Origin of the sequence: Clostridium sp. 1001271st1 H5 (genome assembly GCF_005845215.1) — a bacterium.
In the GTDB taxonomy this organism is placed as follows: Bacteria; Bacillota; Clostridia; order Lachnospirales; family Lachnospiraceae; genus Enterocloster.
Window position 1 is genome coordinate 1 of record NZ_SPHO01000016.1, and the last position, 115,343, is coordinate 115,343.

Genomic DNA, 115,343 nt, shown 5'->3' on the forward strand with positions numbered 1-115,343 from the left:
CGTTACTCACCCGTCCGCCACTCAGTCAATCAAGATTCCATCCGAAAACTTCCTCCGATTGCTTCGTTCGACTTGCATGTGTTAGGCACGCCGCCAGCGTTCATCCTGAGCCAGGATCAAACTCTCATGTTTAAAAGTTGATTCCAGGTTTCAGACTACTTAGCTTGGCTAGTTATCTTTAACCTTCATTACTTGGTTTTGTTCTGAATTTTCTCAAATCCAAAGGTCTAAACCAGACCTTTTGTTTTTAGAATTTTCAGGGTTTTACATACTGTCTAATCTTCAATTATCAAGGTTCTCTGTTGTTGTCTGCCTCAGCAGCAACTTTGATAGTTTATCATATTTGCAACTGTTTGTCAACAACTTTTTTATTTCTTTTTTGTCGTCTGTCTCAACAGCAACTTTTATATATTACCACATCTGTCACTGTTTGTCAACAACTTTTTCAACTCATTTTCAAGAGCTGTCCCACCGTTTTGCGCGGTGGACCTTTAATATATCACTACTTTCGCAACTTGTCAAGGGAATTTGTGCCATTTTTTTATACAATTTTCAACTTTATTTTCCCACCACTAAATATGCTTATTTTTTCTGTATTTTTCTATATTTTGTGGTTAATAAAAAAATCGCTGTTTACAGATGTTTCCATCCCCTCCCAGCGATTTGTTTTAATTATATATATTATAGGAACAATTATACCTTTTTCTTCTATAGAATGCCCCGGATAATGCCGCCCAGAATAATATTAATCAGATTGTACTGATGTAAAAAACGCAGCCAGGCACTTGCATTGATTTGTTCCTCCAATGCCATACCCAAAGGCGTGGCTGCAAAGATTCCTACCAGAAAACAGCCAATCCACAGCAGAAGCAGCCCCTGAACCAGCCCCAGTACAGCGCCGGCTATGTGATTTAATCCATACAGAATGGGCAGCCGCGCAATAATATCCAGCCACCGCACCACCAGATGAATCAGAATATAGACAGCTGCAAACAGGATGATGGAACTGACTGCATTGATAAGGATGTCAGCCAGATATGTGCTGACGTATTCCGCAAACCGGTCCACTCCCAGCAAATGATAAAATTCGCTGTTATTGTTCTCCAGCAGCATTTCCTTTACGGATTGGGGCAGGTTCAGATTCTCAATGGCAATGCGCTGCGCTGCCGGCATTTCCGTTGCTTCAGCGGGCAGTTCTTCCCAGCCCGCTGCATTCAGTATGGCCTCCGCCGCACTCTGGCGTATGGAGGGATTGTCTTTGATAAAGCCCGTCATATACGGCGTGGCCACCTTTACTAATATGATGGTAAGTATCAGTGCTCCCAGGGATACACACTGCTTCAGCGCTCCCCTGTAATGCCCATACAGCACCATGCCGGCGAGAAAAACTCCGGCACCGGCAGACAGCCAGTGTTCTAATATCATGTCCATATTGTTTCAGTCTTTCTTTTAGTTGAAAATCAAGCGTTCTATGGCGTCTGCAACTCCATCCTCGTCATTTGTCAGCGTAATCCGGTCTGCCGCACTCTTAGCTATGTCAAGTCCATTTCCCATGGCAACGCCTACTCCGGCTGCCTCCAGCATGGAAATATCATTTTCCCCATCCCCAAATGCCATGGTGGCCCCGGGAGCAATCCCAAGATAATCCGCCAGCCACATAAGCGCATTTCCCTTCGTAGCTCCCAGGGCATTGATTTCCAGATTGTTATACAGGGATGAGCTTATGACAATGCCCTCTACAGCAGAGAGCTCCCTGCGCAGGGGCACTGCGTCCCTCACATCGGACAGATATACGTTGACCTTCTCCACGTCTTTCCCGCAGTCTGTCACATATTTCAGGATATTGGGCACAACGTCCCTGGTGGAGAGTACCATTTTCTGAATCACAGAGCTCAGACCGTAGTCCTCCATATGCTCGATGAACTCAGGCTGGGAAATTCCCCTTCCGTCTATATACGGGTCGTACATTGCCCTGTATTTTTTTACAATATCCATGACTTCCAGCGCCTTTGCATTGGTCAGGGTACACCGTTTCAGACTGGTTCCTTTTACAAGGTCCGCCACAGTACCGCCGTTGGTGGTTATGGCATAATTCACTCCCGGCAGGGACCGTACTGCTTCCGTTATACCATCCACAGCCCTGCCCGTGGTCGGTACTATCTGGATACCCATGCCGGCACAGCGTTCCAGCACCCTGCGGTTGCGCTCTGACAGGTTCTTCTGGCTGTCCAGCAGAGTGCCGTCAAGGTCTAGTGCAATTAAACCTATGGTCATCATATAAAATGCTCCTCTTTTAATATCAGAAGACCGTCCCTGTCATACTTGGACGAGAATATTCCTGTAATCCGCTTAAAGAAGGATGGATTCTCCGCCTTATCAGCAGCTTCTTCTATCAAGTCTTCGGCATTTACCTTTGTAAGCGGTATGCCGTCCTCCTCCATGATTTCAATCCGCTCATAGAGGGCCAGCATGCTTTTTCCTGATATGCTGCAGTCAATGTCGCTGGCATACTGACATGCGTACTGGGCAAACTCGTCAATATCCATCTCCTGTTGGTCGTCATACTCCGGCTCTTCCTGCTGGGGAAGGACCGGCGCATTATCCTCTGCTTTTGAAGGAAGTTCCTTCTTTGGAAGAGATGCCTTCACCGCCTCCGGTTTCTTTGCCTTTGGTTCCTCTTCTTTGTGTTCTTCCCTGCGGGCAGCTGTTACCGAGCGGACCTCTTCCGGCTTCCTGCGTACCGGCTTTGGCTTCTGCTCTGCCTCTGGTTTCGGCAGGCTCTTTGGAACCTCTGGTTCCTGAACAGGCTGAACCTTCCCCGTGGCTGGTTCCGCGGAGCGGCTCTGGACCTTTTTGGGTACAGCCGGCTCTTCTGTCCTGCGAAGCTGCACCGGACGCACAGGGCGGTCATCCCCCTCCGGCGCCACATAGGCAACCTCCTCCGGTCCCATCTTCCCTACATACTCAAACCGTTTGGCTAATCCCGGATATACCTTGTGAATACGGGCCAGATTACCAGCCACATCTATAAGGACCACATTCATGCCGGTCTCATCCCTGGCCATCAGCTGGTTCAGCTCCTGGAGGGTGGATTCCTCCATGGCGCCCGCCTGCTCAATAATCAGGTCCTTGCCCGTCAGTTTGTCTGCAATGGCAAATACCCCTTTGCTGTTAAGCTTTTCTCCCGTTATCTTGGCAGCCTGGTTCTTCGCTCCTGTCTCCTTGTGAATCTTCTTGAGCAGTTCGATGGCCTGGTCCAGGCCTGAGCTGGAATACTCTGCTTCTATCATGAAATGATGCGACTCCTGGACAGATGATTCTTTCCCCAAATCTTTTATGTCGGTCAGCACCCGTGTCTGGGCAGACGTTGTTTCCGGCCTGTGCCGTCCGTCTGATAACCTGGACATTTCTCTGGCCAGATTTGCCTGGACCTCTGCTTCATGCATCCTGGCCCGGACCGCCTCATCTGACAGAATCTGGGGCTTATCCGGCATCCACTGGGACTGTCCTTCCTTTACAGGCTCCTCTCCCTCATCTGAATCCTCTGGCTCTATGGTAACCTGGGTATGGGCGTTCTCGTCCTCATATGGTTCCTCCGCCCCGGCTCCGTCCCCCTGGTCTTCCTCCGTGTATCCGGCAGCAGTGTTTTCTTCTGCATCCTCCCGCTGATTCCGGTCAGGATAATCATTTCCGTAATACCCCTGCCTTCCATATGCTTCCTCAGAGTCATCCTCTTCCGGGTATGGGTCTGCATGATATCCGGTCTGCCCATTTTCATCTTCGTGATATCCGCGTTCCGGATATCCGCCCTCCCCATAACCGTCTTCTGCGTATCCACTCTCCTGATACCTGTCCTGCGCGTACCCGGCCTTCTGATATCCTCCCTGTGGGTATCCGCTTTCCTGATATCCGTCTTCCGCGTATCCGCTCTCCTGATATCCATCTTCCGCGTACCCGCTCTCCTGATATCCGTCCTGCGTGTACCCGGCCTTCTGATATCCTCCCTGTGCGTACCCGCTCTCCTGATATCCGTCCTCTGCATATCCGTCTTCCTGATATCTGTCCTCCGGGTACTCCGCATCCGGCTCCACGGCAAAGGCAGCCTCCCGGCGGGCCATATAGGACTGGGGGGAGACTTCCGTCTGCCTCTCAGGCATGGGCTCATAGTCAGCCGGCCGTTTTCCGGCGCGGTACTCCTGTTCCACGGCCTTGAGGCGGGCCTCATATTTATCCCTGTTCTCCACCAGGTCCATCTGGTACTTTGTCAGGGGTGCAAACTGAATCTTAAGCTCCATGGCCTTTTCTACATATTTCCCCAGGCCGAACATGAGCATGATTTTGTCGCAGGCCATGACGCAGAGTTCCCCCATACCAGCCTCTGCATACAATTCCGCCAGCTCATAGAGCCACTTTTCATCCAGCTCAATGTTGCAGTACTGCTCCAGGGTATGAATCAGCTGCTCTGCAGGCGCCCCCTTTGCCCCCAGAATCAGGTAACGCAGAATATACTGCCTGGGGTCATCCGGCGCCAGGTCGCAGAATTCCCTGTAATAGTCCTCTGCCTCCTGAAAGCTGCCTTCCTTAATCGCCAGCTCCGCCAGCTTGAACAGCAGGCGTTTCCCTATGGGCGCCCGCTCAAATGCCAGCAGCAGGATGTCCTTGGCCTCCTGGTACTCTTCGTTCTTCTCATAGATGGTTGCCACCATGGACAGGATGTTTACATTCCGCACCCTGCGCCAGTCTATGGTATCAGCAATCTTCATGGCTGTCTCATAGTCGCCGCGGCTTACCATCTTCTTAATCTGCTCAACCTTTATGTTAAACTCGTATTTATCCATCTTTTGCATCTCCCTATCGCTAGTTCCCGGTATGGAAATCTGCTGTCTAAAGTTCCGTCCTGCCTTCCAATGCCCGAAGAAGTGTTACTTCGTCTATGTATTCCAAATCCCCGCCAACGGGTACTCCGCTGGCAATTCTGGTCACTTTAATCCCTGAAGGCTTTATCAGCTTGCTTATATACATAGCCGTTGTCTCGCCTTCCAGGCTGGAATTGGTGGCAATAATGACTTCCTCCACATCCGACTGGAGCCTTTGCATCAATTCCTTCAGCTTTATATCCCCCGGGCCAATCCCCAGCATAGGAGAAATAGCGCCATGCAGCACATGATAAACCCCATCGTATTTGCCAGTCTTCTCATAAGCAGCCAAATCCCTGGTATTTTCCACCACCATAATGGTCTTATGATTCCGCCTTTCACTGCTGCAGATAGGGCACAGTTCCTTATCCGTCAAGGTGAAGCATTCCTTACAATAACGTACGTTATTCCTGGCGCTTGTCATGGCTCCCGCCAGCTCCTCCACCTGCTCCTTCGGCATGTTGATAATATGGAATGCCAGGCGCTGGGCCGACTTGGCCCCAACTCCGGGGAGCTTGGACAGTTCCTCTATTAACTTGGTAATCTGACTGCTGTAATAATCCATTAGAAGGGAAAACCTCCGCCCAGGGCTCCGCCTAAACCGCCTGTCAGCTTAGACATGGCCTCGCTGCTCTCAGCCTCCATCTGACGGAAAGCCTCATTGGTAGCTGCCACAATCAGGTCCTCTAACATCTCAATATCGTCCGGATCCACTACATCCGGAGACAGCTTAACGGAAACCACTTCCTTTTTGCCGGACACGGTCACGCTGACCGCACCGCCGCCCGAAGCAGCTGTGTATTCCTTATTCTCAAGCTCCTTGGTCGTCTCCTCCATCTGCCGCTGCATACGCTGCGCCTGCTTCATAAGATTATTCATGTTGCCAGGCATTCCGCCTGAAAATCCGCCACGTTTTGCCATGGTGTATTATCCTCCTATCATTTCCATTTATTCATCTTTCTATTATTCATCTTCATATGTAATATCCATATGAATCTTTTCTTCCAATTCTTCCTGGGTCACGTAAATCGTATTAAGCCGCTCCCCGCGTCCGGCCAGTCTGGTCTTAAAGTAAATGGACCTGCCGAAATTTGTTTCCACATAGCGTTCCAGCTCCCCTATAACGGTGGGCCGTTTGCCCATATCATAGCTCATGGAATCCATGAACACAATGGTCAGGCATCCTTCTCCGCCAGGCTCCACCACGGTATCCCTGAGATAAGACTTGGCTCCGCCTCCTATGCTGCGGACAATCTTGGCCCATTCGTTCCGCACCAGTTTTAAGTCTTCCAGCTGGGCCTGGGGCAGGGCTACCTTTTCCGGCGGGACCCCGGGGTCCGCCTGAAGCCCCGCAGCATAGGGCGCTGTTATCTGGGGCACTGCTCCTCCGCTCAGAGGCATGGCTCCGCCTGTCTGGGGCGGTCCACCGGGTATGCCCCCAGACATCTGGCTGACAGCCGCTGCCGGAATGGCCATGCGGCCTGCTTCCAGGTCCTCCATCTGGGCTTCCAAATCCCCCAGCCGCTGGAGAATGGCATCCAGGTTAGGCTCCATGGAGGGGCGCGTCAGCTTAATAAGCGCCACCTCCACCAGCACCCGCTTCTGGCTGGCATAGCGCAATTGGTTGGATAATTCGGAAAAAATACGGATATACCGCATCAGCGTGTTTCCGTCCGCCTTGCCTGCATCGCTTCTCAGCTGTTTTAAATTCTCCTCCGACATATCCACCAGGCCTTCTGCATCGTCTGCACTCTGGATTAAAAGGAGATTTCTCATATACCATATAAAATCAGTGACAAACTGGCCCAGCTCCCGCCCCTGAATCACAATATCCTCCAGCCTGCATATACAGTCCTTTGTCCTGCTCTCCACAATGGCGCCGAACATCTGGCTGAACACGCTGGAATCCACTGCCCCCAAAACCTCCAGGGCATTGTCATAGGTCAGCACCTTTCCGTAATGAAAGGCCACGCACTGGTCCAAAAGGCTCAGGGCATCCCTGAGCGAGCCGTCTGCCGCCTTTGCCACATAGAGAAGGGCCTTGTCCTCCACCTGAATCTGCTCGGCCCGGGTCAGCTCCCTCAGGTGGTCCGCTATGGTCTCTAGGGATATGCGCTTAAAATCATAGCGCTGGCAGCGGGACAGTATGGTAATGGGAATCTTGTGCACTTCTGTGGTGGCCAGTATGAAAATCACATAGGAGGGCGGTTCCTCCAGCGTCTTCAACAGGGCGTTAAAGGCGCCTATGGAAAGCATATGGACCTCGTCGATGATATATACCCTGTAACGTCCCTCTGTGGGAGGATACTGCACCTGCTCCCTTATATCACGTATGTTCTCCACGCCGTTGTTGGAGGCGGCATCGATTTCCACCACATTCATGGAGGAACCTGCCTGGATGGACCTGCAGGTGGGACATTCGTTGCAGGGACTTCCGTCTGCCGGATGTTCGCAGTTCACTGCCCTGGCAAATATCTTGGCTATACTGGTCTTACCTGTTCCCCTGGTACCGCAGAACAGGTAAGCATGGCCGATTCGCTCCGACGTTATTTGGTTTTTCAGTGTCTGCACAATCGGGTCCTGGCCTTTTACATCTTCAAAAGAAACAGGACGCCACTTGCGGTATAACGCCGTATATGACATGTTAGGCAACTCCTATTATTCTATCTTGATATGAATTTATTTTCTTATTCATCGCCAAAGCTGATACCCACCATCTTGGCTTCCTTAATCATGGAGCACTCCGGGTCCACGGTCTTAAGCTTTCCCGCCACCTCAGAGAGGGGTACCCTGGTAATATCGTTGTTCTTCACCGCCACCATGTAGCCATACTGTTCCTCCGCAATCAGCCTGGCTGCCGCAGCCCCCAGCCTGGTTGCCAGCACACGGTCATACGAGCATGGTTCGCCGCCGCGCTGCATATGTCCCGGAACAGTTACCCTTACCTCGCTGCCGATGACTTCCTGTATCTTGGCCCCGATTTCATAGGCCACGGAAGGATATACCACTCCGCTTTTCTTCTTTTCCTTCAGTTCCTTCTTGCTCATCTTGGCATCTTCTTTGGAAATGGCGCCTTCGGCCACTGCCAGGATGGAGAAGCGCTTGCCTGCCTTGGACCTCTTGGTCAGGGCATCGCATACAATGTTTATATCATAGGGTATCTCCGGAAGAAGTATAATGTCCGCCCCGCCTGCAAGGCCTGCATACAGGGTCAGCCATCCCACCTTATGTCCCATGACCTCCACGATAAACACGCGTCCGTGGGACGCTGCCGTGGTATGGATACAGTCAATGGCATTGGTGGCCACGTCCACCGCACTCTGGAACCCAAAGGTCATATCCGTGCCCCAGAGGTCATTGTCAATGGTTTTGGGAAGGGATACCACGTTAAGTCCCTCTTCGCTGAGCATGTTGGCTGTCTTCTGGCTGCCGTTTCCGCCCAGCACTACAAGACAGCTGAGCTTCAGCTTTTTATAGGTGTGCTTCATGGCTTCCACCTTATCCAGTCCATTCTCATCAGGAGTGCGCATAAGCTTGAAAGGCTGGCGAGAAGTGCCGAGGATGGTACCGCCCTGGGTGAGAATACCTGAGAAATCGGATGATTTCATGATTTGATAGTCTGCATACATAAGTCCTTTATATCCGTCTTCAAAGCCAATGATTTCCACGTCGTCAAACATGTTGTATAAGGACTTTGCCACGCCTCTCATGGTGGCATTCAGTGCCTGGCAGTCTCCGCCGCTGGTCAGCATTCCTATTCTTCTCATATTGCACTTCCTCCTTATAGAGTTGCTTCACTTTCTGTTATGTTTCCTGGGAATGGTTCTATTATACCCATTTTGTAATTATAACGCAAAGGTGTTATCGGGGCAAGTATAAATTCGGACAACCATCCATCCTGCAACCGCCCCGCCTGTCAGCCCCGCAGCATCAGCCCGACGGCTGTGCATCAGAACAGCCGCACGCCATTCTGAAATACAAATGGGACATAAATCCGGTGATACAGTAACGTATCCTCAGATTTATATCCCATTTTTAAATTCCACGCACCTTGCTTTGTGCTGCTGCCACGAACGTTACTCATACAGTTAACTCAATCCAGGCTGCCTCACGGCACACGGGAGGTTCCGCTTAGTGCTGCTGCATTCCTGCCCTGACACGGTTCACGGATTCCCGTTGCGTAAGACCCAGACGTCAACGCCACTTACACAAGGCAGCTTCGCAGCAAACAGCCCGAGGCAAGGTATCACCCCTGCTGGAGCGGATTGCAGGTACAGGGCACCGCTATCTCCCCGGCTGCGTGGAAACTTTATGACATATTAGGCCGTACATACGCAGATGTATCAACAAATGCCCACACGGGCAGTTGTTGAAAACTGCCTGTTAAGTATAACCTGCCGGAACGCTTTTGTCAAGGCTGTGCCTCCACCAAAAATAACCTGGACAAATAATCCCCCTGGGGCACAGGGCTGGTCCGTACGCCGCTGGCCCCGTCCGACAGAATCAGGCCTGCGCTCATGAGCTCGTCCCCGTAGCAGGTATACCCAAGCCCGCTGACCCGGTACATTGTCTCCGGTCTCAATCCCCTGAGGACCAGCCGCTTAAAGCCGGTGTTTACAGGCTGCAGGAACCGGAAATACGCTGCCATGGCCTTGTTTCCATCCTCCGATACCACAATCCACGCAGCCTCATTTCCCTCAAAGGGACTTATGAGCCGGTAAAACCTTCCCTGCTGAATCAGTTTTCTGTGCTCCTTCATGAACCGCACCTGTTCCTTTACCTGGTACTGCTCCTCCTCTGTAAGCAGGTTCAGGTCCAGTTCATACCCAAAGGTGCCGAAATAAGCTGCCGCTGCCCTGGACGCCAAAGGAACATTCCGCCGGGTCTGGTGGTTGGGTATGGCGGACACATGGCTTCCCATGGAGCTGACGGGATATACCAGACTGGTTCCGTACTGGATTTTTACCCGCTCCACTCCGTCGGTATCGTCTGAAACCCAGCCCTGGGGAGCATAGTACAGGATGCCCGGGTCAAACCTGGCGCCTCCGCTGGCGCAGGACTCAAACAGGACCCGGGGGAAATCCCTGGTAAGCCGCTGGTAAAGCTTATAGACCCCCAGTATCTGCCTGTGGTAAACGGTTCCCTGGTACTGCGCATCCCGGCCGGCTGAAAAAAGGTCGGAAATACTCCGGTTCATGTCCCATTTCACATAGGATACACCGCCGTCTCCCAGTATCTCCTCCATCCTGTCCCCAATATAATCCACCACCTGGTCCTTTGAGAAATCCAGCACATACTGGTGCCTTCCCGTGCACACCGGCCGGTCCGTGCTCCCCAGCATCCAGTCCGGATGGGCGCGGTAGAGCCGGCTTTCCCGGCTGACCATCTCCGGCTCAAACCACAGGCCGAACTTCATCCCCATATTCCTGATTTTTCCTGCCAGTCCTGTTATCCCGTCCGGCAGCTTATGAAGGTCCGGATACCAGTCCCCCAGGGAGGTAGTGTCATCGTCCCGTTTTCCAAACCACCCGTCATCCAGCACAAACAGCTCTATGCCCAGCTCCCTTGCCTTTCCTGCAATGGAAAGAATCTTTTCCTCGTCAAAATCCATAAACGTGGCTTCCCAGTTATTAATCAGTATGGGCCTCTCCCGGTCCCTCCAGTATCCCCTGGCAAGCCTGGTCCGGTAGAGCCGATGGAACACCTGGCTCATACTGTTTAAGCCCTCTGCAGAATATACCATCACTGCCTCCGGCGTCTGGAATTCCTCCCCCGGATAAAGGGGCCAGTTAAATCCCTCCGGATGAATTCCAATGGTCACCCGGACCGTGTCCATGGTGTCCACCTCTGCCTGGGCCAGGAAATTGCCGCTGTACACAAGGCTGATGCCAATAACCTCGCCGCTGTCCTCCCCTGCATCAGGCCGTTTCAGGCAGATAAAGGGATTAAACTGGTGGCTGCTGTGTCCCCTCATGCTGTGAATGCTCTGGACCCCCTGGTGAAGTCCATGGACATCCATATACCGTTCCCTGCACCAGGCCCCGGTCAGGTCCACCATCTGGTAACGCGGGTCCGGCAAATCCAGGCACAGGCTCATGGCCCGTTCCAGGCAGACTGTCTCCGGTCCACGGCAGATAAACCGGGCGCTGCGGGCCAGCACAGGCAGCTCCTCATAGATTGTGTAGAGAAGCACCAGCTCCATGCCGGCCACAGGGTCCTCCAGGTACAGCTCCAGGGTACACGCCTCCTCATCCTGTTCCGCATAGGTGGCTGGCAGGCCCGGCAGCTCCGGTTTCCCCCTTTGTATGGTGTGTTTTTTGTATACAAAGCAGCTGATTCTGCTTCCGTTTTCTCTTCTGATTCCATAAGCCGGGTACCGCATATCCCCTGTGCCAAAGGCCGGGTATTCCTGCTTGATGTGTTCCAGTGAAAATGTCGTATCGTCCTCGTAGACACAGGGGGCCATATCCCTGTGTGCAAACTCCAGCAGGTGGCCGAAGTCCTCCCTGTGGCGTATCCGCTTCCCATAGTAAAGCTGTCCCATCTGTCCGTTGGGAAGACAGGCCATAATATAGCTGATTTTATCGTTGTACAGATGAAACTGCCTTGACTTTTCTTCATATAGAATGCCCATATAGAATCCTCCAGCAATTATTGCATAAACACAATGGCTTCATAGGGTCTGAGGCAGATGTCCTCCTCACACAAGGCGACGGCGTCCCCCTGTGATATCCCCCTCCGGTCCGGATAGTTTCCAATGAGTATGGTTCCGGCACCCAGCTCCCGTACAGACAGCCCGCTCTTTTGCGTCCGGTCCGTAAAATTGCACAGGACAGTCAGGCGCTCCTCCCCCAAAGACCTTTCATATGCAAATATGGCCCCGCTTTCCTCCAATAGCAGCCGGTAGGCCCCATACACAAGAATATCCATGGTATGCCTTAATTTTATCAGCTGCTTATAGAAGCACAGGACGGAATCACTGCGCCCGGCCTGCTCCTTAACATTGAGCCAGGTATGATTGGGATTTACCCTGAGCCAGGGCGTGCCATCGGTAAATCCCGCCTGTTCCGTATCATCCCACTGCATGGGCGTCCTTGCATTGTCGCGCCCCGTATGATTGATGTAGCGCATCATCTCCTCATGGGAAATACGTCCGTTTCCCACCATCTCACGGTATACATGATGGATTTCAATATCCTGGAAATCCTCCAGGCTGCTGCCCTGAAAATTCGTCATGCCCAGCTCCTGGCCCTGATAGATATAGGGTGTTCCCTTCATCATATAGAGACAGACTGCCAGCATTTTAGCAGACAGCTCCCAAAACCCGGGGCTGTCATTGCCAAAACGGGACACTGCCCTGGGATAATCGTGATTCTCCCAGAACAGGCTGTTCCAGGCCTTTCCCTCCAGCTCTGTCTGCCACCGGCTCAGTACTTTCTTCAGGTCCCTGAGACAGACCGGGTTATCATTCCATTTTCCAAAGGGTCCGGGATTCAGCTCCACGTGTTCAAAGTGGAACATCATGTTCAGCTCATGGGACTCGTATCCCGCATACTGCACCGCCTCCCTGGTTCCCACGCCCACGCCCTCTCCCACGGTCATCCAGTCAAACCGCGACAGGACTTCCCGGTTCATCTCCTGCAGATACGCATGAATCCTGGGGCCATTGGCGTAATAGGGAAGACCGTCCCCATAGGGATTCCCCTCTTTTAATACCCCGTCGGGAAACCGCTGGTCCTTGGACAGCATGGATATTACATCCATTCTGAAGCCGTCAATCCCCTTGTTTCCCCACCAGGCCATCATCTCATATATCTCCTGCCGTACCCGCGGATTTTCCCAGTTCAGGTCAGGCTGCTTTTTAGAATAAATGTGAAGGTAATACATGCCCGTCCTTCCGTCATATTCCCAGGCCGGACCGCGGAAACGGGACGCCCAGTTATTAGGCGGTCCCTCGTTCACAGGCTCCTTCCATATATAGTAATCCCTGTAAGGATTGTCACGGGACCTGCGGCTCTCCGCAAACCAGGCATGTTCGTCCGATGTATGGTTTACCACCAGGTCCATCACCAGCTTCATCCCTCTGTGATGTATTTCCGCCAGAAGGCAGTCAAAGTCCTCCATGGTGCCGAACACATCCATAACAGCCTTATAATCACTGATATCATAGCCATTGTCATCCCCCGGCGATTGATACACGGGAGAGAGCCATATTACATCAATTCCCAGGTCCTTAAGGTAATCCAGACGGCTCCTGATGCCGTTCAGGTCGCCAATCCCGTCCCCATTGCTGTCCTGAAAGCTTCTGGGATAAATCTGGTACACCACGCATTCTTTCCACCATGCCCTTTGTTCTTCCATGCGGTTCCTCCACTGTGTTCCGGTGTGTGTATTTCCGGCGCCTTACGCACCCGCGGGGATGATACGGTATGTCTTGATTTCATAAGGCAGAATGAAATCCTTAAATGTATGCCCGTCTGTCTCAAGGAGCTTCAGAGGTCTTTCCAGCAAATCGCATTCCTCCGCCCGGTATGCCTCAAAGCCAAGGGTTACTGTCATGGGCGTCCTGGTGTTGCGGTTTTCATAAATGCGGAGGATATACCCGTTTCCATCCTCTGCTTTTTTCATCATTTCCACAAAACAGCCTGGCTGGTCCACGGATACCATGCTCCATGCTTCCCCTGTGCCTGCATAGGGCAGCAGGGCGGATACCAGGGGCGAGTTCAGGTCATAGGCCATTTCCACGGTCCTGGCCTCCTGCCATCTTCCCTTGTGGGGATAAATGGAATAGGTGAATTCGTGGATGCCTATATCTGCGTTTTCATTGGGATAGGTACCTGATTTAATCAGGGTCAGTCCCATTTCACCGTCCTTGATGCTGTGGCCGTATTTACAGTCATTGATGAGGCTGAGCCCCAGTCCGTTTTCCGACAGGTCCGCCCATTTATGGGCACAGACCTCAAATTTGGCCGTATCCCAGCTATGGTTGCTGGTGGTCTCCCGCTCCACATTGCCGAACTGTATCTCATAAGAAGCCCTGACGGCGTTAATCCGGGCCGGGAAATGAACCCGCAGCAGCACATGATGGTCTCTCCAGTCCGCCCGCGTCACAAAGTCGATTCTGGGCAGATTGGGGTAGAACACGATATCCTGCTCCACAAGGGAGCCTGCAAACCGGTGGGCGATGGAAACAACGGTCCTGACCGGCCCCCATTCCTTTAACACCGGGGCTGTCACGCAGTCGGCTTCATAGGGCTTCCTCTGGTAAAACAGGTCCACATCCCAATTGTCCCAGTTCATGGGGCGGTCCTCAAAGGTCAGAAGCTGGTTTCCCACCCTCCCCTCTTTTAACAGCTGGCATCCCGTTTCCTTTTCAATCAGCGAGACAAGCTCCATTTTATCATTAAATTCAGCCCTGTACCATTCATTTTCAAAGAATCCGTTCCATGGTCCGGGACATTTTCCGGCAGGTCCTTCCATACTCTGATTCCCGCTATCTTCTTCTGCTCCTGTGAGGCTGTACACGGTATAGCCGCAGGATGGGATTCCCTTTGCGTGGAATATGAGCGTGTCCTCCCCCACATACTGGACCGGATACCTGCGTCCCAGGCAGTCGCAGGCATAGGCCGCATCCGTTCTGTCCACGCCGGACACCGTTACCGTATCCTCCCGCTCATAGCCCTGCGTATTGATTACAAAAACCTTGCGCGCTGCGGGATTTTCCCCGCTGATATCCTTACCCGCTCCGCAGCCCCTGCTTCCCAGGTCTTTTGCCAGATGAAGGATTGTATCTGCGCCGGATTCCAGTATGTCCGTATACTCCCGGTCTGTCTGGTCATAGACAGGTCCGATGGCGCTTCCCGGAATAATATCGTGGAACTGGTTCAGCAGGATAATATCCCATCCTCTTTTTATGACATCACCGGGATATGCCAGGCCCTTAAGCTCTGCCATGACTCCCAGTGTCTCCAGCTGCTCATACATCTGCTCGCTTTTCCTGTTATAGCGTTTGTTCTTTCCCATGGAGGTCAGTGTTCCCCTGTGGTACTCAAAATAAAGTTCCCCATCCCATACCGGCATACCTGGCTTGGACGCAATGCCGCGGTAAATCCGGTCAAAAAAGGTCCGTTCACTTTCCTGGACCAGCCTGGGGATACCCGGAAGACCGTACTGAAGACGCTTTGCCTCCTCCAGCATTTCCCTGGTTGGACCGCCTCCGCCGTCTCCGAATCCAAAGAGCATTAATGTGTCCTCTGTCAAATCCCTGTTCTGGAACCGTTTAAAGGTGCCCAGCGTCATATTGGGATTGACAATGCCCGTGTAAGTGGTAGTGTTCCTGGTATCTGTAAATGACACATTTAACCCCAGGGTCTTGTCAAAGTCACAGGCAGTGGGCATGAATACGAACACATGGCTGCCGTCGATTCCCTTCCACATGAAGGTGTCGTTGGGCAGCTGGTTAAACTGGTTCCAGGCAATCTTCGTGGTGAGAAAATAGGGAATGCCGCATTTTTTCAGTATCTGCGGTATGGCAGCGGAATAGCCAAATACATCAGGCAGCCACAGGCATCTGCTGGGGATGCCGAATTCCTCCATAAAGAACTGCTCGCCCTTAATGATTTGGCGGACCAGGGATTCCCCTGCCGGCAGGTTGCAGTCCGACTCCAGCCACATGGCCCCGTCAGTCTCCCAGCGCCCCTCCCTTACCCGCTCCCGGATGCGTTCATACAGCTCCGGTTCCTGTTCCTTTACAAACTGGTACAGAATGGGCTGGCTGGACATGAATTTATAGTCCGGGTACCGGTCCATCAGCTCCAATACGGTTGAAAAGCTTCTCACGGCCTTTTCCCTGGTCTGGTCCACGGTCCACAGCCAGGCAATATCAATATGGGTGTGGCCCACTGCGCTCACCACCGGAGCGTGTAGGTCCACGTGTTCGTAAAATTCCTTTTTCAGGATTGCTTCCATTGCCTCCACGGATTGGTAGAACCGGTCAGAATACGGTTCCCTTAAATCCAGGGCATCTGCCGCAGGCCCCAGCTTTACCAGTATGCGTCTGTAATTTTCCTCATCCGGCTTTTTCAGAAGCCGGGCTGCCTGGACCGGTACAAGAAAATCATAGTAAGCCTTTTCCACGGCGTCATCCACCCGGACCAGTTCCGTGCGGATAATCAGGTCCCCCGGCACGCTGCCGCTGTAGGCCAAAATGGCTATCTCATAGGACTCCCCTGCCCTGGCGCCGGGGCTTATCATGATTTCCCTGTGGTTTACGTCCACGCCCTGGACGATGCTTCCGTTCAGGTAAAAAAGCATCTGGGGGTTGGTTGCATCCCACTGGCCTTCCCTTCCGGTGGTGATGAGGAATTCCACATGCGCCCCGTCCAGGTGCGTGGGTATTTTAACCGTTGTCCTGTACCACCTGTGGCTGTCCAGGCTCCCCCAGGGTTCTTCTATGGCGCAGTCCTCCCATTCATCGGTGCAGCACCATGGACTGCCGTTTTCCTTGCCTTCCATTCTTTTATAATGGCTGACCGGAATTCTCACCGGCCTGCGAAGCTGGTTTAAGTCATCTGCCAGACGCTCCATCCGCTCCAGTTCAAATAATATGCTCATCCTCTTCCTCCTTATCCCTGCCGGAATCATCCATGCCCTTATTTTACCGCAGGAAAAGCCGGAGCCGGCGGACAAATTTAATATCTGTCCGCCGGCCCCGGCCCGCTCCTGTGCAGGACAGCACGCTTAACCCTTAACCGAACCTGCCGTAAGCCCTTCAATCATATACTTCTGGGCAAAGGCAAAGAGACACATTGTAGGAACCAGGGACATGATGGTTCCTGCCGCCATCTCGCCCCATTTAATATCGTACTTCAGAATCAGGCCGTTAAGCCCTACCGGTATGGTCTTGAACTTATCCACGTCAATGAACATGACTGCCATGAAGAGTTCATTCCATGAATTGATAAAGGCAAATATGAAGGTTGCTGCTATGCCGGGCATGATGACCGGCACCACCACTTTAAACAGCGCCTTGAAATAACCGCATCCGTCTATCCAGGCAGCCTCCTCCAGGGATTTGGGTACGCTGTCAAAGAAACCGCACAATGTCACCACTGAAAAGGGTATCATCATATTGGTATAGAGCATGGCCAGGCTGCGCAGGTCGTTGAGCATCTTCACCTTTGCCAGGAGCTGGTACAGCGGAGCCAGCATGATGAACATGGGTATCATCTGCGTGACCAGGAAAAACAGCAGAAGCACATTCTTAAACCGGAAATGGAACCGGCTAATGACATAGCTGGCCAGTATGGCGATGAACACCGCACAGGTGGCTGCAACTGCCGAGGAGAAAAAGGAGTTCAGCATATACCGCCCGAAATTCCCCTTCCACAGCATGGCCACATAGTTGACCGCAGATGCCGGGTTAGGAAGATACCGGACCGGAAACGCATAGATTTCTCCCTGGGAACCCTTTAAGGATGTGAGAAGCATCCATACAAAGGGAAACATGGTCAGCACAAGGAAACATGCCAGTATTAAATATTTCAACAGGCTTTTGAGCCTTTTCTTATTCTTCATTGTCATGATATCATGCCTCCTCGTCCGTATACTTGGTGGCAACCAGATAAATGGCCGCAAATACAATGAGGAACAGGATACACAGCACGCCTACCGCTGACGCCAGGCCGTAATCCAGACTCTGGACCAGCTGCATCATATAGGACGTGATGATGTTGGATGAGCCTGCAGGCCCGCCCTGGGTCATGGAGTAAATCAAATCCGGGAAATTAAATATCCAGATTACCCTCAGCAGGACCGTCAAAAGCAGCACGGAACGGATACAGGGCACCGTGATGTTGGTGAACTTCTGGAACGGGCTGGCCCCGTCCACGTCCGCAGCTTCATACAGGTCTTCGGACACGCCTCTTAAGGCTGCCGTTATCATAATGGTGAAAAATGGTATGCCGTACCATATATTGGCGATGATACAGGAGTAAAGGGCCGTGTTCTTGCTGGCCAGCCATCCCACCGGCTGGCTGATTAAATGCATTCTCATAAGCAGGTCATTGATGACGCCTGAGGTTCCGTTAAACATCCAGCGCCACATGATGCCGATAATAAAACCCGAAACAGCCCAGGGGAAGAAAATCAGGCCCTGGTAAAGGCTGGAACCCTTAAATTTCTTTTTCAGAAGCAATGCCATGGCAAAACCAACTGTAAACTGGACAAACAGGGAGATTCCCACCCATTTGACCGTGTTGAGCATGGTGGAGTAAAAGGTATTGCTGGTGTTGTGGGCAAACAGCTTGCTGAAATTTTCCAGACCCACCCACTTGATATTCTTGACATTCATCAGGTTGTAGCTCTGGAACGCCATCAGGGACCCCTTTATCATCGGATAGTAGGTAAATATCATGGGAAACAGTATGGCAGGAAGAACCATGATAAAGATGAAGCGGGCTCTCCTCATTTTTAATTTTGACGTTTGTTTCATGCCATTCCCTCCTTGCCGGCTGCGCGTTCCGTTTTTCCCGGACCAGCGCGCACAGCTCAATATCCGGAAGTGCCGGGAGCAGGTCCCCCGCTCCCGGCACCCTCCGGTCCTTACTGATTGTGTTTCATACGTTTTTCGTCAATCCGGCCTTACCACTTCTGACCCTCATCCTTGTAAGCCTGGGTCCAGAACTCATCCAACCACTGCAGCAGCTCATCATCCGTTATTTCATCGGTCAGGTATTTCTGGTACATGGTATCAACCTCTGTCTTATAGGTGGCAAATGCCTCATACATCTGGGGATATGCCGCATGACGGTACACATCCGGTTCTTTTGCCATATCCATGTACATTGCAAAACGTCCCTCGGAGAAGTAAGTATCCTTCTCAGCCGCATTGTTGTGAATCGGGATTGTGGAATAATTTTTTGCAAAGTATGTATTGTTCTCGGAATTGGATAAGTACAGCAGGAAATCCGCGGTCTCATCCGGATGCTCGGTGAAGGATGTCATACCCCAGCCTGCAAATCCGTTGGGGAATACAGCCTGGCCCGATGGTCCCTTGGGGAACGGAACCAGCGCCCACTGGTCATCCTGCATATCGGCGGAACAGGTGGCGATTACTTCCGGGTCCTGAATCAGCATGGCTGTGGTTCCGCCCACAAAGCCCTGCACCATCTCAGAGAATCCCCATGCAATAGAGTCGGTCGGACAGGTATTCTTAAACAGGTCTTTGTAGAAGTGCAGCGCCTCTTTTACCTCAGGCAGGGTGAAAATAGTTGCACCGTCCCCATCCTTTAAGAAGTAGGCCGCATTGGGGTCCGCCACCTTATCCGTGCCAATCCAGCTCCAGTAAATGGTATCCGCATACTGATAGCCGCTGGGGCCGCCGCGGAAGGAGTAGCCGAACCTGCTGTTAGACGGGTCCGTGATAGCCAGGCCGGCATCGTAGATGTCCTGCCATGTCTCCGGCTGGTCAAGTCCCTTCTCCTCAAACCAGTCCGCGCGGTAGAACAGGCCTCTCTGATAGAATCCGTAAGGAATCAGGTAAGCGCCTCCCTTGAGGTAATGGATTACCTCGTCGGCCGACTCGGTCAGGGTATCCTTCTCATCCCACCCGTCAATGTATTTCTGAAGGTCGGCAATCCATTCATTGGTGGCATACTGGGTCACGGTGGAATCACGCACCTCCACAATGTCAGCGCCGCTTCCGTTCATGAGCATCTGGGTGATTTTGGCATCTGCATTCTCCAGGGGCGGGGAAATGATATCAATGGTAATGTTTGAGTGCTCAGCCTGATACTTATCCGCAATCTCCCTCAGAACAGCCGTCCTCTCAGGACTTGTAAGGGACTCCACCAGGGTGATGGTGACAGCTTCACCGGATGCAGCTTTACCGCCGCCGTCATCCTTGCCGCCTGCGTCCGCTGACGTGGCAGCTGCCCCGCCGTCCGCTGCTTTTGTGGCATCCGGAGCAGCACTGCCGCCTCCGCATCCTGTCAGCATCACAGCCGCCAATGCCATTGCTGCTAATTGTTTCTTCTTCATCTGTTCTCCTCCTTTTTACTGCTTGATTTTCACTGCTTCTTGTTGCTGTTCTTCCAAGCTTCTATATCTTAGCAAGAGCCGATTCCAAATCTGAAATCAAGGCATCTGTACCTTCCAGTCCGCAGTGGATGCGGATAACGTTCTGTCCTGCTCCCAGTACCCGGCAGGCGGCTTCATCCAGTCTGGCGTGAGGCAGGAACACAAGACTCTCAAATCCTCCCCATGACACGCCTATCTTAAATATCTTAAGGCCCTCCGCCAGCTTTACCGCATCCTCTGTGGTTCCGTCAATCTCAAAGCTCATAAGCCCGGTATTGCCTGTCTGCTGCCGCTTCATCAGCTCATACTGGGGATGGGAGGGAAGCCCGGGGTAATTCACCCTGCGCACCTTGGGATGGGCTTCCAGGAATTTTGCCACCTCCATGGCTGCGGCCTGATGGGCGGCCAGCCTGACCTCCATGGTCCGCAGTCCCCTTATCATGAGCCACGCCTCCATGGGACCCACGATTCCGCCCAGAAGCTCCCTGTTGGCGGTCAGCTTTTTCATAAGTCCCTCATCCTTTACTGCCAGCATGCCTCCGATGATGTCACTGTGTCCGCCAATGTACTTGGAGGTAGTATGCATTACAATATCCGCCCCCATATCCAGGGGCTGCTGGTAAATCGGAGTACAGAACGTATTATCTATGTACACCAGCGCCTGGTGTTCCCGTGCAATCCGAGACACAGCCCGTATGTCCTGAAGAGAAAATACCACGGAAGCCGGACTCTCCAGCACAATCAGGTCCGTGGCGTCCGTCACAGCCTCCTCAAACTCCTCCACCCGTTCTCCCGTCACATAGGTGATGGTAATGTCCAAATGCTCCCTGCAGTATTTGCTGAGAAAGTCCTTTAAGGGTCCGTATGCATTGTGGAGGCACACTACATGGCTGCCTGCCTTACAGGCCGTGAGGACCGCCGTAGTGGCTGCCGCCATGCCGGATGCAAAAGCCAGGGCCCCTGTGCCGTGCTCCAGGGCGGCTATCTTGTCCTCCAGTATGCGCACCGTGGGATTCTGCACCCGTCCATAGCAATATTTGTGCTTGTCGGTCCGGTCAAAGTCATAGTAATCATCAAGTGTCTCAAATACATTGAGCGAATTCATGAATACCGGGGGAACGATTGCATTGTAATAGTGCTCATACTCTTCCCCGTAATGGGCCGTGATTAGCTTTGTACTTTTTAGGTACTCCTCCTGATTTGTCATATCATTACCTCTCTCCTCCCTGATTATTTGTAAATAATATACAATCCTATATGCTATATGCTATAATATAGGTTGGAATAAATTTATAAAATATTATCGTTGGTTCCGTATATCTCTATACACAGCATCCAAAAGCTTTTCATTGATTGTCTGTGCTTTTTTCACATTCTTTTCGCAGATGGCATTATAAAGCTCCTCATGGAGAGGAAGGCTTTCCAAAAACGGGTCCTCCATGTTCAGCGGAAATTCCCAGAACTTATCCATGACACCGCTGATGGACAGAATCAGCTGATACATGACCTGGTTATGGGACAGACGGTAGATGGTATAGTGGAACTTCTTATCCTCCGCTGTCTGCTGCTCCCCACGGCGGAACTTTGCCATCAGCACCTTTGTTATGGCGCCCAGCTCCTCTAAGTCCTCCTGGGTTGCGGAGTGGATAACCATGCGGAGTATCTCCCGCTCCAATATTTTACGCACCTCCAAGGTATCCAGGAGCAGTTCCTTTTCCTTGGCAAAATCAATCAGTCTCAGAAGGTCATTAATCTCCTGGCTCCCCACATAGATTCCCTTGCCGTTCTTTGCCTCCAGTACGTTCCTGGCCTCCAGTGTCTTCATGGCTTCCCTGAGGGAGGTCCTGCTGACCCCCATCATCTCTATCAGTTTTTCCTGTGAAGGAAGACGGTCGCCGGGTTTTAAGTTGTTTTCCTGGATGTAATTCTGTATATATCGGATAATCTCTGATTGGAGAGATGTACGCTGTATTTTATTAGTCATTATGCTCACTCTCATGATGTTTTTGTTTAAGTTTGATAGATTAACCTTACCACATATAATATTGATTGTCAATAATGGATTATATTTGCTTTTATTACGTAATATAAATATACATATTGCACAATTATTTTATCCTCTGTCCCCGCAGGCCCCGGAAGAACTCCGACATCAGCTCCGAGCACTCCTGCTCCAGCACCCCTTCCACCACCTCTGCCTGATGGTTGAACCCCGGTTCATGGAGCATGTCCAGCACAGACCCCGCACATCCTGCCTTGGGATTCATGCACCCCACAGCGATTCTGGGAATGCGGGCCTGGACAATGGCTCCGGCGCACATGGGACAGGGTTCCAGCGTCACATACATGGTGCAGTCCTCCAGACGCCAGTCTCCTATTTTTTTACATGCCTTTTTTATGGAAATGATTTCTGCGTGGGACAGCACACTCTTATCCGCATTACGCCGGTTATATCCTCTGGCAATGATTTTGTCCCCGCAGACAATTACGCAGCCAATGGGCACATCCCCTATGGCAGCTGCCTTTTTAGCCTGGCGGAGGGCTTCCCTCATAAATCCTTCATCCCGCTGTCTCTGCTTTAAACGCTGCTCCTCTGCTGCAAGGGCTGCAAGGCGCTGTTTTTCCATTCTCTTCTCGTAATTCCTGCGCCGCGTTTCCTGGCCTTTCAGGCGGGCTGCTTCCGCCTCTGCTGTTTTGCTGCGGGTTTCCCGGGCTGTTTCCATAGTATCCTCTCCGCGGTCAATGGGTTCTCTTCTCATCATCTGATTCCTCTTTTTTTAAAGCTCTATGTGTGTTATACTTTTTCATTATATAGAATATTTGAAAATTTGAAAAGGGACAGGTTAAGGTGCCATGAAAATATGCGGACTTCAAAAGACTACGCTGCTGGACTTTCCGGGCAGGGTAGCTGCAACTATATTTACAGGGGGATGTAATTTCCGATGTCCGTTCTGCCATAACAGCGGACTTCTGGGTTCAGATGCAGAAGAATATGAATCACAGGAATACGTTCTGGCGTTTCTGGAAAAACGCAGACGGGTGCTGGAAGGAGTCTGCATCACCGGCGGAGAGCCTACCCTGCAGCCGGACCTGGAGGATTTCATACGGAAGGTGCGGAGCCTGGGACTGGCTGTGAAGCTGGATACCAATGGCTACATGCCCCATATCTTGAAAGATTTGTGCGCCAAGGAACTTTTGGATTGTGTTGCAATGGATATCAAGGCAGGGCGGGACCACTATGAAGAGGTAACAGGTATATCCGGCCTTTTCATGGAACGGATAGATGAGAGCATTAAATTTCTGCAGTCAGGCAGTATTCCCTATGAATTCCGGACCACCGTTGTCCGCGGTCTTCACACATCTGATGATTTCAGACAGATTGGACCGTGGATTAAGGGTTGTCCCGAATACTACCTGCAGTGCTTCACGGAATCCGGGGAGGTACTGGTCCCGGGGGTCTATTCAGACTTTACAAAAGATGAAATGACGGCATTTGCTGATTTGGTACGCCCCTATGTGGGGCGGGTTTCCCTTAGGGGAATTGATTACTAGAGCTAATATGGAATGTACTGGATTTAAGGTATACTGACAGATTGATGCCAGGCATGTTTTCCCACCCCGGCACAGCCTGGCTGCGCCGGGATGGGGAACTGTTTTAATCCTGGTTTTCTAACCGTACATCCGTATACCAGTATCCAAATCGGCCGTCCTGTGACGGCTGTTTTCTTGCCAGCACAAAATGCGGGAAACCAAACATGGACGCCATGTATTTTTCATTACTGTAGTAATTGCCCGGCACCCCAAGTATGTATCTGGTCCGCCCTTTTGTCTCATCGCCGATGCGGGCTAATATCAGATAACGGTAATTATAGTATCCGTGCAGCAGAAAACTGTTATTGCCGTAATTCCAGTTCTCCCGCGGAAGCAGTCCTATATCCTGGGGCTTGATTGTCAGAATCTCACACCTGTTGGAGCTGTCAAATGCCTGTATTTTGGGATACCGCTTGCGGAACCCATCCCAAAGTCTGCCGGGAAAGTCCGATTGCTGCTCTTCCTGCTCCAGCCGTTCCAACTCCCGGGGATTTCCCAGTATCAGAGTTTCCTCTCCCGCATCAACCACAGGCACCTTTTCTTCCGCCGGTCCCATTGCAGTACTGCTGTCAGCTGCCTCCGGTCCGGCCTCCCCTATAAATGGCTGACTTCCCTGAGATGGCTGCTGGCTGACCGGACGCCGGTTTGGCATTGGGCGTTGGTTTGGTGCGGGCTGCTGGCCTCCCATTGGCTGCTGCCCCCCCATTGGCTGCTGGCCTCCTACTGGCGGCTGCCCTCCTACTGGCGGCTGGCCTCCCATCGGCTGCCGCTTCATGGAATACTGCTCTGGCATCCGCTCCCGGTCCGATTGTCCCCCGGAGACACCTGTATTCATTGTTCCTGTTGGCATGTGTCTGCGCGGCATCCCAGGTCTGGTCATGATATTTGGCCGGGGAACCGTTCTGTTCACCGGTGTATTATCAGGCTGCAGCGGTATGCCTGTATCAGGAACCATATCATCCGGCCTAGGCGCCTCCATATTCAGCGAATCTTGGGGTGTCTGGAGCCCGCGGGGCATGAATCCGTTCTCCTGAGAAAGCTGTTTCCTGATGGATGTCACATTCTTTTCATTCCAGCTGCGCTGGGTATTCTGCTGCCGCTCTGCAGAATTCCAGTTGTTATTCCAGGTCCCGCGTCCCTGTTCCTGCTCTCTCTCCCTGTTTGCAGGCGTTGCACCATCAGCCTGGTTTAAGTCTTCCACAGGTGCGGTTCCGGCCGCGTCTTTATTCCCTGGCGCTGCCGCCCTCTCTGACTGGCACTCTAAGGGGGAATCCGATGTATCTTCTGATTCCTGTGTTTCCTCCAATCCATCCGGCGCTTTGTCCTCCAGTGATTCCGGCTCCATCTCCATACTGTCTTGTGTATCAGGCAGCCGCACCGGTTCCAGCTCCAACTCCTCCCCGGCCTCCGGATACGCTGAAGCATCCATCTGATTTACAACTTCCGCTGTCTCCCCATTGGTTTCCGGTACGCTGTCAGCCTGCTCCTCCTGAGTCTCCGCAGTTTCAGCTGTTTCTGCCCCCGCTGTCCCCAATATCATTTCTTCCTGAGATATTTCTGCCTCCTGTACCGACTCCACAGATTCCCGGCCTTCCTGCACGTTTGCGGAATCATCCTTTATCCCGCTGTCAGGCGCTGGTTTTAAAGAGGATTCCTGAATCCCGTTCTGTTTACCGGCAACGCGCATCTCCCGCGCCCCTGCCGGTGAACTGCTGAGGACAGGGCTGTTCCCGCCTTCTTCTGCCTTTTCCCCTGCCCGCAGCTCCTGATTCAGTTCTTCCACTTTTCTATGTATCTGCGCCTCTGCGTCTCCCACTTTACTGGAGGTCACATCCGCCAGCTCTACCTCGGCCGCATGGGCCACCGCATCCTCCCAGATGGTTGTGTAGGCCCGCCATGAATCACCCTGTTCATGTATGGTCAGGCCATAGCACTGGTCCATGCAGCAGCCGGAATCAGCTGCATTTTCTACATTCACCACAGCGCGGAATTCGCCCCCGCCGCTGCGTATAAAAATACTTCCCAGGAAAATCTCCTTTCCCGGAGCCAGCAGATAAACCCCCAGGTCGCTGCTTCCAACGTAAACCTTTTTTACATTTACGCTGAGCTTGCATTGTCCATTCCGGGATTCCAGCTTGGCAAACCCAATATTCTTTCCTTTTACCTCGCCTTCATAGGCGTAGATATAAGATATCAATCTCCGATAATTGGTCATACTTTCACTCCTCGCACCCATAATCTGCAGCTGCCCTGAACACGGCCTATCTGCTTTTATAAATATTTTATGCATTTACCCCTTGAAAGTATGTTAGGAAAATGTTATCCTATATTTAAAGATTAATAAAAATTTTTTCCAAAACAGTGGCCCACTGGAAATCCGGGGCAGCGCAACTACTAATAATGTATGGAAAGGTGGCAATTATTATGAAAATCTACAAAGCAAAAGATTACGATGAATTAAGCCGCAGGGCAGCCAGCATCATCGCTTCCCAGGTACTGATGAAGCCTGACTGTGTTCTTGGCCTGGCAACCGGTTCAACCCCTATCGGCACCTACAAGCAGCTGATTGAGTGGTACAACAAAGGCGATTTGGATTTCTCCAGTGTAAAGAGCGTGAACCTGGATGAATACAGAGGGCTTACCAGGGAGAATGACCAGAGCTACTACTACTTCATGTACAACAACCTGTTCAAACACATCAACATCAGCATGGACAAAACCAATGTTCCCGACGGCACCCAGCCTGACAGCGAAAAGGAATGCTCCCGCTATGAGGACGTGATTAAGAATTTAGGCGGCATTGACCTGCAGCTTCTGGGCCTGGGACACAACGGCCATATCGGATTCAACGAGCCGGACGAAGAGTTTGCCAAGACCACGCACTGCGTGGACCTGACCCAGAGCACCATCGAAGCCAATAAGCGTTTCTTTGCTTCCATTGATGATGTTCCGAAGCAGGCTTATACCATGGGTATCGGAACCATTATGAAGGCTAAGAAAATCCTGCTGGTTGTCAGCGGCGCTGATAAGGCTCAGATTCTCCACGATGTACTCCGCGGCCCTGTAACCCCTCATGTTCCTGCATCCGTACTGCAGCTTCACAACGATGTGATTGTGGTTGCAGACGAGGCTGCCATGGCTAAATTATAGCATCCGGTACGCTTACTACCGGCATACTTAATGCCAGCATACTTACTGCCGGCATACCTAATAATCATATTTAACATCAAGCATATTAATTCCAAAAAACCATGCCTCTCTCCCCGACCGGAAAGAGGCATGGTTTTTTAACTTCACATTCTAGCTTCACATTCTGTATCAGCGCTATTTAAGCCGGCTGTTCCTTGCCCTGCTGTTCCTGCGCCAGTTTTTTCCGGGATAGCTTCATGCATCCCAGGGTGGCTACCAGGGTAAAGGCCATGGATATCACGCAGGCAGGCCAGATGATGCTGTAGTTTTTCGTAATATCATAGAGAAGGGATACCAGAAGCGTACCCACCACGCCGCCGAACCGGTTCACTGAAACTACCATTCCATAGATTGGACCGTAATCCCTGTTTCCGAATATCTTACTGGTAAGAAGGGTTGGCATTATGGAGGTGATGCCGGATGCAAGCCCGTAAGCCACAATCATCATATAAAATGCCACCTGGTTCTTTGCAAATATAAATCCCACAAATGCCAGGATTCCCACGCCGCACACATAAACCGTGGCAGCCTTCTCTCCAAACCGGTCAGTCACATGTCCTAAAATCAGCTTTCCGAAGATTCCCACTGCCATGTAACCGGACACAACCTTTGCAGCCACAGCTGAGCCGTATCCGATATCGGTCAGGTAAACCGGCAGCTGCAGGGCTGCTCCTGTTGCAAAGGTCATACAGAAGATGGCCAGCAGAAATACATAGAGGATAGGGGAACGTCTGGCCTCGGCCGCTGTCATGCCTGTAACCTGCGCCTCCTCCTTCTGGGCGCCCTGCGTCCTGTTACTGGTGTTTGCTCCATTTGCAGCTACATTTTCAGCTCCGTAAGGCCGCAGGCCCACATCCTTAGGCGTGGACCGGACCACCTGGTAGGTGACAGGCACTACGATGACCAGCATGATTAATCCCATGGCGCGGTCTGAAAAGCGCCAGCCATATGTACTAATAAGCCGTTCCACCACAGGGCTGAAAATAACTCCGCCGATGCTGGTTCCGATTGCAGCCACACTGATGGCAAACCCCCGCTTCTCCTTAAACCAGATGGTAAGCAGAATGGATATGGGCAGAAGTGTGCTTCCGGTAAAGAATACACCCTTGATAAAAGCCAATACCAGGATTCCCCATATATTGGGCATCAGTGAACGGCCTATGGTACAGAGAGCCGTAACAGCCACACAGCCGGGAAGCAGTTTTCTGGCCCCGTGCTTCTTATACAATTTCCCCCAGTAAGGCGCTGTCAGCACAGCTCCCACCGTAATGCATACACTCTGCAGGGACAGCAGTGACCTTGGAACCTGCAGGTCATTGTACATCGGTACAATGTACAGGGAACTAATCTGCATAACCAGCGCCTGTACAATTACATTGATTAAAATACATACGCCCAGAATATACCACGCATAATGGACCTTTTTCTTCTCATTACCCATAATCTCTTCTCCTTTACCATGAAAACCTGACATATATTTCCCAATTGTTTACGCATGTTCGCGCAGCCACTGCTCTGCCACCTGGGCATATGCAGCTGCCCCCAGGGGCAGGCATGCCTCATTGAATCTTACCTTCGGATGATGCTGGCCATATTCCACATCCTTGCCAACTGCCGCTCCCAGGACAATGAAGGAGGACGGTACCTTATCTGCAATGAATGCAAAATCTTCAGAGCCGGGGAAGGATTTACGCAGCAGTTTCAGCTGCTTTTCCTGGAAAATGCCGCCCAGGGCATTGTATGCAGACAGTGCAACCTCCTGGTCCGCCACCAGAGGTATGGCGTAGTTCTCATCCAGAATCACTTCTGCCTGTGCCCTGAATGCCCTGGCCACTGACTCTGACATCTCTTTCATTCTCTCTATGACTGTTTCCCGTATTTCCTTGGAATAAGTACGGATGGTTCCCTTCATCTCCACCTCATTGGGAATCACATTGAAGGTAGAGCCTCCATGGATGGAGCCAATGGTCAGGACGCCTACCTCCCCTGCCTTGATTTCCCTGGCCTGCAGTTCCTGGAGCGCGATGTGGATATGGGCGGCTGCATTGATGGGGTCCACTCCCTTATTCGGGGTAGAGCCATGGGTTCCGTGACCCTTTACCCGTATGGTAAACAAGTCAGAAGACGCACAGGCCGGTCCCTGGAATATCATAAATGCTCCTGCTGGTACCACGGAATTCACATGGATGCAGAGTGCCGCGTCCACCTTGGGATTCTCCAGGATACCTGCTTCCAGCATGTTCCGGGCTCCCTGCATATCTTCCTCCCCGGGCTGAAACAAAAGCTTTACGGTCCCCTCCAGGGCATCCTCGTTCTCCTTCAGCATCCTGGCTGCTCCCAGCAGCATGGAAGTATGCAGGTCGTGGCCGCAGCAATGGGCTATGCCGGGATTCCCGGATGCGAATTCCAGACCGCTTTCTTCCTGCATGCGAAGGGCATCCATGTCCGCCCGCAGCAGAAACACCTTGCCACCGTCTTCTCCGGCCCCCTTTCCCACAGTTGCAGTGACCCCATTCTGACCAATGTCCCTGGGGGAGTATCCCATTTCCTCCAGTTTCATTTTAACATATGCCGCGGTCTTTTCCACGTCCATACCGGCCTCCGGATTATGATGGATATGCCTTCTGTTTTCCGTGATTTCAGGTATCAGTTCCTTTGCCCTCTCCAAATAATTCACTGTATCACCCTCCTGTACATTTTTTATACTATTTAATATTTATTATATATTTTATTTATTAAATGTCAATATTTTTATTTAATAAATAGTAAAAAATTTCTTGAATTATTTCCTCTTCATTGTTATAATTTGTTTAAAGGGGGATTTTATCTTATGAATTACAGACTTGCACTTATATCCACAGAAGAACATTGCAGTTATATCCGGGGAATCCTGGATGGAATGGCGTCTGACTGCGATGTTGAATATATATATTACCATTCATTCAGGGAACTTCCTGACCTGTACCGGCGGATTGAACCTGACTACGACGCTTTCTGCATAACAGGGGCCTTTGCCAGGGAAACCATTATTAAGTCCCGGACAGACCAGCAGAAGCCGGTATTTACCATTTCCGAGAAATCCACGGAAATCTACCGGGAACTGCTGACCCTGATTAATGAGAACCGGGATACGGACCTGAGCCGCGTCATGTTTGACTACTCCTTCTGCATTCCCAATATGTACTTTAAATCAGCCAACCGTTATCTGGAAAAGGAAATCCAGCATGAAAAGATGCATGTCTCCATATTAAAGAACATGACCCTGGACGAGCTGCTGGATACAGACAACAAAATCATCGCCAATGCAACAGCTGCCTGGAAGCAGGGACAGTTCGACCTGGTGCTGTGCCGTTTCAGCACCGCCTATCCCAGACTTAAGGAGGCGGGGATTCCCTGTAAGTTCATCTATCCTGCCGCTGATAATGTGACGGACACCATCCTGAGAATCGTGGACAGTCTGGATATGGAACAGCTTAATAACAACCTGCCCGGTATTATCTATCTTTCATCCCCTGACATTAACAGCAACTCCGCCGATGAAATAACGCCTGAAAGCGTGAACCTTCAAAAGTGTCTCCTGGATTTTAACCGGGAACATACCACCGGTTTTCTGTTAAAGAAAACACTGCAGGGATTTGAGATTTATACCACGCAGCAGGTGCTTGAACGGATTACCGAACATTTTACAGTCTGCCAGCTGCGCAGGTATATTGACAGCTGCCTTGGCATGAATGTCCATATCGGTTATGGAATCGGCGTCAATGTAATGCTGGCCCGTTCCCATGCCATTGATGCCTGCAGCATGTCGGCAAAAAGCGGTAAAAGCCATGTGGTCACAAAGGACGGCAGTTATATCGGCCCCCTGGGAGCACAGGAGACGCGGGAGGAAGGGGACCCTGTTTCCCAGAAAGTCCTGCAGATTGCCAAATCCACCGGCCTTTCCATATCCACGCTGCAAAGAATCAGCTCTGCCCTGGAGCTGATTGGCTCCAGGGAAATCACCACCCAGGAGCTGGCCAGCACCCTGCAGGTCACGGTGGCCAACACAAACCGCTTCCTCAACGCCCTGCAGCAGAACGGCTTTGCGCAGATTATAGGTGAAAAAAAGTCCCTGATGAAGGGACGTCCCAGCCGGATTTACCGCCTGGAGCTGTAGGAAAATTAAAATCCGGCAATGCGCGCCGGACCGAAACAAACCGGAAAACAGACAAAGGCGGCTGCCCTGCAGTGGAATCTCCACTCACAGGGCAGCCGCCTTCCTGCTTATTTATTCAACAGACTCATAGTCTGCATTATAGGTGAGATAATCATCATCCCCCTGCTTAATGTCATCGCCTTCATAGTTAGCGCCGTTCACCTTAAGCTTAAGCTTGGACAGCTCAAAGTTTTCCGTGAAGGTATTGCCAATCTCAGTGAGGAACATCTTGTCGGAGCATCCTTCTGCGCTGTCGGCCTGATTTAAATCCAGGGTTCCGACTGCATTTTCCTCCTTGCCCTCAATGTCAAAGCTGAGAACGTTTGTGCCGTCAGTCAGCACGCCGTATTCAATCAGCTTGTCTACCAGAAGCTGCGCATCCAATCCCTCTGTATCAAGGGAATCCATATCCTGCACCAGGCTTCCGCCGCCGCCGTGATATACGGAAATAACAGCTACCGGCATCACGTTGGGGTCCGGAACTTTATCGCTGGCCCCGCCTGTGCTTGGCGGCACCATATCCTCCTGGGATTTAGCTGCAGCTGCAGCAGTGGTTTCTTTTTTCTGTTTTTCAGTGGTAGGTGTACAGGCTGCCAGGGATACTGCCATCAGGACGGTCATAACACCAATCAACCATTTTTTCATAATTGTAAAGCCTCCTTAAATAATCCTCTTAAAAGCTTCTGAACCAGGTATTGAGCTTTGTCAGCGCCTTTACCAGGGCTTCCAGCTCCTCCTCGGTCAGTTCTTTTACCACGCTGTCTATCATCTGTTCATGGAACTTCTTATGATGATAATAAGCCTTAACTCCTTTTTCTGAAAGGGATATGAATACGACCCTGCGGTCCTCACTGCTGCGGTTGCGGACTACATAGCCCTTTTTCACCAGGCTGTTCACGGATATGGTTAATGTTCCCACCGTGACCGACAGTTCCCGGGCAATGGATGACATGTTCTTTGGCCTGTCTATGCCGATAGCGTCTATGACATGCATATCATTATTGGTAATATCACAAAATTCCGAGGTGATAATTGCCTTCTGCTCTATATCATTGACATCGCGGAACAGGCTAACCAAAACTTCATTCAGCGTCTCGTAAGCTCCCACGTTTCTCCCTTTCACTTTCTGCTTCAAAAGCTTCTTACTGATTGTACAGTATTTTAAGTGTTCGCACAACCCCCTAAATCCTTATAAAATTCTTAAAAGGTTGTGATTTTTTTGTTTCATTTACAGTTTTATCCAAATCTACTTCTTAAATACAAGACGCGAAAATGTCTCTCCCCGTTCCTCGAAATTCCGGAAGATACCATAGCTGGCTGCTGCCGGTGACAGCACGCAGCTTGTGCCCGGCCTTGTTATCTGACGGGCCCGCTTGACCCCGTCCTCCAGATGCTCTGCCAGTATGAGTCTGGCCCTGTTCCTGAATTCAGGATAATATTTATGTATCTCCTGGTATATCCTCTTGCCCGTGGCCTCCATCAGGATAATATGGGGCACACTGCATTCCGACAGATACTCAATCAGCTCCCTGTAGTCGATTCCCCTGTCCATGCCTCCTATGAGCACTGTGTCCGTATCCTTCAGGGTCCTCAGAGCCTGGATGGTGGTGTCGCAAATCGTGGAAATGGAGTCATCATAATATTTCACGCCCTCCCGCTCCCCGATATACTGGAGCCGGTGGGGAAGGGGCTCATATGTCCTGAGGCCCCGGGCAAATACCTGGTCGTCCATTCCCAGTATACTGCATACCCCGTAAGCCACGCCTATATCAAAATAATTGTGCTGTCCCAGCAGCCGGATTTCATCTGTGGGAATCCGGAACGCCCTTCCCTGATAATGGACCCAGGTACCGTCCTGCTTCTGAGTCACATCCAGCTCCCCGCCGCTGCCGTCCATACCAGCCCTTACCAGCCTGGAGGGACAGGCCCCTTCCTCCGGCAGGCATTGTACGTTGCAGATTAAGATATCATCCGGGCGCTGGTTCTTAAAAATATGGCGCTTGGCCTCCACATACTTTTCCATGGTGCCGTAATGGTCCAGATGTTCCTCATGGATGTTCACCAGAATCCCTATATGGGGGGAAACAGTCATATACTCCAGCTGGTGGCAGGACAGTTCAAACACAATCCGTGTGTCCGGCTTCACTTCCTCCATATGGTCCAGGGCAGGTATGCCTATATTGCCCACCAGCAGGGCATCCATTCCCGCCTGTTTTAGCAGGTGATACAGAAGGGTTGTGACCGTACTCTTGCCCTTGGTTCCCGTGATACCAATAATTTGGTCCCGGAAGCACCGGAAAAACACTTCTGTCTGCGACAATATACTGCACCTGTATTCCTTTTCAGGCCGTTCCAGGACAATACCCGGACTTTTAAACACCACATCGTAATCATCCAGGCATTTCTGGTAATCCGGCCCGGTGTACCACAGTGTACCGTCCTCAGGCACGGAAGCAGGCGCCTTTACATCCGCAATATCCAGGGCTTTATAGGTTCCCAGCTGTCTGAGGACATTCCAGGTGGACTGTCCCTCCCTGCCATAGCCCAGAAGCAGGACACGCTTTCCCTTAATCCAGGGCTCTATTTTCTCAATCACGTTTGTTCTCCTTATAAGCCATCCACGCAGTATTTCCTCACCAGCAGCGCCAGGTCATCCGGAACCAGGTGATTGGCGTCATAGTAAGATGCGTACTGGTCCCCCCTGGCCCGGCAGGTCCGGTACTGGTCCGTTGTTTTATAATAGGAAAGAAGACGCGGCAGGGGTTCTCCGGCTTCCTCCAGCCTCCTGATTGTAAGTACGGCTGCTGTGTTTATCTCATCACGGCTGCCCACGCACTCAAAGGGCTTTTCTTCCTTTATGCCAACCAGCTGGTCCAGGGTATCTTTTAGGTCCCAATCCTCCAGCATATTCCGCCCAAAGATATCCATAACCTCCTGCGCCGGAAGAAAAGGCGACAGAATCAGGTACACAAACAGGCACTTGGGACAACGGCCGCACCAGGAATCTGTCTTGCTGCCAGCATTGCAGCTGCGGAAAATACCGTGGTACTGCTTCTGCCCGGCAAAATACCGGGCTATCTGGAATTCACTCAAAGGGCGCAGCATACTGAAGTAATATGCGCTCCCCTTCAGATATGTGGTCTGATAATAATGGAAATCCTCCTCAAACTTAAAGCTCTTGGAATACTGGTGGTTTACCGTGGTGCCCTGGACCGTGCTCTCATTGGCACTGGATTCATTGGACAGCGCCACCATGGAAAGACCGTGCATTCTGGCTGCTATGATGCTGGAGAATGCCACCAGCGCGGAAAACGGCGTATGGCCGTTCAGGTATCCCTGCCGGTTAAGCTCCAGCATGTTGGCATCCAGGGTCCTCCTTACGCTTATGACATGGTCCGTATCCAGTCCGGCCACCTCCGTGGTGTGGATGGTCGCCCCTCTGGGATTGATGATATAGGCGTACACGGTCTTTCCCGCCAGCCGCATAAGTTCCAGTGTCACCGCAGAATCCTTTCCCCCGCCAATGGGGACCAGGACGCCGCCTGATACCTGGGAAGCACTGTGTACGGCGCTGACGCCGGGCGCCTCCCCCTCTTTATCCGTTTCCGGGCCGCCCTCTGCGGACAGTCCTGTACGCCGGACGCCGCACCGGATATCCATAAAATGATTGGGGTCAGCTTCCTCTATGCCGTTCACATAGAAAAATTCACCCAATCCATTGAAATACAGGTCTTTCCACCAGTCTGTCTGGTCCTGGTTCAGGTATCCGGCCTCCACTATCACCTCGGGAGGGCAGGCGATTTTCCAGTAGCTCACCAGCTCCACCATTCCCAGGGAAAATATCATATCCTGCATGAGCCTGTCTTCCGACCATCTGCAGCTGTCCCCATCTGCCTTTGGGAACACCCACACCGGCGCAAATTCAGACAGCCCCATGGTTTCAAACCGGTATGTAATCCGCAGCTCACTGTCATTTTCCTCTGTTTCATATCCTCTGTAAGCAAATCGGGGATACTGCTCCCGCAGGCTCAGATACTGTTTCATTCCTTATTCCTCTTCTCTTCACAGCATAAACCCGCTGTATGCCAGGGTATGTCCGGACCGTCCAGCCGGAGTGTCCACTCCCGCTGCCCGCAGGCATACCCAAAAACCCTGCTGTAAACATATACAGGGCGCACATACAACGGATTCCCTTTTTCTATGGCTATTATAGTCAATAACCCTTGATATTGCAATGTTTTTTTGCACTCCGGACTGTTTCATCTCACTGCCCCGGCCAGTACCACGCTGGCCGCCACTCCTGCCGCTGTGGCAATGAGTCCTCCGGCCAGTGTATATCTGGTCCTGGTTATGCCTACACTGCCAAAATACACGCTCAGACAATACAGAACTGTCTCGGTGCTGCTCATAAGTACAGATGCAATGAGTCCCAGTGAGGAGTCTGTGCCATACTCCTTAAATATATCCAGCACCAGACCGGTTGCCGCTGAGTTGGATACCAGGCGCACCAGGACCACTGGTACGATTTGAGGCGGTATGTGCAGCAGGGCCGCAGGCATTGTAAGCAGTTCTCCCAGAAAGTCCAGAAAACCGGAGGCCCGCAGTACACCCACTGACACCATAAGCCCCACCAGGGTGGGCAGGATACCGGCCACTGTCTTCATGCCGTCCTTGGCACCATCTATAAAATCATCCAGCACAGGACGGCCGCACAAAAGGCCGAATCCCACAATATAAAAAATCATCAGAGGGACCATTGCCTCTGACAGGAAAATCAAAAATTTCATGTGTCAGTTCCGAGTCTGTTTGTTTATTACATCTTATTCCATACAGGATTGTTTCATGACGGGAAAAGGATGGCTGCAGCGCCTCTCCCCCATTTGCAAAAACTGCCGTCCTAAAAGGAACGGCAGTTCTGCTGGTCTGTTTACGTGTGCACACCCTCACGTTCGTGCAGCCGCGGCATATCCATACCGCACTCCGCTATGATTCCCGCTTTCTCCCATGAAGGGCAATATATAATCCGGTCACCAGGGAGGAAAGTATTGCAATAAGGTAGTAACTGCGGGGACCTTCTCCTGTCTTTGGCAGGGGCGCCAGAGGCACATCCTCATCCAGAATTGTTACTTTTGCCGGGTCATCCGGCCACTGTGCCATGGGTACCTGCTCCGGCTCAATATTGATAGTCTCTCCAGGGCCTCCGGAAGGATTATATCGGCTGGAGCCTCCGCCGGAACCGCCTGAGCTGCCGCCGGAGCCGCCGCCCGATGGCTCTGTCTCACCTCCGGAAGGTTCTGTTTCGCCGCCGGAGGGTGTTTCATCCGGCACATGATTGTCGAACACCACCTCTGTCTGCTGCCCGGCTGCAATCATCACCACTTCCGTATTGCCGTCCCTGCCGTTGACACGGACCTGGTAGCTGAAATTCTCCCCATCAATAGGGGTGCCCTGTGCATCCGCCACTTCCGTCACCGTATATTCTCCTGTAGGAAGCAAAATCACCAGGCTGTTATCCCTGCTGTCCGGAACATAGTGAAGCAGGATTACCTGCCGGATTCCGTCCAAGGATTCGCCTTCTTTATTATAATAGCGGTTTCCGTCCCATATGGTAAAGTAAAATCCTTCCTCACCCTGCAGGGCCACTTCCTCTCCTGTCACCTGTTTTGTTATCTTCAGGGCTCCCTGACTTCTGACATTTTCAAATATAAAGGGAATTCCTGTATTTTCTACAACCAGTATCTCATCCGGATATTCCCTGGCATCCTCTTCATCCGGTATAATGAAATACCTTCCTTCCGCCTTTTCATAGCCCTGAGGTACCACGGTTTCTTCCAAATAGTAAAGCTGACCCTTTTCAAGCCTTTCTATCAGGGCGCTGCAGGACCTGCCCTGCTCATCTTTTACCGGTTTATAGGTACCAGCCGGTTCCATATTACTATCGCCCACTTCACCGGCCTTATACAGCGTAAATTCAGCGCCGTCCAGAGGGCGTCCTGACTGGTCCACCTTATAAATCCTGACCGAAAAATCCCCTCCTCCGGTTGCCCATGGCTTTACGATTTTTACTGCTTCCTCCACTGTATCCTCAACAGATTCCTGGCTGCTGTAGTAGAGCTTTGCTGTGTTTTTGGTGCTGATGGTTGAACCCACAGCCCCATTGAGCATGACCTTGTAGACAATTCTGATTGGCGTCTCGTCCGGCAGGTTGGATATCTCAAAACTCCTATCCCCCACACTGATAACCGCTTCCCGGATTGCCTCCGACGTATTGGCATTGCTCACCTGGAAGCTGTCCGGAAGATAAATCATCTTGTCATTTCCCAGGGTATCCTTCACCGCCAGGGTGCCGGCGCTTATATCTGCTCCCGGCTTATTCACCAGGATGGTATATACGGCAGAAGGAGCAGTGGAACCGCTGTATTCCATTCCCTTTTCCAAAAAACCCTTGTCAATGCCAGTGCTGGCCGAAACCTGATAAAGAGGCGTTCCGTCAATGAACATCTGGGCTTTATTTACAAACTCCTTTACGGACGGGTCGGTTATTTTGGTGGTGACATCCAGATTGACATGGTTTCCCAATTTATAACCGCTAAAGTTTTTTTCAACCTGGTTGAGATGAATGGTCACTATCTGGCTGCCGTCAGACATTCTGACTGTATAATCTCCTGCCTCCTGGCTGAGTATATATTTCATATTTTTAAACTTAATGCTTTCCAGGACCATTCCCTTTGGAATTGTCTCCTCAATGTTTACTTCTTCGAATTTACCCAAATCATGGGGGGCGTTTCCTGAGCCGTAGCCTTTATTAATATTCAGGGTCCATACAACCTCACCCTTATTGGCATCTGTCTTGGACACGCTTTTTGACAGATAGTCGTCAACATAGTATGGCTGTGAGGCCCATCTGGTCCAGGTGGAATCTTGAATTGTCAGCTCAGCCGTATTCTTAAAACGAAGATTGTCTGCCCCATTCCTGCTGAAGCCGGCAAATGCCTCCTTTGCCACATAGCTGTTATATGCAATGGTGACAGGTCCCTTTACCGCTTCATTAAATTTCACGGTAAATCCGCGGTTTCCTAAATTCCTGTCAAAGGCCAGGTCATAAATTCCCTGGTCCGGTCCTATGGCATTTCCATTTCCATCTGTCAGTGCAAAGCCGTCCTTAAACTGTTTCAAACTGCCGAATGTGTGCTTATCCAGATACGTTCCCATCTCCCCGGCATTCCATCTGATGACTGTCAGCACATCCCTGTATACGGCATCCCCGGGTATTACTGCTGTGTCTGAATCTGTCACGCCGTTTGAATACGGCGTAAGGATTGATTCCCAGCGGATGGTGCCAAACTCATCGCCCCATCCAATGACACCCGCCCTGTTCTGGGTTACCGGTTCCTGGCTGTTTTCCTTCATGTCACTGCTTAAGTTCTTCTTTGAAAGAGTATAGGTATTATAGAGAAAACCTACCTGGGTACCTCCTCCCACACCCGGGAAACCGCTTCCCTCAGGGGCAATCATCTGAATTTCATTGTTCAGATTGCTGCCCTTGGGCTCATTGACCGTTGTATAATACTTGAAGTCATAGAAGTAATTACCTGGAGCCGGTATCTTCCACTCCCATGTTTTAGCCTTTTGGGATTCCTCCTCCTTATCCGTATCAATGGTCCAGGTATCCATTACCTGACCGCCGTCACCCCTTTTATCATATGCAGTTATTGTTACCTGGCCTAAATACTCCTGACCTTCCTGGTCCTTGTGGTTGAGGTCCAGCGTGTCTTTCACCGTCCAACCGGTAAGATTGATTAAATCAGGGTTCACATAAACGTGGTATTCGATGAAAACCGGTATTACTTCCCCTTCTCCGTCTATCTTCTCGTTATAATGTGTTATGCCGCTTTTTGTGACAATGGATGCAGAGTGGCTGAAGGATGAGTCTGCGCTTGCGGAGGCGCCTTGGCTGCTTGTGACAGTCACCTTGTTATTGAAACTGAGATTCAGGGATGCGCTTACCTTTTTGCCTTCATCCTCGGTCTTGCCGGATTTCCCCCATGCCCCGGGTTCAATGTTCATCCAGTAGCTGAGCACTGCCTTTTCACCGGGTTTCATACTGGCGGGAGCGCCGCTGCGGTCCAGCAGCTTAATAAGCTTCGATGTTCCGTTTCCTCCATCCGGCTCTGCGAACTCAGCCCCGGCTATGCTGCTGCCTTCGGATACAGAATCCACCGCAATACCGGCCTCAGAATCAAATGATATTACATCCTTTTTATTGTCATTGAATTTATCCAAAATCCGGATATCTGTCAAATCCCCAGTGTTATCCTTTCCTGCCTCAATTGCCACATGGAAGCGCACTGCTTCGGGAATCCCCATTTCAGAGTAACGTACATCCCCGTCTTTTTCTGTATCGGTATCAGCCCATTTGTCATTGTTATGTGTCTTCTTCACATTTACAGAATGCTTTTCCACAACAGGCACCGTTTCAAATACCAGCGTCTTATCGATGTCCCCGCAATGAATGACTATCTCCGTTTTATCTTTGTTCTCACCGCTAAAATCTATGCTTCCGCTTACTCCGGCGGTTCCTTTAAATCTCTGCCCTACCTGCGATTTGGTAATGCTTATATTGATTGCGCCGTCTTTCTTTATACCGGCCCTTCCGATTGCACTGCCCGATGTGTCCAGCACATCAAAACTTACCGCATCATACAGTATATTGGCAGGAAACCGGTAGGTAAAGCTGTCCCCGGCCTTTACCAGATAATCCGCAAGACTGGTATCCCCGCTGTTTTCCATGGCATAGGAAATTTCAAACCATGTTTTGATATCCCTGGGAAGGGGTTTCCCATCCTTAAGAGTAATCCGTGTGATTCCATCGTCCCCGGTTGTTTCTGTTACTTCCAGTTCCTGATTGTTCTTGTCACACACAGTAAGCTTCGGATATCCGGCGTCCATCAGTCCCTGGTCCTGAATATCGAACACCCGGCCGGCAGCCTCATCCCCGCTCAGAAATGCCGGAGAAAAGGTTGTGAAGTGGCTGGTGGCACAGCTTAATGTATTAATCACCTGTCCATCCGGAATCTCCTGATGGCTGTCTTCCATGACCTCCACCGTGTCATCCTGTTCCTTAACCCATAAGACCTGGGCCGCCTCTGCTTCCCGGCTCAGTGTTTCCATAAGGCTGCCCGAGAAACTTACCTCCACCTGACCGTTCCGGTTCCATTCCCCGCTGTCAAGCTTTTCATTGCCAAGCCAAAGGTTGATATCGTATGCAGGCGCTGCAATGACTACCTGTCCCTGCTCCGCGCCCTTCTCTTTAATGACATCCTCCACCTGGTCCGTTACTATTTCAGCCGTGGCCGATGTTCCCCAGGGAAGTACCCCCTGTTCAGCGGATATGGTGATGTCCATTCCGTCGCTCATGTGGAATGTCCTTGAAAATTCAGGGGATATTCCCTGCTCATTCAGGGTGATTTCTATTTTCTGGTCCTCTTCAATGTCCTCCAGGACATACCACGCAATGCCACCTTCTATCTGTTCAGCTTCTAAAGCATTACCATTAGCAAATGCCGATTCCACCATGTATCCGTCTTCTGTTTTCACACCAAAGGTTATGCTCTCACCCTCTGCTGCGCTGCGGGGTCCTTTTTGGATATATCCTTCAGATTTAGGTGTAATCTCATATGTTATCTGATAACCTTCCACATCCTCCAGCACCTTTAGTTTACCCAAAGTGGTGATATATGCCTTAGCCGTGCTGCATCCGCCCATTCCCACCAAATCGCCATACCCGATAGAAGGAGTTGTGTGCTCCTGGTTTTCCGGCTCAGAGGGAGTTGCTTTTGATTCCTCCGGCTCGGAAGGGGTTGCCGGCAGTGCGTCCGGGACGGTTGTATTGGGCGTGGTCGTGTCCGATGCGGTTGTCTCCGGCGCGGTTGTTCCCGATGCGGTTGTCTCCGGCGTGGCTGTATCCGATACCGTTGTCTCCGGCGTGGTTGTTCCTGTTACGGTTGTGTCCGGTGTGGCTGTTCCCGATGCGGTTGTCTCCGGCGCGGTTGTTCCCGATGCGGTTGTCTCCGGTGCGGTTGTTCCCGATGCCGTTACCTCCGGCGCGGTTGTTGCCGATGCGGTTGTCTCCGGCGCAGTTGTGTCCGGCACAGTTGCCTCCGGTACGTTTGTTTCCGGCCCAGATGTTTTCGACTCAGATATATCTGTTCCGTCCGTCTCTGGCTTAGATGATTCTGTTTTATCCGCTGTTGTCCGTTTATCTTCGAACATTCTCTCCTGAACAGTGCTGTTCAGGGTTGCGGTATTCTGAACCCCGTCATCCTGTTTCACAGCTACCCTTGGTACTTCATGGGAGGAACGTCCGGCCACAGGCTCTGCAGTCTCTGTATCTGCGTCCTGGGCGTCCTGGGCGTCCTGGGCTTCCTCTGCGGTATCCCCGTCATCCTTTTTTCCTGCCCCGGCAGCATCATCCGCTTCGGTTACCCTGCCCGATTCTGCGCTATCTGCAGATTCCTCTACCCCGTCCGCTTCTGCGCTATCTTCAGTTTCCTCTGCCCTGCCTGCTTCTGCGGCACCTGCAGTTTCCTCTGCCCTGCCTGCTTCCGTAGCATCTCCTGTCTTCCCTTCCCCGTCTTCTGAGGCATCTGTTTCTTCTATCCAGCCTCCATCCGCTGCATCTGTTTCTGCCATCCCGCCTGCTGCGGTATCTTCTGCTTCCTCTGCCTTCCCTGCCTGTTCCGTCTTCCGTCCGCTGTCAGATGGATTTGCAGGTGCGCCAAAATCAATCCGGTTATCCCCAAATGCATCCTCGTAGCCCTTAACATTCACACGCCTGGTTCTCTTTTCACCGCCCTCTGACAAATCAATGACCGTTGAAAATCCCATTGTGCTATCCCCGTTATTGACATAGAGAATTACAATCTCCTCCTGACCGGTAAGCGTATATGCATCATCCACATCCTCCGGCAGACGGATGAACGTGCGGATTTCCGCTTCCATACCCGGACCGTCAAACTCCGGATAAAATTCATACAAGGGCTCCTGGTTCTCAAAAAATATCTGATAATATTTTTCCAGCTTGCCATCCGTAAAATTTAAATCAGCTTCCGTTACCGGCGATGCCCCATTTCCTATCATCTCTTCTATGGCATCCACAAAGTCTGACCCCTTAATGATAAAGTCCACACGTTCACCGGCGGCAGCATAAGCAATATTTGAACTGTTTCCCACATTCGCAAAAGCCAGTGCTGCTGACAGGCAAAATGCAGTCAATCTCTTCCCAATATTTTTCATATTGACCTCCCTTATAATTTACACATGAGAATATACACCTTTTGGGTTACATTTGAGTTACATTTGTTATTTTTTCGTAAATTCCCATTTTTTCTTGCCGAAGGCCCTATATCTGTATCATTCTCACCATGCGCATCAGCTCCAGCGCACTCCTGAAGCTGACCACCTCCCCCTTTGTAACTCTCCCCCGCACACTTCCCTGCATGCTGGAATTCTGTCTGTATTTTATATAAACCACCAGCACTTCCCTGGCCTTCAGCGCATGCTGAAACGGAATATGGTCTATGCTGTAAACCAGGTTATCTTTGCTGGCCTGGGGATGATGGGCACTGGCTTCCCTGTACTGTTTTTCCATCTCCCTGTTTAAAAACCTGTAATCCGTGGTGGGATGAGGGGCTCCCACCCAGTTGCACATCTCATCCAGCTTCAATATCATGTCTCCGGCCCCGTTGTACGGCACCGGTTCCCTGAGATAACAATTGCAGATTTCTCCATATGGTTCCCCTTCTTTTGTGCCCTGGATACATACCATCATCGTGCTTGCCCTGTCTGATACAATTAATTCCTCAATACGCCTTATGGCCTCTTCATCCTGTACCAATCTGCCGTTCATTTTTATCTCCTCTTTCATTCATGGTTTTTGATTTCCTGCTTACAACAGAATCCCTCTTTTGTTGTAAAACATTATTTTTACTGTCCCCCCTCACCTATCAGAAAAAACCTTTACGGTAAATCAGTACAAATTAAAATACACAAAAACCAGGCCGGTTAGATAGGATTTTAACCAGCCTGGTTTTTGTGCAGCAGAGCCCAAATAAACCAACAGCTTTTTACATTCATATGGCATACACGGAAAATATGTAGTATAATACTTTCAAACAGATGCCTGCTGTTTACAACAAAAGAGGGATTCTGTTGTATCTGTCTATCAGCAGATTCATTTTCTCCAGCTGTCTGAGGTGTTTCTCCCCGCTTTCCATTGTATAGATTCTTGTAGTATTGACACTGCTGTGCCCCAGTATATCTGCCAGCCTTACCAAATCCTTTTCCTGACTGTAATATACCCTTGCAAACAGATGCCTGAGATTATGGGGAAATACCTTGTCCGGGTTAACTCCTGCCTTTTGGCTGATTTGTTTCATTTCCCGCCATATATTGCTCCGGTCCATGGGCTTTCCGCTCCGCGTGACAAATATCATTCCGGATACAATATTCATTTTTCTTGCATATGCCTTAAGAAGCCTGCACAACCCATCGGTCAGGAATACGGTCCGTACCTTTCCCTTGCAGTCCACCTCTGCAATCTGCCTGTCCACTGCATTTACCGTAATGTAATTCAGCTCCGATATACGTATTCCGGTGGAACACACGGTCTGGAGCAGCAGGCACAGCCTCTCGTTTCCTTCGCTGCCGGCAACCTTCACCAGACGTATATACTCCTCCCTGGAAAGCTCCCTCTGCCCGGAACAGAATACCCTCTGTTTTACCTTTATGAACCGTACCGCACAGTCCTCCCAGCCAAGCCATCTCAGGAATCCATTGAGGGCAGCAAGGGCGCTGTTTGCAGTAACGGGAGAAAACCGTTCCCTCAGTCCTTCCTTCCACAAGATTACCATATCCTTGCTAACCGGTCTTCCATTCATATATGACCTGAACAGATTCAGATAATAATAATATTTTTTTATGGTGCCGCTGCTCATCTCGTTCTGATGCATCTGGCGGCAATAATCCTTCATCATACTGTCTGAAATTACTCTCTTAGCCATGTCCGTTCCTCCTTGAGCTGTCTTTGGTCTGTCCCTCATCGGGTAGGTTTCCCATTCCATTGCGGTTTATTCTGCCTTAATGATTAGGTTTTACAGGTAAAATAAACAGGCACCCGAAACCCAAACAGTTCCGGATGCCCATTCATAAGCTTACCATTTCATAATTACACCCTGTAAAGCTGCGCCTAACAGCGTCCTCCAGCTTCTACAGGCCAAGACCTTTGCTCACATTCACCACAAAATCCTGCACATTGGTCACAATGCTCTTGGCAGACAGGCTTCCCCTGTCCCCCAGCTTGTTCACAGCAAATTCAGACACATCCACACTGTAAAAATACACCTGGCGGATGGTGCCGTCCGGCATAACGCGGAAAGACGGCGTCATGTTGCCTGTTGCAATGGAGTGAAGCGTGGTGGCCATGCAGATAACTGTGGTAGCCTTTTTCACACAGTCCCTCATGGCATCCTGCCCTTCATATACATTGGCATATACCTCAGGCAGCGGACCGTCATCACGAATGGAGCCCACCAGCACAAACGGCACATTTTTCTTCACACAGCTGTATATAATGCCGTTATCAATTCCCTCTTTTTCAACAAAGTCCGGAATAGAGCCGTGGTATTTTACCCGGTTGATGGTATCGATGTGGTTGTAATGACCGTTTGGCTGACTGTACTGGGTATAGATATTCTGCCCCAATGCAGTGTTTAAGTAAGCGCCCTCCAGGTCATGGGTGGCCAGTGCATTTCCCGCTAATAGAGCATCCACATATCCGTTCATCACCAGTTTTGAAAAGGCTTCCCTGGAATCGGAGTCAAAGGCGCAGGCAGGCCCCATAACCCACACCACATACCCGTGCTCCTTCTCATGGCGAAGCAGTTCATAGATGTTGTCGTAATCCTTGGAAAATGCAGTTTCCCTGGAACGTCTCTGGCGGAAGGCAAATGCCTCGTCATGGCCTCCCTCTCCCTCGTCAAAGCCATTGGGATATACGAAGATTCCGTCCTCACAGTTCTCAGTCCGCCCTGTAAAGACCAGGTCCCCCTGTTTTAAGTTCCTGAACTCCCTGACATAAACCGCTCCATTCTCATACACTGCCACGCAGTCCATACGGCTCTCTTCTGCCAGCAGCCACTGTCCCTTAACCTTAAAATACTCCGGAAATATAGTGGTGGCATGGTAATTCTCCGGTGCAACCTTATCCTTTGGCGCCGGAGCCAGCACAGCGTCCGGCGCATCCGTAAATTGGCTCTGGCTGAAATCAGGCGCCTTATATTTTACCAGTTCAAATGACATTGAGTTATCCCCCTATACAATTATAATACTATATGATTTCATTCTTAAGTTTAAGCATATCACGATTCGCGGCGCCACGCAATGACGCCAGGCCATGTTTTCAACGGCCTGGCGTTATAATGTTGTATATCGAGTATTACTGCCTAAGGATTCACCACATTCTGCGGTGCTCCGCTGAGAAATGCATGGAGATTTTCCACCGCCAAATCCATCAGTCTCTGCCTGGATTCCTTGGGAGCCCATGCTATATGCGGGGTTATAATGCAGTTGACCGCATCCAAAAGAGGATTATCCATAGAAATAGGCTCCGCAGACACCACATCCACTGCTGCTCCAGCTACCTTTCCACTGTTCAGCGCATCCCTCAAATCCGACTCCACTATGAGCGGCCCTCTGGAATTATTAATAATCATTACTCCATCCTTCATTTTACCAATGGTATCCTTATTGATAATACCCTCTGTTTCCGGAAACAGAGGACAATGAAGGGCTATCACATCAGATGAAGCAAACACCTGATCCAAGGAGGCATATGTACACGTTTCGCTTACCAGCTGCGGATTCTGATATGTATCATATGCCAGTACCTTCATTCCCAAAGCCTGGGCTATGCGGGCCGTTCCCTGGCCGATGCGTCCAAATCCGATGATACCCATGGTCTTGCCGGCCAGTTCAATTAAAGGATGGTTCCAAAAACACCAGTCCTGATTCTTTGTCCAATCACCCCTTTTTACACAGTCCGAATGCTCGCCTATGTGATGGCACAGTTCAAGAAGCAGGGCTATGGCATATTGGGAAACAGCGTCCGTTCCGTAGGTGGGAATATTGGTCACAATGATTCCGGCTTCCTTTGCAGCCTTTACATCTACCACATTGTATCCTGTGGCCAAAAGACCAATGTACTTAAGCCTTGGGCAGGCATCAATGACCTCTCTGGAAACAGGCGTTTTATTGGTCAGTATAATCTCAGCATCTCCAATGCGGGCAGCAATCTGACTGTGGTCCGTGGTACGGTCATACACAGTTAAGTCCCCCATAGCCTCAAACCCCTCCCAGCTTAAATCCCCGGGATTCTCTGTATATCCATCTAATATTACAATCTTCATATATATTTTCATCCTTTCCTTTTACCCAGCGTACAATACAGCGTTAATCCTCCACCAATGCCCATGCCCGGTTAATCACACGCTTGGTGTTCGCCAGAATGATATCCCCGTCTTCATTACCCCATGGTTTTACTTCCAGAGACAGAACATAGGGCATCAAAGACTGGAAGAAACCTTCCTCCTTTAAGACAGTAAAGAAATCTCTCAACTGTTCCACATCATTCGCACTGTTGGGAAATCCAAACCTGGGGTGCTGGTCGCCGTAGGCCTCACAGCCTTTTCTGACCACCGCATTCCCAATATGGAAATGAGTAATATAGGGACGCAGGGTCTGCACCACAAATCTGGACGTTTCATAAGTAGTTGGAAAATGTGATAAATCCACCATGAGTCCAAAGTTATTATGGGACATCCTCATATCTGCTGCAAACCTGGCCGCATAGGGTGCCGGTCCCATAAGGGCTGATTTATCCATGTCAAAATCAAATACCTCCAGTTCCACCATCATTCCCTTTTTTGCTGCATGGCTGCAGACAGACCTGGTGGTTTTTAAGAGCTGTTCATAGGCAAGATTCCGGGTTGCCTCCTCCCATCTGCCTGCCAGGAACGCAATCCCGCCAGCCCCCAGATATTCGGCCTCATCCACGGCCTTTATAAGTACCTGCTCCGCCTGTTTTCTTCCATCTTCATCTATATTATTGGGGTTAAGTCCGGGCCCCAGCAGGCATGGCTGTGCGCCAAAACATACCTTAAGATGGGATTGTTCCAGAAGATGCTTTACCTTTTTCCTGGTCTCTTCATCTGGAATGCTGGTGATCTCAACTGCCGAGAAATATTCATCTGCTGCAATTGTCTTTATGGAATCCAACAGGTCATAGGATACCGGCGGATGGCTCATCCACTGAATGGTTCCCACCTGAAAATATTTCTGAATTGAATCTTTCATGAGCTTCTCCTTCAACTTATCTATTAAAATACCCGTTCTGTTTTATCACTTGCTTCTGCCGGATTACCTCCCTGGCTCTTGCAGCTATATTCCGGGCTCCATACCCATATTTTTCCATTAGCTGGTCAAGGTCACCGGACTCTGCAAATGTCTCGGCTCCCAGGATTGACACGGGTACAGGGCAGGACGCAGATACCGCCTCTGCTACCGCACTTCCCAAACCTCCCCGGATTGAATGTTCTTCCACGGTTAGTATGGCCCCTGTCTTTCCGGCACATTCTTCTATAAGCTCTGCATCAATGGGCTCAACCGTATGCATGTCAACAACTGTGGCGCAGATTCCCTGCTGTTCCAAAAGGTCCGCGGCCTCCAGTACACGGTGAAGCACGGTTCCGGTAGAGATAATAGTAACGTCGCACCCTTTCCTGTGAACGATTCCCTTTCCAATCTCAAATTCCATATTATCCTCATATACCACCGGGTGAGGAGCCCTGGACAGACGAAGATATGCCGGCCCCTTGTAGTCTGCCAGTGCCATGACTGCCTTTTTTGTTTCCACTGCATCTGATACGGATATAACTGTCATACCTGGAATGGACCTCATGGCGGCTAAATCCGTAATGGCCTGATGGCTTGCCCCGTCATAGGAATCCGACAGTCCGCAGTATGTTCCGCACAGACGCACATTCAGGCCGTCATAGGCAATCAGGGACTGGATAGGGTCTAATGCCCTGGATGTCATAAAAACAGCAAATGTATTAACATAGGGAATGAATCCCTCCAGCGACAGCCCTGCCGCCATATTAACCATGTTGAGCTCGCTGATACCCACATTGAAATAACGGTCCGGATACTCTTTTCCAAAGAGGACGGACTTTGTGGACCCCCCCACATCTGCTTCCAGCGCAACCACCTTCCGGTTTAGCCCGCCCAGTGCTTTTAATGCCTGTCCATAGGCATCCCGGATAGCTATCTTATCACTCATGTGCCCTGCCTCCTAACTCCAGTTTTGCCTGCCTGTATTCCTCATCATTGATGGGCTTTCCATGCCAGATATTCTTTCCTTCCATGAAGGAGACTGCCTTTCCTTTTACAGTACGGCAGATAATGATTGAAGGCCTGTCCTTTACTGACTTTGCCTCTGATACCGCATCTGTAATGGCCGCCACATCGTGGCCGCTGCAGCTGATTACATTCCATCCAAATGCATTCCATTTGGCGGCTATGTCTCCCATGGGCATGATTTCTTCCAGTGTACCGTCCAGCTGCACACCATTATAATCCAAAATAGCTATGCAGTTGGCAGTCTTAAATTTCGAGCCAGCCATGGCCGCCTCCCACACAGCTCCCTCCTGTGTCTCACCATCACCCATAACCACATATATATATGCGCTGCTTCCTTTCAGCCGTTCCCCCAGCGCCATGCCGATACCGGCACCCAGGCCCAGGCCCAACGGGCCTGTGGATAGTTCAATCCCCGGTGTCTTATGTACGCAGGGGTGGCCCTGGAGATGGGAACCCAGCTGACGCAGGGTCCTCAGGTCCTCTCTCGGAAAATACCCCATATCTGCCAGAATCAGATATAGCATAGGTGCCGCATGCCCTTTACTTAGTATGAGCCGGTCCCTGCCCTCCATATTTGGATTCCCGGAATCCGTGTTCATGATTTCATAGTACAGAGCGGCCAGAATCTCCGTGCAGGACAGAGAACCACCGGGATGGCCTGTCTGAATGCTGTGCAGCAGGTCAATGAGGCCGCCGCGCAGTTGAAGACATTTATTATCTAATTCCAACTTTCTTTCTTCCGTCATATGCTATCTCCTCTATCAATAATCCTCACCAATGGATTTAATCCGTAAAAGCAGCTGTCATATCTTTAACCCATTGCGCTACAAGAGCCTCCCCATCTACATCATATGCAAAGAAATTGTTGGGCTCACGTCCCCATAATCCCATATAATCAATAATGGTCTCTCCATCGCAAAGTCCCTGGGTTTCAATGTCAATTGTAGTGTGCATGGTACGGAACCACTGCGGATTAATTAAATAACCTGTTGTGGTTAAATCATTAAGGCCAATCTCTCCCTTTTTTCTATTGGCCTGATTTTCTGCCTTTATTTCTCCCACTTTATTTCCATTTTTATCATAAATAGGTTTTGCCGCCTTATTGATACGGAAACTCAGCAGCCTGGTAAGAAAATCCGTTACTCCGGTTCCGGCTTTGGAAATAGTCTCCAAATCCTCCACCCTCTGGGTGACCATATCACATACATCCAGGCCCAACTGCACCACGGGTATTTTAGAGTTGTACACCACCTTAGCCGCCTCCGGGTCCACCATAACATTATAGCTGGCCCTAGGAGCCTGATTGCCGGATACCTTAAAGGTTCCCCCCATAAAAATCACTTCTTTCACATGATTTTCAAAGTCAGGGTCCAGTAAAACAGCTAACGCGATATTGGTCATGGGGCCTAAAACAAGAATTGTAATTGGCTCAACTGCTTCCTTTGCAATGCGTACTAATTCAACCGGAGCATATCCCTTTCCCACCTTTGTACAGGGCATGGGGAACCCCAAATCTCCAAACCCATCTTTACCATGCATCCAGGATGCTTCAATGGAAGGGCGCACCAAGGGGCGGTATGCTCCTTTATACACAGGAATATCCTGCCGTCCGCATACTTCAAGTGTGCGCAGTGCATTGATTGCGCACCAGTCTACTCCCACATTGCCGTTGGTAACAGTAATCGCCTTAACATCAAACTTTCCGCTTGCAAGGACCCATAAAATGGAGGCCGCATCATCATCTCCCGGGTCCGTATCAATAATAACCGGTATTTTATCTGTATTTTCCATACATCTCTCCTTAGTTTTAATAATCCGGTAAATCAATGGCAGTTAACTCCCCAACATTAATTCCGGTAAAAATGTTACGATTGCAGGACAATATGTTATAAGGAACAGCGTTAGCACCAACAGTGCAAACATCGGCATGGCTTTCCTGGCAATCCGCATAACAGGAATCTTCGTCACTGTATTTGCCATGAACAATGATAAGCCTAAAGGCGGGGTCAGAAGTCCCAGTGTCGTGTTAAGCGCCATAATGACACCCAGATGGACCGGGTCCACTCCTACCGCCGTAAGTGTTGGAAGTATCATGGGGGCAGTAATTAAAATTGATGAAATACCTTCCATAAAACAACCGATTATCAACAGCGCAATATTAACCAGCAACAGAAGCAGATATTTGTTGTCCGTAAGGCCAATTAATATCTCGGAAATCATTTTGGGTACATTTTCAAACGTAATCATATATGAAAAGCAGGATGCCATTGCAAAAATTGCAGAACAACTTCCCAATGTTTTTCCGGTATTTACAAGAATAGCCGGCATATCCTTCCACTTCAGTTCCTTATAGACAAACATTCCTAACAAAAATGAGACGACACAGGCCACGCCTGCTGCTTCTGTGGGAGTGAAATATCCGGTATAAATCCCGCCTAATACTACAATGGGAATCGACAGGGCTCCGAACCCTTCCGGGAGGGCTTTTATAATTTCCTTGATGGAATAGGCCTCGCTGGTGGGGAAATTATATTTTTTAGCATACCAGCATACCTGTAGCATAAGTACAATTCCCATAAGTATACCCGGAACCAGTCCTGCCATAAGCAGCGCTCCTACGCTTGTGCCAGATACCACCCCGTACATAATCAGAGGCAGGCTCGGAGGAATAATGGGACCTATGGAAGCAGATGCACAGGTCAGGGCAGTGGCATACTCCTTGTCATATCCCTGTTCCGTCATCATCTCTATTTCCATTGGCCCTAATGCAGCCACATCTGCAACAGCAGAGCCTGTTACCCCGGCAAACATCATGGAGGCTACAATATTTATATGTGCCATACCTCCTTTGAATCTTCCCACACACACCTTTGCAAAGTGGATAATTCTACCCAGGCTTCCCCCCTTATCCATAATATTTCCTGCAAGTATGAACAGAGGGATTGCCACCTGTACAAATGTATTCATTCCTGAAAATTGGCGCTGCAGAATGGTCCAGGCAGGAAGGTCATGGGTAGCAAAATAAAACAGACAGGTTCCTCCTAAAACATAGTAAATAGGAATTCCCACTATCATTAAAACTGCAAATATTATAAATACGATTCCCATAAGCTATTTCCTTTCTGCCGCCTTTAATTCGCTAATCTTATTGACTATATTGACAATACCAAAATAAATTGCGAATGCATATCCTATCATAGGTCCTAAGTAAACATAAAACAGCGGAATCCGCAGTTGGGCTGATAAAGTACCCGCATTATACGCATAGGCAATATAGTCTTTTCCTGACCACAATACAACTCCCATAAAAAGACAGCCGAAAATAATCCAGAAAATACTCATACAGCCTTTAACCTTTTCAGAAAAACCGTGGATGAACGCATCTACGTTGGACAGCATTCCATGTCTGCTGGCCACAGCAAACCCAAAAAATGTAGCCCATATACAGCAATACGTACTGACCTCGTCCAGCCATACCACCGGTATATTAATATTACGTCCCAGTACACCTATAAAAACGGACAGTCCCAATATTCCCACAAATATTCCTATAAATATATTCAGGATTTTTTCAAATACCGCTGCTATCTGGTTTAAGCTTTTTATAATGCCCTTCTGTTCCTTCATTTGTTCCTCCTATCCGCCAGCCGGATGCAGTGCATCCGGCTCTTGCCCAGGTGCTACTTTAATTCCATTATCTTTTTTGCAATATCCTGTACCCATGGCTCCATCTGACTTAAATACTTTTCCCGCACAGGGGCAATGGTTTGATGAATGGCATCTACATCAATATCAATCATTTCCACGCCCTGTGTCTTTAAATATTCAATATCATCTTTATTAATCTGATTTGCCACTGTATTTAACTCTGTCAGACAATCTGCCATGCATTCATCCAAAACAGCCTTATACTCATCCGGTAATTTCTCATACAAAGGCTTTGAAATCACTAAATACATAGGAGAGGCGAAAATCTTGGGTTCGGCCATATATTTTACGTGGTCATAAAAATTCATGGTACGCACACTTGTGGGAACATGGTCCAACCCGTCCACTACTCCCAGCTGCAGACCGCTGTACAACTCAGACCAGGCGGTTGTGGTGGAGTTACATCCCAATGCCTGGAAGGTATCAACCAGAACCGGAGAACCCATGACGCGGATTTTCTGACCCTGAAAATCTGCTACGGTCCTGATTGGTTCCTTGGTGAACAGCATGCGGAAATAATCCTGGTAATAGCCAACTGCTATAATATTGTTATCTAATGCCTGCTTCTTAAGCGGCTCCATGATTTCATCATCGTTCATAGCCTCTTTCAGAGCTTCGTCACTGGCAAATATCCCCGGCAGGTTAATCACTTCAAAAGACGGCACAAAGTTAGCTAGAAGGGTAACAGCGGCAAGGTTTCCGGCAATGGTTCCCATCTGCATTCCTTCAATTACTTCCTGTTCAGAGCCAAGTGTACCTGAATGATAGATTTCAATTTTAAACTTTCCATTGGTCTTGTCAGCCACCTCTTTGGCCATATTTTCAGCGGCAATATTCATAAAATTATCCGGCGACTGGGTATGGGATATTTTCCATGTGATTTCAGGGAGGTCCTCCGAAGCCTGACTTCCTGCTTCTGATTGCTGCTCCTGATTTGTGGTCTGTTCTTTTCCGGCAGACGTGCTATTGGAACTTCCCCCGCATCCGGCCATTAACGATGAACCTAACACTACCGACATAATGATACTGACTGCTCTTTTCATCCTCTTCATTTTTCCTTCTCCTTATATAGTTCTCAGCTTTTATCTTTTATTGTACTCTTCGATAAATGGTTTCAAATATTGTACGGATGCCTGGGCCATCTTATCGGGATTTTCTCCCGGAAGTATCTCCACCGATACCCACCCATCATAATCTGCCATCTTCAGAGCGTCAAAAACTCCTTCAAAATTTATGTGTCCCATTCCCGGCGCATACCGGTTGGAATCTGCAAGATGAACATAACGAATCCATTTGCTGTTCCTCATAAGGCTTTTTCCGATATCATCATCCTCAATGTTCATATGGAACACATCCGGCTGTAATCCGCAATTTTTTTTGCCTACCTGTTCCAGGATAGCCGCACCTTCATCAACACTGTTAATAAAGTTTATCTCATATCTGTTAACCGGTTCCAAAATCATTTCCACATTATACTGCCCTGCAATGTCGCATATCTCCCGCATTGTCTCTATGAACCGTTTTTCTGTCATCTGCCGTGATGTGTCTTTTGAAATGAACCCCCTGGCACGTCCGATATTTACCTTTCCCCCAAATTCAGAAGCCAGCTTAATCAAATCAGCAAATACCCCTATTGTCTCTCTGCGTACCCCGGGATTGGGGTGAGTGAAATACATTCCTCTCTCTGCAAATACCTGTCCTGTAGAAATGCAGCTTATCTCCATCCCATACATTTCCAGCCATCGCCTTAATTTGTCCCCGTTAATCTCAGATGCATCCTTAAGTGCCAGTTCCACGCCGTCATAGCCACATTCAGAAGCTTTTCTTATGGATTCCTCAAACCCCCTCCATACAACAAATGCGCTTTCCTTTGCCTCACTTCCCGCCACTGTAACCGCTATTTTCATACCAGCCTCCTATCTGTTTAAATCATGGAATATATCTTCCTGTAATGGAATGATTGGCTGACACAGATGTTCCTCAGCTTCCCCAATCAGTTCCAGGGAAATAGAATGCCGGCCGGCCTCGTACTCAGTATCCAGCCATGCATCCAGAATATCCAATGCTTCCAGCTCACCTATCACCTTCCCCCCAAGGCACAAAACATTTGAATCATTATGGGCTCTTGTCATCTTCGCCATATAGGTATCGGTGCACAACGATGCCCTAACCCCTTTAAACCGGTTGGCTAATATACTCATACCGATTCCGGTCGAACATATAAGTATTCCTCTGTCCGTTTCCCCCCTTGACACTGCGCCGGCAATTTTTGCTGCATAGTACGGATACCTTACTATTTCTTCAGTGCCGCTTCCTATATCTACATACGCAATCTCCCTTTTTTTCAGATGCTCCATGATTGATTGTTTTAATTTATATCCGCCATGGTCATTTCCAATATAAACCGGTTTCTGCAGCATTATAAATACCACCTTTCAACATATAAAATTTTTTCTTCCCCTTCCCTATAGCAGCATCCGCACACACCGGGCGGGGGTGAATCGTTTCATTTTGTACCTAAAAGATAATCATCTTACCATTCCAACACTTTCCCTGATAATAAGATGATTTTCTAATGTAATCCGTTTCGTTGTATCCATGCCTTCACTTCCGTTTATGCATGCATGCAGCATTTTCAAACATTCTGTCCCCATATTATATTTCGGTTGATGGACTGTGGTTAAGGCCGGATTTGACAGGTTGCTCATTTCAATATCATCATATCCAATAATTGAAACATCCTGGGGAATGCGATACCCCATGGTCTGCACTCCCTTCATTGCACCGATTGCCATCATATCATTGGCTGCAAAAATTGCAGTGGGAGGGTCAGGCAGGCTCATCAGCTGTTTCGCCAACCGGCATCCGCTTATCCAGCTGTAATTTCCGCTAACAACATATTCAGGCCTGTAGCGAAGCTTCCGTGATTCCAGGTAACGTTTATATGCATCCAGCCTGCACTGGCTGGAATAGGATTCCATCATGCCTGTAATCATGGCAATCTGCTTGTGCCCGTTCTGTCCCAGAAAATTCATTGCACAGATGACACCTTGCACATCATCTGCATTTACAACATGAAACTCATTTCTGATGTCAATACTGGCATCACCTAATACCAGCGATGTCCTCTCCTTCACATCAAGCAGTTCGCCGTACTCCAGACGCGGCTTTAATAAGATAATCCCATCAACGCCTTTGGAAAGCAATGCTTTTATATATGCCCTTTCCTTTTCCGTATCCCTGTCATCGTTACATAGAAATACGGTCAGTCCTTCCCGTCTTGCTGCATCTTCAACACCCCTTGCCAATTCCGGATAATATGGATTGGTTATGCTGGGGATAATCAAGCCAATATTCTTAGTTGTCTTGGTCCTAAGGGCACTGGCGGTCATATTGTAATGAAAACCTACTTCCTTCATTGCATCATAGACCTTGCGTTTGTTGCCCGGCCTTACATTATTCTTGCCATTCAAAACATTGGATACGGTTCCCAGGGAGACTCCTGCAACCCTTGCAACATCTTTTATTGTTGCCATCTTCCTTTACCCCCGCATACTGTAATTTATATTTCCAAAATAAAACGTTTCATTTTATGGTCAAATTATATCAGTGTGCACTGCATATGTCAATAATATTTGTGCAATATGTCGATGTGCATAGGTTTGTGAAGATTTTTTTTACTAATATGCACAACTTTTATCGTTTTTTAATGCAAATAAATGAAACGGTTCATTTTTCTCCCGGCGTACATCCTTTATTTCACCCCCTTGACCATATACATTTTAAGACACGCTCTAGTATTAAATGCTTTTATATGTTAGAATGACGAAAGAATATGCTTTACACGGAAAGGAACAGCAGCTGTTATGTCAGAAATCAAAGAACAAATTATTGAGTCAAAACCGTTGCGCGAGCAGGTTGCGGATATTGTCAGAGGTATGATTTTAAGGGGCGATTTAAAAGCAGGAGAGCAAATCAGTGAACGTACCATTGGCCAGATGCTTAATGTCAGCACCACCCCTGTAAAGGAAGCATTTCGTTCCCTGCAGGCTGAGGGCCTTATCTATACGCGCCCGCGCCGCGGCTCATTCGTATCCGAGATATCGATTGATAATATGCTGGAAATTGCTTTTATGAGAAGTTCATTGGAAGGCGTGGCCGCATATTATGCTGCTAAAAATGCCACTGACAGCCATTTAGCTGAAATGGGCAGGATATTGGATATGGTATATCCGCTGCTATCCCTTAAAGATGAGAAGTCACTGGAAGAGATTCAGCAGTACAATATTTCTTTTCACTCAGTCATCCGCCAGACATGTAATAATAACTATCTTGTCCATCAGATAGAAACCCTGCGCACCATTGATTATAGTTTCCGCAAAGCAGCCCATATGAAATATATTGAAGAGCCAATCCCCGCCCACCAGGAGCATAAGGCTATACTTGAAGCAATTTCTTCTCACAATTCCTCGTTAAGCGAGAAGCTGATGGTTTCCCATATCCGCCGGGTAGCTCTGTTCGTTGCTGACTGTGCAAAAAAAATTCAATAATTAAAAAAATAATAAAACCTATTGACAAATCCATTTTATCGTGATAGTTTAATATTACACCATCTGATATACCAGATATCAGATATCACAAAACTATATAATATGGAGGTCAACACATGAAACGCAGCGATTTAGTAAACGTATTTGGTACAGAACATCCGGTATTAGGAATGATTCATCTTCCTCCGCTCCCAGGCTCTCCTTGTTACAGCGGTAATATGGATGATGTGATTGCCCATGCACTGCGGGATGCAGAAACTTTGTCCGGCAATGGGGTCACATCCATGATTATTGAGAATCTGGGAGACTATCCCTATTACCCGGAAACGACAGAGCCGGAAACAGTTGCGGCAATGACCAGGGTTGCACTGGAAATCCGCAAGCGTTATGATATGCCGCTGGGCATCAATATCCTGAGAAATTCATGGAAAGCAGCCATGGCTGTTGCCGCTGCTGCCGACTGCCAGTATATCCGGTTAAATGTCCTTACAGATGCCACTGTAACTGACCAGGGCCCAATCGTAGGAAAGGCTCATCTTTTAGCAAGATACCGTAAAAGTATTGATGCTGAAAATGTTATGATTTTCGCTGATATTTACTGCAAACATGGAGCACCCATGACTCCAAGAAGCCTGGATACCGTAGCAAAGGAAATGATTGGACGCGGCATGGCAGACGCTTTGATTGTAGATGGCGCAGACTCTTCCCAGCCCGCTCCAATGGAAAAAATCCAGGCAGTCCGCAACGCAGTTCCTGACACGCCAATATTCCTGGGCAGCGGAATGACAGTCAATACCACTGACTATCTGAAAGTTGCGGACGGCTGTGTGTTTGGATACGGAACAAAACCTAGCGGAGATATGAACGATCCTGTTGACGGACCAACCGTGAAGCAATTCATGGAGCAGGTAAAGCAGCTGTAATGACCTTGGTCCGGCGTTCATTCACTATCCCTACTATTTGGAATATGGGCATGGTTTGCTGAAACCACAGGGCTTGTCACTTGGGCAGGCGCAGCTGGCTGTACTACATATTTTGCCTGCTGCGGCTGCGGACAGGATGCACAGAAAGGTATCTGGTCTAATTTAAGCGGTATTTTCTGGGCGTCCTTGTCCCTGTGGCTGACTGACCAAAATGTGAATCCGTACCTGCTCATGACTATCTTTACCTTTATCATGTGCATACAGAGCATTCATCCCCGGCTGTCCTTTACCTCAGGTACCTTTATCGGATGCTTCTGTACATTTGCTGCTGACGGACCGTCCACAGCATTGATTCTTTCCCTGCTTATAGGCAACGGAATCGGACTTGCCAGTATATATTTGTCCGACCTGCATGCCGCGCATCAATACCGTTTGAACAACTGAATAGCTGAACAACCAGATAGAGGGTATGCCCAGAACCTTAATACCGGTTCCGGGCATACCCCCTCTTCATTTTAAAAATTATTCTGTTTATATGGTTCAGCGTTCATCTGCGTATGCCACACTTTCCCGCTCCACGACCCGGGTTTCTAACATAATGTGACGTTTGTCTTCCGGAATAGTTTCCCCGGCCAGAATCCGGCCAAGAAGCCTGAATGCAGTAACGCCAACCTCATATTTAGGTTGAAGGACCGTGGTCAGGGATGGGGTGCATAATTTACCCATTTCAATATCATCAATCCCCATAACGGATATGTCAGCAGGGACTCTGTATCCCATGGACTGAACTGCCTTCATTGCCCCTATGGCCATCATATCGTTGGCCGCCAATATAGCGGTCGGAACCGTATCCAGCCTGACAAACTCTTTAGCAATTGCGTATCCGCTCTTCCAGCTGTAATCCCCATAAGCTACATACTCAGAACGATAAGATATGTTTCGGGATTCCAGACTTTTTTCATATGCCTTCATTTTGCCAAACCCGGAAGGCGATTCCATAAGCCCGCTAATAAAAGCAATATTTCTATGTTTGTATTGAAAAAGTAAGTTCATGGCTTGGACCACCGCCATATATCCGTCTGTACTGACCGTCATGAGTTCCTGGTCACAGCGGTAATCCCAATCTTCTACAACAAGGGCAATATGGCTGTTCAGCCTGCGCAAGTCCTCCTGGCCGGATTTGGGTTTTAGCAGTATGATTCCATCTACTCCTTTACTCAGAAGAGCACCGATATAATTCCTTTCCTTTTCCTCGTCGCGGTCACTGTTGCAAAGAAATACGGTAAATCCTGCTTTTCTTGCTTCGTCCTCCACGCCCCTTGCCAGCTCAGGATAAAAGGGATTGACAATTGTAGGTATAATCAGCCCTATATTTTTTGTTGTCTTAGTCCGGAGTGCGCTGGCAGTCATATTATACTGGAATCCTAACTGGTCAACTGCCTTATATACCTTCTCTCTATTTTGCGGACGAACACTTTCCTTTCCATTAAGCACATTAGAAACCGTTCCGATGGAGACTTGGGCTACTCGTGCAACATCCTTTATTGTTACCATTTGGTTCCTCCCTGCAGTGAATGTAACGATTCATCATTTTCTCCCTCATGGTAACATCCTTTTTACATTCCGTCAACTTTGTTTTATACCAGATACTGGCAGAAGACAGGCTGACCCCGTTGAGACTCCTTCAACTCCTACTCCACAAACAACGCCGTGGAATAATACCTGTCCCCGCTGTCAGGCAGCAGCACAACTATGGTCTTTCCTTCATTTTCCGGCCGCTTTGCCACTTCTATGGCAGCATACAGGGCAGCTCCCGATGAAATTCCTGTCAGTAGACCCTCTGTCCGGGCCAGCATCTTTGCTGCGGCAAAGGGAGCCTCATTGTCCACGGTTATGATTTCATCATATATATGGGTGTCCAGCACCTTGGGAATAAATCCTGCCCCAATTCCCTGAATCTTATGGGGGCCGGCACTTCCTCCTGAAAGAACCGGTGATGTGGACGGCTCCACGGCTATGACCTTAATACCAGGATTCTTTTCCTTCAAATATGTACCGGTGCCCGTAAGAGTGCCTCCTGTTCCCACGGATGCCACGAATATATCTACCTGCCCGTCCGTATCCTCCCAGATTTCCGGCCCCGTGCTCTCCATATGGGCTTTGGGGTTCACCGGGTTGTCAAACTGCCCTGGTATGAAGCTGTCCGGTATCTCCCTTGCCAGCTCCTCCGCTTTTTCAATGGCCCCGCTCATTCCCTTCTCACCAGGCGTAAGGACGATTTCAGCTCCATATGCCTTCAGTATATTGCGGCGCTCCACGCTCATGGTATCCGGCATGGTCAGTATCATCCTGTAGCCCTTGACCGCCGATACCGCGGCCAGACCGATGCCTGTGTTGCCTGATGTGGGCTCAATGATGACGGAGCCTGGCTTCAGTCTGCCGGTGCGTTCCGCATCTTCAATCATGGCCTTTCCGACTCTGTCCTTAACGCTCCCGGCCGGATTAAAGTATTCCAGCTTCACAAGAAGACGCGCCTTCAGCTGCTCCTTCTTCTCGATGTTGGTCACCTCCACCAATGGGGTGCTGCCTACAAGTTCAATGGCTCCCTTGTAAATCTTAGACATAGCTTCCACCGTTCCCACACAGGCGTGCAGGGCCTTTCTTTTTTATTCATAGTTAATCAGTAGGTTTTCTAGGATTATATGACCGAAGCTGCTATTTGTCAAGTATTTTATGTTGTGTTACTTCCACCAGGAATTATAAACCGGCCTGGACTGAAGCTTTTCAGCTTATGGGCTCCGCCATAACGCCGTTTGAATCAAAGGTATAGGACACCCCGTCAATATCCATGGTTGTATCATGAATCATGGCTCCATTGGGGTCAAGATAATACCAGGCTCCATCCACCTGCACCCAACCTGTCTGCTTCACATATCCCTTCATATAATACCATCTGCCGTCCACATGCTTCCAACTATCGGCAGGAATCAGAGCGCTGTAATCCGTAAATGCCAGCTCGATGGTTACATTGCCGTTGATGCCGTCCACTGTACCTGTATCGGTACACTGCCATATGGTCCGGTTGGGATAACTGTTGACAGTCCCGTACCTGGCATACCATATATCGTAGGGAATCTGGCTGGTATCCATGTTCCTGGTCAGCCATTCATTGTTTCCGTATACCACGGGATGATATCCCGCATCGGATATAGTCCTGCAGAATGCATTTACATTGTCCGTAATCTGCTGCCTGGTGAGCCCGTTATCAAGAAGATGCTGGGATTCCACATCATAGGCAATGGGATAGGATATGGGAAAATCCTTAATTACCTTCAGCACGAAATTGGCCTCGTCAATGGCAGTCTCCACGTCCAGGGCCTGGGTATAGAAAAATACTCCGGTCTGAATGCCGTTGGCAAACGCCTCTGTAACGTTCCTGTCAAAATAGGGGTCTTTATCCTTGTAATACCCCACCCGTATCATGGCAAATGACACGCCGTCCGCCGCTGCCCTGGACCAGTCTATGCCGTTCTCATTGGCCCGGTTCTGGTACTTGGTCACGGTGATTCCCTTTGCCAGCGCCCCTGCAATGGGCGCCCCTGATGCATCTGTATACTGCCCGTTCTCCAGTGTCCAGGGCTGTGCTCCATAGGCTGCTGCCGGAGCGTACAGGGACATGGCCCCTATGATGGCTGCCGCCGTGCCTGCCGCCATACGTTTTCCTGTTTTTCCTAATTTCCCCTTACTGATTCTGCTCCTGCTGCTGCGTTCCGGCGTTCCCAATATCCTCATCTCATCCACCTCATACTCTCAGATTTCATATGAATCCATGATTCCATATTAACCCATATATCTTCTTTATTTTAGCACAAAGGAATTGTCATCTTGTTGAGGTTTTCTTAATCTTTCCTTTCAACTTAAAAATCAAATTCATTTTCCCAGTCAAACTCCCCTGACTCCTCCAGGCACTGGGGCCAGTGGCTGCACCAATCCGGCACCCCGGGATGTTCCACCCGGTCCAGGCTGGGGGTATATGGCTTTAAATCCAGTACAGGACTTCCCTGCCGGGCATCTGCATACGCAATGCGGACAATGCCGGCGTCATGGTCCAGGCAGAGAATCTGTGCAACGGTCAGGGCAATGGGATTGGGCCTCTGGGGAGAGCGGGTCGCAAATGTGCCCATTATATCCGGTGAATGCTTATAGGGGTGTTCCACCTCCAGTATACTCCGGCTCTCCTCATCGTCGCAGCCGTCAAACCACCAGAGGATGTCTGTATGGCTAAAGCCCTCCAGGTTCTTAAGAGCCGGGATGAATTCCGGAAGTACTTTTATAAACATGCCCTCCCCATCCATTTCCATGGTGCCAATCTGCTTTACTGTAAATTGATTCATGCTGAAACCTCCTTTATTTGATGGCTTCAGTCTAAACCCTCACACGGTGTCAGAGTCAATACTCTTTGCACCGGCGTCTGTACTTCCGTAAGAAAATTCCGGGAATCGGATTCATTGTAGGCACCTATATGGCAAATCTGGCGGCTTGGGCCGGCCATCTCATACTGGCCATGCTCCTCCAGCCAGCAGGCAAAGGCGTGATAGGATGTCCCAATATTCTTATACGGGCCGTAAACCATAATACAGGCCATCTCCTCCACCGGTTCAGTTTCCCTGTAGCAGAATCCACCCTTATCCTGTCCCCTTTTTTCCGCCATGACTCCCACCTCAATGTCCACCCCGTCTCCCGCCTGTTCCTCATTGTGATAAATAGCCAGGTTGTTAACGCCAGGGGCCAGCTCTGCCTGTTCCTCCTCCACAAATGCATAAAGCCGTTCCCACAGATTCCCTTCGCAGAAATGGTCTGCCACGGTTTCCCTCAGGGATAAAATCAGATGGCTGGGAACAGACTTCATGGTCACGTTATAATGTGTCTCAATGGTGTTCTCCATAAAATCCCTCATGGCAGTCTCTATCTTGCGGATGCGCTGCTGTTCCAGCCGGATTGTATCTGAAAGCTGCCTCTTTTTATCCTCCAGATACCCTATCACATCCCCGCTCTCCCAGCATTCCAGCACTTCCCTGATTTCCGTCACATTAAAATCCATGTCCCTGAGCAGGCATATTTTCTGCAGGGCCGGTATCTGGTCCGTGGTATACATCCGGTATCCTGTAAACCTATCAATAGCAGCAGGCTTTAAAAGTCCCGCCTCATCATAGTAACGCAGCATCCTTACCGACACCCTGGTAAGCTTTGAAAACCCGCCAATCCGGAACATAAAGCCGCCTCCCTTTATCTGATGTATTCAATATACACTTTAGTATAACGGTTCTTTAAGCATACTTCAATACTCGGTATGCTCCATTATGATGTATCTCTACCGGTCCATGACCCTGCAGAATATCACCGCAACCACAGTGCTGATAAAGGTGGCCGCCAGGGCAGGACCCACAATGGCAGTGGGATTCACGCTCCCGTACTGGCTCCGGTATGCAATCATATTCATGGGTATGAGCTGCAATGAGGATATATTGATAATGAGAAACGTACACATCTCATTGCTGGCAGTTCCCTCCTGCCTGGCTGCACTGCCCTTTCCAGCTGCACCGCCCTTTCCCGCTGCACCGCCCTCAGCCGCACCTGACTGCCTGCGTCCCTCCTCCACCTTTTTCAGTTCCTCCATTGCCTTTAGACCGGCTGGTGTCGCAGCCCATCCAAGGCCAAGTATATTTGCAATCATGTTGACGCTTATCTGTTTCCTGGCCTCGCCGTCCGGGTCCAGCCTTGGAAAGAGAAAGGTGAGTACAGGTCCCATTCTTTTTGCCAGCTGGTCCACCAGCCCGGAACGGTGCCCTATTTCCAGTACCCCGGTCCACAGGGTCATGACACCCAGCATGGTGATGCAGAGCGTCACCGCCTCTTTTGATGCCTGGATTGCCCCGTCGGTCACAGCCGTCATCTGGCCGTGAAGCGCCCCCCAAAGTATTCCTGTCAATGTCATTCCCGCCCATAGATAATTCAGCATGTTTTCCCGCCTGTTTCATGGCATTCTTATTCCATTTTATTCCCGGCCCTGTAGAATATACCCATTCTGACCCTTGTCTGAAAATCCAATCCCGCCGGCTTTTCTGCCCAATCCTTCCCAAATATTCATAATTGCCCCTTCTCTGTAAGAATTATTACACTGGCTTGCGTAAAATTTACAGTTCATTACGTTTACATAACTTCTATTGACCCTGGAGCAGCTCCATAGTATATTCTCACCATGTCAGTGATGACAACGTGCGGCGCCGGCCAGTACACCGGCGAAACGGCAGCCGCATCCCCGAAAGAATATTGAGATAAAAAATATGAAAATGAATGGACTGATTGACAGACTGAAAGGAGACATGATTATGAAGAGACAGACAAAATGGTTCCTGATTCCATGTGCAGCCATGGCCCTGACCCTGGGCAGTGCGCTGGTATCATTTGCAGCTACCGGATGGGCCGAGGAAAATGGCGAATGGGTCTATTATAACAACGACGGGAGCAAGGCTGCCGATGTATTTAAGAAATCCGGCAACAACTGGTTTTATCTGGATTCCGACGGAATCATGGCAAAGAGCCGGCTGATTGAGGATGATGACAATTACTTTTATGTCAACTCAGCCGGGGCAATGGTCACCAACCAGTGGCGCTCCATTGAAAATGAGGACGCGGGCTCTGATGAGCCGGATGAGTGGTGGTACTATTTCCAATCCAACGGCAAGGCCGTTAAAAAATCCGGCAGCAGTGACAATGTAAAGTTCGTCACCCTTCCCACCTCCACCGGACAGGCCAAGTTTACCTTTGACGACGAAGGGCACATGCTTTACGGATGGATTGACGAGAGCGGGGAAATGCTTACCGATGATGACGCCTGGAAAAGCGGCATGTACTATTGCAGCGATAACGGGGACGGACGCATGGCCACCGGATGGAAATACATCACGGCTGTCAATGACGAGGATGATGACAGGGACGGCGACGGCTACTGGTTCTATTTCTCCACCAACGGCAAAAAAACAGCGGACACTGATTCCAAAAAAATCAACGGCCGCAAATACCGCTTTGATGAAAACGGCGCAGCCCACTTTGAGTGGTATAACAATCCCGGTACCGCATCTTCCTCTACGGTGAACAAATACTATAACACAGAGGAGGAGTGCTGGATGTCCACCGGCTGGTTCAAAACAGTTCCCAGCGAGGACGTGGACCCGGAGGCCCACGATGACGGAGAAGCCCACTGGTTCTATGCAGAATCAAACGGTGACCTTGTAACAGCCCAAATCAAAAAAATCAACGGACAGTATTATGGTTTTGATGTAAACGGCAAAATGCTTCGGGGCCTTTACCGCATTGAATTTGAGGAGAACGGAAAGACCATTAAGTCTGCGGAGGAAATTGAGGACGCGGATGAGATTCCGGACGAGGATGAAGAGGGCGTATTCGTATACTACTTTAGTGATTCCCCTAAGGAAGGCGCCATGAAGACCGGCACCATGACCATGGAAATCGACGGCGATACGTATTATTACAGCTTTGAGAAATCCGGCAGCAGAAAGGGAGCCGGAACAGACGGCATTGACAATGACTCCATCTATGTAAAGGGCAGAAGGCTGGAGGCCGAGGAGGGCACCAAATACCAGCCCGTGACCTATAAGGATGAAACTTACCTCATCAGCACATCCGGTAAACTGGTCAAGAACAAGAAGAACGTAAAGGATTCCGACGATGTATACTACAAGACAGACAGCAAGGGCAGAATCGTGGATTCCGGTACGGAAAAGCTGGACTAGGGGGTGTTTGGATAAAGTCCCCTCTTGACAGCCCCCGGGGTACATAAGGTATACTGGTACTGCAACGTAACAGGGCGGCCCGGAATCCATCGGATTCCCGGACCGCCCCTAACCGGTTTTATAACCCATTTCGTTTTACAACCATATACAGAAAGGACGTTTTATTATGAAGCAGCTGAAGAAGCTGGCCTGCCGCACTGTACAGGAATTATCCGTAACCTTTCCTCCAAGGACTGTGTTATCCATTATTCTCGGTACAGCCATTACCACCTTTGGTATCTACAATATCCACCAGCAGGCGGATATAACGGAGGGAGGTATCCTGGGATTGATTCTGCTTTTCAATTTCTGGCTGGGCATGTCATCTTCCATACTGTCACCTGTACTGGATGCCTTAAGCTATGCCCTTGGGTTCCGTTTCCTGGGCAAGGAATTTCTCAAGACTTCCATCTTTGCAACTATATGTATGGCCGGATTTTTCCGGCTCTGGGAACTGTTTCCGCCGGTGCTTCCAAGCCTGGCCGGCTATCCTCTCCTGGCTGCCCTGGCAGGCGGATGCTTTATCGGTACGGGCTGCGGCCTGGTGGTCCGCCAGGGAGCTTCCTGCGCCGGGGACGATGCCCTGGCCCTGGTTATATCCAAGGTCACGGGCTGCCGTATATCCAGGGCATACCTGCTGACGGACGTGTCCGTGCTAGTGCTGTCCCTGTCCTATATACCGGCAGGACGTATCGTATATTCACTTATAACAGTAACCGTATCATCCTTCCTGATTGACTTCATACAGAACTTCGGTGTTCAAAAGGAGGATGAGGACAGCGATAAAGAGACACTGGCTGACAACGGATAGGGATGGGCCGGAAAGCCCTGCCCTGTTATACCGGTGAAGCAATCCTCTTAAAGGGCATATAAATTTCCAGACAGTACGTAGTCCTGTCCTTTGCAAAAAAGGACGTCATATCATTGGCATATACGCGTTCCGCGGGCTCCAGTCCATACTTATGTGCCCACTGGACCATCCTGTGAATCATATCAAAATCCGGAAGGGTATACTCTGACTCAATGATGGTATAAATACATTCCACCTCATCCGTCATGGTATACAGACTCCGGTCAAACTCTTCACCCAGCCCCTTCTCCAGTCCCTCATAGAGCAGGAGCTGGGTTCCCTTTTCCTCCAGGTCCTGTCCCGTGTAAGTGAGGACATTATAAAAATAAGCCATATCCAGCCCCGGAATGGTGGAGGACAGCTTGAACCACCTTCTCAGTCCCTCCTGCAGGCCGGAACAGTTGGCCATCACATATGCTCTGGGGAAATTCCTGATGGAATACCTTCCTATGCATTCCTCTATACGGTTTATATCCTTTTCCACCAGCTTAAGCCTCATAATTGCCTGGCTGTGCCGCCTGAGAGCCTCCTCCTCCTCGGCCATGCGCTGACGGACATGCTGTCTCATGGCGGATGTGGAGTTCTGCCCGCTCATAAGGCCCCCTATCTCCTCCAGGCTGGTATTCATCTTTCTGTGATAAAGTATGTACATCAATCTGTAGATATCATCCTCTGAATAATATCTGTATCCATTTTCCTTTTTATCCGCACGGATAATTCCCTTTTTCTCATAAAAACGCAGGGCATCCCTGCTCATGCCCACCATCTGGGCAACGTCACCAATGAGATACCCCCCTTGTTTCTCTGCCAACGCTTTTTCCATCTTCGCACCCTCTGTTTCATTCAGTTTTTTCATAGATATATTTTAAGACCTTCCCTTTTGAGGGTCAATGGCCAGGTGGAAAATGAAAGAGAACCGTAATAAAAATGACAGATGAAAGTGCTGTGGAATGTCTCTGGATATCCGATGGTGGATAATGTGGATAACTTGTGGATATCTTTGTTAATTATCTGGGGATAAGGATTGCTTCTTTGCTGCCTCCATTGGGAATTTATTGCAAAATAAGGAAAAAAGAGCCGGCACTAAGCCAGCTCTCCTGTTAATTCCTTCATGACGTTATCCACAGTATCGATTGTTTCAGCGCGGTAAGCATTACTTCCGCAGAATAACAGGCCATGGTCTGTATCCCCTTGCGCCGCATTGACCAATGCCATGGTAATGCAGTAGGGAATGGTCCTGATGTCGCAGTGCTCCAGGCACTGGAAGCAGGACTTGATGGCCGGCCTGCTGCCTTCCTTTATCTGGCTCAGGAATGGATTTAAGATTGCCCTGCCCGGCATTCCCACGGGACTCTTGGTGATGACAATGTCTTCCTTTCCTGCCTTTATATAAGCCTGCTTATATGCATCCGAGGCATCGCACTCCTGCGTTGTCACAAACCGGGTTGCAACCTGGACCCCGTCAGCTCCCAGCTCAAGCTGGTGCATCACATCCTCATGGGTATAGATGCCGCCTGCCGTGACCACAGGAATATGCCTGCCGTACTTGGCTCCATATTCCTCAACCACCTTCATGACCGCCTTTACCTCCCGGTCATAGGCATCCTGGTCATAGGTGGCCGGCACATCTGCGGTATCCGCTCCATAGGCGGATATCTGGTCCAGCGAGAATCCCAGATGGCCTCCGGCCAGCGGTCCCTCCACCACAACCAGGTCAGGGGCAATGTGACATTTCCTGTCCCACATCTTGCAGATAACCATGGCTGATTTGGCAGATGATACAATAGGCGCCAGCTTAATCCTGCGGGCCGGCTTTTCCACCATCTCAGCATAGGCCGCTTCCACGTATTCAGGCAGGGACACCGGAAGCCCGGCTCCTGATATGATGATATCAGCGCCTGCCTTCACAGCCTCCTTTACCCACATATCATAGTGCTTGGTAGCTACCATGATGTTGAAACCAATCGCTCCCTGGGGGGCGATTTCCCTGGCCAGCTTCATCTCCCGGCGGATGGACCTTAGGTTTGCTTCCACGAAATTGGTGGTGAAATCCGGCTCCCTGAAACCAATCTGGGCAGCTGATATGATGCCCATGCCGCCGGCCTTTGCCACGGCTCCGGCCAGCCTGTGCAGGCTGATGCCCACGCCCATTCCTCCCTGGATGATTGGTTTTTCAACTACTAAATCCCCGATTACCAATGGTTTTAACTCACTCATTACATTCTCCTAAATCTCTGGTACCTGTGCTCCCTAAGCTCCTCATCGCTCATGGCGAGATACGTTTTAAAGAACTCTGCCATGGCGCTGTCCATATATTCAGCGAGACGGTAGAGATTGTCCGTGCATGCTGGTTCTTCCTCAGGCACGATACGTTCAATCAGCTGAAGCTGTAAAAGGTCCCTGGCCGTCACCTTCATGACCTTGGCGGCATCGGGCGCTTTTTTGCTGTCCTTATACAGGATGGAGGCAAAGCCCTCCGGCGAAAGGATGGAGTAGATGGCATTTTCCAGCATCCACACCTCGTCGGCCACAGCCATGGCCAGCGCTCCTCCGCTTCCGCCCTCTCCGATTACAATGGAGAGTACCGGCACTTTCAGGTCGGAAATCTCGAACAGGTTCCTGGCAATGGCCTCGCCCTGTCCCCTCTCCTCTGCCTCCAGCCCGCAGAAAGCTCCCGGCGTATCCACAAAGCAGATAACCGGACGCCCAAAGGTCTCTGCCTGCTTCATCAGACGCAGCGCCTTGCGGTAGCCGTCAGGGGACGGCATTCCGAAGTTGCGGGTGATATTGTCTTTGGTGTTCTTGCCCTTCTGCTGTCCGATGACCGTCACAGGCATGCCGTGGAACATGGCAACACCGCCCACAATGGCTCCGTCATCCTTAAAATACCGGTCCCCGTGAAATTCGATGAATTCATCAAACAGGGCGTTGATATAATCCGTGGCAACGGGACGGTCGGACTTTCTGGAGAGAAGAACCGTATCCCAGGCGGTTTTTCCACCTTCAGCCCCAGAATGGGCTGGTTTATCCACAAAGGTTCTGGATGTATCCACGGGATTCTTTAATTCTATATTCATTTTGTGGCTGCGGTGCATGTACAGAATCTGTCCAATGACCCGCTTCTGGTCCTTCCGTTCCACAATCTTATCCACAAAACCATGTTCCAGAAGGAATTCAGAACGCTGGAACCCTTCCGGCAGCTTCTGCCCAATGGTCTGCTCAATGACCCTGGGACCTGCAAATCCAATCAGGGCGTGAGGCTCTGCCAGGATGATGTCGCCCAGCATGGCAAAGCTGGCCGTGACGCCTCCTGTAGTGGGGTCTGTGAGCACGCTGATAAACAGCTGCCCTGCCTCATGATGACGCTTTAGGGCAGCGGAGGTCTTAGCCATCTGCATCAGGGATACAATGCCCTCCTGCATCCTGGCCCCGCCTGAGCAGGCAAAGAGAATGACCGGCAGTTTTTCCCTGGTGGCGCGTTCCACTGCATCGGTAATTTTCTCACCCACCACATGGCCCATGCTGCTCATGATGAAACGGGCATCGCAGACACCCACTACAGCCGGATTCCCCTCAATCCTGGCCTTACCCGTGACAATGGCCTCATTGAGGCGGCTCTTTTCCCTGGCAGCCAGAACCTTTTTCTCATAGCCCGGGAAGTTCAGGGGGTTGGAAAAAGGCATCTCTTTGTTCCACTCCTCAAAGGTTCCCTCATCCACAAGCATCTCGATACGGCGGTATGCATGAACACGGAAATAGCCGTTGCACTTGGGACATACGTAGTAATTGTTCTTTACGTCTTCCACATAGATTGGCTGCCCGCACTTGTTACATTTGCGCCATAATCCTTCCGGAATGACCGGTTCCTGGTCGGACCCGGCCTGCGGCTTATATTTCGTATCTATTTTTGTATACGTTTTTTTGAACATGTTCCGCAACATAGCAATTTCCTTTCATTCATAAACCCACAGAGCAAAATCACCGCACATAATCCGGGAAATGCTTCTCAATAAAGCTGGTATCTGTATCGCCCTGCTGGAATGCATCATTTTCCAGGATTTCGTACTGGAAATTGATATTTGTCTCGATTCCCTCGATGATTACCTCGCCCAGGGCGCTGCGCATCTTGGAGATAGCCGCCTCCCGGTCCTTATCATACACAATCAGCTTCATCAGCATGGAGTCGTAGTTTGCAGGCACCTTGTAATCATTGTAGATATGGGTATCCACACGTACCCCGTTGCCTCCGGGAATGTGCACATTGGTAATGCGTCCGGGACAGGGCATGAAATTCCTGGCCGGATTTTCGGCATTGATTCGGCACTCAATGGCATGGCCCTCAATCCTTACATCCTCCTGGCTGACGCTTAAAGGCTCCCCTGCCGCCACGCGGATTTGTTCCTTAATCAGGTCCATTCCCGTCACCATCTCAGTTACAGGGTGCTCCACCTGAATTCTGGTATTCATCTCCATGAAATAGAAATTTTTATCCTTATCCAGGAGGAATTCAATGGTTCCCGCGTTCTCATAGCCCACTGCCCTGGCTGCCTTTACAGCGGTGTCGCCCATGGCTTTGCGCAGATTGGGGGAAATCACATCACAGGGCGCTTCCTCCAGCACCTTCTGGTGACGCCTCTGGATGGAGCAGTCGCGCTCTCCCAGATGGACCACGTTGCCGTGCTTGTCGGCCATAATCTGGAACTCCACATGTCTTGGCTTTTCAATGTATTTCTCGATGTACATGGTGTCGTCGGAAAAGCCCTTCACAGACTCCATCTGGGCCGCATGAAAGAGCTCCGTAAAGTCCTCTGCGCTCCTGGAAATCCTCATGCCCTTGCCGCCGCCGCCGGATGATGCCTTAATCATCACCGGGAAGCCGATTTCTTTTGCCATGGCCAGACCGTCCGCAGCCGTATGGACCGGCTCCTTGCTGCCAGGCACCACTGGTACCCCTGCTTCCATCATGGTCTTTCGGGCTTCGGATTTATTGCCCATCTTATTGATGATTTCAGCGCTGGGCCCGATGAATGCAATATTGCACTCTGCGCACAGCTTGGCAAACCTGGCGTTCTCAGACAGGAAGCCGAATCCCGGATGGATGGCGTCCGCCTTCATGGCCACCGTGGCAGCCAGTATCCTCTCAATATTCAGATAACTATCCGTGGAGGCTGCTGGTCCGATACAGATGGCCTCGTCAGCCAGCATAGTGTGAAGGCAGTCCCTGTCAGCCTCGGAATATACGGCCACGGTCTGGATTCCCATCTCACGGCAGGCCCGGATGACGCGGACCGCAATCTCACCTCTATTGGCAATCAAAATCTTGTTAAACATCGGCATTCTCCCTCGATTCCCTAACCTACCATAAATGTCAGCTCTGCGCTCACCGCCAGCTTCCCGTCAACCGTTGCAGTGGCTTTGCCCACGCCTACCGGTCCCTTCTGCTTGATGATTTCACACTCCAGCTTAACCTTGTCGCCCGGCACTACCTTGCGCTTGAACTTTGCCTTTTCAATTCCGCCAAAGTAAGCCACCTTTCCCTTGAACCCTTCCTGGGACAGTATGGCAACCGCCCCTGTCTGGGCCAGGGCTTCAATCAGAAGCACCCCTGGCATGACCGGCTCCTGGGGAAAATGTCCCTTGAAAAAGGACTCATCATAGGTCACGCATTTGTATCCCACTGCGCGCACGCCCGGTTCCAGCTCCTCTATACAGTCCACCAGCAGGAAAGGATGCCTGTGCGGTATGATTTCCTGGATTTCTTTTACTCCCATCAACATATCCTTAAATCCCTCCGTCTTTTGATGTTACTTGATTCGGAACAACGGCTGGCCGTATTCCACTACTTCCTCGTTGTTCACAAGGACAGCCTCCACTATGCCGTCGTATTCGCTTTCAATCTCGTTCATCAGCTTCATGGCCTCGATGATTCCCAGTACCTGGCCCTTTTTCACGGTATCTCCCGCCTGTACAAAGGGTGCTGCATCCGGTGAGGAGGCATTGTAAAAGGTTCCCACTAAGGGGGAGGCAACTACCTTGTCTGAACCGATATCAGCGCGGTCAGCCGTGTCCTGGGCTGCCTGAGGCATTACCATACCCTGGGGCATCATGGACGGGCCTGCCAGGCCGTTCTGCACAGCCGCCATCTGCACAGCTGCCGCATCGGCGGACGGGGCGCTTACCGTCACAATCTGAGGCATCTCTTTTTCACGCTTCAGGGAAAGCTTAAGCTCCCCTTCCTTTAACTCCAGGCTGGTAAGCCCATTGTCGGAAACTGCCTGCATCAATTTTATGATTTCATCTACGTTCATAGCTCATGGCCTCCTATTATTCGCTGAACTTCTTCACAATCAGGCTGGCATTGTGTCCGCCAAATCCCAGGGAATTGCTGATGGCCACATCCACGTTCATGGATACGCCGTCGCCCATGGTGTAATCCAGGTCGCAGCCCTCTCCCGGTGTCTTCAGTCCTACCGTGGCATGGATAAATCCGTCCTGGATGGACTTCACACAGGTGATGAACTCCACGCCGCCCGCTGCTCCCAGGAGATGGCCAATCATGGACTTGGTGGAGTTAATCTTCACCTTTCCTGCATGGTCCCCTAAAGCCAGCTTGATGGCCTTTGTCTCAAATAAATCGTTGTGATGGGTGCTGGTGCCGTGGGCGTTGACATAATCAATATCCTCTGCCTCAATGCCTGCGTCCTTCATGGCATTCTCCATGGCGCGGGCAGCCCCGCTTCCGTCCTCTGCCGGGGAGGTAATATGGAATGCGTCGCAGGTAGCGCCGTATCCCACCACCTCAGCCAGGATATTGGCTCCTCTGGCCTTTGCGTGTTCCAGGGACTCCAGCACTACCACGCCGGCTCCCTCGCCCATAACAAAGCCATTTCTGTCCTCATCAAAGGGAATGGATGCCCTGGAAGCGTCATCTGTGGTATTCAGGGCTGTAAGGGATGTAAATCCTGCGATGCCGATTGGTGTAATGCTGGCCTCTGCTCCGCCGGCCACCATCACATCCGCCTCGCCGTACTGGATGGAACGGAATGCTTCACCGATGGAATGGGTTCCGGTTGCGCATGCAGTTACCACGTTGAAGCATTTTCCCTTAAGTCCGAACTGGATGGCAACATTGCCTGCCGCCATGTTGCTTATCATGAGGGGCACCAGAAGGGGATTCACGCGGCTGGGTCCCTTCTCATTCAGCTTCTTCACATCCTTTTCCATGGCCTGGAGGGATCCGATGCCGGAACCCACGCACACGCCTACACGGTAGGGGTCCTCTTTCTCCATATCAATACCGGACTGCTCCAGGGCTTCCTTGGAGGCAGCCACTGCAAACTGTGAAAATGCTTCCATACGGCGGGCTGCCTTGGCATCCATGTACTGCTTTGGGTCAAATCCCTTTACCTCAGCAGCCAGCTTGCACTTATAGTCGGTTGTATCAAAATACGTAATGGGTCCGATTCCAACTGTCTTATCCTTAAGTCCCTGCCAGAAGCTCTCCACATCATTTCCAATGGGAGTAATGGCACCCATACCGGTTACTACTACTCTTGTTTTCATACTAATCTCACTCCTGTTCTTTTACAGCCTGGATACATGGTTCCAGGTCATCCTACATGGCCATTCCGCCGTCCACACTCAGTACCTGGCCTGTGATATATCCTGCCTTATCGGAAGCCAGGAAGGCAACTGTCTCCGCAATGTCTTCTGTGCTTCCGAAATGTTTCATTGGAATCTGCTCCGCAGCAGCTGCCTTTACGCTGTCGCTGAGAACATCGGTCATCTCCGTGGTAATGAAACCAGGAGCCACTGCATTCACCGTGATGCCCCTGCTGGCCAGCTCCCTGGCAGCTGATTTGGTGATGCCGATGACGCCGGCCTTGGCCGCGCAGTAATTGGCCTGGCCTGCATTGCCCAGAACCCCTGATACGGAGGAGATGTTGATGATTCTTCCTGCCTTCTGTTTTAACATCTGGCGGGAAATATGTTTGATGCAGTTAAATACGCCCTTCAGATTGGTATTGATGACAGCGTCGAAATCTTCCTCTGACATCTTCATGAGCAGGTTGTCCCTGGTGATTCCTGCATTGTTCACCAGGATATCCAGGCGGCCATATCTGGAAACCACGTCCGCCATCATCCTGCCGCAGCTCTCAAAATCAGAAACATTGCACTGAACTGCCTCTGCCCTGCCTCCTGCTGCTTCGATTTCCTTCACAACTTCCTCTGCCTTTGCCGCAGAGCCATTATAATTCACGATTACGGCTGCGCCTTCCCGGCCCAGGGTAAGGGCAATCTGGCGGCCGATTCCGCGGCTTGCGCCTGTTACCAGTGCAATCTTTCCTTCCAGCATATAGTCTCTCCTCCTGATTATGATTTAAGTGCTTCCACTACTTTACCCATATCTTCCAACGTTTCCACATTAAAGGTCTTTACGTCCCGGCTTATTTTTCTCATGAAACCGGCCAGGGTCTTACCCGGACCAATCTCGATGAAGGTGTTCACGCCGTCCGCAATCATGGCCTCCACGCTCTGCTGCCATCTGACAGAGGATGAAACCTGCCTTGTGAGCAGCTCCTTTACCTCTCCCGCATTCTTTACATACTGTGCCGTCACATTGGCCACATAGGGAATCTGCGGCTCATGAATCTCCACCTGGGAAAGGACCTGGCCCAGCTTTTCCCCTGCGGCTGCCAGCATACCGGAATGGAAGGGTCCGCTTACATTTAACATCACCGTTCTCTTTGCTCCGGCTGCCTTCAGCTTCTCACACGCTTCCTCCACGGCTGCCTTCTCACCGGAAATTACAATCTGTCCCGGACAGTTATAATTGGCAATCCACACGCCTTCCATGGCTCCTGTCACTTCCTCAATGGCTGCAGCGTCCAGGGCCAGAATGGCTGCCATGGCGCCCTGTCCCACAGGTACGGCCTCCTGCATAAATATTCCCCTCTGGCGGACTGTGCGGATGGCATCCTCGTCACTCATGACTCCGGCCGCTGCCAGGGCGCAGTATTCGCCAAGGCTGAGTCCCGCCGCCACATCCGGCCTGATTCCATTTTCCTCCAGCACGCGCATCATAGCGATGCTGGCGGTTACCATGGCGGCCTGGGTGTATTCCGTGATATCCAGCCTGTCATTTTCCTCAAAGCACAGCTCCGGCATGGAAAAGCCCATTAACTCCGTTGCCTTGTCAAAGATTCTTTTTCCGGTCTCAGTCTGCTCGTAGAAATCCTTACCCATTCCGCAGGCCTGGGCTCCCTGTCCCGGGAAAATAAATGCAATCTTGCTCATACCTGTAATCTCCTTATCCTGAATCCTGTCCCAATCCTCTAGTTCCAGCCCATCAGCTTTCCTGCCTGGGCCATGATTTCCTCAATCATCTCCTTGCAGGTCTGCTCCTTGGATATCATGCCTGCAATCTGTCCGGCCATAACGGTTCCGCCGTTCACATCGCCCTCCATGACTGCCTTGCGCAGGGTTCCCAGAGTCAGGTACTCCAGCTCCTCAAAGGACCGGCCTTCCTGCTCCAGTTTGATATACTCTCTGGTCATCTGGTTCCTGAGTCCCCTCACTGGATGGCCGTGGCTGCGTCCTGTAACCGTGGAATCAATGTCCTTGGCCTTGATAACGCGCTGCTTATAATTTTCATGTACAATGGATTCTTTGGCTACCACGAACCTGGTTCCCATCTGGACTGCCTCAGCGCCCAGCATGAAGGCTGCCGCCATCCCTCTTCCGTCTCCGATACCGCCTGCCGCGATAACCGGGATGGATACAGCGTCCGCTACCTGGGGCACCAGTGTCATGGTGGTCTGCTCTCCTATATGGCCGCCGGACTCCATTCCCTCAGCAACCACTGCATCCGCGCCGTATTTCTCCATGCGACGGGCCAGGGCCACGCTGGCAACCACGGGAATCACCTTGATGCCCGCTGCCTTCCACATATCCATATATTTTTCGGGGTTTCCGGCACCGGTGGTAACCACCTTAATGCCTTCCTCCACAACCACCTTTGCCACATCCTCCGCATGAGGGCTCAGCAGCATGACATTGACGCCAAAAGGCTTATCTGTCAGCTCCCTGGCCTTGCGGATTTCGTCCCGCACCACTTCTCCCGGTGCGTTGGCTCCGCCAATCAGTCCGAAACCGCCTGCCTCGGATACGGCTGCCGCCAGGTTGTGTTCTGCTACCCAGGCCATGCCGCCCTGAATAATAGGATATTCAATTCCTAACATTTCTGTAATTCTTGTTTTCATTGTTCTACCTCCAGTTCTACATTTCCTGGGCTCTCCCCTATTAAAGTAACAGCGTGCTTCAATTCATCCACACGCCGTTGTCAAACCCTATCTGCTATTTAAGCCTCTACGCCCTTGCCTTTTAAGTAGTTCATAACCTCGCCCACCGTTGTCAGCTGCTCTAAGTCCTCAGCAGGAATCTCTACGGAGTACTCATCCTCCAGGGCCATAACCAGTTCAAACAGGTCTAAGGAATCAGCGCCTAAATCTTCTTTGAAGGAAGAAGCCTCTGTAACGGTATCTGCCTCTACGCTTAACTGCTCTGCAATAATTTCTTTCATCTTCTCTAACATGATTGTTGTTCTCCTTTTACATTTTCTTGATTTATATTTTAATTTTATTTTTACCACTCTATAAGGGCTGCACCCCAGGTAAGGCCCGCGCCGAATCCTGACAGCACCACTTTGTCTCCGGCTGCCAGCATACCCTTCCGGTTCATCTCATCCAGCAGAACAGGAACCGATGCCCCTGATGTATTGCCGTAGTGTTCCATGTTAACCGGGAAACGGTCCACATTTACCTTCAGCCGCTTTGCTATGGATTCAATGATTCGGTAATTGGCCTGATGAATGGCGAAATACTTCACATCCTCCACGCCCACGCCGGTATCCTCCAGCACTTCAATTATGCACTGCGGTACCTTTTTCACCGCAAACTTAAATACCTCCTGGCCGTCCATGGTCATATATCCAAGCTCTGGCTTCTTCCCCATAAGGAAATTCCCGTTGGTCCTGGAACCGCAGGTCAGTACCCCGCCTTTTGTTCCGTCCGAGTGCATGTTCATTCCCAGGATTCCGGTCACATCCGCCTTTACCACCACTGCCCCTGCGCCGTCTCCAAACAATACGCAGGTTCCCCGGTCCGTCCAGTCAATCAGCTTGCTTAACACATCCGCGCCAATCACAAGGGCCGTCTTATAGATGCCGCTGCTTAAGAATGCATGGGCTGTGTTCAGTGCGTATACAAAACCGGTACAGGCCGCGCTTATATCAAAGCAGGCCGCATTTACCGCACCTATCCTGCCCTGTACCTCGCATGCCCCATTGGGGAAACAGAAATCCGGTGAAGAGGTAGCCAGCAGTATAAGGTCGATTTCCTCAGGCTTTACACCTGCATTCTCCAGGGCGTTGACTGAAGCTTCAGCCGCCATATAGGAGGTGCTTTCGCTGGTGGCAATCCTTCTGGCCCCTATCCCTGTGCGACTGCGAATCCACTCATCATTGGTCTCCACAATCTTTGCAAGGTCGTCATTGGTCACAATCTGCTCCGGTACATATGAACCGGTTCCTATGATTCTTGTTGTCATTCTACTTACCCGTCCCGAATCCATCAGCAATCAGCGGACTCATGCCTTCCTTCTTTTGCTTGCTCAGAGGAAATACTTTGAACATCAAAGTAATACTACAGGAAAGATAAGTATTTGTCAAGAAATATTTTTTGTCGCTTTTTGTTAACTTTACTGTTCTCTGACATTTCTTACCAATTCTGACATTTACATATATTGACTTTGCTCCCTGAATTTGGTAAGTTAAACTTGTACAAATGGGGCGAATACAATTTAACAAGGGGGTATTAACCATGAAAACCACAGGTGTTATCCGTAAATTGGATGAACTCGGCAGAATCACCCTTCCCATCGAATTAAGAAGAAGCCTTGATTTGGATGTGAAAGATGGTCTTGAAATCACGGTCCAGGATGACTGCATTATCCTGAAAAAGGCAGAATGTGCCGACATATTCACCGGAAGCACTGACGACCTGCTGGAATACGAAGGCAAGAAAGTATCCCGTCAGTCCGTTGTTGCTCTGGCTAAATTGGCCGGCCTTAATGTCACCGAGTAATCAAAACATGTACATAGAGAGAACCTGCGGCTCCTTCTCAATATCAGAAGGCATCTAAGCCGCAGGTTCTTTCTATATTATTACTGCTTTCTATACTATTACCTTCTATATTACTGCATCTAATCACAGAAGCTGCTGGTACACATCCCGCTTTGTGATTCCCCGGTCCTTTGCCACCGCCTTCATGGCTTCCTTCCTATCCATACCCTGGTCTGTATAATAGGACATATGTTCCTGGATTTCCATCTCTTCCCAGCGGCTTATCTGCTCCTTGCGGAGCTGTTCCAGAGGCTTTCCTTCTATTACTATGACACACTCCCCTTTGGGCTCCTCCACCTGGTAGTGTTCCAGGGCCTCCCGGAACGTGGTCCTGTAAGCTGTCTCATATTTTTTTGTAAGCTCCCTGCATATGGTTATGTTCCTGTCCCCGAGAACCTCATATAAATCTTCAAGGGTCCTCACCAGATGATGGGGCGCCTCATACACGATGATGGTTCTGGTCTCCTGCCTCAGCTCCTCCAGGATTCTGGCCCGTTCCTTCTTATCCCCCTTCTCAGAGGGCAGAAATGCCTCAAAGCAGAATCTCCTGGTGGAAAGCCCGGACATGGTAAGGGCCGTGATGCAGGCTGCCGGGCCCGGAAGGGAAGTGACCCGGATTCCCGCCTCATAACACTGCCTTACCAGCTCCTCTCCGGGGTCCGATATACCTGGGGTCCCTGCATCCGTAATCAGGGCTATGTTCAGCCCTTCCTCCAGCTGACCCACCAGATATCTGGCCTTGTCCACCTTGTTATACTCATGGTAGCTGGTCATGGGAGTCTTTATATCAAAATGATTCAGAAGCTTGATGCTGTGGCGTGTGTCCTCCGCAGCAATCAAATCCGCTTCCTTTAATGTCTTAAGTACCCTGAAGGTAATGTCCTCCAGATTGCCGATTGGCGTGGCGCAGAGATATAATGTTCCTGCCATGAGCCTCTCCCTTCTGTCCGCTGAGCCCCGTTTGTCCGTCCATTGGACTCCTGCCCTCGCACATCATATAATCCGTCAATATCCGTAGGTGGTCCGTATCTCCTGGGAATACTCCCCATTCTGGTCAAAAACAATAACCGGGGCTTCCATCTTAAGGAGAGGTCCCCCTCCCCTCACGGCCTCTATGAGCACCATGTTGGCCTCCCTGTCCCCATAGGGGTGGACCATCTTCATGCGCTTTGGCTCCAGTCCATGATGTTTCATGGTGGTAATGATTTCAATCAGGCGCCTGGGCCTGTGGACCATGTAGAAACGTCCTCCGGGCCTCAAAACCCGGGTTCCCTCCCTCACCACATCCTCCAGCGTGCATTTTACCTCATGGCGGGCAATGGCCTTGGCATCCTCCGGATTCTTAAGTCCATGGGATTCATTCATATAAGGGGGATTGGTGGTTACCACATCAAAAGAAGCCAGTGCAAATAAACTGCTGGCCTCCGCTATATCGCCGGTGACGATGTCCACCTTGTCCTCCAGATGATTATATGTCACGCTCCGCCTGGCCATATCCGCCGACTCTTCCTGTATCTCCAGGCCGGTAAAATGCCTTCCCTCTGTTTTGGCGGTCAGAAGAATGGGGATAATGCCTGTACCTGTCCCCAGGTCCAGCACCCTCTCCCCCTTTTTCACCACGGCAAAGCCGGACAGAAGGACAGCGTCCATGCCGAAGCAGAACGCGCCCTTCCTCTGGATGATTCCATAATGATTGCGCTGCAAATCGTCTATCCGCTCGTCGTCCCGCACCATAATGGTCCCTTCCTGACGCCAGGTATGTTTCACGGTAACTGTATCAGTTGTCATCCAGCTTCGACTTTCCTTCCTTCTTTTCAAGGGCCTCCAGCTGTTTCAGCTCTGCATCCGGCGTGTCGCCTCCGTGCTTTTCCCCGCCTTTGCCCTTTTTCTTCCTGGGCTTGAATTTAAGCTGGTCTACCTTGTATTCCCTGATTTCCTTTTCATCGCGCTCCACGGTCACAATGACCTTTACCTGCTGGCGCAGCACGTTGACACTGTGCACCTCGCCCTTTAGCCCGTCATTGGTGGTCACGTAATCCCCCGGATTGGGCAGCTTGCTGTTTAATACCTCATATGTTTCCTCTTCATTCTTAAGGCAGCACATAAGGCGTCCGCACACCCCCGATATCTTGGTGGGGTTTAAGGACAGGTTCTGTTCCTTGGCCATCTTGATGGACACAGGGATGAATTCGGACAGATAGGAGTGGCAGCACAGCGCTCTTCCGCAGATGCCGATACCTCCCATGATTTTTGTCTCGTCCCTGACCCCCACCTGGCGCAGTTCAATCCTGGTCTTAAACACACTGGCCAAGTCCTTCACCAGCTCCCTGAAATCGATTCTTCCGTCGGCCGTAAAGTAAAACAGGACCTTATTGTTGTCAAATGTATATTCGGCGTCAATAAGCTTCATCTCCAGGTGATGCTTTCTGATTTTTTCCTGGCAGATTTTGAAGGCATCCCTCTCCTTCTGCTTATTTCTGGCTTCTGCAGCCTCATCTTCATCCGTTGCCATGCGGATGACTGATTTTAAGGGCGGAACCACCTTGGATTCATCCACTTCCCGGTTTCCCAGAACCACATACCCGTATTCAATGCCCCTGGCCGTCTCCACGATAACGTGGTCGCCTGTCTTAATCTGGCGGCCTGCAGGGTCGAAATAATATATCTTTCCTGCGGTGCGAAAGCGCACCCCGATTACTGTAATCATTTTATGTTCTCCTTCTCTTGCAGCCCCGGCACGTTAATTCTCCTTCATGGTGAGAAGCATCAGCTCCATGACCAGTTCGGTGTTCACGTTGGCGTCCAGCCTGATTCTGGCCTTGTCAATGGCCTCCAGAATCCGTTCCAGACCGTCATACCCGCTTGTGGTGCTGACACTCTTGACAGTAGAGAATTCGTCCTTGAATATCAGCAGGTTAATATCCTTTGTGGTCTTATACATCAGGATATCCCGGTACCACATCTGCATAAAGTCCAGGCATTCCCGGATATCCAGATTCTCCTCCTTAACCTTGCGGATGTAGTCTAAGAGTTCAGATATATCCGTATCCTTGATGTGTTTCAGAAGGCGGAGCATCTCTTTATACATAATCCCAAACTCCTCTGACTGGGCCAGATGAATGGCTTTCCCCAGGTTTCCCCTGGCAAAGGCCGCATAGATATCGGCCTGGCTCTCATCCTCCCCCAGCGACTGGACCAGATATTCCTTTACCACTGTATCCTTTAAGGGTTTCAGCTTAAGCTGCACACACCTTGACAGGATAGTGGGCAGGAACGAGTCCTGGTTGGTGGTCAGAAGCAGGATAACTGCATAGGCAGGCGGCTCCTCTATGGTCTTCAGGAGGGCGTTCTGCGCCTGTACCGTCATCTTTTCCGCTTCATCCACTATATATATCTTATAATAACTGCTGTAGGGACGTACCTGTATGGTATCGTTAAGCTGTTCCCTTATATCATCCACGCCAATGCTGGCGGGCTTCTCATGTGTCACGTAAATCAGGTCCGGATGGTTCCCGGAAAGTACCTGCTTGCAGGCATGGCACTGCATACAGGGCTCTGCCATTCCCTTCTCGCACAACAGGCTGAGGGCAAATGCATTGGCCAGGGATTTCCTTCCCATTCCGGCCTCGCCGCTCAGTATATAAGCATGGGAAACCTTCCCTGTCTCCACTGCGTTGCGGAAATGTTCCTTTATCTGTTCATGTCCTAATATATCGTTAAATCCCAACATAGTGATTGGCTCCCCCTTGTGCTGCCGGCCTGGTTTTCAAAACCAGGAAAATGCCTGAAACCGGTCTGTCCGGACCTCTGCCCTGATGGGGACAAACGTCCTCAATAAGTATAGCATAAGAATTTTTCAATGTATAGTACTACATTTTTCCCTGTTTTCCCTATTTATAACCTATCTGCATCTATCCTGATACTCCGACGGGGACACCCCCAGAATCTTCTTAAACTGGGCGCTGAAATAAGCTGTATCCGAATATCCCACCTGGTCCGCCACCTCGTACACCTTCACCCGGCAGTCCTTCAACAGGTTCATGGCCACCTGCATCCGGTAATAGGCCAGGTAGTTGGTAAAGGTATAATCGGTTTCCTTCTTAAAGACCCGGCTCAGATAGCCTTCGCTGATTTCCAGGAAGGAGGCCACGGTGCTGATAGTAATATCCTCCCGGTAATGCTCCCTGATATACTGGGTGGCTGCCTCCACGTACTTATTCTTGGTTTTCCGGTCCGAATGGAACCGGAGGACCGGGGCGGCATCTGTTTCCTCCTCCCTGGCCGGACGCTCTTCCATCTGCTCCCTGATGTGTTCCACTGCATGTTCCAAATCTCCGTCCCTCAAAGGCTTCAGCAGATAATCGCTGACGCCCAGCCGCAGGGCGCTCTGGGCGTACTTAAAATCCCCGTAGGCCGTCAATATGATAAATTTGGCGCGGCAGCCCTGCTTACGCAGTTTTGTTATCATCTCCACGCCGTCCATCCTGGGCATCTTTACATCCGTCACAATAATATCCGGTGAAAGGCGCACTGCCAGCTCCGCCCCTTCTTCCCCGTTGGCAGCCTCCCCTGCAATGACGCAGTCCAGGGCCGCCCAGTCAATGGTCAGGATGATTCCCCTCCTTACCATTGTCTCGTCTTCCACCACAATGACCTTATACATCCGGCACCTCCTTCTGAACCGGCAGCCTGAGTGTAATGGTGGTCCCATCCTCCGTAACAGCCGCCCTCATACCGTATTCCTGTCCGTAATATATTTTCAATATGTTGATGACATTGTACAAGCCCAGATGGCCGTCCCGCTTAGCCGGGGAATCGCTGTTAATCCAGTCCACCATGTCCTGTCCCATGCCGCATCCGTCGTCTGTCACCGATATGTTCAGTATCCCTTCCTTCTGGAAGGCATAGATACAGATATAGCCGTGCTCGCATCCGTCCAGCCCATGGATAATGGCATTTTCAACCAGGGGCTGCAGAATCATCTTGGGCACCATGCAGTCCTCCAGCTGGTCCGGTATCTCTGTCTCGTACAGAAACCGTCCTGTAAAACGTATTTTCTGTATCTCCACATAGCTCTCTATGGTCTCCAGTTCCTCCCTCAGGGTGATGAAGGGCCGGCTGGATATGCTCTTTCTCAGGATAACCGCCAGGTTTTCCGCCAGCACGGCAATCTCCGGCACCTGGTTGATTCTGGCGCTCCACTTAATGGAATCCAGGGTATTGTACAGAAAATGGGGATTCAGCTGGGTCTGGTACAGCTTAAGGGTTGTCTTATTTAAGTCCTTCTGCTTCTGCACCGTGTCCTCCAGGTATTTCTGCAGGTCACCGGTCATCTGGTTAAAGCTCTCTGTCAGCCTGCCTAATTCATCCTGGCGGCTGGTATGGATGCGGATGGATAAATCCCCTTTCTTCACCTTGGCCATGGCTTTGTCCAACAGGCTCACCGGCTGGCCCATGCTCCGGGACAGCGCGCCTGCTATAATAAGGCAGAGCACCAGCCCCAGACCGGACAAGGCTAAACTCACCGTACCCATGGTGCGCACAGCAGGAGCGCTGATGGGAGCCGAACAGCGCAGCAGGATGTAAAAGCCCCTGGAAGGCTCCCTGGTCCACAGATATCTGGTGTATACCCCTCTTTTCTCCGTTCCCCCCTGGCCTGAAATGGTATGTTCGATAATATCATTGATTTCTCTTTCCCCGTACTCAGGCCTGGAACAGTAAAGTGGTTTTTGGTGGGAATCCAGCACCAGCAGGGTGTCACCGGATGAATAGAAGCCATTCAGCAGGTTATCAAAATTTTCCCTGGTAAAATCCAGCACCACATATCCGGTTCTGGCTCCATGGGCGCTCTCCAGCGAAAATGCTCCCTGCATCAGGACATCACTGCCAGAAGAGGAAAGGTAGGGGTCAGTCCTGTAATAGGTGATTCCCGGTTTCTCCGACGCTTTGTTGAGCAGTCCCCAGCTCACAGGCAGACGGCTGCTTTTAGGCGCAGTATCCGTGGTAAAACGCAGTTTTCCGCCTGCATCGTAGATGCTGAACTGGGCATGGCTGTAAATCTCCTGGACAGCCTGGTACATGGACAGGTATAAATCCTTCTGGAACTCTATGGTTTTATTGTCAATCATAACCCAGGCAGCAGAACCGTCCTCAGTCAGTGTTTCACAGGCGTTCTGGCAGTTCTCCAGCAGCTGGGCAAACCGTTCCCTGACTTCCTCCAGCTGCTGGTTTCCGTCCACGGTTATCTGGCGGTTAATGGAGGCGGTGAACAGGCGCATCATTACAACGCTTGAAAATGTAAGGGGAACCAGGGCTACCAGGAGGCAGCCCAGGAATACCCTGGCCTTAAAAGAGAGTCTCCGATACCATCTCATTCCACAGGCCTCCCTTCCCTACGGGACAGTATGCCGTTCCACCTGGCCAGTACGTCCTTCTTTTCCCTGGAAAGCTCCTCCAGGTCCATCTCAATCAGCGGAAGCCTGCCAATGGGCGACAGTCCGGGCAGCGGCGGCACATCGCTTCTCACGGACCTGCGGTTTAAATCCGATACCAGAATCCGCTGGACATCCCTGCTCACCGTAAAATCCAGAAACTGCCTGGCAGCGTCAGGGTTTGTGCATCCCTTTACAATGGCTGTGCCGTCCGGAAGAGCCGTGGTGCCCTCCTGCGGGTAAATATAGTCTATATCCGCTCCCTCAGACAGCAGGGCCTGGGCGGACTCCTCCATGGTGACCCCAATGGAATACCGCCCGTCCAGGATACCGGCATTTACCTCCTGCATACTGTTCAGGGTGCCGTATCCCAGGTTTTCCATGAACTGTTCCAGATAATCCCCCTTTTTCTCCCACGTATGGACAGCCGTCACAAGGGCGGAGGAATACACATCGGACCTGCGCGGGTCCACAAAGGCAATTCTGCCCTTCCACCTGGGTTCCAGAAGGCTGTTCCATCCCACCGGCAGCTCCCGGTACGTAACCACATTTGTATTGTACATGATGACCAGGGGCAGGGCGGAAAAAGAGGTCCAGCGGCTATCCTCACACCGGAAATTTTCTGTTATGAATGCTGCTTCCGGGCTTTCATATACCTGCCAATGCTCCTTTGACTGTTCCAGTGTCTCTATGCCAACCCCGAACACCACATCCCAATCAGGTCCATCCTCAGCCTCCAGCCAGCCTGTCATTTCCTCGGAGGACCCGCGTTCCACCTTTACCATCAGATTGGTGCGCTCCTCAAACTCCTTGATGATGGGCTCATATATCTCTTCCTCCTGGGCTGTATAAAGAACCAGGTCCGGCACAGCAGGCATGGGAGCTGACTCCGGCCCCGGCTGGCATGAGGAAAGAAGGGCTGTGCAGAAAAGGCACAGGCCCCTTAGCGCCGGATGCATCCTTCCCACGGCAGTTCTTTTCCTGCCTGCAATTGTTTTTTTCCTGCCAGCGGCAGCTCTGTTCGTATACATGGCGGCACCCCCGTGTCCTATACTACCGGTAGAATCAGTCCTGTTTGCTACATTATATCAAAGAAAAACATATTTTTCCATTGCGGAAGCCCTTGAAATCATTCCCTTAAAATCATTCCCTTTGAAATCGTTCCCCTTGAAATCGTTCCTTCCCCATGTTACCCTTAAGGCAGAACGCAAAGAGTATCGTCAAAGGGGAGGCAGACAATATGAACGTGCAGATGATAGAACAATTTATCTGTTCCAAATATACGGACCAGCAAAAATGCGAGGATGGTCTTTTTATCAGTGATGACTTCATTGCCGTCATAGACGGTGTCACCAGCAAGGGGGCGCTGACATGGCCGGTACAGACAGAAGGCGCGGCCGGTACCCTTCCTTCCATGACCAGCGGCCGCTATGCCAGGGAGGTACTGGAAAAGGCCCTTAAAGCCATGAAGCCCAGCATTGATGCCGCCTCTGCCATAGAATATTTAAACCAGGCTCTGGCAGCAGCCGGCACCAGCCGCCGGGATTATCTGAGGGACCATCCTGAGGAACGGCTCCAGGCAGTGGTCATCCTGTACAGCTGTCACAACAGGGAGGTATGGGCCTTCGGAGACTGTCAGTGTATGATTGGGAATACGCTTCATACCCACAGCAAGGAAATTGACAGTCTTATGACAGAAATCCGCTGTCTCTATGACCAGGCAGAACTGATTTTAGGTGGGTCCGAGAATGAATTGGCAGAGCATGACCCTGGCCGGGTCTGCATCCTTCCTCTGCTGCGCCGCCAGTTTCTGCTGGCCAACCAGGACTGCCCCTATGGTTATGATGTGCTTGATGGTTTTTCCATTCATGCCCACCATGTATCCATTTATCCTGTCCTGCCCCAAACCCAGGTCGTCCTGGCCAGCGACGGCTACCCTGCATTAAAAGGCACTCTGGCTGAAAGCGAGGAGGCGCTTAGGGCGCTTCTGCAAAAAGACCCCCAGTGCCTCCGGGAAAACAGGGGCACAAAAGGGCTGGTAAAAGGCAACCAAAGCTTTGACGACCGGACCTATGTGCGGTTTATGGTTTTATAATCGGGAGCTGATATGCGGTAAGAGCGCCCCCTGTATAAACAGAGGGCGCTCCTGCCAGTTATCATTTGTACATTATTTTAATATATATATTCTCGCCCTTCTCTCCCCCTGCTCCTGCAATATCCCATCCTCTGACATCTGCTTAAGAATTCGTTTGGTAGTTGATTCAGCAAGTCCCAGAATCGCGCGCGCCTCTTTATTGGAAATCATTCCATACTCTTTTACATGGTTAAGAATCAGTTTCTGCCGTTCCGTCTTTATCGGCTTTTTACCGGTCTTTTTTATGGACCCTTTATCGGCTTTTTTTATCGGCTTTTTATCGGCTTTTTTTATCGGCTTTTTACTCTTTAGACGATAGAGATTCACTCTGAAGGTATCACCAATTTCAAAAAAATCCGGTTTGGGCAATCCATACTCATTTGACCGCTTTAGAATACGGCGTATTCCAGTTCCCCATTCCTCAATTAATTCCATCCGGCTGAATACCTCCGCAACCGCACGGTTACGAATTTTAGAACGCCCGCTCATAGCTTCCTCCAGTGTCAGGCCACCATAAAGCATTCCCGGAGAGGTGACTTCCAATCTGTCATCATAAAGTGCCACCTGCACACAGGAATTATCCATGAAATTCCTATGACACTGGGCATTAATAATCATCTCCCTGATTGAACCTATCGGAAGCTCATAACGTTCCTTACGAACCAACCCGTCAATCTCCGCACTCCGGCTTATATGTCTTAATACAAACTGATAGGCACCTTCTATCTGCTCATATAAAGGTCCACAAAACTCCTTTTTATCGATAAATTCATCACGGTCCATTCCCTTAAAGAGAGCGCATTGAATTTTGGCAAATGGGAAATAATCACTTGTGAGTAAAACAAACGCATTTGTAGGAAGTATCTCACCCTCTGCCTTTTTCAAAATTTTCCAATTTAACAACTGTTCTTTTGTCACCCTAGATACTGCATTCTTCTCTTCCTCGGTATCTGCCGCATTGACCATATAATTGTGTATATCCTGACATAACTTTTCTATTGCCTCATCTGATACATGGTATCCAACACAGGTCAGCTCATCCCAGGACAAATTTAGACCTTCCAACTCCAGTTCCTTAATTTTATATTGGTCAGCGGGACGGGATGTTCCTGCAACACGAAGATAAGTCCCCTTCTCTTTACCAATATGTTTCAGATAATATGGACGGTTGGCACCTGGATAAATTTCGACTATCACGATACACTTACCGTCAATTGTCTGGAATGTTATGTCCGGAATAATTTGAGGCTCACAACAATCAGAAATCCCATTGGCTATACTATCCATTATATAAAATACTGCTTCTTTATCAACACCAATAATTGTTCTGGTTTTATCATCAATGCCAATCATTAACTTGCCACCGCTGGTATTAGAAAAAGCAATGATGGACTTCATGTATTTATCACTTCTTTTCGGAAGTTCGGATTTAAACTCTACATTTTTTGATTCACCTTTTAAGATATCTTCAAGTGTCATCTCCAACGTCTCACTTCCTTTCTATGCCCAAATTCAATCTCTCCTGCGTTTTACCAATATCTTATCTCTTCAAGTGTACAGTGAATTATTTTATTTGTCAAATTATGCTTTTTTCCTTATTTTCGTTTGCCTCCATCTGACAAATATAATACACCTGCCAAAGCAAGAGCGCCCCCTGTATAAACAGAGGGCGCCCTTACCGCACCTACACCTATTCACCTACATAAAAATCCTTAATCTCGTATTCCCTTAAAGCTTCCTCATCCGGCTCAAAGCCAAGTCCCGGCTTCTGGGGAACATGCATGTAGCCATCCTTGTCAACTAATACCCTGTCCTCCTCCTTAAGGATATAATCCCTGCGGTCAACCGTCCATACAGGCGGGTCAAAGGGATATTCCAGATATTCCGCATCGCTGACAGCACAGGCCATATGAAGGTTGGCCAGAAGTCCCACGCCGTTGGACCAGGTGTGCGGACAGAACACAGCTCCCTTGGACTGCACATAGTCGGCAATCTTCTTAGTGCGGGTAAAGCCTCCGCACAGCACCGTGTCAGGCTGATACACATCATAGCTTCCCTTATCCGCCAAATCCCTGAAATCGTGCCATCTGCGGTTCATCTCGCCGCCTGCAATACGAATATCCGTCATCTCCCGCAGGCGGGCCAGGTTGTCGTAATCCGCGTGATGGAGCGGCTCCTCCAGCCAGTATACACCCAGCTTCTCCAGTTCCCTGGCCACCTTGACCGCTTTTTTCAAATCCCAGATACGCTCCACATCCCACGGCATTTTCCAGGCCTGGTTGCCGTCCACCATGATTTCCATCTTATCGCCAATAGCCTTCCTGACAGCCTCTATGACCTTGATATCCTCCCTTACCTCCTCATGATGGAAACGGATTTTCATTGCCTTAAATCCCATGTCCACATATTCCTTAGCCTTCTCAGCCCTTTCCTCAGCCGGAATCCTGGCGCCGCAGGAGCAGTATGCCTTTATCTTATCCTGCTTCCCTCCCAAAAGCTTATATACAGGCTGCCCGCATTTCTTTCCTATGATATCCCACAGCGCAATATCCAGAGGCCAGCACCTTCCATAATGGAAATCAATGTTGTCAATGACCTTGTTATGGTTTTCCATCTCAAACGGGTCCTTGCCGATAAAGAATTTCTCATGTCCCGCAAAGCCTGTCATAAGGTCGCCGGAGCCAATTCCCGTAATTCCCTCGTCCGTGTATACATAAACAATGGTAGATGCAAACTTTACACGGGGATTCGGGTCCCATGATGCCAAAAATGGCGGGTCCAATGGCTTTGCATACTGTTTGATTTCAATGCCTGTGATTTTCATAAAATACCTCCATACTTATATATGATTTTTATTTTTTCTGTTTAAGCTTATAGCTTCCCGGGCAGCTTTCTTATCCCTTAACCGGGGTCTTTCTGATACTCTTAATAAGGATGACTGCCACGGCAGCGCCAACGATACATGTACCGATGCCGTACAGGAACATGGAACGGTACCCCTGGACCCCCTGGTCAATCCAGCGTCCAATCATAGTGTACAGGAACACGTCCGGAAGATAACCGATGCAGGATGCCATACCGGAGACCGCGCCTGTAACTGAACGGTCTATCTGGGCCTCATCAATAACTGCAAAATAAATGCCTCTCACCGCGTACACGGTTACATTTAACAGGATGAAGTCAAAGACACAGAGCATGGCCAGCGAAGGCTGCTGAGGTGTCAGCAGGAATACAATCAGGAAGGCGATGATAGCCGTATATCCCAGCAGGACTGTCTTTATCCTGGAGCCAATCTTATCAGCCAGGAAACCGCCTGTGATTCCGCCTGCAAACTGTATGATGTATCGGATGCCTCCTATCTGGACGCTGAAATTCTTGGACATGCCGTATACGGATACCATGTAAGGCGGCAGGAAACTGAGGATTGCGTAAATGGAATAAGCGGTAAAGATTATGAGACAAATCATCCACATTTTCGGCATCAGAAGTACGCTCTTAATCTGCTGCACCAGGCTTGTGCCGCTTGCCGCATCCTCCTTCTTATCCTTAATCAGGAACCAGAGGGCGATACCAACTATGATTGCCAGAAGGGCATAGGAGCGGATCACCCAGCTCAGTCCGAACTTGCCGCCTCCCAGGCTGTTAAAAAGTCCCAGAAGCACAAACACTGCCGTGGCCGACACAACACCCCTGCCCCCTTCCAGGATGCCGAACAGCCTTCCCTGCTCATTGCTGTCCCCCAGACACCGCACCGCCTTGATAAGCGCGGACCAGTATGTAAGCACGGTGGTTACGCCGAAGGCCGCAAATATCAGCCTCATTGTGCCGTAGCTTGGGAAGGTGGAAAACAGAAGTCCCACCAGGCCCGTGGATATAAAGGAAATGGTCAGCAGCTTTCTTGGGGACACACGGTCTGCAATCCACCCGCCGAAGAAATAACATATCATGGAAATGGTTGCGTAGGATGTGGAGAGCGCCCCGAATTCCTCATTGCTTAGATTAAGGGCCTCCACCAGCGGAATATAAAATGTATTCCGGATATAGGGAAGCTGGAAAATGACACCAGTACCGCAGCAGAGCACCAACAGGGACGTCCACTTTTTCACATCAAATTTTTTCTTACTGTTCACTGTAAAACCCCCTTTGTACAGTCTTTACTTGTTTTTTGTTGATACGCGTCTCAACTTGTCTCCCATTATAGCGGATAAAAATCAAACTGCTGTCTTCTTGTTCAAAAGACAACAGTTTTGTTACAGCTTTGATACAATCCGCCAAAATTCCTTGTTATCTTATAATATTTGACGCCTCGTACATCCACAGAGTGTCCGGTTTAATCTGGTCTGTCTGGTCCGGCGACTCCAGACGGAGGTAGTCCCCAGCCGGGAACCCCATGGTGACCGTGGTATATACTCCCTCTGCGCTCTCGTATTTCAGCGAACCGTGATGATGCTGCATCACCGACTTGCAGATGGCCAGTCCCATGCCGAAACCGTCCTCCCCCTGGCTGTGGGCCTTATCTCCCTTATAAAACGGCTGGTCTATCTTATCCAGAATATCGGCCGGGATTCCGATTCCATGGTCCGTTACCCGGATAAATGCCAGGGCGTTTTCTTCCCCGGCCGCCCTGATTTCAATCAGTCCCCCTTCATGGGAAGCCTTAATTGCATTGTCCAGCACGTTTTCCATCATGGTAATAAGCAGCTCCCTGTCCCCATAGCAGAATATGCCCTCCGGGATGTCCGTGGTAAAACGGATTTCTTTCTGGTTGGCTTTCATCCGTACTGCCATCAGCGATGTCTCCAGCATTTTTTTCACATCCTGCCGTTCAATATTCAGCAGTCCCGGCTGTATGCGTGACAGCTTAATCATTTTCCGGGTAATGGAATTCAGCCTTTTGCCTTCCTCCAGGATATAGTCCAATGCCTGTTCCTGAAGCTCTTTATCACAGTCGTGGTTTTTTAGCAGTTCCGCATAGCCTATGATGGATGTCAGCGGCGTCTTGATTTCGTGGGTCAGATTGCCCACAATCTGTTTGTAATCATCAATGTTTCTGTTGATGGCAGCAGACATGAGATTGAAATTATGGGACAGCTCGCTGATTTCATCCTCTCCCTCCACGGGCAGCTTAAGGGGAATGGATTCCTGAGCCATGAGTTTTGCCGCCTCATTCAGCCGTTCAATGGGAGAGGTAATCCTCTTTGTTATCAGAAACATAATCATGGCTGTAATAAAAGCCTGAAGCAGGCACAGGGCAAAGAAAATATTCAGCTGCATGTCGCAGGATTTATATATATCAGATAAATCCTTAATCATCACTACCTTATACATCATATTGTCATATGGAAATTCAGACTCCACGTACAGATACCTGGAATCCCCTATGTCCTTCATATAAGTGGGCGTATAGGCTGCCTGCCCCTCCACAAAGGTGTAGCGGGGAGCCGGGGGGAACTTTTCAAAGCTGTCATATGTAAGCCTCTCCCCGGCCCATACCTGCAGGTACCGTCCCTCTCCCGCCAGCTCCTCCCTGAAACCGTCCATGAACCCTGACAAGCCTTTTCCGGCCTCTGACTCCTGAAAAAAATTCTCAATTTTCCCCGCGTATACGGACTGGTAATATTCCGTCCTCTCCATCTCTCCTTCCAGCGTAAAGTGCAGTCCTGTCACCACAAGATAAAATCCGCAGAAAAAGAAAATGGCCACGCTGGCTATGAATGCGCCCAGGAATATTTTCTGCCAAAGTTTCATCTGTCATCACTCCCCTTAAGCAGATACCCCACCTTGGTAACAGTCTGTATGATGCCTTCCCAATCCAGCTTTTTCCTCAGCCTCTGGATGTGGATATCCACAGTCCTGGTTTCCCCCACATAGTTATATCCCCATACATCGGAGAGGATTTCCTTTCTGGTCAGCACCTTGTCGCAGTTGGAGCACAGATAATACAGCAGGTCAAACTCCTTGGGAGTCAGCTCCATTTCCTTTCCGTCCTTAAGCACACGGTGCAGGTCAGGGTCCACACTGATGTTCCTGACATTGAGGGACACGGGACGGCGCCTGCACCGGCGCAGCACCGCTCCCACTCTGGCTAAAAGGTCCATACTGTCAAATGGCTTTGTTATGTAATCATCGGCTCCCACCTGGAGGCACTGGACCTTGCTGCTCAAATCATCCAGGGCAGTCACCACGATAATGGGCATCCGGAAATCCTTTACCCTGGCCAGGATATCAACCCCGCTTACCTTTGGCAGCATCAAATCCAGAATCAGCAGGTCAAAGGGTTCTGCCTCCAGAATCTCCAGTGCAAACTCCCCGTCATAAACCTGGCTGGTATCGTATCCGGCAAAGGACAGGTGGGTCTTAATCAGGTTGGATATGGCCTTATTATCTTCTGCAATCAGTATCCGGTACATGCTTCTCATCCCCCTATCTTACATTTCGTCATTTGTATTCTGGCTGCACTTATCGTATTTCCCGGGATTGCGCATTATCTTAATCAGTGCTGCGCAGGAGGCAATCTGCAGGAACATGGAGGGAAAACCGCCTATGCTGGCAAGAGTCTTTGCGCCTCCCACTCCTGTGAACACAGCCATGACAGCCGCCATAATGCCGATTATCAGGCCCCAGAGTATCTTAAGGCCACCGGGGCCTCCATCTCCTCCTCAGACATTCCGCTGGTGCACACAGAAGCAATTGCATTGGTATTGGAATCAGCGGCAGTGACAAAGGATATGAAGGTGGCAAGCACAAACACAGGAATACACAGCTGACGCAGGGGAAGCACCTCGAAAAGCTTATATACAATGGATTCTGCCCCGGATGTCTCCAGCAGCGGAATCAGGCTCTCCTGCATGTGCATATGGATGGCGGTGCCGCCGAATATGGAAACCCAAATCATGGAAAAAACAGTGGGCACAAACAGGTTTATGATAATACAGTCTCTTATTTTATATCCTCTGGCCAGTTTCCCCAGGAACAAGGCTGTAACCGGCGCCCAGGCCAGGTAACTGGCCCAGTATCCCACCTTCATATTCCCCAGGCTGGACCAGGAGCTGTTGCCAAGATTCATGGAATCCGTAAACAGATTGCGCATGAAAAAGGAATCCATCAGCTCTCCCACTGATTCCGTACCAAAATTCAGGATAAATTTTGTGGGACCAAACAGGAAAATGAACAGAATCAGAAACGAAAATATGTATACATTAAAGCTGGAAAGCCACTTAATCCCCTTCATAATGCCGGACGACGCCGATATGGTATAGACCAGTATAATGGCCGACATAACCATTATCAGCATAATGCTGTTGGTGGGTATGCCTGTTATGTTGGATACGCCTCCTGCCACGGAAAAAGCTCCTGTGGACAGGGAACCGGACATGCCGGCGCAGAGTATGAAGATACAGAGAGCGTCAATGCCGTCCGCCAGTCTTCCCTTTGTGGCCCGTTCCCCCAGTAACGGAGAGATGCAGGACCCCAATGAAAATGGTTTCTTCATATTGTAATAGGTAAATGCAAACACGGTTGCCGCCAGGGCATAGATTGCATAAGGTGTGATTCCCCAGTGCAGATACATCTGGGCCATGGCAAAAACAGCTGCCTGGGGCGAGTTTGGCTCAATATCAAAAAAGGGCGACGGGTCGCTCATGAGATAAAGCGGCTCTGCCGCTGCCCAGAACATCAGGCCTGCCGCAATGGTGGTACACAGGCTGATAGCAAACCAGTTGAATTTGCCCAGTATTGGTTTGGCGTCTTTTCCGCCAATAACCGTGTTGCCGAATTTAGAAAAGCAGGCATAAAAACAAACTCCCACTGCCGCCAGTCCATAACCGGAAAACAGCCATTTAAAATTGCCCCAAATCCAATCCTTTACCCCGTTGACCACCTTCAAAAAGGCATCCTGGGACACAAACCCCAGTATCAATACCATTAACAGTACCAAAAACGGCGGCCAGAATACCCAGCCCCTTAGCCTGCTCTGCCTTTTTCCCCCTGACATGTTCCCCATTTAACAGTACCTCCTCATCTTTTGTCCCGTCTCCTTTACTGCCGGAGACGTTTAACCTGTGGTTGTATCATTTAACCTGTAAACTAAAGTAATTAGGCTCATTATATCATTTGTACACGGAACCCAGAAACAATTTTACAACTCTGATACAAAAACCAGGCAGATTATCCGCCAAAAAAAGGCTGCGTTTCCACCGGCCAATGCCGGTGAAACCACAACCTTTAATCATAGACCGGTACCTTAAAACCGGCTGCCTATTCACTTTGTTTATCCAATCCCAGATATTTCCTCACCCCGGCCGCAAACAGCTGCTCCCTTTTTACGGCCGTATCCGGGTACACCTCAGCCTCCTCCTTCCACACATCCATTACAAGCCCCGGCCGCGCCCCCATCATACTGCAAAGTTCTTCAGCCGTGTAAACCGCATCCTCACACAGACCCAGCATGTCCATGATACGGTGGTCCAGCATCTCATTATAGCTGTTCTTGGAGCTGATTCCTTTTATGTGCGAAATACAGTCCGTGCATTTCCGGTCACTGCCCAGGAACCGGCAGGGCCTGCATATGTCATCTGCCCCGGCTGTAACTTTTATCTGCTGCTGGCGGTTCTCTATTATCCCGTTTGCCGCCCTGTAAAAATCATGGCCGTAATCCGTATCCGGTACAAACACCTGGATTCCGCCTCCAAGCAGCTTGATAATATCCATAAAATGATGGGGTTTAATAACCATTTTAATATCTCCTGTTCATCCGGAATCTTTCTACAGCCCCAGATACTCCTCAAACAGATTGCACACCCTGACCGCATCCGCCTCATGTTCCATCTCGCAGAATATGCGGAGCAAAGGTTCTGTGCCTGAAAACCTGGCGATTACCCAGCCTCCGTTCTTAAAATATACCTTGCATCCGTCAATATAGGATACATGGTCTGTCTCAAAGGGCAGCTCCGGCAGTTTCTTTTCCTCCATAAGGATGTGATGGATACGCTCCTTTTCCTCCGGCGTGAACCTGTAATCACGCTCCGCCATGTGGATGGCCCCGTACTCCTTTCTGATATCCGCTGCAATCTCCGACAGCTTCTTGCCGCTGACAGCTATCATCTCCACCAGAAGGGTGGCTGCATAGATGCCGTCTTTACCGTGTATATGGCCTTTTACCGTCAGACCACCTGAGGACTCACCGCCTATAATGGCGTCTTTCTCCTGCATTTTAGCGGATATATGCTTGAATCCCACGGGCACCTCGTAGCATTTCTGTCCAAAGCTCTCAGCCACCTTATCCAGCACATGGGTGGTGGCCAGGTTGCGCACGGCAGGTCCCCTCCACCCCTTGTATTTCAGCAGATAGTAGTAGAGCATGACCAGTATGTCGTTTGCATGGAGATAATGCCCCTGGTCATCAATCACTCCCAGCCTATCCGCATCCCCGTCCGTTGCAATACCGATATCACAATAGCGGTCCAGCACATAATTCTGCAGATTCCGCAGGGTCCGCTCCGTGGGCGCGGGCATCTTTCCGCCAAAGAGGGTATCGTGCCTGGAGTTAATGGTTTCTATGGTGCACCTTGCAATGGAAAGAATGGTGCTCAGGGCCGTCAGGCTCACACCGTACATGGGGTCAATGGCAATACGCAAATCCCGTTCCTTGATGGCATCCATGTTAATCACGGAAATGATATTATCCAGGTACTCGTTCATGGGATTAATTTCCCGGACCATGCCCTGCCTTACAAGCTCCAGATATGAGGGCGGGGGCATCTGCCCGTTTTCCTCCTCATTTGGCACGTAGAGCTCCTCCGCCTGTTCCAGGTAATACTCAATTTCCGAAGTCTGTTTCTCATCCGCATCCCGGCCTCCGTAGGTAAACACCTTGATACCGTTATAGATGGCCGGATTATGGCTGGCAGTCACCATCATGCCGTAGCTCAGTTCATGCTTCATCACATAGAACATTACCAGGGGGGTGGGCGAGCTGCGGTTTACAAACCACACACGGATTCCCTGATTCCCAAATATCTCGCAGGACCATATGATGGCCTCCTTTGAAAGAAACCGCCGGTCATACCCCATGACAATGCCCTGGCCCTCCGCTCCCTCTGCCTTCATCTTAAGGCATATGGCCAATGCCAGCTTCTGTATGTTCTCTTTTGTAAATTCTTCTCCAATAATGGCTCTCCAGCCGCCTGTACCGAACTTTACCATATGTTTTCTCCTAACACTACACGATTGACACCTTTCCTTTGCTCACCTTCAGGAAGATAAGCAGCATGACCACTGTGCTCACAGTCAGTATTGATGCCAGGGCTGCCGCTGTGCCGTAACTGTTGCGCACCACCTCTGTATAGATGGCCACGGAAATGGTACTTGTCTTGCCGCCGTAGAGCATGACGCTGGATGACAGCTCATTGATACAGGTAATCCAGCTGAGAATGGCTCCGGACAGGACGCCGGGCGCCATAAGCCTTGCTGTCACCTTGCCGAAGGTCTTCATAGGAGACACGCCCAGGCTGATGGACGCCTCCTCCACACTCGGATCCATCTGCTGCAGGAAGGCGCTTCCTGACCGGACCGTGTAGGGCAGTTTCCTGACCACAAAAGCTATAATGATAATCAGGGCCGTACCTGTCAGGATGACAGGAGGCTTATTGAATGCAACGATTAAGCTGATACCAAGCACTGCTCCGGGAATGACAAAGGGGAACATGATGATTAAATCCATCAGCTGCCCGGCCAGACCCTTCTGCCGGACCACGATATAGGAAATCAGCATACCCAGCGCTATGATAAACACAATGGCAATGGTGGAGAATACAAAGGTATTCCTGATGTTGGTCCACAGGCGGTTGAAAATGGTAATGTAGCTGCCAAGGCTGAATCCCTTCTGGAAGCCTGTGAAATCACACTTGATAAAGCTGGTGATAAGCACCACAATCTGGGGCAGGATTCCCACAAAAGTAACCAGCATCACAGGGAAGGTCACCAGGAAACGCTTCAATCCGTGCAGCACCTCTTCCTTGGGAGGACGCATGGCTGTCATGACATAATTCTTTCTGGATACATAATACTTCTGCACCAGCAGAACGGTTGTGGAACAGATTACAATGATAACAGACAGGGCACTGGCCAGGTGGGCGTTGCCCCCAATCTCACTCATGTATTCATTGTATACCAGAACCGGAAGCACCATATATCCCTCGCCAATCAGCATGGGCGTTCCAAAATCAGCCAGGCTGGTCATAAACACCATGATGGCTCCTGCTGCGATGGACGGAAGCACCACTGGCAGGGTAATGGTCCACAGCCTGCGCAGCTTATTGCTGCCCAGATTTTCCGCGGCCTCCTCCAGGCTTGAATCAATGCTTCCCATGGCCCCTGAGGTATACAGGTACACATAGGGGAATAATTTAAAGGTAAATACGATGATAATGCCAATTTTGCCGTAAATGCTGGGCAGATGGATACCGATATTTGCAAACATGCTGGTGATGAAACCGGAACGCCCGAACAGGGTAATCCAGCTGTAAGCCCCGATAAAAGGAGGACTCATAAGGCTCATGATGATGAAAATATGGATGAACCTCTTTCCCACTATGTTATATCTGGACATGACATAGGCTATGGGCACGCCTACCACCAGGGTGGTCAGTGTAGTTACAACGGACACGAACAGGCTTCGTCCGAGAGCCGTGTAGTAGTACTTCTTAGTAAAGAACCGGATATAGTTCTCCAGGGTAAAGCCAGCTGCATTTTTTGAAAAGAAGCTTCGTGTTATCAGGGTACAGAAGGGATAAAACAGGAAAATCAGCATGAATCCCACTACCAGCACCTTGACCCAGAACCAGAAATCCAGCTTTTTCCGCGATTTTACCATGAAATCACCTCCTGGGTCTGGGCATCGTACACGCCTACAGCATTGATATCAAAGTTTACCTTCACCCTCTGCCCGTCAGGACGCAGCTCACGCACATCCTTTGTGTACTCGTTAAGCTGCACGGTCTGGCCGTTATCCAGTTCAATTTCATATTCAATGAAATCCCCCAGGAAGGTGGATATGACAATTTTTCCCGGCAGTCCTTCCTTCTCGTCAAAGAACAGCTGCTCCGGCCTGGCTGAAATAATCCCCTTTCCCTTAAAGGGGGCCTTAAGCCTGCATGTGATGGTGCACTCACCCTTGATGTCCAGGATAGCTGCCTCCGGATGTTTGCCGTCCACATCACATTCCACAAAATTGGACACGCCGATGAATCCTGCCACAAAGGTGTTCTGAGGCTTCTTGTATATATCCTCAGGGGACCCCACCTGCATCACGTCCCCCTCTTTGATAACTGCTATGCGGTCTGAGATGGCCAGGGCCTCCTCCTGGTCATGGGTCACATAGATGGTGGTGATTCCCAGCCGGCGCTGGAGCTTCTTGATAACCGTCCTCATCTGTACCCTGAGCTTTGCGTCCAGGTTGGACAGGGGCTCATCCATCAGCAGTACGCCGGGCTCTATGACAAAGGCCCTTGCAAGGGCCACCCTCTGCTGCTGTCCTCCTGACAGCTCATTGGGCTTTCTGTCCTTTAACTTCTTAATCTGAACCAGGTCAAGGGCCTCATCCACCTTGCCTGGAATCTGGTCCTTTGGATACTTCTTTGCCTTTAACCCGTAGGCCACATTCTCCGCCACAGTCAGATGGGGGAAGATGGCGTAGTTCTGGAACACCATGCCGATATCTCTCTTATGGGCTTCCAGATTGTTGATGACCTTGTCGTCGAAGCAGATTTCCCCGCCATCCACGCTGTTAAACCCTGCTATCATCCTGAGCAAGGTGGTCTTGCCGCATCCGGAGGGCCCCAACAGTGTAAAAAATTCGCCCTGTTTTATCTCCAGATTCACTCCTTTTAACGCTGTAAAATCACCGTACCTCTTAACGGCGTCCTTTATGATAACTGCATGGCTCATACCAGTCTCCTCCAATCATACCCTTTACGTGAAAGACTGTCCCGCCCTTCCGGGTCCGGACAGCCTTTTCACCATGTTCCTCTGACAGTTTAACGTTTCCTGATTACTTAATACCTACTGCTTATATATACACAAATACTCCCTCGGATTTAGTCTACCATAATGTCATTGAAGTGCTCAATGATGGCTTCCTTCTCATTGGCTGCCCAGTCAAAGTCATAATCAACCAGCGGGATATCTTCCAGTTTAGCCATGCCCTCGCCAACTTCCATGTCGCTTCTTACAGGACGTCGTCCCCAGTTTCCGCTCTGCTCTGTCTGGCACTCTTTGGAAGTAACAAAATCAATGAACAGCTTTGCATTTTCCTCATTGGGGCATCCCTTAACCAGGGCAACGCCGTCAGGAACAGCACTGGTTCCATCCTTCGGATATACAAATCCTACCGACGGGTCATCCTTATACTGTACAGCTGCCTTCTCCAGGGTCAGACCTACATAGAACTCGCCGTCTGCCACCATCTTATGGCACTTGCCTGAAGAGTCAACAATCTTTCCGTCCAGGTTGTCATATAATTTCTTGATGAAATCCCATCCGTCTTCCTTGCCGCCATGGCCCAGAATCATGGTACACAGCTGTGTATAAGCAGAACCGGACTTGGATGGCAGACAATATGCAATCTTGCCCTTCCACTCAGGCTTTGTCAGGTCTTCCCATGTCTCCGGAATGGTCAGTCCGTCCTTCTCAATCAGGTCCTTGTTATAGAAAATAACCATTGGCAATGGGCTCTCGCCAATCCACAGCCCATCCGGGTCCTTGTAAGCAGCGCCTATGAATTCATCGTTAGCACATACATAAGGTTCAAAATATTCCTTAAATGCTGCCAGGGAGTCAGCGCCGCCGCCCCACAATACGTCTGCAATGGGGTTGGCTGTCTCAGCCGCAATACGGTTGCACAGCTCGCCGGTACCTGCTGCCACTACCTCAACCTTAACATTGGGATACTTCTCCATGAACAGGTTAACGCCTGCATTCAGCGGATCTGCATCATGGGGTGAATATACCACCACGGTTCCCTTATAATCCTCAGGAGCCTTCTCACCTGCGGCCGCTGCCTCTGCCTTAGGCTCTTCTGCCTTCTCCTCCGCCTTAGTCTCTGCCGGTGCTTCTGTGGCAGCAGGAGCTGCCGTGGTATCGGCCGGCTTATCGCCGCCGCCGCATGCCGCCAGGCTTAAAACCATCATTGCTGCCAGTGAAGCTGTTAAAAACCGTTTTTTCATAATACACCTCTCCTTTTATATCATATTTTCAGTTCACGTAATCATTGGGAGTTTTTACCTCCGATAGTCATATTATATGACTTTATTGTGCGTTTTTCCATTTGTTATTCTTACATTTCTTTTGTTATTCTGAACTATTGCATAGTTTTAATGGCTTTTTTTATATTTATATATGCATATTATCCACTCTCCAGGAGCCCTTTTACCGAACCGGCATAAACATCTGTATAAATATGGGCAAAAAAAGCCGCGGCATTTTCAATCTGCCACGGCATTCTCTGTTTCAAACACATATTTAGTTAATACCAGCGCCTGTTCCGCCTGCCTGTTCCTGTTCCGGCCTATTTCCTATATCCGCATTTCGGACACACGCCGTTTTCATCTAATGCAATACCGCATAACGGACAGCGGTCCATGGTCCTCTGGGGCTTAAATTCCTCGGACGCTGCATTTACACCGCTGGTAAAGGTTATTTTCACGATGTTTAACTTGTCCTTCAGCAAGTCATAGACAATTTTAATCATGCCCTCAACCGTCATTGTCTCCTTTGTTACAACCAGACGGCATTCCGGATATGCTGTGGCAAGCTCTGTTTTAAAGGCCGGGCCTTTCATTGTATTGTTAGGAGCCCCGTCCTTGATACCCTGGGCCTCATATACCCCCAGGAGCGCCGGAAGCAATGGGTCGTCTTCCCGTAAAATCGTAGCATGGTCAAAGTTTTTCAGAACCTCCCATGCTGTTTTCTGAATCTCGTTACAGGGGAATACCATATTGACACCTGCATTAACCGTATCCTCTACCTCCAATGTCAATATGCCTGTGTGTCCGTGCAGATACTGTGCTTCACCCTTAAAACCATAAAACCTGTGTGCATACTGTAAATCCAACCTGGTGATACTTCTCATATAAAACCTCCTTTTCTTCTGTATTTACGGGTTTCTAAAAATAATAACTATTCTTATTATCATTATAGTCAATATACCCGCAGAAGTCAAGGAAAATCCATCTGTAATTTCAACTATCTTAACATGCAAATCCTTACTCTTCCTCAGCCAATTCCCTTACTGCCCGGATTCCGGTATCAACCTCTTCCTCTGTGTTAAAGTAAGAAAAGCTGAACCGCACCATTCCCTGTTCCACGGTTTTAAAGGATTCATGCATCAGAGGCGCACAGTGGGCGCCCGGCCGGGTGGAGATTCCGTAGGTGACAGCCAGTTCGTCGCTGACCTCCGAGGAATCGTAATTTCCGATATTCAGGGCCACGATGGCTGCCCGCTCATCCGAAGAGAAATCACCGTACACCCGTACACCCGGTATCCCCGACACTCCCTCATAAAACCGGCGCATCAGTTCCGCCTCTCTCCGGTGGATGTTTTCCACTCCCGTCTCCTTTATGAAGCCAAGGGCGGCGTGAAGACCTGCTATTCCATGGCCGTTCAGCGTACCTGCCTCCAGGGCAGTGGGCATGTCCTGGGGATGTTCTTTCAGATAGGTGTGGACGCCGCTTCCCCCTGCCTTAAGGGGTTTTATACGGATGCCGTCACCCACGCAGATTCCGCCTGTTCCCTGGGGGCCCAGAAGCCCCTTATGGCCGGTAAAGCACAGCACATCTATATGCATCCGCTTCATGTCAATGGGAAGGACTCCCGCTGTCTGGGACGCATCCACCACCAGGCGGATTCCATGTCTGCGGCACAGCCCGCCAATGCGTTCCAAATCCATCCGGTTGCCCGTCAGGTTGGAAGCATGGGTACATACAACTGCCTTTGTCTCAGGCCGTATGCTTTCCTCCAGCCGGTCATAACACAGAACTCCCTTCTCATCGCAGGGCAGAATCGTCAGGCTGACTCCCCGCTTTTCCATCAGATAAAGAGGACGGAGCACGGAATTATGCTCCAGCACCGTGGTAATCACATGGTCCCCTTCTGAGAACAGGCCCTGGATGACCGTGTTCAGGCTTTCCGTGGAATTACTGGTAAATGCAACCTGCAGGGGATTGCCCAGGTGAAACAATTCAGAAATCCTCTCCCTGGTTTCATAAATCATCCTGGACGCATCCAGGGAAGCCTCATGGGCCCCTCTGCCGGAATTGCCAAAATTCCTCATGGCATCCGCAACCGCGTCTATAACGCAGTCCGGTTTCCTCATGGTAGTAGCTGCATTGTCAAAATAAATCATAATAGCGCCTCCCTTTCCCACCTTATCAATCGGGAAATTCCAATCACAATCCGGTCCCGCCCAACATTCATACACGGGGCGGGACATCTGTTGGCATACACCCTGATATCAGTACATGAGCTGAACCATTTCCTCATGCTCCACGCCCTTTTCCTTCATAAACCCTGCCATCTCTTCTTCCATGTCAGGTTCGCAGCACCAGGCAAGGCCGCAGCCCGCGGATATTTCCCTGGGCACCGGTATCATCCTTCCTGACTTCCGGTTCTCCTTACAAAGCTTTTCCATGGCAATGGCTTCAGCCGTGGTATGAAATGTAATAATTAATTTCGGTTCTTTTTTTCTCATCCCATCAATCCTTTCGTATCTAAAAATATGCTGCAGCAGACTGTCACCAGGCTGTCAAACAGCCTGACACCTTCCACTGCAGCATCCGGTTTCAGAAGCCCTGGTTCAGACACGCTGTGACTCCGGGACATCTGTTTTATTCAATCACTATTTCAAATTCAGACCCTTTTTCGGTTACTGTAGCCGTCTTTCCCTGGCTCTTTGCGTACTTTTCAACATTCATCCTGGTATGAGGTTCACTGACCAGCACCCTGACTGTCTCTCCCTTGTGTTTCTTAAGGGCCGCCGCTGTCAGCAATACAGGCTCCGGACAGGATAGTCCTCTTGCATCTACTTCGTACATATCTCCTACCTCCTATTTCCCTTCCTCTGACTTTGGCACAAATCCAATGATGAACAGGATGACAATACATCCAATCACCGCAGCCTTGCCGGCCACGGCAAGGCCGCCTGGCGCCGCCGGGGTATCTGCGGTGGCTGCCGCTGCCGCGGATGCAGCCAGCCCGAAGTTGTGGCAGAAAGCAGCTCCCACAAGAAGCCCAAGGAATGTAACCGCAGAGTCAGATGAGCCCTGACCGGCTAAGACCAGCTGGCGCAGCGGGCATCCGCCTGCCAGGACCGCTGCAAAACCAACAGCGTAAAGTCCCAGGATATTCCAGATATGTTGTGAATGTGCTACCGGCTGTCCTGCAAAGGAAAGCTTGAAGCCGCCTGTGGCCAGGTTAAACACCAGCATGACAGCAAACAGTCCGCCGATGACAGTAATCAAATCAAAATTCTTCATTAAAATGACGTCGCGGATACTGCCTGCAAAACAGGTTCTGCATTTCTGTGCTATGGCGCCAAACAACAGGGCCACAACCAGAGCAAGAAGCGCTGGTGCATGCATGCTGCCAGGACCTTTTTCACTGAATGCAAATAATGTGGTGGTCAGGCTCAGTACAAACAATATCACCAGGGCAACCGGGAGCACTGCCCCGTTTATCTTTCCGGTTTCATGAGCCCTTCCCAGTGAAAAGCCCTGCTTTAAGGCGATTGTACCTGTAAATACACCGGCCGCAAATCCGATGAATCCTACATATGCATTTAAATCACCGGCTGACATGCGGATTACCATGCGCAGCGGGCATCCCAGGAATGCCAGGGAGCCAATCATCATGATGACGCCCAGGATAAAACGCAGCATGGGAGACGACCCGGCTGTGGAACGGTATTCCCTGGTTGCCAGTGCAATCAGGAAGGAGCCGCAGACAAAGCCCACGATTTCAGGCCTGAAATACTGCACAACGGCTGCCGTGTGAAGCTTCATGGCCCCGGCGGAATCCCTGATGAAGCAGGCCACGCAGATAGCCATGTTCTTTGGGTTTCCAAAGTAAGCGAGAATACATGCCAGTATTCCCAGCGCCACTCCGGACAGGAGCAGTGTCTTTTTAGAACTTGTCAGATTCATAATCATATCCCCTTTTCTTTTGGTAAAATCAACTGAAAATCATTCGTAAATCAATTCATGTTTTACCTATATTTCCTTAATCATCTTACCAAAATGGAAGGGGCAAATCCAATTCAAAAAAACATGGAACCGCTTTTTAATATAGACTTTTTCTATACAAAACACTATTCCCGCCTGATTCATACATAACCCGCTACATAAACCGCCCGATATCCTGCTGCCAGTTCCTGTCCCTGTATTCAATCACAAGGTCCCGGAATGCCTCCGCAATCGGAGACAGGCGAATGTTCTTGCAGTATACCATGTAAAAGGTCCGTTTCTTCTCCAGGCCGTCTATCTTTAAATATTTAATCCGGTGGCTTTCTTCCTTTTCACCGGCAGCCATCCTGGAGAGAATGGATATTCCCAAGCCTCCGGCCACTGCCTGCTTAATGGCCTCAGTGCTGTTCATCCGGGCAATCACATCCACATTTTTAAACACAGGCACACCGTGGATTTCCGCCTTTTCCATCTCCTGCTTTGTGCCTGAGCCTTCCTCGCGCAGAATGAATGTCTCATGTTCAAAGTCCTGGAAGCTCACCGTACTTCCCTTTTTCCACCGTGCAAACTTTTCCGTGTCCGGCACAATCAGCACCAGCTCATCCATGAAAACCGGCTCATACACCAGACTGTTATGCATCTTATAGCCCGTGAGTCCAATCTCACCCTTCTGGCTCATAACATTGTCAATCACCGTCTTGCTGTCCGACTGGTCCACATAAAACCGTATTTTCGGGCATTTGGCGTGAAACTCCCCTATGAGCCTTGGAAGATAATACTGTCCCGGAATACTGGACGCATATACATCCAGAACACCATCCATTGCCTCGCACTGGGTCTGCACGGTTGCCAGTGCCTGGGACCGGGTATGGAGCATGTCGATGGCATAGGGATAAAACAGCTCGCCCTGCTTTGTCAGGGTTATCTCCCTTCCTGTACGGTTCACAAGGGTTGTTCCCAGCTCATTTTCCAGGTTATTGATATGAGCGCTGATGGTTGGCTGGGTCAGGAAGGTGGCATCTGCTGCTTTTGAAAAACTTTTGTACTTTACCGCATTTACGAATGCTTCTAATTGTCTGAATTCCATAGCCGCCTACCTTGTCTTCTGGACAAGAATACGCACATCGTCCTGTTTCTTTGTTATCTTCTGCTGGTCGCAGTACTCCAGGAACAGAACGGCATACTTTCTGGAGGTTCCCAGCAAATCCCTGTAATCACCCAGGGAAATGGTAGGATGGCTCTCAAAGTATCCCCTAAGAAGTCCCATGGCTTTGTCCCAGTTGTCCTTATGAATCAGGGCGCCGGGATTTATCTTGACCAATGTGCCTTTCTTCACCAAATCATTCGCAATCTGTTTGGCCATCTTTTTGTCCTTGAATTTATTGATTACATCGTCCGTGGCCGGTATCTCATATCCCGCCTTCAGGTATGTCTCCTCTATCTCCTTTAACATCCCCTTAAGCTCATGGGAATATTCAGCATTAAATCCAGCAGCTGCAATGGCGCTTGCCATGGTAACCGTGATGCTGCGCTTTATCATCTCATTTAAGAGGACGTCTGCTTTCCTGGACTCCCGAATCTTAAAATTATCCAATATACGGCTCTTAAATTCTTCCTTCTCCATACCATCGGAAATAGGATTCTCCTTATGGAACTGATTCAGAAGCTCGGTACCAAACTGTGTAATTTCATTCCAGTAATCCTTATGGATAAAGCTTCCATCGCTGAGACGGATGGCCCTCTTTCCCTTGACCAGGACCTCCAGCTGCTCCTCTGTCTCCTGGTTGGTCCAGTTCAGCTTGGTAGCCAGTATCTTTGGAACAGGGAAGTACCGGCTCTCCTCTTTAAGCTCCAGCTCCAGTACCTCCAAATCAGTGCCCAGCTCCTTAATATGAAGGCTGTCAATGACCTCATCGTGGTTCCTCTTATGCTTTAAGGCCTCTGCCTCCAGCACAATGCCTCCGCCGAAGGTAATGGTGGGCGAATAGAAACGGATGATGAACCTGTCATTCCTCCTTACGGCCACAGGCTCGTCGAAACGGAACTGCACATAGGCCTCCTCGCCCGCGGACAGCACGTCCTTGTCAAGCAGGACTGCCTTGCATATGGCCTGGGCCGATCCATAGTTGATGTGGACCCTGTCCCCGTTTCTCAGTTCCCTGTCCGTGGATGAAAACAGCTGCACCTTAGCATCTATGAACTGGCTTTTCAGCAGGGAATCCTGGGCAGCCAGAACCTCTCCCCTGTTAATCTCATCCTTTTTAATGTTCACCAGGTTCAGGGCTGTTCTCTGCCCCGCATAGGCCATGTCCACCTTGTGGCCATGGGTCTGTATCTCCCTGATTTTAACTGTTTTTTCAGTGGGATACAATTCTACCTCCTGTCCTACCTGGCAGCAGCCCTCCAAAAGGGTGCCGGTAACAACCGTACCAAATCCTTCCATGGTAAATACACGGTCTATGGGAAGGCGGAACAGTTCCTTTTCCTGGCGCCTGGCGCCAGCCGCCCTTACCTTATCCACTATCATCTGCTTTAACTCATTGATATTTTTGCCGGTATAAGCAGATACCTGGATGCGGTCGGCCTTTTCCATAAAGGTCCCCTTGACCAGGTTGTCCACATCGTCATTTACCAGCTCGGCCCAGTCCTCATCCACCAGGTCGGCCTTGGTAAACACCACAATGCCCTGCTTGATATGGAGCATCTTCAGAATCTCAAAGTGCTCCACGGTCTGGGGCATAACGCCCTCATCCAGGGCAACGACCAGAAGCACCAGGTCTATGCCGCCAATACCTGCCAGCATGTTCTTCACGAACTTCTCATGGCCCGGAACATCGATAATACCAATATGGATTCCGGCATCATTGGGCAGGTTGGCGAATCCCAGCTCTATGGTGATTCCCCTTTTCTGCTCCTCCTTCAGTCTGTCCGTATCCGTCCCTGTAAGAGCCTTTATGAGACATGTCTTGCCGTGGTCCACATGACCGGCTGTTCCTACTATCACATTTTGCATATTATCACCCCTCAACCTGTCTGCTGTCCATTGCCAAAAATGCTGCTACAATATATTCAAACTCATCTTCCCTGATGGTCCTCACATCCAGATATACCTGGTTATGGGTAATCCTGACAATAATCGGAATCTCTTCCTTGCGGAGAAGACGCTCAATCTTCTCCGGCGTCAGCGCTCTGCCCTGTATGGCCACCGCATATCCGTCCAGGAGCACGGTTGGCGCGGAGCCGCCTCCCACCTGGTCCTTGCACGCCTCTACCTCCACGGTAAAGTTATGGGTTGCCCCGCGGATGGCTTCGGCCAGGCGCTCTGCCTTGTCCTTAAGCTCTTTTGCCGGCGTGGTAATCATGTTCAGCACAGGGATGGTTTTTCTGGCCTGGCGGATATCCGAATACTCAAAGAAGGTGGCCTCCATAGCTGCCAGCGTCATCTTGTCCACCCGGAATGCCCTTGCCAGGGGGTGGGCCTTCATTTTATCAATGTACTCTTTCTTTCCTGCAATGATACCGCCCTGGGGTCCGCCTAACAGCTTGTCCCCGCTGAACAGAATCACGTCTATGCCGGTCTTTAAGGCATCCAGAACCGTGGGCTCGTCCACCCCATACTCTGTCAGGTCTGCCATAAGACCGCTTCCCATATCGTAGATAACCGGAAGATTTAATTTTTTACCCAGCTCCACCATCTCAGGAAGTTCCACCTCCTGGGTGAATCCCAGTATCCTGTAGTTACTTGTGTGTACCTTCATCAGGGCGCCGGTCTCACCTTCGTGATAAGCGTTCAGATAATCCGATGGCTTTGTCTTGTTGGTGGTTCCCACATCCATCAGCTTGGCGCCGCTCTGTTCCATGATTTCCGGCACCCGGAAGGAACCGCCTATTTCCACCAGCTCTCCCCTGGATACAATGACTTCCTTGTCCTTTGCCAGAGCAGAGAGGCAGAGCATGGTTGCCGCCGCATTGTTGTTGACCACCATGGCTGCTTCCGCGCCCGTAATCTTGGTCAGAATTTTCTCCACATGGTCATGGCGGGAACCTCTGGACCCCCGCTTTACATCATATTCCAGGTTTGTATAGTTCCTGGCCACGTCCATGATGCTCTCGCAGGCCTTGTCCGACAGATTTGCCCTTCCCAGATTGGTGTGAAGCACCACTCCTGTTGCATTTATGACCCGACGCAGGCTCTTTTTCTTCTTGCCTGTGATGCGCGCCACAATTTCTGTCATCAGTGTTTCCTTTGTCCCCACCTGATTCCGTTTGCCTTCCAGGATGTCTTTTCTCAGCTCCTCAATGACTTCCCTCACTGAGTCAACAATCACTGACCTGGGCGTACTTTCCGTAAAAAAAAAGAGACGCTCATCCTGCAGCACCTCGTCTATTTTCGGAATCTTTCGGAGTAACTCTCTTCTATCTTCCATCATATATTACCTCCACTACAGATATGGTTTAAACGGAGGAGGTGGGAATCGAACCCACCCAGAGGGCTCTTAACCCCCCACAACGGTTTTGAAGACCGCGAGGCACACCAGCAACCTATCTACCTCCATATCTTTTGGATAGCATTTAACTTTAATATACTATCATGTATTCAGTTGTCTGTCAATCCATAACTTTCTAAATGTTATCGCGAAAACTTTATATTATATTCCGCGCCGCGGAATTTCTCCGCGGACACGGAACATATAACTTATGAATGAATGGCTTTCAGTATGGTATCAGGCCAGAAGGGCCTGACCAGCATGTACTTAGCTGACGTATCCGGCGGCCTTCAGAATCTCATGGGCCTTATCCTTGTTGGCATCGGACATCAGTACGATGGGTCCTGTACAGCCCATGCCGCTCTCCGCATAGATGCCGGCCTTCCACAGTGCCTTAACAGCATCCTCCAGGTCCATAACCTCGATACCCGGAATCTGTGAAGTAACCACTTCCTTAGGAGGCATCTTCACTTCCTCGGCTGCTGCGCCAGCATCCTTCTTGCCTGCAGACTTCAGCTCGTTGATGATATCCTTAAGTCCGGCCTTGTTAGCCTTCTCAAATTCTTCATCAGCAACCTTCTTCCAGTCATGGCGGACCAGGTTGGTGGCGAACTCCATGGCTCCTGCAATAACAGGCGCGCCGGAAGCACGTGATACAATCATGATGAGACGGTCATAACCCTCACCAATACCAGGGCCGTAACCAAATCCAAGGGACTCGTAATTACCGCCTGTGGTGTAGGAGGAGAATACCTTCATCATCAGGTTGCCTGTAAGTGAATCCATAACCATGATATCAGGCGTTCCGCCTAACAGGTCGTTTCCTCTCATGACAATGCCGCCGTCAGCCCTTACGGACTCTGCGAAATGAATGTCATAGCCGTTCTCAGCCAGCTTGAGCAGAGCCTTCTCTGTCTGGCGTGCGCCGTCAATATTAGCAATGCCCACGGTTGGATTCTCCACGCCGTCAGCCTTTGCCGCAATAATTCCATAGATTGCATTCTTTACCATGCCGCTGATACGGTCTGTGTCGGACGTACCTGTGGTAGTTGCGATATACATTGGTTTTCCCTTGCCCGGGGTGATAACCTTTCCGACTGTGGACACACCGATGGGGAATGGATAGTGCATGGTAACGGCGCCGTCAATCTCGCCGGAATCCAGCATCTCTTCCATTTTCTTATGAAGGTCTTCCCCCTCGATAAGGACAGCCTTAAGTCCCTTCATCTCGGCAATCTTCATGGCTTCTTCGATATTATCCTGGCCATGTTCGCTGCCTTCTGAGGCGAAGCCGATAACCGGCTTTTTGCCATATTGTCCTGTTTCAAGAGCATCGGCCACCTCAAGAAAAGTATTAGCAATCATAGCTTTTATTTTCTTATCAGACATAACATATTTCCTTTCTCTCGGTGAAAATTATTCCTCTTCGCCCATCAGACCCTCAGCAAACGCTCTCATGGCCTGGCCAATCATAGCCTTTACCTTGCTCTCATCCACGCCGCCGCTCTCTTCTGAAGCAGAACCGTCGTTGGCCTGAACCACGAAGGATACGCCGTCAAACAGATTGGTCATTCTTCCAAGGAATAAGCTTCCCTTACCGATAATCATGGCGCGCTTTGTCTCGCCTGCCAGGATTTCATCTCTCAGAAGTCCCAGGTAAGGAACGCCTGAAGGAATATGTCCCTGGGTGGGAGCCCAGCCTGTCATACCATGTTCCTTAACGAAATCCGCAATCTCATTGCGCTGTAATTCGCCTCTCTTAACGCCCAGGGCAGCAATCATCTTGTAGTTTGCTTCCGGGACATCGCCTGCGCCTGCCGGCTTGGTGATATCCGGGTTCTGCATCTCAGGAGAGTACTTGTCGATATCCACAATCTTTAAACCAGCCTCATCCAGAGGATTGGTTACCAGGGAGGAGATAACGTTCTGAGGAGCGGAACCTGTTCCAACGGTGTGGCGTCCAACGATATCAGTCCTAATCTGCGGGCTTACACCGTCGTCAGCGCTTACTAATACGGAGAAGCCAGCGATAGCGTCTTCCAGAATCGGAAGGCCCTTCTTCACATGGTCTTTGCCGTTCATGCCTAATTTAGCGGTACAGCCGCCGGCTGTAACCACAACGTTCTTAAATGTGCCGGATTTTACCAGGGCAGCTGCGTGAAGCATTGCATGAGCTGGTCCTGCACAGAAGCCTCTTACGTCAGATCCGGTTGCGTTAACAAATCCTGCAACCTCAGCTGCAGCCTTTGCAAAGTTGCCGCCGCCTCTCTGGTTCATATCGCCGCATGCTTCCTCGCAGCAGTCAACTACATAATCTATATCAGCCGGATTAACTCCTGCCTTTTTTACCAAGTTAAGTAAGGATAATACGTTAGAAGCCTTTGTAACCAGGTTCTCTAACATAACGTGTGCGGATAAGTTTACATCCACATCATGAGCTCTCTTAACAGCGCCAACCAGTACATTGTTATAGTACAGAGGCTCTGCATGCTCGTCATTTACCAGGGCAGCGATTTCTTCTTCTGTTGTCTCGCTGTTCTTATCAAGAACCGCTACATGCTCGTCTGTAAACATGTGATGAGCAGACAGCTTAGCCTTAACATCAGCTGCAAATCCCTTTTCCAGTTTAACCAAATCAAATACGTCACAAATCTGAATCAGACCGTAAAATTCATCTTCCGGCATGATTTCGCCGTACTTACCTTCTTTGCTGGCTCCCTCCATCAATTTATCATACCAGGGGAATCCAACCTCAGCCATCTTCTGTGGCTTTTCATTGCCAATATATACCTGGTTCGGCATATAGTTAACGGCATCCTCAAAACTCCTCAAATGACTTGGAAGTTCCTTCAAATATTCTGACTCAGGATTAACAATCATCTCTGTTGTCTGTGTTGTACCATTGTGAATAACCATATCAGGTGTAACCGCCAATGTATAGCTGGCACCCTTTAAAACTGCATAACCGTTCATTCCTTCACCTCACCATAATTTATGACATCTAGTACTGCGTTGCGCAAGTCTCAGTCCGCGGCTGTCTCCGCGCTGCTGATGCGGATTACAGCTATGTACCATACTGGAACTTGCGCAATGCAGTACTAGCATAGTTGCACAATAAAACCCCTTTATTGCACAAAACCCCCGGAGACCCCATGAAGAGCCTCCAGGGGAATTACATTTTAATTATAAATATTTGCAATACTGCTCTCTGATGGAAGACATCTCCTTAGCGATGTCATCAACGTCCATAACCATCTCCATCATACTAATCTGGTCGTCATAAACGCTGCTGTCAACCTCATCTTTGATTTCGTTCTCACAAACATGGAATACACTTAGTCCCAACTGGACTCCTGCTAGAGGACCTGCAAAAGTAGGATCGCCTGCTGTAACGGTTTCTGCAGCTAAACCAGCTGCCTCACCCTCTGCTGCTCCAAGAACAACTACAATGTTCTCAGCGCCGTACTGCTCAGCGAAATCTTTAACTCTCTTCTGATTTTCCAGATCCATAGCACCAGCGGCCGTTCAGACGAAGCACTCAGTTGAAGAATATACAACTTCGGCGCCTGCGGTCTTTACGCATTCTTCTATGGCTGGTCCCGGAATACCGTCACGGTCTCCGATGATGATGACTTTTTTGTCTTTCAAAATTGCCATATCCGTTTTCCTCCTTATTTTATTTTTGGTATTTAATTTGGCTGCCGGGCGTATGCCCGGCGCCATAATATAGACAAACGTCAGTATTGACGGTTGCTAGTAAAATAATGCGGTTGTCTGAGGACAAATTATAAGTTAGCCTCAATCATAGCCTTGATGTTCTCAACAGTTGCATCGTCCTTAACGCACTCGGCAACCTTCTCGCCGCCCTTGTAGATAGCGATAACAGGAAGACCAAGAATCTTCTGTCCGATTGCCAGACGACGTGCCTTGGTGGTGTTTAAAGAGGTGAATTTAATCTTATCGCCGTAATCACCCTCCATAGCATGGATATGTGGCATAAGAGCCTGGCATGGTACACATCCATCACCGTAGAAGTCAACCAGTACTGTGCCTTCAGCCTTCAATACTTCTTCTTCAAAATTGTCCTTGGTTAAATCTACCATTGGTATTACCTTCCTTTCTCAACTATGAATCACTTATTTCTGCTCTGCCAGCCATCTCTCAACCTGCATGGAAGCGATTGCTCCGTCAGCAGCAGCAGTAACAACCTGTCTTAAGCTCTTTACACGGATATCGCCAACTGCGTACACGCCTTCCACACTGGTATGCATGTCTTCGTCGGTCTTGATATATCCGCGGTCCATCTCTAACTTGCCTTCGAACAGTTCGCTTCTTGGGTTGTATCCGATGAAGCCGAATACGCCGAACAGGCCGTCGTCCTCGTCTGCATCGATTCTTGTAAGCTCACCTGTCTTAACATTCTTAACAGTCATGCCGGAAAGGATGCCGTCTCCGTGAAGCTCTTCCACAACTGTATCCCACATGAAGAACAGCTTAGGATTCTTGAACGCGCGCTCCTGAATGGATTTTGCTGCACGCAGTTCATCACGGCGATGGATGACAGTAACTTTTCTTGCAAACTTAGTCAGGTACATGGCTTCCTCAACAGCAGAATCGCCGCCGCCAACCACGAATACTTCCAAATCCTCGAAGAAGGAAGCATCGCAGGTTGCACAGTAGGAAACGCCCTTGCCCATGAACTCGCCCTCGCCCTTGCAGCCGATTGGCCTTGGGAAAGCGCCGGTAGCGATAATCAGGGTACGTGCCTTATAAGTTCCGTTGCTGCCAACCAGTGTCTTTACCGGGCCTTCGATATCAACGCTGACAATGGTATCGCTGACACGCTCAGCACCGAACTTCTCGACCTGCTTGGTCATTCTTTCAATCAGGGAAGGACCGCTCTCGCCGTCTACCATCTGTCCGGGATAATTCTCAATCTCGTCCGTGATGGCAATCTGTCCGCCGTCTTTTCCTTTTTCAATGAGCAGCGTATCCAGACGCGCTCTTCCCGCATAGATTCCGGCTGCAAGTCCGCCAGGACCTGCACCCAGAATGATGACATCATAAATCTTGTCCATCAGAATATCTCCTTACACATCAATTGAATTTCAGGGTTTGCAAAATGCCGCTTCAAATAATATTTTATCATTAATCTGACGGAATGCAAACTCTTTTTTGTGCAATTACACCATTTTCAGAACGTTGTTGAATCATACCATGGTAACTTTAGGCACCATTGGAAGGACCGGCAAAGTTCTTTTTTACGGATGTCTAGCTTCGGTTTACTCAAATACAGTCTGCTCTGTAACCGGGGTCTCCAGTGCTGTCAGAGCCTTAGTAAGTATTCTCCTTCTGATATCCTTCTCTTCTTCCAAGGTCAGAGCCGGATTTCCAAGAGGATGAGGAATAGCGATAGCAGGAACAATACGGTTAGCTCCTACTGTCAGTGAAATCGGAACTACAGTTGCAATATGAACTACAGGGATTCCTGCTCTTTCAATTTCTTTTACCATCGTTGCACCGCAACGTGTACAGGTACCTCAGGTA

100 protein-coding genes, 1 tRNA gene, 1 rRNA gene and 1 other RNA gene (1 of these 103 running past the window's edge) are annotated in these 115,343 nt (G+C 50.1%); 9 read left to right on the forward strand and 94 right to left on the reverse strand.

Annotated features, from left to right (window positions below):
- From FGS84_RS21255 to tadA, 18 genes are all read right to left on the reverse strand, one after another.
- Positions 1 to 132 (reverse strand): 16S ribosomal RNA (locus FGS84_RS21255); the annotation flags it as partial.
- Positions 133 to 708: 576 nt separating this feature from the next.
- Positions 709 to 1,425, reverse strand: a complete 717-nt coding sequence (locus FGS84_RS21260) for a CvpA family protein (RefSeq protein ID WP_347563863.1) — start codon at positions 1,423 to 1,425, stop codon at positions 709 to 711.
- A gap of 24 nt (positions 1,426 to 1,449) precedes the next feature.
- Positions 1,450 to 2,277: a Cof-type HAD-IIB family hydrolase gene (locus tag FGS84_RS21265; RefSeq protein WP_138310330.1), complete on the reverse strand. Its 828-nt coding sequence runs from the start codon at positions 2,275 to 2,277 to the stop codon at positions 1,450 to 1,452.
- Complete coding sequence (locus FGS84_RS21270; RefSeq protein ID WP_138310331.1) at positions 2,274 to 4,838, reverse strand: tetratricopeptide repeat protein; 2,565 nt, start codon at positions 4,836 to 4,838, stop codon at positions 2,274 to 2,276. The genes FGS84_RS21265 and FGS84_RS21270 overlap by 4 nt, the downstream gene beginning before the upstream one ends.
- A 46-nt stretch (positions 4,839 to 4,884) precedes the next feature.
- Complete coding sequence (gene recR / locus FGS84_RS21275; protein WP_138310332.1) at positions 4,885 to 5,481, reverse strand: recombination mediator RecR; 597 nt, start codon at positions 5,479 to 5,481, stop codon at positions 4,885 to 4,887.
- Entirely contained in the window at positions 5,481 to 5,837 is a 357-nt protein-coding gene (locus FGS84_RS21280; RefSeq protein ID WP_138310333.1) for a YbaB/EbfC family nucleoid-associated protein, read from the reverse strand. The genes recR and FGS84_RS21280 overlap by 1 nt, the downstream gene beginning before the upstream one ends.
- Before the next feature lie 42 nt (positions 5,838 to 5,879).
- Positions 5,880 to 7,559 carry a DNA polymerase III subunit gamma/tau gene (dnaX, locus tag FGS84_RS21285; protein ID WP_138310334.1) on the reverse strand — a complete coding sequence of 560 codons (1,680 nt, stop codon included), beginning with the start codon at positions 7,557 to 7,559 and terminating at the stop codon, positions 5,880 to 5,882.
- A gap of 44 nt (positions 7,560 to 7,603) precedes the next feature.
- Positions 7,604 to 8,683, reverse strand: a complete 1,080-nt coding sequence (locus FGS84_RS21290; RefSeq protein WP_138310335.1) for an ATP-dependent 6-phosphofructokinase — start codon at positions 8,681 to 8,683, stop codon at positions 7,604 to 7,606.
- A 275-nt stretch (positions 8,684 to 8,958) separates the two neighbouring features.
- Positions 8,959 to 9,220, reverse strand: an RNA gene (gene ffs, locus FGS84_RS21295) — signal recognition particle sRNA large type.
- 107 nt (positions 9,221 to 9,327) lie between these two features.
- Entirely contained in the window at positions 9,328 to 11,550 is a 2,223-nt protein-coding gene (locus FGS84_RS21300) for an alpha-galactosidase (protein WP_138310336.1), read from the reverse strand.
- A 17-nt stretch (positions 11,551 to 11,567) separates the two neighbouring features.
- A complete protein-coding gene (locus FGS84_RS21305; protein WP_138310337.1) occupies positions 11,568 to 13,277 on the reverse strand; it encodes an alpha-glucosidase in 1,710 nt (569 codons plus the stop codon).
- Between the two features lie 42 nt (positions 13,278 to 13,319).
- A complete protein-coding gene (locus FGS84_RS21310; RefSeq protein ID WP_138310338.1) occupies positions 13,320 to 16,529 on the reverse strand; it encodes a glycoside hydrolase family 38 C-terminal domain-containing protein in 3,210 nt (1,069 codons plus the stop codon).
- A 126-nt stretch (positions 16,530 to 16,655) separates the two neighbouring features.
- Positions 16,656 to 17,498, reverse strand: coding sequence for a carbohydrate ABC transporter permease (locus FGS84_RS21315; protein ID WP_138310339.1), 843 nt, complete (start codon positions 17,496 to 17,498; stop codon positions 16,656 to 16,658).
- Positions 17,499 to 17,502: 4 nt separating this feature from the next.
- Positions 17,503 to 18,408 (reverse strand): sugar ABC transporter permease, encoded by a 906-nt coding sequence (locus tag FGS84_RS21320; RefSeq protein ID WP_138310340.1) that lies wholly within the window; start codon positions 18,406 to 18,408, stop codon positions 17,503 to 17,505.
- 149 nt (positions 18,409 to 18,557) lie between these two features.
- The gene (locus FGS84_RS21325; RefSeq protein ID WP_138310341.1) at positions 18,558 to 19,955 is read right to left on the reverse strand and encodes a sugar ABC transporter substrate-binding protein; all 1,398 of its coding nucleotides are present in this window, start codon (positions 19,953 to 19,955) and stop codon (positions 18,558 to 18,560) included.
- Positions 19,956 to 20,016: 61 nt separating this feature from the next.
- Positions 20,017 to 21,201 carry a PLP-dependent aspartate aminotransferase family protein gene (locus FGS84_RS21330; protein WP_138310342.1) on the reverse strand — a complete coding sequence of 395 codons (1,185 nt, stop codon included), beginning with the start codon at positions 21,199 to 21,201 and terminating at the stop codon, positions 20,017 to 20,019.
- Positions 21,202 to 21,294: 93 nt separating this feature from the next.
- Entirely contained in the window at positions 21,295 to 21,978 is a 684-nt protein-coding gene (locus FGS84_RS21335) for a FadR/GntR family transcriptional regulator (protein ID WP_138310343.1), read from the reverse strand.
- A gap of 124 nt (positions 21,979 to 22,102) precedes the next feature.
- Positions 22,103 to 22,621: a tRNA adenosine(34) deaminase TadA gene (gene tadA / locus FGS84_RS21340; RefSeq protein ID WP_347563866.1), complete on the reverse strand. Its 519-nt coding sequence runs from the start codon at positions 22,619 to 22,621 to the stop codon at positions 22,103 to 22,105.
- Positions 22,622 to 22,847: 226 nt separating this feature from the next.
- Between tadA and FGS84_RS21345 the strand changes: the two genes are divergently transcribed.
- Positions 22,848 to 23,546 carry an anaerobic ribonucleoside-triphosphate reductase activating protein gene (locus FGS84_RS21345; protein WP_138310344.1) on the forward strand — a complete coding sequence of 233 codons (699 nt, stop codon included), beginning with the start codon at positions 22,848 to 22,850 and terminating at the stop codon, positions 23,544 to 23,546.
- Positions 23,547 to 23,649: 103 nt separating this feature from the next.
- On the opposite strand, the gene FGS84_RS21350 is transcribed toward FGS84_RS21345, so the two are convergent.
- Positions 23,650 to 25,800 carry a DUF6128 domain-containing protein gene (locus FGS84_RS21350; protein ID WP_138310345.1) on the reverse strand — a complete coding sequence of 717 codons (2,151 nt, stop codon included), beginning with the start codon at positions 25,798 to 25,800 and terminating at the stop codon, positions 23,650 to 23,652.
- Positions 25,801 to 26,009: 209 nt separating this feature from the next.
- Between FGS84_RS21350 and nagB the strand changes: the two genes are divergently transcribed.
- Complete coding sequence (nagB, locus tag FGS84_RS21355; RefSeq protein ID WP_138310346.1) at positions 26,010 to 26,735, forward strand: glucosamine-6-phosphate deaminase; 726 nt, start codon at positions 26,010 to 26,012, stop codon at positions 26,733 to 26,735.
- 178 nt (positions 26,736 to 26,913) lie between these two features.
- Here nagB and FGS84_RS21360 read toward each other — a convergent pair whose 3' ends face one another.
- Positions 26,914 to 28,215, reverse strand: a complete 1,302-nt coding sequence (locus FGS84_RS21360) for an MFS transporter (protein ID WP_171042688.1) — start codon at positions 28,213 to 28,215, stop codon at positions 26,914 to 26,916.
- 48 nt (positions 28,216 to 28,263) lie between these two features.
- Positions 28,264 to 29,451 (reverse strand): M20 family metallopeptidase, encoded by a 1,188-nt coding sequence (locus FGS84_RS21365; protein WP_138310348.1) that lies wholly within the window; start codon positions 29,449 to 29,451, stop codon positions 28,264 to 28,266.
- A 153-nt stretch (positions 29,452 to 29,604) separates the two neighbouring features.
- Between FGS84_RS21365 and FGS84_RS21370 the strand changes: the two genes are divergently transcribed.
- Positions 29,605 to 30,930, forward strand: a complete 1,326-nt coding sequence (locus FGS84_RS21370) for a hypothetical protein (protein ID WP_138310349.1) — start codon at positions 29,605 to 29,607, stop codon at positions 30,928 to 30,930.
- Between the two features lie 111 nt (positions 30,931 to 31,041).
- Here FGS84_RS21370 and FGS84_RS21375 read toward each other — a convergent pair whose 3' ends face one another.
- The 20 genes from FGS84_RS21375 to FGS84_RS21470 all read right to left on the reverse strand — a co-directional run bounded on the left by FGS84_RS21375 (position 31,042) and on the right by FGS84_RS21470 (position 55,688).
- The gene (locus tag FGS84_RS21375; RefSeq protein ID WP_138310350.1) at positions 31,042 to 31,614 is read right to left on the reverse strand and encodes a hypothetical protein; all 573 of its coding nucleotides are present in this window, start codon (positions 31,612 to 31,614) and stop codon (positions 31,042 to 31,044) included.
- Between the two features lie 28 nt (positions 31,615 to 31,642).
- Positions 31,643 to 32,104, reverse strand: a complete 462-nt coding sequence (locus FGS84_RS21380) for a MarR family transcriptional regulator (RefSeq protein WP_347563864.1) — start codon at positions 32,102 to 32,104, stop codon at positions 31,643 to 31,645.
- Between the two features lie 111 nt (positions 32,105 to 32,215).
- Complete coding sequence (gene murD, locus FGS84_RS21385) at positions 32,216 to 33,565, reverse strand: UDP-N-acetylmuramoyl-L-alanine--D-glutamate ligase (RefSeq protein WP_138310352.1); 1,350 nt, start codon at positions 33,563 to 33,565, stop codon at positions 32,216 to 32,218.
- Between the two features lie 11 nt (positions 33,566 to 33,576).
- Complete coding sequence (locus tag FGS84_RS21390) at positions 33,577 to 35,013, reverse strand: hypothetical protein (protein ID WP_138310353.1); 1,437 nt, start codon at positions 35,011 to 35,013, stop codon at positions 33,577 to 33,579.
- Between the two features lie 215 nt (positions 35,014 to 35,228).
- Positions 35,229 to 35,756, reverse strand: coding sequence for a nucleoside recognition domain-containing protein (locus tag FGS84_RS21395; protein ID WP_138310354.1), 528 nt, complete (start codon positions 35,754 to 35,756; stop codon positions 35,229 to 35,231).
- A 196-nt stretch (positions 35,757 to 35,952) separates the two neighbouring features.
- Positions 35,953 to 42,264: a doubled motif LPXTG anchor domain-containing protein gene (locus FGS84_RS21400; RefSeq protein WP_138310355.1), complete on the reverse strand. Its 6,312-nt coding sequence runs from the start codon at positions 42,262 to 42,264 to the stop codon at positions 35,953 to 35,955.
- Positions 42,265 to 42,370: 106 nt separating this feature from the next.
- Positions 42,371 to 42,877, reverse strand: coding sequence for a hypothetical protein (locus FGS84_RS21405; protein WP_138310356.1), 507 nt, complete (start codon positions 42,875 to 42,877; stop codon positions 42,371 to 42,373).
- Between the two features lie 280 nt (positions 42,878 to 43,157).
- Positions 43,158 to 44,030: a tyrosine-type recombinase/integrase gene (locus FGS84_RS21410; protein ID WP_138310357.1), complete on the reverse strand. Its 873-nt coding sequence runs from the start codon at positions 44,028 to 44,030 to the stop codon at positions 43,158 to 43,160.
- A 205-nt stretch (positions 44,031 to 44,235) separates the two neighbouring features.
- Positions 44,236 to 45,327, reverse strand: coding sequence for a hypothetical protein (locus FGS84_RS21415; RefSeq protein ID WP_138310358.1), 1,092 nt, complete (start codon positions 45,325 to 45,327; stop codon positions 44,236 to 44,238).
- A 143-nt stretch (positions 45,328 to 45,470) separates the two neighbouring features.
- A complete protein-coding gene (locus FGS84_RS21420) occupies positions 45,471 to 46,433 on the reverse strand; it encodes a D-2-hydroxyacid dehydrogenase (protein ID WP_138310359.1) in 963 nt (320 codons plus the stop codon).
- Positions 46,434 to 46,476: 43 nt separating this feature from the next.
- Positions 46,477 to 47,379, reverse strand: coding sequence for a TIM barrel protein (locus tag FGS84_RS21425; protein ID WP_138310360.1), 903 nt, complete (start codon positions 47,377 to 47,379; stop codon positions 46,477 to 46,479).
- Between the two features lie 16 nt (positions 47,380 to 47,395).
- The gene (locus FGS84_RS21430) at positions 47,396 to 48,364 is read right to left on the reverse strand and encodes a transketolase C-terminal domain-containing protein (protein WP_138310361.1); all 969 of its coding nucleotides are present in this window, start codon (positions 48,362 to 48,364) and stop codon (positions 47,396 to 47,398) included.
- Positions 48,357 to 49,190 carry a transketolase gene (locus FGS84_RS21435; protein ID WP_138310362.1) on the reverse strand — a complete coding sequence of 278 codons (834 nt, stop codon included), beginning with the start codon at positions 49,188 to 49,190 and terminating at the stop codon, positions 48,357 to 48,359. The genes FGS84_RS21430 and FGS84_RS21435 overlap by 8 nt, the downstream gene beginning before the upstream one ends.
- A 37-nt stretch (positions 49,191 to 49,227) precedes the next feature.
- The gene (locus FGS84_RS21440) at positions 49,228 to 50,235 is read right to left on the reverse strand and encodes a nucleoside hydrolase (RefSeq protein WP_138310363.1); all 1,008 of its coding nucleotides are present in this window, start codon (positions 50,233 to 50,235) and stop codon (positions 49,228 to 49,230) included.
- Between the two features lie 42 nt (positions 50,236 to 50,277).
- On the reverse strand, positions 50,278 to 51,552 hold the full coding sequence (locus FGS84_RS21445; protein ID WP_138310364.1) for a TRAP transporter large permease: 1,275 nt from the start codon (positions 51,550 to 51,552) through the stop codon (positions 50,278 to 50,280).
- A 3-nt stretch (positions 51,553 to 51,555) separates the two neighbouring features.
- The gene (locus tag FGS84_RS21450) at positions 51,556 to 52,071 is read right to left on the reverse strand and encodes a TRAP transporter small permease (RefSeq protein WP_138310365.1); all 516 of its coding nucleotides are present in this window, start codon (positions 52,069 to 52,071) and stop codon (positions 51,556 to 51,558) included.
- Positions 52,072 to 52,124: 53 nt separating this feature from the next.
- Positions 52,125 to 53,204 carry a TRAP transporter substrate-binding protein gene (locus FGS84_RS21455; RefSeq protein ID WP_138310366.1) on the reverse strand — a complete coding sequence of 360 codons (1,080 nt, stop codon included), beginning with the start codon at positions 53,202 to 53,204 and terminating at the stop codon, positions 52,125 to 52,127.
- Positions 53,205 to 53,234: 30 nt separating this feature from the next.
- Complete coding sequence (locus FGS84_RS21460) at positions 53,235 to 54,059, reverse strand: sugar phosphate isomerase/epimerase family protein (protein ID WP_138310367.1); 825 nt, start codon at positions 54,057 to 54,059, stop codon at positions 53,235 to 53,237.
- Between the two features lie 9 nt (positions 54,060 to 54,068).
- Positions 54,069 to 54,572: a ribose 5-phosphate isomerase B gene (gene rpiB / locus FGS84_RS21465; RefSeq protein ID WP_138310368.1), complete on the reverse strand. Its 504-nt coding sequence runs from the start codon at positions 54,570 to 54,572 to the stop codon at positions 54,069 to 54,071.
- 108 nt (positions 54,573 to 54,680) lie between these two features.
- The gene (locus FGS84_RS21470) at positions 54,681 to 55,688 is read right to left on the reverse strand and encodes a LacI family DNA-binding transcriptional regulator (protein WP_138310369.1); all 1,008 of its coding nucleotides are present in this window, start codon (positions 55,686 to 55,688) and stop codon (positions 54,681 to 54,683) included.
- Positions 55,689 to 56,018: 330 nt separating this feature from the next.
- Between FGS84_RS21470 and FGS84_RS21475 the strand changes: the two genes are divergently transcribed.
- Together FGS84_RS21475 and FGS84_RS21480 are read left to right on the forward strand one after the other, a co-directional pair.
- Positions 56,019 to 56,702: a GntR family transcriptional regulator gene (locus tag FGS84_RS21475; protein WP_138310370.1), complete on the forward strand. Its 684-nt coding sequence runs from the start codon at positions 56,019 to 56,021 to the stop codon at positions 56,700 to 56,702.
- A gap of 116 nt (positions 56,703 to 56,818) precedes the next feature.
- A complete protein-coding gene (locus FGS84_RS21480) occupies positions 56,819 to 57,625 on the forward strand; it encodes a BtpA/SgcQ family protein (protein ID WP_138310371.1) in 807 nt (268 codons plus the stop codon).
- 17 nt (positions 57,626 to 57,642) lie between these two features.
- Here FGS84_RS21480 and FGS84_RS32005 read toward each other — a convergent pair whose 3' ends face one another.
- From FGS84_RS32005 to FGS84_RS21515, 7 genes are all read right to left on the reverse strand, one after another.
- Positions 57,643 to 57,879: a hypothetical protein gene (locus tag FGS84_RS32005; protein WP_347563865.1), complete on the reverse strand. Its 237-nt coding sequence runs from the start codon at positions 57,877 to 57,879 to the stop codon at positions 57,643 to 57,645.
- A 286-nt stretch (positions 57,880 to 58,165) separates the two neighbouring features.
- Positions 58,166 to 59,179 (reverse strand): LacI family DNA-binding transcriptional regulator, encoded by a 1,014-nt coding sequence (locus FGS84_RS21490; RefSeq protein ID WP_138310372.1) that lies wholly within the window; start codon positions 59,177 to 59,179, stop codon positions 58,166 to 58,168.
- Positions 59,180 to 59,316: 137 nt separating this feature from the next.
- On the reverse strand, positions 59,317 to 60,249 hold the full coding sequence (gene cysK, locus FGS84_RS21495) for a cysteine synthase A (protein WP_138310373.1): 933 nt from the start codon (positions 60,247 to 60,249) through the stop codon (positions 59,317 to 59,319).
- 160 nt (positions 60,250 to 60,409) lie between these two features.
- Entirely contained in the window at positions 60,410 to 61,417 is a 1,008-nt protein-coding gene (locus FGS84_RS21500) for a GH25 family lysozyme (RefSeq protein WP_330640688.1), read from the reverse strand.
- A 125-nt stretch (positions 61,418 to 61,542) separates the two neighbouring features.
- Positions 61,543 to 62,019, reverse strand: a complete 477-nt coding sequence (locus tag FGS84_RS21505; RefSeq protein ID WP_138310374.1) for an SAM-dependent methyltransferase — start codon at positions 62,017 to 62,019, stop codon at positions 61,543 to 61,545.
- A 26-nt stretch (positions 62,020 to 62,045) separates the two neighbouring features.
- On the reverse strand, positions 62,046 to 62,897 hold the full coding sequence (locus FGS84_RS21510; protein WP_138310375.1) for a MerR family transcriptional regulator: 852 nt from the start codon (positions 62,895 to 62,897) through the stop codon (positions 62,046 to 62,048).
- 99 nt (positions 62,898 to 62,996) lie between these two features.
- Positions 62,997 to 63,644 (reverse strand): nucleoside recognition protein, encoded by a 648-nt coding sequence (locus FGS84_RS21515; protein WP_138310376.1) that lies wholly within the window; start codon positions 63,642 to 63,644, stop codon positions 62,997 to 62,999.
- A gap of 370 nt (positions 63,645 to 64,014) precedes the next feature.
- Between FGS84_RS21515 and FGS84_RS31005 the strand changes: the two genes are divergently transcribed.
- Together FGS84_RS31005 and FGS84_RS21525 are read left to right on the forward strand one after the other, a co-directional pair.
- Positions 64,015 to 65,439 carry a cell wall-binding protein gene (locus FGS84_RS31005; protein WP_171042689.1) on the forward strand — a complete coding sequence of 475 codons (1,425 nt, stop codon included), beginning with the start codon at positions 64,015 to 64,017 and terminating at the stop codon, positions 65,437 to 65,439.
- Between the two features lie 166 nt (positions 65,440 to 65,605).
- The gene (locus FGS84_RS21525; protein ID WP_138310377.1) at positions 65,606 to 66,289 is read left to right on the forward strand and encodes a YitT family protein; all 684 of its coding nucleotides are present in this window, start codon (positions 65,606 to 65,608) and stop codon (positions 66,287 to 66,289) included.
- Positions 66,290 to 66,314: 25 nt separating this feature from the next.
- Here FGS84_RS21525 and FGS84_RS21530 read toward each other — a convergent pair whose 3' ends face one another.
- The 12 genes from FGS84_RS21530 to FGS84_RS21585 form a co-directional block, all read right to left on the reverse strand.
- Entirely contained in the window at positions 66,315 to 67,184 is an 870-nt protein-coding gene (locus tag FGS84_RS21530; RefSeq protein ID WP_243130031.1) for a MerR family transcriptional regulator, read from the reverse strand.
- Between the two features lie 227 nt (positions 67,185 to 67,411).
- Positions 67,412 to 68,545 (reverse strand): nitronate monooxygenase family protein, encoded by a 1,134-nt coding sequence (locus FGS84_RS21535; RefSeq protein WP_138310379.1) that lies wholly within the window; start codon positions 68,543 to 68,545, stop codon positions 67,412 to 67,414.
- Positions 68,545 to 70,269 carry an acetyl-CoA carboxylase carboxyltransferase subunit alpha gene (locus FGS84_RS21540; protein WP_138310380.1) on the reverse strand — a complete coding sequence of 575 codons (1,725 nt, stop codon included), beginning with the start codon at positions 70,267 to 70,269 and terminating at the stop codon, positions 68,545 to 68,547. The genes FGS84_RS21535 and FGS84_RS21540 overlap by 1 nt, the downstream gene beginning before the upstream one ends.
- A 37-nt stretch (positions 70,270 to 70,306) precedes the next feature.
- A complete protein-coding gene (locus FGS84_RS21545; protein WP_138310381.1) occupies positions 70,307 to 71,659 on the reverse strand; it encodes an acetyl-CoA carboxylase biotin carboxylase subunit in 1,353 nt (450 codons plus the stop codon).
- 20 nt (positions 71,660 to 71,679) lie between these two features.
- Positions 71,680 to 72,105, reverse strand: a complete 426-nt coding sequence (gene fabZ / locus FGS84_RS21550) for a 3-hydroxyacyl-ACP dehydratase FabZ (protein ID WP_002594172.1) — start codon at positions 72,103 to 72,105, stop codon at positions 71,680 to 71,682.
- 27 nt (positions 72,106 to 72,132) lie between these two features.
- A complete protein-coding gene (gene accB / locus FGS84_RS21555) occupies positions 72,133 to 72,636 on the reverse strand; it encodes an acetyl-CoA carboxylase biotin carboxyl carrier protein (protein ID WP_138310382.1) in 504 nt (167 codons plus the stop codon).
- Between the two features lie 16 nt (positions 72,637 to 72,652).
- Positions 72,653 to 73,891, reverse strand: a complete 1,239-nt coding sequence (gene fabF, locus FGS84_RS21560) for a beta-ketoacyl-ACP synthase II (protein ID WP_138310383.1) — start codon at positions 73,889 to 73,891, stop codon at positions 72,653 to 72,655.
- 52 nt (positions 73,892 to 73,943) lie between these two features.
- Entirely contained in the window at positions 73,944 to 74,684 is a 741-nt protein-coding gene (gene fabG / locus FGS84_RS21565; protein WP_138310384.1) for a 3-oxoacyl-[acyl-carrier-protein] reductase, read from the reverse strand.
- Positions 74,685 to 74,701: 17 nt separating this feature from the next.
- Positions 74,702 to 75,625: an ACP S-malonyltransferase gene (gene fabD, locus FGS84_RS21570; protein WP_138310385.1), complete on the reverse strand. Its 924-nt coding sequence runs from the start codon at positions 75,623 to 75,625 to the stop codon at positions 74,702 to 74,704.
- A 38-nt stretch (positions 75,626 to 75,663) separates the two neighbouring features.
- The gene (gene fabK / locus FGS84_RS21575; RefSeq protein WP_138310386.1) at positions 75,664 to 76,590 is read right to left on the reverse strand and encodes an enoyl-[acyl-carrier-protein] reductase FabK; all 927 of its coding nucleotides are present in this window, start codon (positions 76,588 to 76,590) and stop codon (positions 75,664 to 75,666) included.
- Positions 76,591 to 76,688: 98 nt separating this feature from the next.
- Positions 76,689 to 76,922 (reverse strand): acyl carrier protein, encoded by a 234-nt coding sequence (acpP, locus tag FGS84_RS21580; protein WP_002584550.1) that lies wholly within the window; start codon positions 76,920 to 76,922, stop codon positions 76,689 to 76,691.
- A gap of 50 nt (positions 76,923 to 76,972) precedes the next feature.
- Positions 76,973 to 77,935, reverse strand: coding sequence for a beta-ketoacyl-ACP synthase III (locus FGS84_RS21585; protein ID WP_138310387.1), 963 nt, complete (start codon positions 77,933 to 77,935; stop codon positions 76,973 to 76,975).
- A 272-nt stretch (positions 77,936 to 78,207) separates the two neighbouring features.
- Here FGS84_RS21585 and FGS84_RS21590 point away from each other — a divergent pair, with 272 nt between their 5' ends.
- Positions 78,208 to 78,471: an AbrB/MazE/SpoVT family DNA-binding domain-containing protein gene (locus FGS84_RS21590; protein ID WP_002565794.1), complete on the forward strand. Its 264-nt coding sequence runs from the start codon at positions 78,208 to 78,210 to the stop codon at positions 78,469 to 78,471.
- 123 nt (positions 78,472 to 78,594) lie between these two features.
- Here FGS84_RS21590 and rsmI read toward each other — a convergent pair whose 3' ends face one another.
- From rsmI to FGS84_RS21625, 7 genes are all read right to left on the reverse strand, one after another.
- Positions 78,595 to 79,440, reverse strand: a complete 846-nt coding sequence (rsmI, locus tag FGS84_RS21595) for a 16S rRNA (cytidine(1402)-2'-O)-methyltransferase (RefSeq protein ID WP_138310388.1) — start codon at positions 79,438 to 79,440, stop codon at positions 78,595 to 78,597.
- Between the two features lie 75 nt (positions 79,441 to 79,515).
- On the reverse strand, positions 79,516 to 80,244 hold the full coding sequence (locus FGS84_RS21600; RefSeq protein ID WP_171042693.1) for a tRNA1(Val) (adenine(37)-N6)-methyltransferase: 729 nt from the start codon (positions 80,242 to 80,244) through the stop codon (positions 79,516 to 79,518).
- A gap of 43 nt (positions 80,245 to 80,287) precedes the next feature.
- Positions 80,288 to 81,217 carry a stage 0 sporulation family protein gene (locus FGS84_RS21605; protein ID WP_138310389.1) on the reverse strand — a complete coding sequence of 310 codons (930 nt, stop codon included), beginning with the start codon at positions 81,215 to 81,217 and terminating at the stop codon, positions 80,288 to 80,290.
- Between the two features lie 33 nt (positions 81,218 to 81,250).
- On the reverse strand, positions 81,251 to 82,240 hold the full coding sequence (holB, locus tag FGS84_RS21610) for a DNA polymerase III subunit delta' (protein WP_138310390.1): 990 nt from the start codon (positions 82,238 to 82,240) through the stop codon (positions 81,251 to 81,253).
- A 171-nt stretch (positions 82,241 to 82,411) separates the two neighbouring features.
- On the reverse strand, positions 82,412 to 83,173 hold the full coding sequence (locus FGS84_RS21615; protein ID WP_138310391.1) for a response regulator: 762 nt from the start codon (positions 83,171 to 83,173) through the stop codon (positions 82,412 to 82,414).
- On the reverse strand, positions 83,166 to 84,884 hold the full coding sequence (locus tag FGS84_RS21620; protein ID WP_138310392.1) for a sensor histidine kinase: 1,719 nt from the start codon (positions 84,882 to 84,884) through the stop codon (positions 83,166 to 83,168). The genes FGS84_RS21615 and FGS84_RS21620 overlap by 8 nt, the downstream gene beginning before the upstream one ends.
- Positions 84,881 to 85,972 (reverse strand): ABC transporter substrate-binding protein, encoded by a 1,092-nt coding sequence (locus tag FGS84_RS21625; RefSeq protein ID WP_138310393.1) that lies wholly within the window; start codon positions 85,970 to 85,972, stop codon positions 84,881 to 84,883. The genes FGS84_RS21620 and FGS84_RS21625 overlap by 4 nt, the downstream gene beginning before the upstream one ends.
- Positions 85,973 to 86,181: 209 nt before the next feature.
- Here FGS84_RS21625 and FGS84_RS21630 point away from each other — a divergent pair, with 209 nt between their 5' ends.
- On the forward strand, positions 86,182 to 87,036 hold the full coding sequence (locus FGS84_RS21630; protein ID WP_138310394.1) for a hypothetical protein: 855 nt from the start codon (positions 86,182 to 86,184) through the stop codon (positions 87,034 to 87,036).
- A gap of 72 nt (positions 87,037 to 87,108) precedes the next feature.
- Here the strand turns inward: FGS84_RS21630 and FGS84_RS21635 are convergent, their stop codons facing one another.
- From FGS84_RS21635 to grdB, 27 genes are all read right to left on the reverse strand, one after another.
- Positions 87,109 to 88,554: an ATP-binding protein gene (locus FGS84_RS21635; protein WP_138310446.1), complete on the reverse strand. Its 1,446-nt coding sequence runs from the start codon at positions 88,552 to 88,554 to the stop codon at positions 87,109 to 87,111.
- Positions 88,555 to 88,765: 211 nt separating this feature from the next.
- Positions 88,766 to 89,899: a mandelate racemase/muconate lactonizing enzyme family protein gene (locus FGS84_RS21640; RefSeq protein ID WP_138310395.1), complete on the reverse strand. Its 1,134-nt coding sequence runs from the start codon at positions 89,897 to 89,899 to the stop codon at positions 88,766 to 88,768.
- Positions 89,900 to 89,969: 70 nt separating this feature from the next.
- Positions 89,970 to 91,205 carry an MFS transporter gene (locus tag FGS84_RS21645; RefSeq protein ID WP_138310396.1) on the reverse strand — a complete coding sequence of 412 codons (1,236 nt, stop codon included), beginning with the start codon at positions 91,203 to 91,205 and terminating at the stop codon, positions 89,970 to 89,972.
- Between the two features lie 154 nt (positions 91,206 to 91,359).
- The gene (locus FGS84_RS21650; RefSeq protein ID WP_138310397.1) at positions 91,360 to 92,823 is read right to left on the reverse strand and encodes a HAMP domain-containing sensor histidine kinase; all 1,464 of its coding nucleotides are present in this window, start codon (positions 92,821 to 92,823) and stop codon (positions 91,360 to 91,362) included.
- A complete protein-coding gene (locus tag FGS84_RS21655; protein WP_138310398.1) occupies positions 92,820 to 93,485 on the reverse strand; it encodes a response regulator transcription factor in 666 nt (221 codons plus the stop codon). The genes FGS84_RS21650 and FGS84_RS21655 overlap by 4 nt, the downstream gene beginning before the upstream one ends.
- A gap of 18 nt (positions 93,486 to 93,503) precedes the next feature.
- A complete protein-coding gene (locus tag FGS84_RS31835) occupies positions 93,504 to 93,677 on the reverse strand; it encodes a hypothetical protein (RefSeq protein ID WP_279232845.1) in 174 nt (57 codons plus the stop codon).
- A gap of 11 nt (positions 93,678 to 93,688) precedes the next feature.
- Positions 93,689 to 95,077, reverse strand: coding sequence for a BCCT family transporter (locus tag FGS84_RS21660; RefSeq protein ID WP_279232846.1), 1,389 nt, complete (start codon positions 95,075 to 95,077; stop codon positions 93,689 to 93,691).
- Positions 95,078 to 95,331: 254 nt separating this feature from the next.
- A complete protein-coding gene (locus FGS84_RS21665; protein ID WP_138310399.1) occupies positions 95,332 to 95,808 on the reverse strand; it encodes a DUF1284 domain-containing protein in 477 nt (158 codons plus the stop codon).
- A gap of 30 nt (positions 95,809 to 95,838) precedes the next feature.
- On the reverse strand, positions 95,839 to 97,278 hold the full coding sequence (locus FGS84_RS21670; RefSeq protein WP_138310400.1) for a phosphoglucomutase/phosphomannomutase family protein: 1,440 nt from the start codon (positions 97,276 to 97,278) through the stop codon (positions 95,839 to 95,841).
- A 16-nt stretch (positions 97,279 to 97,294) separates the two neighbouring features.
- The gene (locus tag FGS84_RS21675; RefSeq protein WP_138310401.1) at positions 97,295 to 98,947 is read right to left on the reverse strand and encodes an iron ABC transporter permease; all 1,653 of its coding nucleotides are present in this window, start codon (positions 98,945 to 98,947) and stop codon (positions 97,295 to 97,297) included.
- Positions 98,941 to 100,020 carry an ABC transporter ATP-binding protein gene (locus tag FGS84_RS21680; RefSeq protein ID WP_138310402.1) on the reverse strand — a complete coding sequence of 360 codons (1,080 nt, stop codon included), beginning with the start codon at positions 100,018 to 100,020 and terminating at the stop codon, positions 98,941 to 98,943. Before FGS84_RS21680 ends, FGS84_RS21675 begins: the two co-directional genes overlap by 7 nt.
- A gap of 149 nt (positions 100,021 to 100,169) precedes the next feature.
- Positions 100,170 to 101,297: an ABC transporter substrate-binding protein gene (locus FGS84_RS21685; protein ID WP_138310403.1), complete on the reverse strand. Its 1,128-nt coding sequence runs from the start codon at positions 101,295 to 101,297 to the stop codon at positions 100,170 to 100,172.
- 341 nt (positions 101,298 to 101,638) lie between these two features.
- Positions 101,639 to 102,202 carry a 6-carboxytetrahydropterin synthase gene (locus tag FGS84_RS21690; RefSeq protein ID WP_138310404.1) on the reverse strand — a complete coding sequence of 188 codons (564 nt, stop codon included), beginning with the start codon at positions 102,200 to 102,202 and terminating at the stop codon, positions 101,639 to 101,641.
- Positions 102,203 to 102,335: 133 nt separating this feature from the next.
- Entirely contained in the window at positions 102,336 to 103,475 is a 1,140-nt protein-coding gene (locus FGS84_RS21695) for an aminotransferase class V-fold PLP-dependent enzyme (RefSeq protein WP_138310405.1), read from the reverse strand.
- Between the two features lie 108 nt (positions 103,476 to 103,583).
- Entirely contained in the window at positions 103,584 to 103,820 is a 237-nt protein-coding gene (locus tag FGS84_RS21700) for a DUF3343 domain-containing protein (RefSeq protein ID WP_138310406.1), read from the reverse strand.
- A 136-nt stretch (positions 103,821 to 103,956) separates the two neighbouring features.
- Positions 103,957 to 104,163, reverse strand: coding sequence for a sulfurtransferase TusA family protein (locus FGS84_RS21705; protein ID WP_138310407.1), 207 nt, complete (start codon positions 104,161 to 104,163; stop codon positions 103,957 to 103,959).
- A 12-nt stretch (positions 104,164 to 104,175) separates the two neighbouring features.
- A complete protein-coding gene (gene yedE / locus FGS84_RS21710) occupies positions 104,176 to 105,270 on the reverse strand; it encodes a YedE family putative selenium transporter (protein ID WP_138310408.1) in 1,095 nt (364 codons plus the stop codon).
- 193 nt (positions 105,271 to 105,463) lie between these two features.
- Complete coding sequence (locus tag FGS84_RS21715; RefSeq protein ID WP_138310409.1) at positions 105,464 to 106,396, reverse strand: selenium metabolism-associated LysR family transcriptional regulator; 933 nt, start codon at positions 106,394 to 106,396, stop codon at positions 105,464 to 105,466.
- Between the two features lie 6 nt (positions 106,397 to 106,402).
- Positions 106,403 to 108,322, reverse strand: coding sequence for a selenocysteine-specific translation elongation factor (gene selB / locus FGS84_RS21720; protein ID WP_138310410.1), 1,920 nt, complete (start codon positions 108,320 to 108,322; stop codon positions 106,403 to 106,405).
- A gap of 4 nt (positions 108,323 to 108,326) precedes the next feature.
- The gene (gene selA, locus FGS84_RS21725; RefSeq protein ID WP_347563867.1) at positions 108,327 to 109,736 is read right to left on the reverse strand and encodes an L-seryl-tRNA(Sec) selenium transferase; all 1,410 of its coding nucleotides are present in this window, start codon (positions 109,734 to 109,736) and stop codon (positions 108,327 to 108,329) included.
- 33 nt (positions 109,737 to 109,769) lie between these two features.
- Positions 109,770 to 109,863: transfer RNA gene (locus tag FGS84_RS31010), tRNA-Sec, on the reverse strand.
- A gap of 200 nt (positions 109,864 to 110,063) precedes the next feature.
- A complete protein-coding gene (grdD, locus tag FGS84_RS21730; RefSeq protein WP_138310412.1) occupies positions 110,064 to 111,185 on the reverse strand; it encodes a glycine/sarcosine/betaine reductase complex component C subunit alpha in 1,122 nt (373 codons plus the stop codon).
- Positions 111,186 to 111,212: 27 nt separating this feature from the next.
- Positions 111,213 to 112,769: a glycine/sarcosine/betaine reductase complex component C subunit beta gene (grdC, locus tag FGS84_RS21735; RefSeq protein ID WP_138310413.1), complete on the reverse strand. Its 1,557-nt coding sequence runs from the start codon at positions 112,767 to 112,769 to the stop codon at positions 111,213 to 111,215.
- Between the two features lie 210 nt (positions 112,770 to 112,979).
- Positions 112,980 to 113,453 carry a glycine/sarcosine/betaine reductase complex selenoprotein A gene (gene grdA, locus FGS84_RS21740; RefSeq protein ID WP_080548683.1) on the reverse strand — a complete coding sequence of 158 codons (474 nt, stop codon included), beginning with the start codon at positions 113,451 to 113,453 and terminating at the stop codon, positions 112,980 to 112,982.
- A 128-nt stretch (positions 113,454 to 113,581) separates the two neighbouring features.
- Positions 113,582 to 113,899 (reverse strand): thioredoxin domain-containing protein, encoded by a 318-nt coding sequence (locus FGS84_RS21745; RefSeq protein ID WP_002565763.1) that lies wholly within the window; start codon positions 113,897 to 113,899, stop codon positions 113,582 to 113,584.
- A gap of 33 nt (positions 113,900 to 113,932) precedes the next feature.
- The gene (trxB, locus tag FGS84_RS21750) at positions 113,933 to 114,874 is read right to left on the reverse strand and encodes a thioredoxin-disulfide reductase (RefSeq protein WP_138310414.1); all 942 of its coding nucleotides are present in this window, start codon (positions 114,872 to 114,874) and stop codon (positions 113,933 to 113,935) included.
- Positions 114,875 to 115,078: 204 nt separating this feature from the next.
- Positions 115,079 to 115,343 carry the end of a glycine reductase complex selenoprotein B gene (gene grdB, locus FGS84_RS21755; protein WP_138310415.1) on the reverse strand. 1,043 nt of this gene lie beyond the right edge of the window, so the window shows 265 of its 1,308 coding nt (coding positions 1,044-1,308); its start codon lies beyond the right edge, outside the window; it ends in the stop codon at positions 115,079 to 115,081.

Excerpts from the sequence above, each read along its gene's own strand:
- FGS84_RS21335 (WP_138310343.1), bottom strand. The coding sequence starts at position 21,978 with ATGACTAATAAAATACAGCGTACATCTCTCCAATCAGAGATTATCCGA.
- rsmI (WP_138310388.1), bottom strand. The coding sequence starts at position 79,440 with ATGGCAGGAACATTATATCTCTGCGCCACGCCAATCGGCAATCTGGAG.
- FGS84_RS21390 (WP_138310353.1), bottom strand. The coding sequence starts at position 35,013 with ATGAAACAGTATCTGAGCCTGCGGGAGCAGTATCCCCGATTTGCTTAC.
- FGS84_RS21505 (WP_138310374.1), bottom strand. The coding sequence starts at position 62,019 with ATGAATCAATTTACAGTAAAGCAGATTGGCACCATGGAAATGGATGGG.
- FGS84_RS21375 (WP_138310350.1), bottom strand. The coding sequence starts at position 31,614 with ATGAAAAAATGGTTGATTGGTGTTATGACCGTCCTGATGGCAGTATCC.
- fabZ (WP_002594172.1), bottom strand. The coding sequence starts at position 72,105 with ATGTTGATGGGAGTAAAAGAAATCCAGGAAATCATACCGCACAGGCAT.
- FGS84_RS21605 (WP_138310389.1), bottom strand. The coding sequence starts at position 81,217 with ATGATTACAGTAATCGGGGTGCGCTTTCGCACCGCAGGAAAGATATAT.
- holB (WP_138310390.1), bottom strand. The coding sequence starts at position 82,240 with ATGTTGGGATTTAACGATATATTAGGACATGAACAGATAAAGGAACAT.
- FGS84_RS21350 (WP_138310345.1), bottom strand. The coding sequence starts at position 25,800 with ATGACCAATTATCGGAGATTGATATCTTATATCTACGCCTATGAAGGC.
- FGS84_RS21290 (WP_138310335.1), bottom strand. The coding sequence starts at position 8,683 with ATGAGAAGAATAGGAATGCTGACCAGCGGCGGAGACTGCCAGGCACTG.
- FGS84_RS21370 (WP_138310349.1), top strand. The coding sequence starts at position 29,605 with ATGAATTACAGACTTGCACTTATATCCACAGAAGAACATTGCAGTTAT.
- FGS84_RS21305 (WP_138310337.1), bottom strand. The coding sequence starts at position 13,277 with ATGGAAGAACAAAGGGCATGGTGGAAAGAATGCGTGGTGTACCAGATT.
- FGS84_RS21360 (WP_171042688.1), bottom strand. The coding sequence starts at position 28,215 with ATGGGTAATGAGAAGAAAAAGGTCCATTATGCGTGGTATATTCTGGGC.
- FGS84_RS21590 (WP_002565794.1), top strand. The coding sequence starts at position 78,208 with ATGAAAACCACAGGTGTTATCCGTAAATTGGATGAACTCGGCAGAATC.
- FGS84_RS21635 (WP_138310446.1), bottom strand. The coding sequence starts at position 88,554 with ATGACACTTGAAGATATCTTAAAAGGTGAATCAAAAAATGTAGAGTTT.
- FGS84_RS21405 (WP_138310356.1), bottom strand. The coding sequence starts at position 42,877 with ATGAACGGCAGATTGGTACAGGATGAAGAGGCCATAAGGCGTATTGAG.
- rpiB (WP_138310368.1), bottom strand. The coding sequence starts at position 54,572 with ATGCTGCAGAAACCGGTTTATATTGGAAATGACCATGGCGGATATAAA.
- FGS84_RS21510 (WP_138310375.1), bottom strand. The coding sequence starts at position 62,897 with ATGTTCCGGATTGGCGGGTTTTCAAAGCTTACCAGGGTGTCGGTAAGG.
- FGS84_RS21320 (WP_138310340.1), bottom strand. The coding sequence starts at position 18,408 with ATGAAACAAACGTCAAAATTAAAAATGAGGAGAGCCCGCTTCATCTTT.
- FGS84_RS21450 (WP_138310365.1), bottom strand. The coding sequence starts at position 52,071 with ATGAAGGAACAGAAGGGCATTATAAAAAGCTTAAACCAGATAGCAGCG.
- FGS84_RS21455 (WP_138310366.1), bottom strand. The coding sequence starts at position 53,204 with ATGAAGAGGATGAAAAGAGCAGTCAGTATCATTATGTCGGTAGTGTTA.
- FGS84_RS31835 (WP_279232845.1), bottom strand. The coding sequence starts at position 93,677 with ATGGCGGCTGTCATGGCTGTGTTCACAGGAGTGGGAGGCGCAAAGACT.
- FGS84_RS21410 (WP_138310357.1), bottom strand. The coding sequence starts at position 44,030 with ATGGCTAAGAGAGTAATTTCAGACAGTATGATGAAGGATTATTGCCGC.
- FGS84_RS21470 (WP_138310369.1), bottom strand. The coding sequence starts at position 55,688 with ATGGCAACAATAAAAGATGTTGCAAGGGTTGCAGGAGTCTCCCTGGGA.
- selB (WP_138310410.1), bottom strand. The coding sequence starts at position 108,322 with ATGCAAAATGTGATAGTAGGAACAGCCGGTCATGTGGACCACGGCAAG.
- FGS84_RS21280 (WP_138310333.1), bottom strand. The coding sequence starts at position 5,837 with ATGGCAAAACGTGGCGGATTTTCAGGCGGAATGCCTGGCAACATGAAT.
- FGS84_RS21545 (WP_138310381.1), bottom strand. The coding sequence starts at position 71,659 with ATGTTTAACAAGATTTTGATTGCCAATAGAGGTGAGATTGCGGTCCGC.
- tadA (WP_347563866.1), bottom strand. The coding sequence starts at position 22,621 with ATGGAAAAACAGCGCCTTGCAGCCCTTGCAGCAGAGGAGCAGCGTTTA.
- nagB (WP_138310346.1), top strand. The coding sequence starts at position 26,010 with ATGAAAATCTACAAAGCAAAAGATTACGATGAATTAAGCCGCAGGGCA.
- FGS84_RS21655 (WP_138310398.1), bottom strand. The coding sequence starts at position 93,485 with ATGTACCGGATACTGATTGCAGAAGATAATAAGGCCATATCCAACCTG.
- selA (WP_347563867.1), bottom strand. The coding sequence starts at position 109,736 with ATGGAAGATAGAAGAGAGTTACTCCGAAAGATTCCGAAAATAGACGAG.
- FGS84_RS21440 (WP_138310363.1), bottom strand. The coding sequence starts at position 50,235 with ATGGAAAATACAGATAAAATACCGGTTATTATTGATACGGACCCGGGA.
- FGS84_RS21480 (WP_138310371.1), top strand. The coding sequence starts at position 56,819 with ATGAAACGCAGCGATTTAGTAAACGTATTTGGTACAGAACATCCGGTA.
- FGS84_RS21260 (WP_347563863.1), bottom strand. The coding sequence starts at position 1,425 with ATGATATTAGAACACTGGCTGTCTGCCGGTGCCGGAGTTTTTCTCGCC.
- dnaX (WP_138310334.1), bottom strand. The coding sequence starts at position 7,559 with ATGTCATATACGGCGTTATACCGCAAGTGGCGTCCTGTTTCTTTTGAA.
- FGS84_RS21535 (WP_138310379.1), bottom strand. The coding sequence starts at position 68,545 with ATGAGTGAGTTAAAACCATTGGTAATCGGGGATTTAGTAGTTGAAAAA.
- FGS84_RS21345 (WP_138310344.1), top strand. The coding sequence starts at position 22,848 with ATGAAAATATGCGGACTTCAAAAGACTACGCTGCTGGACTTTCCGGGC.
- FGS84_RS21700 (WP_138310406.1), bottom strand. The coding sequence starts at position 103,820 with ATGAGAAAAAAAGAACCGAAATTAATTATTACATTTCATACCACGGCT.
- FGS84_RS21435 (WP_138310362.1), bottom strand. The coding sequence starts at position 49,190 with ATGACGGAAGAAAGAAAGTTGGAATTAGATAATAAATGTCTTCAACTG.
- FGS84_RS21315 (WP_138310339.1), bottom strand. The coding sequence starts at position 17,498 with ATGACAATGAAGAATAAGAAAAGGCTCAAAAGCCTGTTGAAATATTTA.
- FGS84_RS21395 (WP_138310354.1), bottom strand. The coding sequence starts at position 35,756 with ATGAAATTTTTGATTTTCCTGTCAGAGGCAATGGTCCCTCTGATGATT.
- FGS84_RS21600 (WP_171042693.1), bottom strand. The coding sequence starts at position 80,244 with ATGGTGCGGGACGACGAGCGGATAGACGATTTGCAGCGCAATCATTAT.
- FGS84_RS21420 (WP_138310359.1), bottom strand. The coding sequence starts at position 46,433 with ATGAAGATTGTAATATTAGATGGATATACAGAGAATCCCGGGGATTTA.
- FGS84_RS21685 (WP_138310403.1), bottom strand. The coding sequence starts at position 101,297 with ATGAAAAAACGGTTTTTAACAGCTTCACTGGCAGCAATGATGGTTTTA.
- FGS84_RS21585 (WP_138310387.1), bottom strand. The coding sequence starts at position 77,935 with ATGACAACAAGAATCATAGGAACCGGTTCATATGTACCGGAGCAGATT.
- FGS84_RS21515 (WP_138310376.1), bottom strand. The coding sequence starts at position 63,644 with ATGCTGAATTATCTATGGGCGGGAATGACATTGACAGGAATACTTTGG.
- fabK (WP_138310386.1), bottom strand. The coding sequence starts at position 76,590 with ATGAAAACAAGAATTACAGAAATGTTAGGAATTGAATATCCTATTATT.
- FGS84_RS21475 (WP_138310370.1), top strand. The coding sequence starts at position 56,019 with ATGTCAGAAATCAAAGAACAAATTATTGAGTCAAAACCGTTGCGCGAG.
- FGS84_RS21745 (WP_002565763.1), bottom strand. The coding sequence starts at position 113,899 with ATGGTAGATTTAACCAAGGACAATTTTGAAGAAGAAGTATTGAAGGCT.
- FGS84_RS21715 (WP_138310409.1), bottom strand. The coding sequence starts at position 106,396 with ATGGAATTCAGACAATTAGAAGCATTCGTAAATGCGGTAAAGTACAAA.
- FGS84_RS21270 (WP_138310331.1), bottom strand. The coding sequence starts at position 4,838 with ATGGATAAATACGAGTTTAACATAAAGGTTGAGCAGATTAAGAAGATG.
- FGS84_RS21430 (WP_138310361.1), bottom strand. The coding sequence starts at position 48,364 with ATGAGTGATAAGATAGCTATCCGGGATGCCTATGGACAGGCATTAAAA.
- FGS84_RS21640 (WP_138310395.1), bottom strand. The coding sequence starts at position 89,899 with ATGAAAATCACAGGCATTGAAATCAAACAGTATGCAAAGCCATTGGAC.
- FGS84_RS21620 (WP_138310392.1), bottom strand. The coding sequence starts at position 84,884 with ATGAGATGGTATCGGAGACTCTCTTTTAAGGCCAGGGTATTCCTGGGC.
- fabF (WP_138310383.1), bottom strand. The coding sequence starts at position 73,891 with ATGAAAACAAGAGTAGTAGTAACCGGTATGGGTGCCATTACTCCCATT.
- FGS84_RS31005 (WP_171042689.1), top strand. The coding sequence starts at position 64,015 with ATGAAGAGACAGACAAAATGGTTCCTGATTCCATGTGCAGCCATGGCC.
- FGS84_RS21265 (WP_138310330.1), bottom strand. The coding sequence starts at position 2,277 with ATGATGACCATAGGTTTAATTGCACTAGACCTTGACGGCACTCTGCTG.
- recR (WP_138310332.1), bottom strand. The coding sequence starts at position 5,481 with ATGGATTATTACAGCAGTCAGATTACCAAGTTAATAGAGGAACTGTCC.
- FGS84_RS21530 (WP_243130031.1), bottom strand. The coding sequence starts at position 67,184 with ATGAAAAAACTGAATGAAACAGAGGGTGCGAAGATGGAAAAAGCGTTG.
- FGS84_RS21705 (WP_138310407.1), bottom strand. The coding sequence starts at position 104,163 with ATGTACGAAGTAGATGCAAGAGGACTATCCTGTCCGGAGCCTGTATTG.
- FGS84_RS32005 (WP_347563865.1), bottom strand. The coding sequence starts at position 57,879 with ATGATAAAGGTAAAGATAGTCATGAGCAGGTACGGATTCACATTTTGG.
- FGS84_RS21650 (WP_138310397.1), bottom strand. The coding sequence starts at position 92,823 with ATGAAACTTTGGCAGAAAATATTCCTGGGCGCATTCATAGCCAGCGTG.
- FGS84_RS21425 (WP_138310360.1), bottom strand. The coding sequence starts at position 47,379 with ATGAAAGATTCAATTCAGAAATATTTTCAGGTGGGAACCATTCAGTGG.
- FGS84_RS21445 (WP_138310364.1), bottom strand. The coding sequence starts at position 51,552 with ATGGGAATCGTATTTATAATATTTGCAGTTTTAATGATAGTGGGAATT.
- fabG (WP_138310384.1), bottom strand. The coding sequence starts at position 74,684 with ATGCTGGAAGGAAAGATTGCACTGGTAACAGGCGCAAGCCGCGGAATC.
- yedE (WP_138310408.1), bottom strand. The coding sequence starts at position 105,270 with ATGAATCTGACAAGTTCTAAAAAGACACTGCTCCTGTCCGGAGTGGCG.
- FGS84_RS21680 (WP_138310402.1), bottom strand. The coding sequence starts at position 100,020 with ATGAGCCATGCAGTTATCATAAAGGACGCCGTTAAGAGGTACGGTGAT.
- FGS84_RS21540 (WP_138310380.1), bottom strand. The coding sequence starts at position 70,269 with ATGTTGCGGAACATGTTCAAAAAAACGTATACAAAAATAGATACGAAA.
- grdC (WP_138310413.1), bottom strand. The coding sequence starts at position 112,769 with ATGAACGGTTATGCAGTTTTAAAGGGTGCCAGCTATACATTGGCGGTT.
- acpP (WP_002584550.1), bottom strand. The coding sequence starts at position 76,922 with ATGTTAGAGAAGATGAAAGAAATTATTGCAGAGCAGTTAAGCGTAGAG.
- FGS84_RS21400 (WP_138310355.1), bottom strand. The coding sequence starts at position 42,264 with ATGAAAAATATTGGGAAGAGATTGACTGCATTTTGCCTGTCAGCAGCA.
- grdD (WP_138310412.1), bottom strand. The coding sequence starts at position 111,185 with ATGTCTGATAAGAAAATAAAAGCTATGATTGCTAATACTTTTCTTGAG.
- FGS84_RS21690 (WP_138310404.1), bottom strand. The coding sequence starts at position 102,202 with ATGAGAAGTATCACCAGGTTGGATTTACAGTATGCACACAGGTTTTAT.
- FGS84_RS21490 (WP_138310372.1), bottom strand. The coding sequence starts at position 59,179 with ATGGTAACAATAAAGGATGTTGCACGAGTAGCCCAAGTCTCCATCGGA.
- FGS84_RS21300 (WP_138310336.1), bottom strand. The coding sequence starts at position 11,550 with ATGGGCATTCTATATGAAGAAAAGTCAAGGCAGTTTCATCTGTACAAC.
- FGS84_RS21460 (WP_138310367.1), bottom strand. The coding sequence starts at position 54,059 with ATGAAAATAGCGGTTACAGTGGCGGGAAGTGAGGCAAAGGAAAGCGCA.
- FGS84_RS21310 (WP_138310338.1), bottom strand. The coding sequence starts at position 16,529 with ATGAGCATATTATTTGAACTGGAGCGGATGGAGCGTCTGGCAGATGAC.
- FGS84_RS21675 (WP_138310401.1), bottom strand. The coding sequence starts at position 98,947 with ATGGTAAAATCGCGGAAAAAGCTGGATTTCTGGTTCTGGGTCAAGGTG.
- cysK (WP_138310373.1), bottom strand. The coding sequence starts at position 60,249 with ATGTCTAAGATTTACAAGGGAGCCATTGAACTTGTAGGCAGCACCCCA.
- FGS84_RS21660 (WP_279232846.1), bottom strand. The coding sequence starts at position 95,077 with ATGGGGAACATGTCAGGGGGAAAAAGGCAGAGCAGGCTAAGGGGCTGG.
- fabD (WP_138310385.1), bottom strand. The coding sequence starts at position 75,625 with ATGAGCAAGATTGCATTTATTTTCCCGGGACAGGGAGCCCAGGCCTGC.
- accB (WP_138310382.1), bottom strand. The coding sequence starts at position 72,636 with ATGAACGTAGATGAAATCATAAAATTGATGCAGGCAGTTTCCGACAAT.
- trxB (WP_138310414.1), bottom strand. The coding sequence starts at position 114,874 with ATGGACAAGATTTATGATGTCATCATTCTGGGTGCAGGTCCTGGCGGA.
- FGS84_RS21625 (WP_138310393.1), bottom strand. The coding sequence starts at position 85,972 with ATGTATACGAACAGAGCTGCCGCTGGCAGGAAAAAAACAATTGCAGGC.
- FGS84_RS21330 (WP_138310342.1), bottom strand. The coding sequence starts at position 21,201 with ATGACAAATCAGGAGGAGTACCTAAAAAGTACAAAGCTAATCACGGCC.
- FGS84_RS21630 (WP_138310394.1), top strand. The coding sequence starts at position 86,182 with ATGAACGTGCAGATGATAGAACAATTTATCTGTTCCAAATATACGGAC.
- FGS84_RS21615 (WP_138310391.1), bottom strand. The coding sequence starts at position 83,173 with ATGTATAAGGTCATTGTGGTGGAAGACGAGACAATGGTAAGGAGGGGA.
- FGS84_RS21500 (WP_330640688.1), bottom strand. The coding sequence starts at position 61,417 with ATGAGGATATTGGGAACGCCGGAACGCAGCAGCAGGAGCAGAATCAGT.
- FGS84_RS21670 (WP_138310400.1), bottom strand. The coding sequence starts at position 97,278 with ATGGTAAAGTTCGGTACAGGCGGCTGGAGAGCCATTATTGGAGAAGAA.
- FGS84_RS21525 (WP_138310377.1), top strand. The coding sequence starts at position 65,606 with ATGAAGCAGCTGAAGAAGCTGGCCTGCCGCACTGTACAGGAATTATCC.
- FGS84_RS21695 (WP_138310405.1), bottom strand. The coding sequence starts at position 103,475 with ATGATTTATTTTGACAATGCAGCTACTACCATGAGGAAACCGGACTGC.
- FGS84_RS21415 (WP_138310358.1), bottom strand. The coding sequence starts at position 45,327 with ATGTCATTTGAACTGGTAAAATATAAGGCGCCTGATTTCAGCCAGAGC.
- FGS84_RS21325 (WP_138310341.1), bottom strand. The coding sequence starts at position 19,955 with ATGAAGAAGAAACAATTAGCAGCAATGGCATTGGCGGCTGTGATGCTG.
- FGS84_RS21665 (WP_138310399.1), bottom strand. The coding sequence starts at position 95,808 with ATGGTTATTAAACCCCATCATTTTATGGATATTATCAAGCTGCTTGGA.